The 114,344-nt window shown below is 49.8% G+C and carries 105 protein-coding genes and 3 tRNA genes (1 of these 108 running past the window's edge); 53 read left to right on the forward strand and 55 right to left on the reverse strand.

Translation table 11 applies throughout. From position 1 onward, the window contains the following. Positions 1-208: 208 nt before the first annotated feature. The gene (locus FMR86_RS14110; RefSeq protein ID WP_163352048.1) at positions 209-1,009 is read right to left on the reverse strand and encodes an EFR1 family ferrodoxin; all 801 of its coding nucleotides are present in this window, start codon (positions 1,007-1,009) and stop codon (positions 209-211) included. Positions 1,010-1,203: 194 nt separating this feature from the next. On the opposite strand from FMR86_RS14110, the gene FMR86_RS14115 reads away from it, so the two are divergent. After that, positions 1,204-2,109 (forward strand): AraC family transcriptional regulator, encoded by a 906-nt coding sequence (locus FMR86_RS14115; RefSeq protein WP_163352049.1) that lies wholly within the window; start codon positions 1,204-1,206, stop codon positions 2,107-2,109. A gap of 39 nt (positions 2,110-2,148) precedes the next feature. Here FMR86_RS14115 and FMR86_RS14120 read toward each other — a convergent pair whose 3' ends face one another. From FMR86_RS14120 to cbiQ, 4 genes are read right to left on the reverse strand one after another with little or no spacing between them, the layout of a single operon-like run. Beyond that, positions 2,149-2,484: a restriction endonuclease gene (locus FMR86_RS14120; RefSeq protein ID WP_163352050.1), complete on the reverse strand. Its 336-nt coding sequence runs from the start codon at positions 2,482-2,484 to the stop codon at positions 2,149-2,151. 12 nt (positions 2,485-2,496) lie between these two features. After that, on the reverse strand, positions 2,497-2,895 hold the full coding sequence (locus FMR86_RS14125) for a 3D domain-containing protein (protein WP_163352051.1): 399 nt from the start codon (positions 2,893-2,895) through the stop codon (positions 2,497-2,499). Positions 2,896-2,919: 24 nt separating this feature from the next. Continuing rightward, a complete protein-coding gene (locus FMR86_RS14130) occupies positions 2,920-3,618 on the reverse strand; it encodes an ABC transporter ATP-binding protein (RefSeq protein ID WP_163352052.1) in 699 nt (232 codons plus the stop codon). Beyond that, complete coding sequence (gene cbiQ, locus FMR86_RS14135; RefSeq protein WP_163352053.1) at positions 3,615-4,388, reverse strand: cobalt ECF transporter T component CbiQ; 774 nt, start codon at positions 4,386-4,388, stop codon at positions 3,615-3,617. The genes FMR86_RS14130 and cbiQ overlap by 4 nt, the downstream gene beginning before the upstream one ends. A 103-nt stretch (positions 4,389-4,491) precedes the next feature. Between cbiQ and FMR86_RS14140 the strand changes: the two genes are divergently transcribed. The 3 genes from FMR86_RS14140 to FMR86_RS14150 all read left to right on the forward strand — a co-directional run bounded on the left by FMR86_RS14140 (position 4,492) and on the right by FMR86_RS14150 (position 6,135). Then, positions 4,492-5,172 (forward strand): methyltransferase domain-containing protein, encoded by a 681-nt coding sequence (locus FMR86_RS14140; protein ID WP_163352054.1) that lies wholly within the window; start codon positions 4,492-4,494, stop codon positions 5,170-5,172. A gap of 72 nt (positions 5,173-5,244) precedes the next feature. Then, positions 5,245-5,769, forward strand: coding sequence for a shikimate kinase (locus tag FMR86_RS14145; RefSeq protein WP_163352055.1), 525 nt, complete (start codon positions 5,245-5,247; stop codon positions 5,767-5,769). A gap of 12 nt (positions 5,770-5,781) precedes the next feature. Continuing rightward, positions 5,782-6,135, forward strand: a complete 354-nt coding sequence (locus tag FMR86_RS14150; protein WP_163352056.1) for a hypothetical protein — start codon at positions 5,782-5,784, stop codon at positions 6,133-6,135. A 134-nt stretch (positions 6,136-6,269) separates the two neighbouring features. Here FMR86_RS14150 and FMR86_RS14155 read toward each other — a convergent pair whose 3' ends face one another. Then, entirely contained in the window at positions 6,270-7,046 is a 777-nt protein-coding gene (locus FMR86_RS14155; RefSeq protein WP_163352057.1) for a dimethylarginine dimethylaminohydrolase family protein, read from the reverse strand. 12 nt (positions 7,047-7,058) lie between these two features. Beyond that, complete coding sequence (locus FMR86_RS14160; protein WP_163352058.1) at positions 7,059-7,517, reverse strand: hypothetical protein; 459 nt, start codon at positions 7,515-7,517, stop codon at positions 7,059-7,061. A 188-nt stretch (positions 7,518-7,705) separates the two neighbouring features. On the opposite strand from FMR86_RS14160, the gene FMR86_RS14165 reads away from it, so the two are divergent. From FMR86_RS14165 to FMR86_RS14185, 5 genes are all read left to right on the forward strand, one after another. Further along, positions 7,706-8,470 (forward strand): glycosyltransferase family 2 protein, encoded by a 765-nt coding sequence (locus FMR86_RS14165; protein WP_163352059.1) that lies wholly within the window; start codon positions 7,706-7,708, stop codon positions 8,468-8,470. Between the two features lie 2 nt (positions 8,471-8,472). Beyond that, positions 8,473-10,188: a tetratricopeptide repeat protein gene (locus FMR86_RS14170; protein ID WP_163352060.1), complete on the forward strand. Its 1,716-nt coding sequence runs from the start codon at positions 8,473-8,475 to the stop codon at positions 10,186-10,188. 101 nt (positions 10,189-10,289) lie between these two features. Then, a complete protein-coding gene (locus tag FMR86_RS14175) occupies positions 10,290-11,576 on the forward strand; it encodes a DUF401 family protein (protein ID WP_163352061.1) in 1,287 nt (428 codons plus the stop codon). Between the two features lie 61 nt (positions 11,577-11,637). Continuing rightward, the gene (locus FMR86_RS14180; RefSeq protein WP_163352062.1) at positions 11,638-12,147 is read left to right on the forward strand and encodes a peptidylprolyl isomerase; all 510 of its coding nucleotides are present in this window, start codon (positions 11,638-11,640) and stop codon (positions 12,145-12,147) included. 183 nt (positions 12,148-12,330) lie between these two features. After that, positions 12,331-13,437, forward strand: coding sequence for an HD domain-containing phosphohydrolase (locus FMR86_RS14185; protein WP_163352063.1), 1,107 nt, complete (start codon positions 12,331-12,333; stop codon positions 13,435-13,437). 26 nt (positions 13,438-13,463) lie between these two features. On the opposite strand, the gene FMR86_RS14190 is transcribed toward FMR86_RS14185, so the two are convergent. After that, complete coding sequence (locus tag FMR86_RS14190) at positions 13,464-14,114, reverse strand: 4Fe-4S dicluster domain-containing protein (protein ID WP_239057248.1); 651 nt, start codon at positions 14,112-14,114, stop codon at positions 13,464-13,466. Between the two features lie 147 nt (positions 14,115-14,261). Between FMR86_RS14190 and FMR86_RS14195 the strand changes: the two genes are divergently transcribed. The 4 genes from FMR86_RS14195 (at position 14,262) to FMR86_RS14210 (ending at position 18,895) form a co-directional block, all read left to right on the forward strand. Next, entirely contained in the window at positions 14,262-15,737 is a 1,476-nt protein-coding gene (locus tag FMR86_RS14195) for an STAS domain-containing protein (protein WP_163352065.1), read from the forward strand. Positions 15,738-15,819: 82 nt separating this feature from the next. Then, on the forward strand, positions 15,820-16,950 hold the full coding sequence (locus FMR86_RS14200) for an ABC transporter substrate-binding protein (RefSeq protein WP_163352066.1): 1,131 nt from the start codon (positions 15,820-15,822) through the stop codon (positions 16,948-16,950). Between the two features lie 32 nt (positions 16,951-16,982). Then, entirely contained in the window at positions 16,983-18,488 is a 1,506-nt protein-coding gene (locus FMR86_RS14205) for a leucyl aminopeptidase (protein WP_163352067.1), read from the forward strand. 125 nt (positions 18,489-18,613) lie between these two features. Then, positions 18,614-18,895 carry a peptidylprolyl isomerase gene (locus FMR86_RS14210; protein ID WP_163352068.1) on the forward strand — a complete coding sequence of 94 codons (282 nt, stop codon included), beginning with the start codon at positions 18,614-18,616 and terminating at the stop codon, positions 18,893-18,895. 57 nt (positions 18,896-18,952) lie between these two features. Here FMR86_RS14210 and FMR86_RS14215 read toward each other — a convergent pair whose 3' ends face one another. Further along, entirely contained in the window at positions 18,953-19,963 is a 1,011-nt protein-coding gene (locus FMR86_RS14215; protein ID WP_163352069.1) for an asparaginase, read from the reverse strand. Positions 19,964-20,141: 178 nt separating this feature from the next. Here FMR86_RS14215 and FMR86_RS14220 point away from each other — a divergent pair, with 178 nt between their 5' ends. Next, entirely contained in the window at positions 20,142-22,109 is a 1,968-nt protein-coding gene (locus FMR86_RS14220; protein ID WP_373682484.1) for a PAS domain-containing protein, read from the forward strand. A 114-nt stretch (positions 22,110-22,223) separates the two neighbouring features. Here FMR86_RS14220 and typA read toward each other — a convergent pair whose 3' ends face one another. After that, the gene (gene typA / locus FMR86_RS14225) at positions 22,224-24,071 is read right to left on the reverse strand and encodes a translational GTPase TypA (RefSeq protein WP_163352070.1); all 1,848 of its coding nucleotides are present in this window, start codon (positions 24,069-24,071) and stop codon (positions 22,224-22,226) included. A gap of 284 nt (positions 24,072-24,355) precedes the next feature. Between typA and thyX the strand changes: the two genes are divergently transcribed. From thyX to FMR86_RS14240, 3 genes are all read left to right on the forward strand, one after another. Continuing rightward, on the forward strand, positions 24,356-25,096 hold the full coding sequence (thyX, locus tag FMR86_RS14230; protein ID WP_163352071.1) for an FAD-dependent thymidylate synthase: 741 nt from the start codon (positions 24,356-24,358) through the stop codon (positions 25,094-25,096). A gap of 983 nt (positions 25,097-26,079) precedes the next feature. Then, on the forward strand, positions 26,080-27,441 hold the full coding sequence (gene dnaA / locus FMR86_RS14235) for a chromosomal replication initiator protein DnaA (RefSeq protein ID WP_163352072.1): 1,362 nt from the start codon (positions 26,080-26,082) through the stop codon (positions 27,439-27,441). A gap of 234 nt (positions 27,442-27,675) precedes the next feature. Beyond that, entirely contained in the window at positions 27,676-28,368 is a 693-nt protein-coding gene (locus tag FMR86_RS14240) for a DnaA N-terminal domain-containing protein (RefSeq protein ID WP_163352073.1), read from the forward strand. 130 nt (positions 28,369-28,498) lie between these two features. On the opposite strand, the gene FMR86_RS14245 is transcribed toward FMR86_RS14240, so the two are convergent. The 3 genes from FMR86_RS14245 to FMR86_RS14255 all read right to left on the reverse strand — a co-directional run bounded on the left by FMR86_RS14245 (position 28,499) and on the right by FMR86_RS14255 (position 32,452). Then, positions 28,499-29,689 (reverse strand): PhoH family protein, encoded by a 1,191-nt coding sequence (locus tag FMR86_RS14245; protein ID WP_163352074.1) that lies wholly within the window; start codon positions 29,687-29,689, stop codon positions 28,499-28,501. Positions 29,690-29,907: 218 nt separating this feature from the next. After that, a complete protein-coding gene (locus FMR86_RS14250; RefSeq protein ID WP_163352075.1) occupies positions 29,908-30,495 on the reverse strand; it encodes a hypothetical protein in 588 nt (195 codons plus the stop codon). 73 nt (positions 30,496-30,568) lie between these two features. Continuing rightward, complete coding sequence (locus tag FMR86_RS14255; RefSeq protein ID WP_163352076.1) at positions 30,569-32,452, reverse strand: NTP transferase domain-containing protein; 1,884 nt, start codon at positions 32,450-32,452, stop codon at positions 30,569-30,571. A gap of 147 nt (positions 32,453-32,599) precedes the next feature. Between FMR86_RS14255 and FMR86_RS14260 the strand changes: the two genes are divergently transcribed. From FMR86_RS14260 to brnA, 3 genes are all read left to right on the forward strand, one after another. Continuing rightward, positions 32,600-33,388 carry a 4Fe-4S binding protein gene (locus FMR86_RS14260; protein ID WP_163352077.1) on the forward strand — a complete coding sequence of 263 codons (789 nt, stop codon included), beginning with the start codon at positions 32,600-32,602 and terminating at the stop codon, positions 33,386-33,388. A gap of 129 nt (positions 33,389-33,517) precedes the next feature. Beyond that, entirely contained in the window at positions 33,518-33,913 is a 396-nt protein-coding gene (locus FMR86_RS14265; protein WP_163352078.1) for a DUF3574 domain-containing protein, read from the forward strand. A gap of 66 nt (positions 33,914-33,979) precedes the next feature. Next, complete coding sequence (gene brnA / locus FMR86_RS14270; RefSeq protein WP_203544901.1) at positions 33,980-34,222, forward strand: type II toxin-antitoxin system BrnA family antitoxin; 243 nt, start codon at positions 33,980-33,982, stop codon at positions 34,220-34,222. Positions 34,223-34,312: 90 nt separating this feature from the next. Here the strand turns inward: brnA and FMR86_RS14275 are convergent, their stop codons facing one another. The 7 genes from FMR86_RS14275 to pnuC all read right to left on the reverse strand — a co-directional run bounded on the left by FMR86_RS14275 (position 34,313) and on the right by pnuC (position 41,398). Further along, positions 34,313-35,338: an ABC transporter ATP-binding protein gene (locus tag FMR86_RS14275; protein WP_163352079.1), complete on the reverse strand. Its 1,026-nt coding sequence runs from the start codon at positions 35,336-35,338 to the stop codon at positions 34,313-34,315. 250 nt (positions 35,339-35,588) lie between these two features. After that, positions 35,589-36,551, reverse strand: a complete 963-nt coding sequence (locus tag FMR86_RS14280) for an ABC transporter ATP-binding protein (RefSeq protein ID WP_163352080.1) — start codon at positions 36,549-36,551, stop codon at positions 35,589-35,591. Continuing rightward, the gene (locus tag FMR86_RS14285; RefSeq protein ID WP_163352081.1) at positions 36,548-37,459 is read right to left on the reverse strand and encodes an ABC transporter permease; all 912 of its coding nucleotides are present in this window, start codon (positions 37,457-37,459) and stop codon (positions 36,548-36,550) included. The genes FMR86_RS14280 and FMR86_RS14285 overlap by 4 nt, the downstream gene beginning before the upstream one ends. Next, on the reverse strand, positions 37,459-38,433 hold the full coding sequence (locus FMR86_RS14290; protein ID WP_163352082.1) for an ABC transporter permease: 975 nt from the start codon (positions 38,431-38,433) through the stop codon (positions 37,459-37,461). The genes FMR86_RS14285 and FMR86_RS14290 overlap by 1 nt, the downstream gene beginning before the upstream one ends. Positions 38,434-38,504: 71 nt before the next feature. Further along, positions 38,505-40,076 (reverse strand): ABC transporter substrate-binding protein, encoded by a 1,572-nt coding sequence (locus FMR86_RS14295; protein ID WP_163352083.1) that lies wholly within the window; start codon positions 40,074-40,076, stop codon positions 38,505-38,507. Positions 40,077-40,250: 174 nt separating this feature from the next. Further along, on the reverse strand, positions 40,251-40,790 hold the full coding sequence (locus FMR86_RS14300) for an AAA family ATPase (RefSeq protein WP_163352084.1): 540 nt from the start codon (positions 40,788-40,790) through the stop codon (positions 40,251-40,253). Then, positions 40,778-41,398: a nicotinamide riboside transporter PnuC gene (pnuC, locus tag FMR86_RS14305; protein ID WP_163352085.1), complete on the reverse strand. Its 621-nt coding sequence runs from the start codon at positions 41,396-41,398 to the stop codon at positions 40,778-40,780. The genes FMR86_RS14300 and pnuC overlap by 13 nt, the downstream gene beginning before the upstream one ends. 184 nt (positions 41,399-41,582) lie before the next feature. Between pnuC and FMR86_RS14310 the strand changes: the two genes are divergently transcribed. Then, the gene (locus FMR86_RS14310; protein ID WP_163352086.1) at positions 41,583-42,272 is read left to right on the forward strand and encodes an aspartate/glutamate racemase family protein; all 690 of its coding nucleotides are present in this window, start codon (positions 41,583-41,585) and stop codon (positions 42,270-42,272) included. Between the two features lie 102 nt (positions 42,273-42,374). On the opposite strand, the gene FMR86_RS14315 is transcribed toward FMR86_RS14310, so the two are convergent. Further along, on the reverse strand, positions 42,375-42,989 hold the full coding sequence (locus FMR86_RS14315) for a LysE family translocator (protein ID WP_163352087.1): 615 nt from the start codon (positions 42,987-42,989) through the stop codon (positions 42,375-42,377). Positions 42,990-43,127: 138 nt separating this feature from the next. On the opposite strand from FMR86_RS14315, the gene FMR86_RS14320 reads away from it, so the two are divergent. Then, on the forward strand, positions 43,128-44,309 hold the full coding sequence (locus FMR86_RS14320) for an MFS transporter (protein ID WP_163352088.1): 1,182 nt from the start codon (positions 43,128-43,130) through the stop codon (positions 44,307-44,309). Between the two features lie 62 nt (positions 44,310-44,371). Next, positions 44,372-44,812: a nucleoside deaminase gene (locus tag FMR86_RS14325; protein ID WP_163352089.1), complete on the forward strand. Its 441-nt coding sequence runs from the start codon at positions 44,372-44,374 to the stop codon at positions 44,810-44,812. An 11-nt stretch (positions 44,813-44,823) separates the two neighbouring features. Here FMR86_RS14325 and FMR86_RS14330 read toward each other — a convergent pair whose 3' ends face one another. The 5 genes from FMR86_RS14330 to FMR86_RS14350 all read right to left on the reverse strand — a co-directional run bounded on the left by FMR86_RS14330 (position 44,824) and on the right by FMR86_RS14350 (position 48,438). Further along, a complete protein-coding gene (locus FMR86_RS14330; RefSeq protein WP_239057249.1) occupies positions 44,824-45,129 on the reverse strand; it encodes a LysE family transporter in 306 nt (101 codons plus the stop codon). Continuing rightward, positions 45,119-46,339, reverse strand: a complete 1,221-nt coding sequence (locus FMR86_RS14335; RefSeq protein ID WP_163352090.1) for an SGNH/GDSL hydrolase family protein — start codon at positions 46,337-46,339, stop codon at positions 45,119-45,121. The genes FMR86_RS14330 and FMR86_RS14335 overlap by 11 nt, the downstream gene beginning before the upstream one ends. Before the next feature lie 389 nt (positions 46,340-46,728). Further along, positions 46,729-46,804, reverse strand: a tRNA-Thr gene (locus FMR86_RS14340). Positions 46,805-46,970: 166 nt separating this feature from the next. Further along, positions 46,971-47,047: transfer RNA gene (locus FMR86_RS14345), tRNA-Pro, on the reverse strand. Positions 47,048-47,133: 86 nt separating this feature from the next. Then, positions 47,134-48,438: a BamA/TamA family outer membrane protein gene (locus tag FMR86_RS14350; RefSeq protein WP_163352091.1), complete on the reverse strand. Its 1,305-nt coding sequence runs from the start codon at positions 48,436-48,438 to the stop codon at positions 47,134-47,136. A gap of 174 nt (positions 48,439-48,612) precedes the next feature. On the opposite strand from FMR86_RS14350, the gene FMR86_RS14355 reads away from it, so the two are divergent. Next, positions 48,613-51,192 carry a PEP/pyruvate-binding domain-containing protein gene (locus FMR86_RS14355; RefSeq protein WP_163352092.1) on the forward strand — a complete coding sequence of 860 codons (2,580 nt, stop codon included), beginning with the start codon at positions 48,613-48,615 and terminating at the stop codon, positions 51,190-51,192. A 27-nt stretch (positions 51,193-51,219) separates the two neighbouring features. On the opposite strand, the gene FMR86_RS14360 is transcribed toward FMR86_RS14355, so the two are convergent. The 7 genes from FMR86_RS14360 to FMR86_RS14385 all read right to left on the reverse strand — a co-directional run bounded on the left by FMR86_RS14360 (position 51,220) and on the right by FMR86_RS14385 (position 57,228). Continuing rightward, entirely contained in the window at positions 51,220-53,898 is a 2,679-nt protein-coding gene (locus FMR86_RS14360) for a FecR domain-containing protein (protein ID WP_163352093.1), read from the reverse strand. Positions 53,899-54,125: 227 nt separating this feature from the next. Beyond that, positions 54,126-54,284: a hypothetical protein gene (locus FMR86_RS20435; protein ID WP_203544903.1), complete on the reverse strand. Its 159-nt coding sequence runs from the start codon at positions 54,282-54,284 to the stop codon at positions 54,126-54,128. A 66-nt stretch (positions 54,285-54,350) separates the two neighbouring features. After that, the gene (locus tag FMR86_RS14365) at positions 54,351-54,746 is read right to left on the reverse strand and encodes a CBS domain-containing protein (protein ID WP_163352094.1); all 396 of its coding nucleotides are present in this window, start codon (positions 54,744-54,746) and stop codon (positions 54,351-54,353) included. Positions 54,747-54,758: 12 nt separating this feature from the next. Continuing rightward, entirely contained in the window at positions 54,759-55,106 is a 348-nt protein-coding gene (locus tag FMR86_RS14370) for a P-II family nitrogen regulator (RefSeq protein WP_163352095.1), read from the reverse strand. Continuing rightward, positions 55,103-55,951, reverse strand: coding sequence for a DUF1538 domain-containing protein (locus tag FMR86_RS14375; RefSeq protein WP_163352096.1), 849 nt, complete (start codon positions 55,949-55,951; stop codon positions 55,103-55,105). The genes FMR86_RS14370 and FMR86_RS14375 overlap by 4 nt, the downstream gene beginning before the upstream one ends. A gap of 87 nt (positions 55,952-56,038) precedes the next feature. After that, complete coding sequence (locus FMR86_RS14380) at positions 56,039-56,806, reverse strand: DUF1538 domain-containing protein (protein WP_163352097.1); 768 nt, start codon at positions 56,804-56,806, stop codon at positions 56,039-56,041. Positions 56,807-56,835: 29 nt separating this feature from the next. Then, complete coding sequence (locus FMR86_RS14385) at positions 56,836-57,228, reverse strand: response regulator (protein ID WP_163352098.1); 393 nt, start codon at positions 57,226-57,228, stop codon at positions 56,836-56,838. A gap of 601 nt (positions 57,229-57,829) precedes the next feature. Here FMR86_RS14385 and FMR86_RS14390 point away from each other — a divergent pair. The 8 genes from FMR86_RS14390 to FMR86_RS14425 all read left to right on the forward strand — a co-directional run bounded on the left by FMR86_RS14390 (position 57,830) and on the right by FMR86_RS14425 (position 65,735). After that, positions 57,830-59,536, forward strand: a complete 1,707-nt coding sequence (locus FMR86_RS14390) for a PAS domain-containing sensor histidine kinase (RefSeq protein WP_163352099.1) — start codon at positions 57,830-57,832, stop codon at positions 59,534-59,536. Between the two features lie 3 nt (positions 59,537-59,539). Continuing rightward, positions 59,540-59,971 (forward strand): response regulator, encoded by a 432-nt coding sequence (locus FMR86_RS14395; protein WP_163352100.1) that lies wholly within the window; start codon positions 59,540-59,542, stop codon positions 59,969-59,971. A gap of 34 nt (positions 59,972-60,005) precedes the next feature. Next, positions 60,006-60,422: a response regulator gene (locus FMR86_RS14400; RefSeq protein ID WP_163352101.1), complete on the forward strand. Its 417-nt coding sequence runs from the start codon at positions 60,006-60,008 to the stop codon at positions 60,420-60,422. Next, positions 60,394-60,771: a response regulator gene (locus FMR86_RS14405; RefSeq protein ID WP_163352102.1), complete on the forward strand. Its 378-nt coding sequence runs from the start codon at positions 60,394-60,396 to the stop codon at positions 60,769-60,771. The genes FMR86_RS14400 and FMR86_RS14405 overlap by 29 nt, the downstream gene beginning before the upstream one ends. A gap of 16 nt (positions 60,772-60,787) precedes the next feature. Next, on the forward strand, positions 60,788-62,068 hold the full coding sequence (locus FMR86_RS14410; protein ID WP_163352103.1) for a sulfite exporter TauE/SafE family protein: 1,281 nt from the start codon (positions 60,788-60,790) through the stop codon (positions 62,066-62,068). A 1-nt stretch (position 62,069) separates the two neighbouring features. Further along, positions 62,070-62,756: a hypothetical protein gene (locus FMR86_RS14415; protein ID WP_163352104.1), complete on the forward strand. Its 687-nt coding sequence runs from the start codon at positions 62,070-62,072 to the stop codon at positions 62,754-62,756. Positions 62,757-62,910: 154 nt separating this feature from the next. Continuing rightward, positions 62,911-64,401: an ATP-binding protein gene (locus FMR86_RS14420; RefSeq protein WP_163352105.1), complete on the forward strand. Its 1,491-nt coding sequence runs from the start codon at positions 62,911-62,913 to the stop codon at positions 64,399-64,401. After that, positions 64,401-65,735 carry a sigma-54 dependent transcriptional regulator gene (locus FMR86_RS14425; protein WP_163352106.1) on the forward strand — a complete coding sequence of 445 codons (1,335 nt, stop codon included), beginning with the start codon at positions 64,401-64,403 and terminating at the stop codon, positions 65,733-65,735. The genes FMR86_RS14420 and FMR86_RS14425 overlap by 1 nt, the downstream gene beginning before the upstream one ends. A gap of 68 nt (positions 65,736-65,803) precedes the next feature. Here FMR86_RS14425 and FMR86_RS14430 read toward each other — a convergent pair whose 3' ends face one another. After that, positions 65,804-66,994, reverse strand: coding sequence for a hypothetical protein (locus FMR86_RS14430; RefSeq protein ID WP_163352107.1), 1,191 nt, complete (start codon positions 66,992-66,994; stop codon positions 65,804-65,806). Between the two features lie 233 nt (positions 66,995-67,227). Here FMR86_RS14430 and FMR86_RS14435 point away from each other — a divergent pair, with 233 nt between their 5' ends. Beyond that, positions 67,228-68,037, forward strand: coding sequence for an EF-hand domain-containing protein (locus FMR86_RS14435; RefSeq protein WP_163352108.1), 810 nt, complete (start codon positions 67,228-67,230; stop codon positions 68,035-68,037). A gap of 123 nt (positions 68,038-68,160) precedes the next feature. On the opposite strand, the gene FMR86_RS14440 is transcribed toward FMR86_RS14435, so the two are convergent. Beyond that, positions 68,161-69,315, reverse strand: a complete 1,155-nt coding sequence (locus FMR86_RS14440; RefSeq protein WP_163352109.1) for an iron-containing alcohol dehydrogenase — start codon at positions 69,313-69,315, stop codon at positions 68,161-68,163. Positions 69,316-69,504: 189 nt separating this feature from the next. On the opposite strand from FMR86_RS14440, the gene FMR86_RS14445 reads away from it, so the two are divergent. The 3 genes from FMR86_RS14445 (at position 69,505) to FMR86_RS14455 (ending at position 71,719) form a co-directional block, all read left to right on the forward strand. After that, on the forward strand, positions 69,505-70,068 hold the full coding sequence (locus FMR86_RS14445) for a DsbA family protein (RefSeq protein ID WP_373682487.1): 564 nt from the start codon (positions 69,505-69,507) through the stop codon (positions 70,066-70,068). Between the two features lie 219 nt (positions 70,069-70,287). After that, on the forward strand, positions 70,288-70,473 hold the full coding sequence (locus tag FMR86_RS14450) for a hypothetical protein (protein WP_163352111.1): 186 nt from the start codon (positions 70,288-70,290) through the stop codon (positions 70,471-70,473). Between the two features lie 136 nt (positions 70,474-70,609). Beyond that, on the forward strand, positions 70,610-71,719 hold the full coding sequence (locus tag FMR86_RS14455; protein ID WP_163352112.1) for a metal-dependent phosphohydrolase: 1,110 nt from the start codon (positions 70,610-70,612) through the stop codon (positions 71,717-71,719). A gap of 82 nt (positions 71,720-71,801) precedes the next feature. On the opposite strand, the gene FMR86_RS14460 is transcribed toward FMR86_RS14455, so the two are convergent. Next, positions 71,802-72,113 carry a TIGR03905 family TSCPD domain-containing protein gene (locus tag FMR86_RS14460; RefSeq protein ID WP_239057250.1) on the reverse strand — a complete coding sequence of 104 codons (312 nt, stop codon included), beginning with the start codon at positions 72,111-72,113 and terminating at the stop codon, positions 71,802-71,804. Between the two features lie 231 nt (positions 72,114-72,344). Between FMR86_RS14460 and FMR86_RS14465 the strand changes: the two genes are divergently transcribed. Further along, on the forward strand, positions 72,345-73,694 hold the full coding sequence (locus FMR86_RS14465) for a radical SAM/SPASM family putative metalloenzyme maturase (protein WP_163352113.1): 1,350 nt from the start codon (positions 72,345-72,347) through the stop codon (positions 73,692-73,694). A 58-nt stretch (positions 73,695-73,752) separates the two neighbouring features. Here FMR86_RS14465 and FMR86_RS14470 read toward each other — a convergent pair whose 3' ends face one another. Then, on the reverse strand, positions 73,753-74,547 hold the full coding sequence (locus FMR86_RS14470) for a DeoR family transcriptional regulator (protein ID WP_203544913.1): 795 nt from the start codon (positions 74,545-74,547) through the stop codon (positions 73,753-73,755). Between the two features lie 619 nt (positions 74,548-75,166). On the opposite strand from FMR86_RS14470, the gene FMR86_RS14475 reads away from it, so the two are divergent. The 3 genes from FMR86_RS14475 to glpK all read left to right on the forward strand — a co-directional run bounded on the left by FMR86_RS14475 (position 75,167) and on the right by glpK (position 79,666). After that, the gene (locus tag FMR86_RS14475; protein WP_163352115.1) at positions 75,167-76,729 is read left to right on the forward strand and encodes a glycerol-3-phosphate dehydrogenase/oxidase; all 1,563 of its coding nucleotides are present in this window, start codon (positions 75,167-75,169) and stop codon (positions 76,727-76,729) included. A gap of 659 nt (positions 76,730-77,388) precedes the next feature. Further along, positions 77,389-78,096 (forward strand): MIP/aquaporin family protein, encoded by a 708-nt coding sequence (locus tag FMR86_RS14480; protein WP_163352116.1) that lies wholly within the window; start codon positions 77,389-77,391, stop codon positions 78,094-78,096. Between the two features lie 82 nt (positions 78,097-78,178). Continuing rightward, positions 78,179-79,666, forward strand: coding sequence for a glycerol kinase GlpK (gene glpK / locus FMR86_RS14485; RefSeq protein WP_163352117.1), 1,488 nt, complete (start codon positions 78,179-78,181; stop codon positions 79,664-79,666). 90 nt (positions 79,667-79,756) lie between these two features. On the opposite strand, the gene FMR86_RS14490 is transcribed toward glpK, so the two are convergent. After that, complete coding sequence (locus FMR86_RS14490) at positions 79,757-81,430, reverse strand: DUF389 domain-containing protein (protein ID WP_163352118.1); 1,674 nt, start codon at positions 81,428-81,430, stop codon at positions 79,757-79,759. A 198-nt stretch (positions 81,431-81,628) separates the two neighbouring features. On the opposite strand from FMR86_RS14490, the gene FMR86_RS14495 reads away from it, so the two are divergent. From FMR86_RS14495 to FMR86_RS14505, 3 genes are all read left to right on the forward strand, one after another. Then, a complete protein-coding gene (locus FMR86_RS14495; RefSeq protein WP_163352119.1) occupies positions 81,629-82,777 on the forward strand; it encodes an ABC transporter substrate-binding protein in 1,149 nt (382 codons plus the stop codon). Further along, positions 82,774-84,960: a PAS domain-containing sensor histidine kinase gene (locus FMR86_RS14500; protein ID WP_163352120.1), complete on the forward strand. Its 2,187-nt coding sequence runs from the start codon at positions 82,774-82,776 to the stop codon at positions 84,958-84,960. Before FMR86_RS14495 ends, FMR86_RS14500 begins: the two co-directional genes overlap by 4 nt. A 132-nt stretch (positions 84,961-85,092) precedes the next feature. After that, complete coding sequence (locus FMR86_RS14505; protein ID WP_163352121.1) at positions 85,093-86,202, forward strand: GGDEF domain-containing protein; 1,110 nt, start codon at positions 85,093-85,095, stop codon at positions 86,200-86,202. 12 nt (positions 86,203-86,214) lie between these two features. On the opposite strand, the gene FMR86_RS14510 is transcribed toward FMR86_RS14505, so the two are convergent. Continuing rightward, positions 86,215-87,672, reverse strand: coding sequence for a transglycosylase SLT domain-containing protein (locus FMR86_RS14510; protein WP_163352122.1), 1,458 nt, complete (start codon positions 87,670-87,672; stop codon positions 86,215-86,217). A gap of 313 nt (positions 87,673-87,985) precedes the next feature. Between FMR86_RS14510 and FMR86_RS14515 the strand changes: the two genes are divergently transcribed. Further along, a complete protein-coding gene (locus FMR86_RS14515) occupies positions 87,986-88,654 on the forward strand; it encodes an ABC transporter substrate-binding protein (protein ID WP_163352123.1) in 669 nt (222 codons plus the stop codon). Between the two features lie 47 nt (positions 88,655-88,701). Beyond that, positions 88,702-90,555, forward strand: coding sequence for an ATP-binding protein (locus FMR86_RS14520; RefSeq protein WP_163352124.1), 1,854 nt, complete (start codon positions 88,702-88,704; stop codon positions 90,553-90,555). 15 nt (positions 90,556-90,570) lie between these two features. Here FMR86_RS14520 and FMR86_RS14525 read toward each other — a convergent pair whose 3' ends face one another. Together FMR86_RS14525 and FMR86_RS14530 are read right to left on the reverse strand one after the other, a co-directional pair. Then, positions 90,571-92,802, reverse strand: coding sequence for an MEDS domain-containing protein (locus FMR86_RS14525; protein WP_163352125.1), 2,232 nt, complete (start codon positions 92,800-92,802; stop codon positions 90,571-90,573). Between the two features lie 162 nt (positions 92,803-92,964). Then, positions 92,965-93,243, reverse strand: coding sequence for a hypothetical protein (locus FMR86_RS14530; protein WP_163352126.1), 279 nt, complete (start codon positions 93,241-93,243; stop codon positions 92,965-92,967). A 158-nt stretch (positions 93,244-93,401) separates the two neighbouring features. Here FMR86_RS14530 and FMR86_RS14535 point away from each other — a divergent pair, with 158 nt between their 5' ends. Both FMR86_RS14535 and FMR86_RS14540 read left to right on the forward strand, forming a co-directional pair. Next, a complete protein-coding gene (locus FMR86_RS14535; protein ID WP_163352127.1) occupies positions 93,402-93,683 on the forward strand; it encodes a hypothetical protein in 282 nt (93 codons plus the stop codon). Between the two features lie 63 nt (positions 93,684-93,746). Further along, positions 93,747-94,967 carry a glycosyltransferase family 4 protein gene (locus tag FMR86_RS14540; protein ID WP_163352128.1) on the forward strand — a complete coding sequence of 407 codons (1,221 nt, stop codon included), beginning with the start codon at positions 93,747-93,749 and terminating at the stop codon, positions 94,965-94,967. An 8-nt stretch (positions 94,968-94,975) separates the two neighbouring features. Here the strand turns inward: FMR86_RS14540 and FMR86_RS14545 are convergent, their stop codons facing one another. Further along, positions 94,976-95,578, reverse strand: coding sequence for a LysE family translocator (locus FMR86_RS14545; protein WP_163352129.1), 603 nt, complete (start codon positions 95,576-95,578; stop codon positions 94,976-94,978). Between the two features lie 194 nt (positions 95,579-95,772). On the opposite strand from FMR86_RS14545, the gene FMR86_RS14550 reads away from it, so the two are divergent. Further along, positions 95,773-96,588, forward strand: a complete 816-nt coding sequence (locus FMR86_RS14550; RefSeq protein WP_163352130.1) for a hypothetical protein — start codon at positions 95,773-95,775, stop codon at positions 96,586-96,588. 17 nt (positions 96,589-96,605) lie between these two features. On the opposite strand, the gene FMR86_RS14555 is transcribed toward FMR86_RS14550, so the two are convergent. Next, on the reverse strand, positions 96,606-97,775 hold the full coding sequence (locus tag FMR86_RS14555) for a hybrid sensor histidine kinase/response regulator (protein ID WP_163352131.1): 1,170 nt from the start codon (positions 97,773-97,775) through the stop codon (positions 96,606-96,608). Beyond that, entirely contained in the window at positions 97,772-99,601 is a 1,830-nt protein-coding gene (locus FMR86_RS14560) for an ATP-binding protein (protein ID WP_163352132.1), read from the reverse strand. The genes FMR86_RS14555 and FMR86_RS14560 overlap by 4 nt, the downstream gene beginning before the upstream one ends. 252 nt (positions 99,602-99,853) lie before the next feature. On the opposite strand from FMR86_RS14560, the gene FMR86_RS14565 reads away from it, so the two are divergent. The 3 genes from FMR86_RS14565 (at position 99,854) to FMR86_RS14575 (ending at position 103,543) form a co-directional block, all read left to right on the forward strand. After that, positions 99,854-100,960 (forward strand): NAD(P)/FAD-dependent oxidoreductase, encoded by a 1,107-nt coding sequence (locus FMR86_RS14565; RefSeq protein ID WP_163352133.1) that lies wholly within the window; start codon positions 99,854-99,856, stop codon positions 100,958-100,960. A gap of 121 nt (positions 100,961-101,081) precedes the next feature. Further along, positions 101,082-102,575: an MBOAT family protein gene (locus tag FMR86_RS14570; protein ID WP_163352134.1), complete on the forward strand. Its 1,494-nt coding sequence runs from the start codon at positions 101,082-101,084 to the stop codon at positions 102,573-102,575. Between the two features lie 35 nt (positions 102,576-102,610). Next, entirely contained in the window at positions 102,611-103,543 is a 933-nt protein-coding gene (locus FMR86_RS14575) for a hypothetical protein (protein WP_163352135.1), read from the forward strand. 34 nt (positions 103,544-103,577) lie between these two features. Here the strand turns inward: FMR86_RS14575 and FMR86_RS14580 are convergent, their stop codons facing one another. From FMR86_RS14580 to FMR86_RS14610, 7 genes are all read right to left on the reverse strand, one after another. Then, a complete protein-coding gene (locus FMR86_RS14580) occupies positions 103,578-104,627 on the reverse strand; it encodes a hypothetical protein (protein WP_163352136.1) in 1,050 nt (349 codons plus the stop codon). Between the two features lie 305 nt (positions 104,628-104,932). Further along, positions 104,933-105,220, reverse strand: coding sequence for a type II toxin-antitoxin system RelE/ParE family toxin (locus FMR86_RS20865; RefSeq protein WP_163352137.1), 288 nt, complete (start codon positions 105,218-105,220; stop codon positions 104,933-104,935). After that, positions 105,221-105,451 (reverse strand): type II toxin-antitoxin system ParD family antitoxin, encoded by a 231-nt coding sequence (locus FMR86_RS14590; protein WP_163352138.1) that lies wholly within the window; start codon positions 105,449-105,451, stop codon positions 105,221-105,223. 136 nt (positions 105,452-105,587) lie between these two features. After that, positions 105,588-106,373, reverse strand: a complete 786-nt coding sequence (locus tag FMR86_RS14595) for a transposase (protein WP_163352139.1) — start codon at positions 106,371-106,373, stop codon at positions 105,588-105,590. Then, positions 106,341-106,417, reverse strand: a tRNA-Pro gene (locus tag FMR86_RS14600). The genes FMR86_RS14595 and FMR86_RS14600 overlap by 33 nt, the downstream gene beginning before the upstream one ends. Positions 106,418-106,529: 112 nt before the next feature. Further along, on the reverse strand, positions 106,530-107,543 hold the full coding sequence (amrS, locus tag FMR86_RS14605; protein WP_163352140.1) for an AmmeMemoRadiSam system radical SAM enzyme: 1,014 nt from the start codon (positions 107,541-107,543) through the stop codon (positions 106,530-106,532). 20 nt (positions 107,544-107,563) lie between these two features. Continuing rightward, entirely contained in the window at positions 107,564-107,836 is a 273-nt protein-coding gene (locus FMR86_RS14610; RefSeq protein ID WP_163352141.1) for a hypothetical protein, read from the reverse strand. A 160-nt stretch (positions 107,837-107,996) separates the two neighbouring features. On the opposite strand from FMR86_RS14610, the gene purM reads away from it, so the two are divergent. After that, positions 107,997-109,043, forward strand: a complete 1,047-nt coding sequence (gene purM, locus FMR86_RS14615; RefSeq protein WP_163352142.1) for a phosphoribosylformylglycinamidine cyclo-ligase — start codon at positions 107,997-107,999, stop codon at positions 109,041-109,043. A gap of 57 nt (positions 109,044-109,100) precedes the next feature. On the opposite strand, the gene FMR86_RS14620 is transcribed toward purM, so the two are convergent. After that, positions 109,101-109,691, reverse strand: coding sequence for a DUF1318 domain-containing protein (locus FMR86_RS14620; RefSeq protein ID WP_163352143.1), 591 nt, complete (start codon positions 109,689-109,691; stop codon positions 109,101-109,103). 17 nt (positions 109,692-109,708) lie between these two features. Then, positions 109,709-111,811: a hypothetical protein gene (locus FMR86_RS14625; RefSeq protein ID WP_203544905.1), complete on the reverse strand. Its 2,103-nt coding sequence runs from the start codon at positions 111,809-111,811 to the stop codon at positions 109,709-109,711. A 189-nt stretch (positions 111,812-112,000) separates the two neighbouring features. Between FMR86_RS14625 and FMR86_RS14630 the strand changes: the two genes are divergently transcribed. Beyond that, complete coding sequence (locus tag FMR86_RS14630; protein ID WP_163352144.1) at positions 112,001-112,747, forward strand: ABC transporter substrate-binding protein; 747 nt, start codon at positions 112,001-112,003, stop codon at positions 112,745-112,747. 143 nt (positions 112,748-112,890) lie between these two features. Here the strand turns inward: FMR86_RS14630 and FMR86_RS14635 are convergent, their stop codons facing one another. Continuing rightward, on the reverse strand, positions 112,891-114,174 hold the full coding sequence (locus tag FMR86_RS14635; RefSeq protein ID WP_163352145.1) for a radical SAM protein: 1,284 nt from the start codon (positions 114,172-114,174) through the stop codon (positions 112,891-112,893). Positions 114,175-114,196: 22 nt separating this feature from the next. Further along, on the reverse strand, positions 114,197-114,344 hold the final stretch of the coding sequence (locus FMR86_RS14640; protein WP_163352146.1) for a sensor histidine kinase KdpD. 1,265 nt of this gene lie beyond the right edge of the window; 148 of the gene's 1,413 nt are visible here — the last part of the coding sequence; its start codon lies off the right edge, out of view — the gene reads right to left on this strand; the stop codon is at positions 114,197-114,199.

Genomic DNA, 114,344 nt, shown 5'->3' on the forward strand with positions numbered 1-114,344 from the left:
CTTTTCTCCAAAATAAACACAATTTTCCCTTCTGATCCCAAATCTGACTTTGGTCGCACAAACTTGAGCTTTTCAAATTAAATCGAACGGAAGAAAGCATAATAAAACCCCGCTTTCCGAGAAAAGCGGGGTTAGTCAGCAATCTGAACCCGCAAACATTTAAATGTTTGCGGGTTGTTCTTTTTGTCACTCTCCATCAACACACGCTTCATATCTGGTTATTGGAGTGAATAATTTCTTTTAACGTAACATGACGATTCCTGAATCTGGCACTACTAACTTCACCTTTGATATGAATTGCGCCTGCGGGACAATTATGGACACAGGCAAAACACATGAAGCATTTGTCGCTTAAAGCTATCTTTCCATTTTTCAGGTCCATTTCTATGTTGTTCACCGGGCATACGCTGGCGCAAACCCCGCAATGGGTGCAGCTGTCATCCACATAGATATAATTCTCAATACCTTCTCCAACGACATGGACTTTTAATCTTTTTTTATTAAAAGGTTTTCCATCCCTTCTGAACATATAATTCATCGCCGCTTTATCTAGGCAGTTTTCTTTTAAGGTCCCTTTTTTTGAAGCGGCAATATCAGATTTTATAGTTTCCAGATGTTTCTCAATCAGCTTTTTGGGTTCCTTTGCGACCTGCTTTTTCATATCGAAGGTGGGCAGGTAATTATCCACCATTTTGATTCGGCTGATGTATGAGAATTCAAACCCTGCTTCATCAGCGATATCTGACAAGTGCTTGCCCACTGCACCGGAATAAATTCCGTAGGTTACAACGGCAAAAAGATAATCATAGTTGAATGTCGCTTTTTTCAAGAACTCCACGACATATGGAGGGACAGACCATGCATGGAGAGGAAAGACAATGCCGATTTTTTCATCACTGAATTCATAGGTTCCCTCTTTAACCATCTGGGGAATGGAACATAATTCTCCACCAATTGATTTTGCAATATAGAGGCTGTTGCCGGTTGCTGAAAAATATAAAATTTTCATTTGTTCTCCTTTCTAATAATTGAAACCGAAGCTGCGTACTTAATGGCAGCTTGCTTGAGAGACAGGGGGGCTCCTTCTTTTCTGAAAAGAACATAGCTATCAAAATGAGGCAGAACTAGGCGTCATACTCTCGAAAATCTGCCTAATTGTATCGCTTGGTTGAGTTGTGTGTTTTGCAGTGCTATGTAGATTGCATGAGCAAGCAGCAAATAAAAGAACTGATTGAGAACAGGGTCAGCGCGGAAGGTTTGGTGGAAACCGGAATTAAGGGAGTGCAACTCTTTCGGGTTACCCGGTCGATTCCCTGCGCTCCTGCGGTGTACGAACCCGTTGTGGTCGCAATTGTGAATGGTTCCAAAGAAGCCATATTGGACGGCAAGAGATATGTGTACGACAGCAGTCAGTACATGTGCTGCTCCACGTCTATGCCGGTGGAGGCGGGCACACCTGCTGCTTCGTCTGACAATCCCCTGCTTGGAGTATATATTTCACTGGATACGAAAGTGATGACCGAACTTGCAATTGAAATGGAAAGTGCTGCCGGAGCCATCCGAAAACCCAAAAGCGGCCCACTTCCGCAAGGCTTTGCTCTTGCTGACTGGGACAATGTATTTACGGATGCACTGCTGCGCCTGCTGCAATTGGATAACCCGACGGATACGGCTGTACTTGGGGAAGGGCGGTTGCGGGAAGTTTATTATGCCATTTTTAAAGGGGGTGCCGGGGAATCCGCTAGGCGTGCTTTCGGAGTGGGCAACGAAATCGCCCGCACAATTGAATATCTGTCTTCCCGCCTTAACGAAGTCCTCTCCATCGAAGACATGGCCGCACAGGTTGGCATGAGTCGGGCCGTGTTTCACCGCAAATTCAAGCAGGCCACCACCATGTCGCCCATTCAGTTTGTGAAGTCCATGCGGCTGAACAATGCGGCCATGAATATTGCCGGGGGAATGAATGTGAGCGAAGCAGCCTTGGATGTGGGCTATGCGAGTTCCTCTCAATTCAGCCGGGAGTTCAAACGCATGTTCGGTCTTTCTCCTAAACAGTGGGTCCAAACTAGGCAACTGCCCGCAGATTTTATGGCTGATCAAAGAAGATAAAAAGGAAGCCCTCGGCAGAGATGCTGAGGGCTTTTAGTATTAAAGTCCGGGTAACATGAGGTGACTTTTGGCCTGCTGCCGTTTCCTGCGCTTCTGCATGGTTTTGGGATGAACCCCGAAGCGGAAACGACGGATGACGCATTCTTTTTCTTTACAATCACGGATAGCCTGACGGTCGCCCACAGTGCAGGCGAGGCAGTGGCGGCGGATGGCCCGGATGCAGGTGCGCTGCGATTCCTCGGTTTTGGGCCCGCGCAACTCATAAAGAGAGCAGTCGCTGTCCTCACATTCTCTGACAAGCTGCGGGCTGCCGCCCATGCACCACAGGCAGTAGGCTCGTATGGACTGATGAGGATTTCTTTTCCGTTCGCTCAAGTTGTTCTCCGTTTATTTCTTCTCTTTCTTTTCAAAGGTAATGGTCACTTCCCGTTTGCCCCATTCCTTTGCTGCTTTTGTATCCAGTCCCATATAGATGTCAATCTTATTGGTCCAGCGTTTATTCATTTTGTCTTTGACCAGATACTCTCCGGGGAGTCCTTCGATTTTTACTTTTGCGTTGTGTCCCAGTCCCTTGGGGATCAAATCACGTGATACGGCGATGCATTTCATGCCCGGTTTGAGTTCATCCCCCCATGCGCCGAGAAAAGGGTGTTTTGAGGTCTGCGCCACGTGTGAAGTGTAGGCGGTGGAGGCAACTTTCATGGTTATTGTTTTTTCTTCACCAATGCATCCTGAAACGATGAAGAGAGCGGTTGCAATCAATAAAAGGGTTCTGAATTTACTCATGTCGATTCCTGATATGTTTTGTAGTTAAAGTTCACACTGTCCGTAGTCGTGATCATCTTTGAAATTTGAGGCTCCGCGCAGGATTTTTCCTTTGCTGCAGGAGTATTCCATATCTGTGACCCGTACCAGAAAATCAAGGTCATGGGAAACCACCAGCATGGCGATATCCAGTGAATTCAGTATGTCGATCAGCCTTTCGCGCATGGCCGGATCAAGGTCGTTGGTGGGTTCGTCCAGCACCAGTGCCTGCGGTTCCATGGCAAGTACAGTGGCGAGGGAAACCAGTTTTTTTTCACCGCCGGAAAGGCGGTAGGAAACCCGCTCTTCGTAGCCGGAAAGGCCGAGGGTGCAGAGGGTGTATTCGGCTATTTTGCGGGTTTCCTCCGGGGATTTGCCCAGATTGAGCGGACCGAAGGCCACGTCTTCCAGCACGGTGGGGCAGAAGAGCTGGTCATCGGCCTGCTGAAAAAGCAGCCCCACGCCTTGGCGCAGCTCCCGGAAATCCTTTTCTGATTTTATCTCCCGGCCCATGTAGCGGACCTGCCCGGACTGCGGCTTGAGTAAGCCCATGATGATGTGCAGCAGAGTGGTTTTGCCTGATCCGTTATGTCCGGTCAGGCCGATTTTCTGTCCCGCATTGAGGGCGAAGTCCGCGTTTTTGAGGACTTCGTTTCCGGGATAGGAAAAATTTATTTCATGCAGGGAAAATATGGGTGAACTCACAGCGGAACCTCGATTTTATTAAACTCCAGAAAAATGAACAGGGCCACAAATCCCATGGTCGCAGTCAGCAGGGCCAGATCTTTTTTACCGACCCGGTAGCTGGTCAGGGTGTGAAAGGTCCCGGCAAAACCCCGGCAGAGCATGGCCTGCCAGACCCGCTGGGCCCGGTCAAGGCTGCGGACCAGCAGCATGCCCATGAGCCACGCGTAGGTTCGGTAGGTACGCAGGTTGGTGCGGGGAACGAATCCGCGCATGGCGGCAGCCCGGCGTATGCGGGTGTATTCGGTGAGCATTACGTGTACGTAGCGCCAGCTGAAAAGTAACAGCCTGCTGAGTTTTTCCGGCAGCTTTAGAGACTGCATGCCCGCGCCCAGTGTCTGCACCTGCATGGTGGAGATGAGTGAGGTCATGGCAAGGATTACACCGTTTGATTTCAGGGTGATGACGGCGGTGTAGATAATTCCTTCCAGCGTGGCCGTGAAAGGGCCGATGTTGAAAACAGGTTCTCCGGGCCGGGAAAAGGGCAGGAAGCACCAGAGGAAGAGGATGAAGAAGTTTATGACCAGCAGCCGTTTAAGCAGGACCTTGAATTGCAGCCGGGCTGCAAGGACAAAAAAAATCCCTGCCGCAAGTACGCTGACCGCTGCTACAAGGTTTGTAACCAATGCCCCGGCAAGGGAAAAAAGGAATGCACAGGCCAGTCTGAATCCGGGATGCATGGAGTGGATAATCGAGTCTGTGTAGGCAAATTGTTCAGTCAGCTGCTGCAAAATAATCTCCTGATTTCGGCTTATCCGAGTAGCACGCATCCACATTCCATGCAATCTGAAACAAGTCTTGAGCTGAGTGAATTATGCGGCTATATCGGTCCTTATGACCAGAAACGCTGAATTGAAAAAAATAGTTGCCGAGGTTGGGGAAGACCTGATCTGGCGTCCGTTGTATGATTTTGAACAGACCCGGCTCGCTCAGGGGGTGGGGGATGATATCGACGGCATAGATCCGGAATTCAAGGAACTTGACTTCACCGACAAAACCGTCTGTGACCTTGGCTGCAACATGGGCCATTTTTCCTTTTATGCAAGTGAACGCGGGGCAGTAGAAGTTGTCGGTTATGACCTGGAGCCCAAAGTCGTCAGCGGTGCTAAAAAGCTGGCCCGGCTTTATGGTGTGGACAACGTTGATTTCAAGGTTTGTAATTTCGCTTACGACGACCCTGAGCAGACTTTTGATATGGGTATGCTCATAGACATCCTCGGCAAGATCAACATCGGCAAAGGGCATATGACCGCAATCCTTCTGGGTCTTGAAAAGCGGAGCGAGTCTGAAATGCTGCTTACTTTCCGTCCTGAATATTATGTGCAAAAACATTTCGGCCTGACAGAGGATTATTTTTTGGAACTGTACCCCGAGGCCGAAATCAGGGACGGTTTGTTCAGTCTTCTTGATTTTGCCAAAGCTCTTTTTGTCGATAAATGGGATATGGATTACCTCTCCAGGCCGCATCCTGATGATGAGCAATACAAGCGCACCGTACATTTTAAGCGCAGATAACCTTGCTGCTCAGGCTGAAATGATTATTTAATTTTTCTGCTCGAATTTTGGTTTAAAATATAAGGAATTGAAATGGCAAAAGAATATATTGAGATGACGGATATTGAGTACGTTGTTGAGGAAAAAGACAAGAAGTCAGTTTATGTTCCGGGTATGGCTAAAGATATGATTATCGGCGGTCGCGATTCCGGGAATGTTTTCCTTTTTTCCCTTAATGATGAGCTGCGTAAATCCATCGCAGCGCAGGTGGCTGAAAAGCTCGGCCGTGAGTACGTTGTAGTCGGGCGCAGCGACGGCAACCCGGTGCTGGAAAAACTGGCCGAAGGCGATAATCAGATTGTCAGCCTGCCGCGCGGTGCTGCCAAGTCCGAAAAAATGCGCGAACTGCTCAAGAATAACGGCAAGGTTATTTTCATCATGTGCGATTTCATGACCCTGCTCAATGCATCCGACGGCTCAGACGATGCCCGCGAACAGATTTCGCTCATGCTCAACCGCTTTGAGCCCAGCTTCATGGAAGCCGCGCACCACATCGTGCGTTCTGATCAGACCGATGAAGAAATTCTGCAGGATGTTTTGGAAAAGATAGCTATTTAGAGTTTTTGTAAGATGAAAATAGATGAGCATTCATCACTTAGTTGGAAGTGCATAGCTTCATTTGGTTTTTTTGTTTATACTTTTAGTAGAGTAGATAGTTTTCCAAAGGAAACGTTGTTAATTCTCACGGGTATTTTTTCATATGCAGTGTATGACACTTTTATTGATTATGCGATTCCTCCCACGGCAAAGAAAATAATTCTCCTAAGTGCCTTTTCGCTGCCATTGGGATTGTTGTATGTGTGCTTCGGTGGAACTGCTGATGAGTTTATGTTTAGTGTTGCTGCCGGGATGGGAGTTAAGGCTTTTCGGTGCGGATATGAATATTACAGATATCTTGTTCCTTTGTTTAAGAAAGGTGATTAGATTGATTTAACAAAAACAAAACCCGCAATCTTTCAAGATATTGCGGGTTTTGTTTTGAATGTAGTTTAAGCAATCTGTCTGCGAAGCTTTGCTTCGAGTCTTACGGATGAGGGAGGCCTGCGGGGTGCCGAAGACTACCATCTTAAAGATAAACAGGTCAGCCCGCCGTCCATTTTGCGGAACTCCGACATATCAATAAAATCCGGTTTGAAGCCGTTTTTATCCAGCAGTTCGGCTGTTTTCGGGAACCCTTGCGGGGCGAGCAGCTTTTCTCCCAGATAGAGGCAGTTGGCGGAGTACTCCTCGCCTTCCGGTACGATGAGCTTTTTGAATCCGGCGAACTCTTCGCGCCCGGCAAAACGTGCGGACATGATCAGGGTTTCTTCATCAAGTGCGGAAAGCTCGGTCTTGAGGTGGGGCATGCCGTTATCAAAGGGAACCGCAACGGTCTTGTAGCCGAATCCGGCAGCTGCTCTGGCGAATTGCTCGCAGCCTTTTGCGTTGGTTCGGGAATCGATACCGACATAGAAAGTTTTGCCCATGAGCAGTACATCTCCGCCTTCCATGAGTCCGCCTGCTTCCATGCGGATGATTTCACCGGTCTGGGCGACAAGGGCGGATTTAATCTCATTTACTTCTCCGCGCCTCGATTCTGCACCGGGGCAGGTCAGGAAAGCGGCGGTTCCGTCTGTGTGCGGGATCATGACCGCGGTGTCTTCCACGAACACAGAGTCCGGGTATGCTTCCACCGCAGGCAGGATTGTGACGCTGATTCCGGCCTGCTGTAAATATTCAATGTAGCTTTTATGCTGGGCTGCGGTCAGTTCCATATCCGGACAGCCGAGGCCCGCTTCGGTGAGTCCCTGTCCGAGACTTTTTGCCGGGGTCCTGACAATTGCGTTGCTGAACATTTTCATGCTCCTTTACTGGATGGTAGCGTCTTTCTTCTTCTGTTCTTCGGCAATGAGTGTGAGCTTGGAACGGATGTAGGCACTGGCAATGTTTCCGGCTTCGTCGTCCTGTTCGGGGGCGAATGCGGCTATGTCGTCAGCGACCTGTTTTTCCATGCGTTCGGATTCCATGAACATGATGTAAACCAGCACCAGCGCGGAATCGTTATCCGGGGTGCCGCTGCAGAGTTCTTCAATCTGGTTGCCGGGAACTGTTTCCAGCAGACGCTCCACAAACATGTTGGCCCATTTGTCGTAAAGGTCGGTGATGGGCGGGATCATGGATTTGATGTTGCGCACCGCGCCCTCGTCGATGTTGGGCATGGTCATGGCTATGAACTCGCCAAGGGCGTCCTGACGGGCTTCCTCGTCGGCTGTGCATTTGTCCATGATGATCTTGTAGATATATTTTTTGATTTCCGCTTCCTGCATTTTTAAATCCCCTGTGCTGAAATTTTGTATATTCGGATGCCGACTGGTTACTAAAAAGAGGGGCCGCAGGCAACAGCATCTTGATTCGTCTTAGCCTTTGGTGATAAGCCCGATACATATTAAAAAAATGAGCATTTTGTTACGCACGACAATATTCACGGCAGTTAATTTCAGGAGAATACAGATAAATGGTTAATGGAAAAAAAGTTGTAATGGTTATGCCTGCTTATAATGCGGCTTCCACATTGAAGAAGACTCTGGACGAACTGCCTGCTGATGTGGTGGATGAAATCCTGCTGGTTGATGACTGCAGCCGTGACGATACTGTTTCGCAGGCGGAGAGACTCGGTATCAAGACCGTGGTTCATACCTGCAACACCGGGTACGGCGGGAACCAGAAGACCTGCTACCGCACCGCCCTTGAGATGGGCGCGGATGTGGTGGTCATGGTCCATCCGGACTACCAGTACACCCCGCTGATCATTTCGGCCATGGTTTCGCCCATTGCCAACGGGGTTTTCGATTGCATGCTCGGTTCGAGAATCCTGGGTACCGGGGCGCGCAAGGGCGGTATGCCTCTCTATAAGTATGTCGCCAACCGGGCGTTGACCTGTTTTCAGAATTTTATGATCGGTTACCATCTTTCCGAATATCATACCGGGTACCGGGCCTTTTCCCGCGAGCTGCTGGAAACAATTCCTTTTGAAGATAACAGCGATGATTTTGTTTTTGATAACCAGATGCTCTGCCAGATAATCTATTCCGGTTATGACATCGGGGAAGTGACCTGTCCGACCCGCTACATGGATGATTCCTCGTCCATCAGTTTTGCCCGGTCGGTTAAGTATGGGCTGGGTGTGTTGCGGTGTTCATATGAGACTTTGGGACACCGGCTGGGCTGGATTAAGAGTGAATTTTTGAAAGATGTACCCAAACGGGGGCAGGCGGAATAATCATGAGCGGTGCGAAAGTCGGAAATGAAATGAAGAAGGCGTTGATTGCTTCGGCGATGCTCTGCGCGCTGGTGCTTGTTGTCTACGGGCAGTGCGGCGGTTTTGAGCTGGTCACTTATGATGACACCAGTTACGTGAGCAACAACCAGCGGGTCATGCAGGGAATCTCCGCCGAGAATATCGGCTGGGCTTTCAGTACCTTCCAGCTTTCCAACTACCACCCGCTGACCGTGGTTTCACATATGCTCGATACTTCCCTGTTCGGTGATTCGGACGGGGCACGCCATCTGGTAAATGTGTTTTTTCATCTCTGCAACGTGCTGCTGCTCTTTTTCTTCCTGCTTAAGGCTACGGCAAAGCTTGATAAAGACGGGCTGATACCCTCATTTTTTGTGGCCGCACTTTTTGCCGTGCACCCGGTGCATGTGGAGTCCGTAGCCTGGGTTGCCGAGCGCAAAGACGTGCTTTCCACCTTCTTCTGGCTCAGTGCCATGCACAGCTGGCTGGGCTGGGTCAGGGACAGGAATATGGGGTCCTACGGACTGACCTTTTTTTTCACCGGGCTGGGTATTCTGGCCAAGCCCATGGTGGTCACCCTGCCTGCGGCTTTGGTGCTGCTGGATATATGGCCGCTGAACCGGGTGGATTTAACAAAGAATCCTGCTGCGCAACTGGGTAAGCTGATTGCGGAGAAGTTGCCCCTGTTCGGGCTGTCCGTCCTTTCCTCTGTATTGACCGTCATGGCCCAGCATGGCGGCGGAGCCATGCAGAGCGCGGAATCTTTTCCCTTGAGCCTGCGTATTTCCAACGCGCTTGTTTCCTATGTGGCCTATCTGGGTGAGCTGGTTGCCCCGGTCAATCTGGCGGTCTTTTATCCTTACCCGCACGATATCCCGTTCTGGAAGCCTGCGCTGGCGGCTTTGTTCATTGTTGCTGTATCGGCTGTTGCGGTCCGTTTTATCAGGAAATTCCCTCTCGGTGCGGTGGGCTGGTTCTGGTATCTGGGAACCCTTGTCCCGGTTATCGGGCTGGTGCAGGTGGGCGATCAGTCCATGGCCGACCGCTACGCCTATATCCCGTTCATGGGAATTTATATGATCATAGCTTTCGGGGCGGCCCGGCTGGTCCGCGAAGGCAGGGTTCCCGGCAAGGCTGCTGTTGCGTTTGGGACTGCCGTGGTGGCGGTTCTGCTGGTCGGGGCCTATACTCAGGCCGGACACTGGAAGGACAGCAAAGCCTTGTACACCCGCGCTTTGGCGGTGACCGAGAACAACCACCATATGCATTACAACTACGGCAACCTGCTGGAACGGGAAAAGAATCTTACTGAGGCGGCCAGGCATTTCAAGGCTGCGTTCAAGGCCGACCCTTCCCATTACAAGGCCATGAGCAGCCTTGCATCAATATTGAGCCGCAAGGGGAATCCCTATGCCGCACTGGATCTTTACCAGCGGGCTTTGCAACTCAATCCGGATTACGCACCGGCTCTGGGCAACCGGGGTATCGTCTACATGCAGCAGGGCAAGTTCGAAGCCGCCATGGCCGACCTGCGCAAGGCGAGTGCGCTTGAGCCGCAAGAGGTCAACCATATGATCAACATGGGCTTGCTCTTCTATATGCGTGGTGACAATGAGCACGCAAAGGAATGGTTGCGCAAGGCTCTGCAGATCGATCCGGATAATAAAATTGCGCGCAAGAATCTGGCTCTGATTCCCTGATTGAGTAATCAGCGGTTTTGACGTATCTCCATTGCAGGAGAAATAATAATGTTTCTCCTGCTGCGCTGGTCGTTAATCCTATTCCGCTCTCGGGGTGACTCATGGAATTTCTTCACAATCTCCTGCCCTTATTAAAAATTCTTTTTGTTTTTATCTGCATGCTGGCCGGGATCAGGCTCCGCTTCGGCGTGGGACCGTCCATTCTGGCCGGGGGCGGGGTGCTGGCCCTTCTGACCTCCATGAAAATGGGCGAGGTACTTAAGGTCAGTGCTGAGGCCCTGCTGGATGATAAGACTGTTTTTCTGGCCCTCATCGTGGCCCTGATCATGATCCTTTCCGGTCTGCTGGAGAAAACCGGGCAGGCGGCCCGCATAATGGAATCCCTGACCGGATACCTGAGAAGCCCCCGTCTGCGGCTGGTCTTCTTTCCGGCACTTATCGGTCTGCTGCCCATGCCCGGCGGGGCGATCTTCTCCGCACCCATGATTCAGGAGGCGGCCAACGGCCTTGATGTTTCCGGACGGGATAAGGTGGTCATCAACTACTGGTTCCGTCATGTCTGGGAGCTTGGCTGGCCGTTGTATCCGGGTATGATTCTGGCCGCTTCCCTGTGCGGAATGAGTATTTTTGAATATATCGGCTACACTTTTCCGGGGGTTTTTGTCTGTATCGGATTGGGCTGTTTTTTCTATCTGCGACCTTCTGTCCTGCCCATGGCAAATAACGGTCAGGCTGCCGATGTTTCCGCCAACGGCCGCGATATCAGTAAAGTTGTCAAGGAAGGGTTGCCGCTTATTGTCGCCATCGCCGGGGCCTTTGTTTTTGAAACCGTACTGAGTCTTCTGTTTCCCGGCATCCCTTTTGAAATCGGGATTATTCTGGCCCTGCTGGGGGCGGTGTTTTGTGCTCTGTTTGCCAACCCCGGTTCATTTTCCATTATCCGGGGACTGCTGCTTGAAAAGCGGTTCCTGAACATGATCTTCATGATTGTCTGCGTCTTCGTGTTCAAGGATATTCTCGGAGCCTGCGGGGTGGTTGATGAACTTGCCCGGCTGGCCGGAGGGGAAGCCGCACTTATTGCCGCCGCGGTGTTTGTGCCGTTTCTGGTGGGCTTTATCGCCGGGATAACACTTGCTTTTGTGGGTGCGGCCATGCCGCTTGTGGTCGGGCTGGTGCATGCTGCCGGTCTTGATTCACAGCTTCCGGCGTGGGCGGTGCTGTGTATGTTCAGCGGTTTTGCCGGGATCATGGCCTCACCGCTGCATATCTGTTTTCTGCTGACCTGCGAATATTTCAAGGTGGACATGGTCGCAGCGTGGAAAAAGGTTGTCATTCCCAGTTTGATGCTTATGTTGCTCGGAGTGGCGTACTTTTTGGTTTTATTGTAGATGAAAATCCCCTCGCGGGTAATATAAAAAGGCCAGATAAAAAAAATCGGAGGAACAAAATATGTCCAATCCCATGGTACTGATGGAAACACCTGAAGGTGAAGTACTGATCGAACTTTTTGAGAAAGAAGCCCCCAAAACCGTAGAAAATTTTCTGCGTTACGTTGATGAAGGTTTTTACGAAGGAACCCTTTTTCACCGTGTTATCAATAATTTTATGATTCAGGGCGGCGGTTATGATTTCTCCATGAATGAGAAAGAAAACCATGCACCTGTTGAGAACGAAGCTGACAACGGCCTCCAGAATGAACTCGGAACACTTGCCATGGCCCGTACCATGGATCCCCATTCCGCCACTTCACAGTTTTTCATTAATGTGAAGGATAACGGTTTCCTTAACCACACTGCAAAGAACCCGCAAGGCTGGGGCTACTGCGTATTCGGTAAGGTTATCGACGGTATGGAAGCTGTTGAGAAAATCAAGAAAGTAAAGACCGGCTCCTACGGTCCCATGGATGATGTACCGGTTGATCCCATCAGCATCATTTCCATGAAGCGTTTTGAAGACTAATTCAAATAACGCTGTATTTGTTTTTAAGGCACCGGAAAGTGATACTTTCCGGTGCCTTTTTTGTGCATGGCCTGCTTTGTTATACTTTTAGAATAACAGTTTTAAATATAAAATTTTTTTGCTATGTCTTTATGTGATTGGTGGAAATTGCAGTTTCTGAGTAAAATTGATCAGGGGTAACCATTGGATAATTCTGAATTAACTATCCTCGTCATTGATGATGAAGATTTCGTACGGGAAACGATCAGCGACTATCTGAGTGATTCCGGGTTCAATACCATTGACGCCTGTGACGGTGAAAAAGGGATTGAAGTCTTCAAGCGTGAAAATCCTGATGCTGTTCTGGTCGACCTGAATATGCCTAAAGTTGACGGATTCGGAGTCCTTGAGCATGTTACGGGTGAAAGCCCCGACACCCCCATCATCGTAGTTTCCGGTGCCGGACTCATTCAGGATGCCATTAAGGCGGTCCGGCTGGGAGCATGGGATTTCGTGACCAAGCCCATCGTTGATCTGAATGTCCTTGAGTATGCCCTCGGACGCGCTCTTGAGCGGGCCATGCTGATCAAAGAAAACCGCAGCTATAAGGAACACCTTGAAGCCAAGGTGGAGAAAAGGACCGAAGACCTGCGTAATGAGATTAAGGTCCGCCGTGAGGCTCAGGATGCCCTGATGGCTATTCAGGATGAAGTCATTGAGACTCAGAAAGAAGTCATCCTCACCCTCGGCGAAGTGGTGGAAACCCGCTCCAACGAGACTGCAAACCATGTGCGCAGGGTGGCGGAACTGGCTTATATTCTGGCCCGCCGTTACGGTCTCAGTGAGGAAGAGTCCGATCTGCTGCGCCTTGCCTCACCCATGCATGATGTGGGCAAGATCGGCATTCCGGATACCGTGCTCAACAAGCCCGGCAAGCTTACTCCTGAAGAATTTGAACTGATCAAGACCCATACCACCATCGGGCATGAAATTTTAAAGCATTCCGAGCGTCCCATAATGAAGGCTGCAGCCATTGTGGCCTACGAACACCATGAATGGTGGAACGGCAACGGCTATCCCTGCGGTCTTGCCGGAGAAGATATTCATATCTACGGACGTATAATCGGGATTGTGGATGTCTTTGACGCTCTCGGCAGTGAACGGGTCTACAAAAAAGCGTGGCCCATTGAGAAGATCAAAGAATATTTTGAGGAAAGCAAGGGTAAGCAGTTCGACCCGCATCTGACCGATCTTTTTTTCGAGAATGTAGACGAAATCCTGCAGTTGAGACGAACCTTTCCTGACGGCTAGTCCTGCATTTTCAGATCCCCGGAAATCTATCCTTTCAGTTTCTCCGCCAGCAGCGGTTCGGGATGTTTCTTATTGCGGGCAAGACTCAGCGCGTCCTTGCGGCATTTGTTGGTGCATACTCCGCAGCCCATACATCTTTTGGGATTAATGCGCATGCGCTTGTCTCGCAGATTCATGGCTCCGAAGGGACAGTATTCCATACACTGGGCGCAGCCGATGCATTTGTGTGGATCGACAACGGCAATGTAGCCGGCAGGAATCAGCATGGGCATTTTGCTTTGCCCGGCTTCAATTGCGCAACAGCAACCGGGACAGCAGTTGCAGATGGTATAGAAAACTCCCTCATCTTCTTCCATGATACAAATATAATGCACATGGCCTTTGGCGTTTCGCGTCTCCAGAGTCCTTATGGCTTCATCCATGCTGATGCGCCGTGAGTTTTCCGGGTGGTTTCTGGCTGCGAATGAGGCGAACTCCTCTCCGGCGGACATGCAGATTTCCGCCTCTGATGCAGGTCTTTCCATTGATGCCCGGCAGGGAGATTCAAAAAGCACAACAGATTTATCCGCACTGCTGTCCAGCAGTGCTTGCAGTAGCTTTTTCGCTTCTCGGGTGGGGATGAGCTTGCCGTGGAATTTTTTGGCAAAGTCATCCTTGAAATTCAGAATTCTTTTCATGGTTCTCCCTTTTATAGACATAAAATATCAGAGCCCAAAAAAATAGTACAGTTTTTCCAGAAGCAACTTCACAATCCACTATGCTTATGTCTATGCTGATCCTGTACCTGATAGCATATTCCTTCGGGAATTGAACAGGAGTTGTGAATGGAAATTACAGTACGCAGACATGGGGATACAGTTGTAGTCGGCATGGCCGGAAGGGTTGATGCCTACGGGGCCGGGGAATTGGACCGGAACCTGAAAGATCTCCTTGCCGATGAAAAACTGGCCTGCATGGCTTTTGATATGGCTGAGGTCCGTTACCTGAGCAGTGCCGGAATCCGCTCCATTGTGCGGACCATGAAAATTCTGCACAGCCGTAACGGCGCGCTGGCTCTCTGCGCGCTCTGCTCCTATTGCCGCAATGTGCTTGATACCGCCGGGATGACCCGCTCATTGAATATTTTCTCCACTCACAGCGAGGCCATGGATTTTCTGCAGTCCGTGCACTGGGAGCGGCAGGCCCTTGAAAACTGGGAACGCATGGAAACTGCGGATTCACCCATCGGGCAGTTTCGGTTTGTGCCCGGTGAAAATTCGCAGGCCGACTTGAAGGTCATCGGTTCCATTGCGGATATTTTTCATTCGCGGGTGGATGAAAGGCGGGTTTTTTCGCGTCGTTTTTCCCAGACAGAATATTCCATCGGTGTGGGCGGGCTTGGTGAAGTCCCGGAAGATTATATGAAGGTGCTCGGGTCCATGATCACCATCGGCGGGACCATGGGCTGGCTGCCCACGGATGGTCACGACCTTGCTGATTTTCTGGTGCCGCGCAATGATACCGGATCGGTGCTGATCCGTACTCCCTTCAACCTGACTCTTTCCGGCGGTTTTAACGAATATATAATGTTTGAATCTTCCGAAGAGGGCGGAACCACTCTGGACCGCCTTTATCGCGGTCTGTTTCTGCTTGCCCGGCGCAGGCGCAGGGATTTCAAGGGCGTACTCGGTACGGCCGCATGGATGCAGACCAGTGAGCTTATGGCCGGAACCATGATGCGTTCCCCGGTGCGCGAATTCGCCCCGGAAAACAAACGGGCCATTACCGACCCATCCAACAGCGGTGAGTGGTTCAAGCGCGATGTGCTGCCCCGGCACCGCGATGTGACCTGTTTGACCTGCGGGGTGGGAGTTGATCTTTCCTGTGACCTTTCGGTTTATGACCAGTCCGGGCTGTATGCAGCTTTTTATATTGACCCGGCAACTGCCGGAGACCGGGGGCAGATTCTCAATAATCACGGTGCTGTTTTCGAGCAGGTGCATATGCCTGAGAAAATGGTCTGTCTTGATAAAATGGTCCGCGAAGTCTCGGCAAAAGCGGAATTCAAGGATATGCGCAAACTGCGCGACAACACCCGCGTGACCCGGGCTTTTCTGGGGGTAAGTTATGTCCGCAGGCTGGTTCGGGACAGTGCCGGTTGGCAGGGTGTGGAGCTTCCGGTCAACCGCAATATTGCGGAGAAGCGTTACCGCGAGGAGGCTGAGTTTCCTCTGGTTCCGGAAAAACGCGAGGCCGAACTGAGTAAATTCCAACGTTTTCTTGAGGAACAGCAGGCCAAGCACAGAGAGCATGGGAAATAAGTTGCCTGATACCTGCGCTTGCAGGTAAATAAGATTGAAAAGATTAAATGATCATAATGTGATGAATCCTTAAGGAGGATATATGTGGTTTCGTCTGGCTGTAAGCCTGCTGCTGACGGCAGTTTTTTGTGTTCCGGCCTTTGCTGGGGAAAAGACCATCAAGGTCGGGGTGCTTTATAATCTTACCGGGGGGATGGCCGCCATTGACCGGCCCGGTCTGCATGGCATGGAGCTGGCAAAAGAGATTATTAATTCCGGGGGCGGCATTCTGGGACGTAAATTAAGTCTTGTTATTTCCGACTGCCGTTCAAATCTTGATTCCGCGGCAATGGCTTCCGAAGCACTGGCCGGGCAGGATAATATGGTGGCGGTAATCGGCCTGAATGATACCGATTACGTAATGGCTGCGGCTCCGGCCATCACTGCCAAGGATCGTATTTTTATTACTGCCGGGGCGACCATGCAGAATCTGCCCTATATGTACGGCAAATATTTTTTCATGACCGCCTTCGGAGACAACATGCAGGCCCGGGCAGTAGCCAAGTTCGCCAGACGCAGGCTGGAAACTTCCCGTTGCTTTGTGGGTACTGATATTTCCAATGAATTCACCAAGACCCTTTCCAAATATTTTAAACGCCGTTACCGCAAGTATGGCGGAGCTGTTGTGGGTGAGGTCTGGTACAATTCCGGGGCACAGGAATATCCCCTGCCCAAAAGTGATGAAAAGGATCCGGACCTGATTTTTATGTCCTCAATTCCGCCGGACGCGCCCAAATACATTACGGAAGCCCGTAAAGCCGGATTCAACCAGCCCATTGTTTCCGGAGACGGTTTTGATACTCCGGGACTGCTGAATATCCCTGCGCAGTATGGACATTCAATTTATTTTGCCACCCACGTGGCTCTGGATAACCCGGAACCCATGGTGCAGGAATTCGTGGACAGCTATACCCGCATGTTCGGTGAAGGTCCTGAGTCAGGATTCGCCGCCCTCGGCTATGATACGGTCATGCTGCTGGCGCAGGCCATTGAAAAATCCGGGGTCGCCGAGTCTGAAAAGGTCCGCGAAGTTTTATCAAAAACCACCGGATTTAAAGGTGTGACCGGGGAGTTTTACTATCCTGAAGGGATACGTGTCCCCATGAAGACGGTGGATATTGTAAAATACGAAAACGGTACTTTCTCTTTTGTGGAGCAGATCAGTCCCAACTAACTCTTACTTCAGCTAACGGCATGGAGCAGTAGATGGAATTCAGCATTGTCAGAGAACCTGCCTCCGCATGGTCTGCGGATGCGGTCATATTTTTTGCTTTCAAGGATGCGGACGAGTACTTGTCCGGATTTTCTTCATGGATGGCTTCCGATGCGGACTGGGTTGCCGGGTCTCCGGCCCTTGGTGATTTTTCCGCAGAGCTGGGCGAATCTACAGTAATCTACGGCAGCGGTTCATCTGTGCAGCGGGTGCTGCTGGTTGGACTGGGCGAGGAAAAGGATTTCAGCGTGGAGAAGTTTCTTCAGGCTGTCAGCTCCGCTCTGCGTAAATGCCGGGAATTTAAATTTCGTACCGTAGGTGTTCCGCTATTGGCTTTTGAGGGCATCAGTCTTGAGGATAAATTTGAACATTTCGTTGTTGCGGCCATTGAGGGACTTTATTCCTTTGATGAATTCAAATCAAAAAAGGATGAGAAAGAGGGCCTCCCTGAAACCGTTCGTTTTCTGACTGAGGAAGAACCTCCGCCGCACCTGTCCGAGATGCTGGTTAAGGGGCAGGCCGTGGGGATCGGCATGGGCTATGCCCGTGATCTGGTCAACCTGCCGCCCAACGTGGCCACTCCGGTTTATCTTGCTGATGAAGCCAAGAAGATGGCCAAACAGTACGGTTTCAAGTTCAAGGCCATGAAACGCAAGGAAATCATCGACAAGGGCATGGGGGCTTATGCCTCAGTCTTTCGCGGGTCAAATGACGAACCGCGCATGATCACCCTCGAATATTGCCCCAAGGACCGCGAAGGCCAGAAGCCGCTGGTGCTGGTTGGTAAAGGAGTTACCTTTGATACCGGGGGCATATCACTCAAGCCCACCGGATTCATCGAAGATATGAAGTGCGATATGGGCGGTGCTGCGGCAATTCTCGGTTTTTTCCGGGCCATCGGTGAAATCAAGCCGGACCTTCCGGTTGTGGGCATCCTGCCCTGCGCCGACAACATGCCCGATGCCAATGCCACCCGTCCGGGCGAGGTTGTGACCTCATTTTCCGGAAAGACCATTGAGATTTTAAATACCGATGCCGAAGGCCGTCTGCTGCTTTGCGACGCCCTTGCTTATTCCGCCCGGTTTGAGCCGGCGGCCATCATCGATCTCGCCACCCTGACCGGGGGCTGCATTGTGGCTTTCGGCTGGAACGTGGCGGCGGTGATGGACAACTCCGCACACATGCAGAGTCTGGTAATTGAATCCGGTATGAGCGTGGGCGAGCGTTTCTGGCCCATGCCGCTTTGGGATATCTACAAGGAAGAGCTTAAGAGTGAAGTGGCCGACCTCAAAAATGTCGGTTCCCGCGAAGGCATGACTATCCATGCAGGAATGTTCCTCAAGGAATTCGTACCCGAAGACACTCCGTGGGCGCATCTCGACATTGCCGGGCCTGCATGGCGCAAGAAAAAGACTCCCGCAGGATCTGCCGGGGGGACCGGATTCGGTGTGCGGACTTTAGTGGAGATTGCGGAGCGCATTGATCTGGAAGATATGTAGGCTGTTTTTCACCTTGCAGTCCAAGCGTATCCATGCAAATTTTAGTTTTTTGCGATGCACAATCGTAACGGCAAGATTACATGGTTTATTAAAATTCTTATATTCAAGCTTACAGGAGCACACACATGGCAAGAGCAACAGCCCGTCATCTTTTGGTTAGTGATGAAGAAACCTGTCTGGACCTGAAAAAACAAATTCAGGACGGCGCAGATTTTGGTGAACTGGCAAAACAGCATTCCAGCTGCCCCTCCGGACAGCGCGGCGGAGAGCTGGGTCAGTTCGGCCCCGGCCAGATGGTCCCGGAATTTGACACCGTTGTCTTCAATGAAGCAGTCGGCGAAGTTCACGGCCCGGTAAAAACACAGTTCGGTTACCACCTGCTGATCATCGATAGCCGCGAAGATTAAACAAATCTTCACCGTTGTATGAAAAGAAGCCAGCCTCGTCGGAGGCTGGCTTCTTTTTTAAACACTCTCATCAGCAAAAATATCCTCAATCCGTTCACAGGGGCATCCTGACCCCAGCAGCATTTGCAGGAGCAGGGTGGCCTTCAGTGCCGATAATCCCCCGGCGATGATGACCCCTTTCTGTTTCAGGTTTGCGGCTCCCCCGGGATAGGCGTAGATGGGCCAGACCCCGCCTTCCACGCAGCGGGTGCAGAGCACTACCGGAATTCCGGACTCAATGCATTTTTCGATTCCGGGTACGATTCCGGGAGGGGTGTTCCCGGCCCCGAAACCTTCGAGCACAATTCCTTTCGCCCCGCTTTCAAGCAGCTTTTCCAGTACAGTGGAATCCATGCCCGGATGGCAGCCCACCAGATGAACTTTGTCGGCCATTGCGGTGACCGGGAAGTTCAAGCGCGGTCTGCGGCCCGGTTTGGCGCGGGTCAGGATTACTGATTCTCCGGCGATAAAACCTATTCTCCCGGTATTCTGGCCCACAAAGGGGTCCACGTTCAGGGAGCTGGATTTGATGGCGTTCTTGGCGGCGAAAAGCTTGTCGGCCATCTGGATGATGACATCTGTTCCTTCCGGCGGTGGCAGCAGGCAGGTGCGGATGGCGTCCACAAGGTTACGGACCCCGTCGTAGCCGGATTCATTGAAGTAGCGCATGGCTCCAGTGAGGATGACCGGCTTGGGTGAACGCACTGTCAAATCAAGAACGTAGGCGGTCTCGGCCATAAGGTCGGTGCCGTGCAGGATGACCGCGCCGAGCACTTGTTCTTCAGATAGAAATTCTTCTACATCATGGGCCAGCCCCAGCATTTTTTCCGGGCACATATGCGGACTGGGGATATCCGACCAGAGTACCGGGCGGATTTTGATATCCTGTCCGTCCGGGGTAACCTCATTGAGCAGTTTGCTGAAATTGTCGTCCGGGACCACGCCTCCGGCATCGGGCTTTTCGCTCATACCGATGGTGCCCCCGGTAAAAATGAGGACGATTTCTCCTGAAATATTATCTGAACCCATCTTGTTCTCCGTAAATAAAGTCTAGAGTAAATCTGGTAGCGCAGGAATCCTTGAATGGCAATGTTTGAGGGTTGGTTGTGCCGGTTCTGAATAATTAAAATTTGTCTGTTTTTATGTGCCGGGTGTGATATAGTAAAACCATGTTTCCCGATTTATTGCTTTGGAGGGTACTTCAAGCGTGGCGGTTTTAGAAGGATATATCATGCAGGGTGTTGAGTTTCTGGCTCAGGATTATCCCGGCGTAGTTGTAGGGCTTGATGAAAACAAGCGAGTTGTTTTTGTGGGCGGTGAAAAAGCAGCAAGCCTCGCCGGACAGCTTACTGCCGGGGAATATCTGGGGTTGCAGTCAAGCGGTCCGCTGCTTGAGGGGCTGGGCGCGTATGTGGATAAAGTAATGGAAATGGACCCCCTGCCCGCAGGAAGTTTTGAATCAATTACCGCTGCCGGGGTAATTTTTTGGAAGGGCATATTTCATGATGATTCCGGGCTGATTATCCTTAAAGGTCAAATCAGTGCCCGTAGTGCTGAGTCAGGTTCTTCAGCAATGGGATTGCTCCGTGAGAAAGAGAAAATTTTATCCACCCTGCTGGGCAACCTGCCCGGCATGGCCTACCGCTGTCGCAATGATGTGGACTGGTCCATGGATTTCGTCAGTGAAGGCTGCCTTGAGTTGACCGGGTACAGTCCTGATTCTCTGCTGAACAACCGTGAAATTTCCTATTCCGACCTTATTCTGCCTCAATATCAGGCCCATGTATGGGAGTGTGTGCAGGAAGCCGTGCAGGACCGCGAATCTTTTGAAATGATCTACAAGATCAGGACCGCTTCGGGCGATGAAAAGTGGGTCTGGGAAAAAGGCGTGGACACTCGTGGCGAAGACGGAACCAGTGCCCTTGAAGGGTTTATTACCGACGTCACCCCGCTCATGCTGGCGGAACAGGCCCTGCATCAGAGCGAAGAGCGTTATCGGCTTATGGCTGAAAAGACCGGGCAGCTGGTTTATGACTATGATATTGATAGCGGTAAGGTGGTCTGGTCCGGGGCGGTGCTGGAGATTACCGGGCATGAGGAGCATGAATTCCAGTCTGTGAACCTTGAGGGCTGGGAGGAACGGATTCATATTGATGACCGCGAAGAAGTGCTTCGGGAGCTGGAGGATTGTATCCGCGAAGTGCGTCCCTTTGTCTCGGTATACAGGTTCAGGCGTAAAAACGGCAGTTATCTCTATGTTGAGGATGAGGGCAGTTTCCTGAAAAACGATCAGGGTATTCCGGTGCGCATGGTCGGCGTGCTGCGCGATTATTCGCACAAGATGAAGGTTCAGGAATTGATGATCCAGACCGAGAAGATGACCACTGTAGCCAGTCTTTCCGCAGGTATGGCCCACGAGATCAACAATCCGCTGGGCATCATCACCCAGTCGGCCCAGAACATCGAGCGCAGGCTGTCTACGGAACTTCCCGGAAATCTGGAAGTGGCTGAAAATATCGGGATATCGCTCGAGTCTGTGCGCAGATATCTCCATGAACGTAAAATTCTGACCATGGTGGAGGATATCAAGGAAGCCGGGGCTCGGGCGGCAAAAGTTATTGTAAATATGCTCAACTTCAGTCGCAAATCAGGGGACGAAAAAGATTTCTGCTCAGTACCTGATATTGTGGAGCGGGTCATTGAAATCGCTGACAGTGACCTCTGCCGTGAAGAGGGGTGCGATTTTCGTAAGATCAGCTTTGTTAAGGATTTTCAGGACAACCTGCCCCACGTGCTCTGTTTTTCCAGTGAACTGGAACAGGTACTGCTCAATCTGGTGCGCAACTCGGCCCAGTCCGTGATTGATGCCGGTTGTGACGGTAAATACCCGGAAATCTCGATCAGGTCCTTCAGCAACAATGCCTACCTGACCATCGAGGTGGAGGATAACGGGCCGGGTATGGACAGCTATACCCGCAAGAAGGCATTTGAACCATTTTTCAGTACCCGAGCAAAAGGGGGCGCTGGACTGGGATTGTCCGTGGCTTACTTTATAATCACCCGTAATCACGGCGGAACAATCAGGATCGATTCCGAGCCGGGCAGGGGTACAAAATTCACCATCCAGCTGCCGCGCGGCCCGGTTTCGGAGATATTTTCGCAGGGTTTAGTTTAGCTGAAAGGTATTGGTTATGACGTCAAAGGGAAGTTGACGCCAGAAAAGGGAAAAGCCGGGAAGAGTCGTTGCAGCGACTCCTCCCGGCTCAATTCATTTTATATTGCGGGCAGCTTATTTCTTGCCTGTGGCTTTAAGCTGCTTACCACGGTTCATGTGGCGTTTGGTTGCGGAAAGCTCGGCTTTGCGCAGACGGATGGATTCCGGGGTGACCTCGATGAGTTCGTCATCGCGGATGAAGTGCATGGCCCGTTCAAGGGTCATGGGGCGGATGGGGGTCAGGATTACAGCCTCATCCTTACCGGAAGCACGCATGTTGGTTAGCTTTTTCTCTTTGGTGGGGTTGATGTTGATATCATTATCCCGGTTGTGCTCACCCACGATCATGCCTTCATAAACCGGATCGCCTGCTTCGATGAACATTTCACCGCGCGGCTCAAGGTTGAAGATGGCGTAGGGTACGCCCTTACCCGCACGGTCAGACACGAGGGAACCGGTGTAACGGGAGGGGAAATCTCCACGGTACGGTTCATAACCTGCGAAAAGGGAGTTCATGATGCCGGTACCTTTGGTGTCTGTCAGGAACTCGTCACGGTAGCCGATAAGGGCGCGGGCGGGTGCGGAAAATTCCATGCGCACTCGGCCTTTGCCGTTATTGACCAGGTTGGTCATCTTGCCCTTGCGGGTGGAAAGTTTTTCAGTCACCACGCCGAGGAAATCTTCTTCGCAGTCGATAAAGACCTGTTCCATGGGCTCAAGCTTCTGTCCGCCCTCGTTTTTGTAAATAACTTCAGGACGGCCCACGGAAAGTTCAAAACCTTCACGGCGCATGGTCTCAATAAGGATAGCCAGCTGGAATTCACCGCGGCCTTTGACGATGAAGCTGTCCTTCTCGTCGCTTTCCTCAACTTTTACTGCCACGTTGAGCAGGGTTTCCTTATGCAGTCTTTCACGGATTCTGGAAGACTGGACCAGCTTGCCTTCAAGACCGGCCATGGGTGAGGTGTTGATGGTGAAGCGCATGGAAACGGTAGGCTCGTCAACAGTGATGCGCGGCAGAGCCTTGGGAGATTCCTTGGTGCAGATGGTATCGCCGATGGTGATCTCTTCAATGCCGGAAACAACAACGATATCACCAGGTTCAGCTGATTTTGTTTCAGCAAAAGAAAGTCCGTCGTAGGTCTGGATTTTGGTCAGACGCAGGGAAACATGTTCTTCTTTTTCATTGATGCAGAGCAGCGGTTCGTTCTGCTTGGCAGAGCCGTGAATGACTTTACCGATGGCCAGACGTCCGAGGTAATCGGAGTATCCGAGGTCGGATACCAGCATCTGGAAAGGTTCGCTTTCATCGTAAGAAGGACCGGGGACCTGTTCCAGAACGAGGTCCATGAGCGGGTGCAGGTTTTCACCTTTTTCTTCAAGGGTTTCCTGTGCGATACCGTCACGGCCGATGGCGTAGAGCAGGGGGAATTCGAGCTGCTCTTCGTTGGCGTCGAGATCGATGAAGAGGTCGTATACTTCGTCGAGAACCTCGTCCGGGCGGGCATCGCCACGGTCGATTTTGTTGATGACAACGATGATTTTGAGTCCTGCTTCAAGGGCCTTTTTGAGTACGAAACGGGTCTGGGGCAGGGGGCCTTCAGAAGCGTCAACCAGCAGGATGGCTCCGTCGGCCATGGACAGGGAACGCTCAACCTCACCTCCGAAGTCGGCGTGACCGGGGGTGTCGATGATGTTGATTTTTACGCCTTTCCAGTCCACAGCGCAGTTTTTGGCCGCGATGGTGATGCCGCGTTCACGTTCAAGGTCCATGCTGTCCATGAGGCGGTCATCGACTTCCTGTCCTTCGCGGAACAGGCCGCTCTGCTTGAACATACCGTCAACCAGAGTGGTCTTGCCATGGTCAACGTGTGCTATGATGGCTATATTTCTAATCTTTTCGTTTTGGATGCGATTTGTCACGGATTCCTCCGGCGCCGGAGATTTGCCAAAAAAAGTCCCCTGCACGGTGGGTGCAGTCTAAAAACAGGGGCAAATTCTCAGCGGCTGGTTAAAGTAGAGATAAGGAGACGTTAGTTAGGGTATATTAGAACGGCTGGCAAGGGAAAAAATGGGGTTTCAGGTGACATTCAGGCGAATTTTTGTCTGCTTCAGGGCCGGGCTTGCAATTAAGCGGCACTCTTTATATGAAGTTGCGCCCCGGTATGAATTACTTTATGTAGGGTGCATAAATTTAAGGAGCGCATATGCCTGAGAAAGATTTACGAGTGGAACTTCTGTCCATGACCCCCAATGCCCTTGAGCTGCTTTATGCTTCATTCCGCCAGTGTTATCATGCCGGATTTGTAGCCGATATGTGGCCCCGGCTGTTGGAAGGGGAGATTGCAAAGGAAAAGCAGGCCGATTTTGTTTCCAAGGTTCTTGAGTCCGGTCATGACAGCCCCATTGAGCATGTCAGTTTCACCTTCGCTATCGAAGGCATTTCCCGGGCCTGCTCCCACCAGATAGTGCGTCACCGCATTGCTTCATACTCCCAGCAGAGCCAGCGTTATGTGACTGAAAGTGACATGGATTACATCATTCCTCCGGCTATTGCTAAAATTCCCGAAGCGCGGGAACGGTTCGAGAAGTTTATGGATGAGGTGGGCAGTGCCTATAAAGACCTGCGCGAAATTCTGGTTAATGCCGGGCGCGAGGATAAAGCCAACGAGGATGCTCGTTTTGTGCTCCCTCAGGCCGCTGAGACCAAGATTGTCATCACCATGAACTGTCGTTCGCTGATGCATTTTTTCAATCTGCGCTGTTGCCAGCGTGCGCAATGGGAAGTCCGCAAGATGGCTGATAAGATGCTCAAAATATGCAAAGACGAGTTTCCGGCTATTTTCCGCCACGGCGGGGCCAGCTGTGAACAGCTCGGTTATTGCCCGGAAGCGGAGAGGTTCGCTTGCGGACGCTACCCTACCTTGAAAGAGCTGACCGGAAAGTAGATCAGGCAGCTACATTATATAATAGTTACGCGAAATTTTTTTTACGCGATTATTTCTTAAGTTTTCTTCAGTGAAACAGCTCCGGGCCCGTCCTTTTTTTAGGACGGGCTTTTTTTTGGGGCTAAATCCGTCTGAAATCGTCTAAAATTGGCTGAAATCGGGAATAAGTCTGAAATTGGCAGTATCCAGCCCGTTTCGGTTGCATTCAGGCTCCTTCAGTCTTTATGGTTAAGGTAAAATTAACGGGCATAATTGTTATTTTGATCAGAATTTAATAGTTCTTCTTTTCACAATTAACTTGGTTTTTGCCTTGTATCTGCTTATTTTAGCAGTAATTTTATTTGCCATACCCGGAATAGAGGTCCTCTGATTGATTATTCGATCAATCGCAGAGGGGTTTTGTTACTGCTGTTGGTAAAAATTTTAAGTAGAAATCCTTTGTTTATAGGGTCTGCGGAGTGTCAAGTGTTGTAAATGTTAGTTTATTCAAGTGTTTATCTTTTGTTCTAAAGTGACAATTGGCTCAGCCCTTTATTTTACAGGCTTCTCAGGCATATTTATGGTGAGTGAAAATTTATAAATAAATTATGTTTTTTTGATTATTTTGAAAAAATAACGCTAAATCAGTTGGTTATGTTTCAAATGTCACAGGTGAGTTAAAAAGTTACTTATTGAAATAATGAGTAAGAAAAAATGTGACAATGAGAGAAATGAGGAAATTTTATGGAATTTGAAGATTTCTTATAAAATAGCTGTGGAAAAAGTTTTCCACAGCTGTTGATAAAAAGTGTTGTGATGTGGCTTAAGCTTGATTTCCCAGTGCTCGCCACGCTTTTCTGTCTCTGAACCAGATTCTCGCGGGTAAGGGGAAAGTTTATATAATACAATGTGTTAGGCTGTAGAAAACAAATGGGAAAACATTGCGTGTCCGTAGCCTTATCAAGAGTTGATACTCTCCTTCAATCTGACTTAGGTAACCCCTCATGATGAGAGACAGCTGGAATAAAATTTTAAAATTTCTTGAGAAGGGCCTGAACCCCGGTCTGTACAAAGTATGGATCAAGCCCCTGAAAGCGGAAGTGAGCAGCAATAGTATTAAATTGTATGCTCCTAACGATTTCGTGGCCGCATGGGTCAGAGACCGTCTCATGGAAAATATCAAAGAAGCAGGCGAGCAGGTTCTCGGCACCAGCCCCAAGGTGGAGATTGGGGTGCGGAAGTCCGTAGAAAAGCCCGCAGCAAAGGCCGCTCCGGCCAAGCCTGCTGTAGCACGTCCGGTTCAGACAAGCATGGGGCTGCCCATGATGTCTTCAGCCGTGGTTAATACCCGTATTCCCCGTTGGCGTTTTTCTTTCGATGATTTCGTGATCGGCGAGTCCAACAGACTTGCCTGTGCTGCATCCAGAAGTCTCTGCGACAACTCCCTGCCCGGTGATCAGCTCTTCATGAGCTCCGCACCCGGTCTGGGAAAAACCCATCTGCTGCATTCCATCGGCAAGAATCTATGTGCTTCCAGTAACAAGAAGCACATTTCCATTGCCTGTCTTACAGCGGAAGAGTTTGCGAACAGAATGGTTCTGGCCCTGAAAGCGGGTGAAATTTCCCGTTTCAAGTCTGAATTCAGGGACAATGTGGACTGCCTGCTGCTGGAAGATATCCATTTCTTCCAAGGCAAGCAGAAGATGCAGGATGAAATTCTGGAAACCCTGAAGAGCCTGCAGCTACGCGGTTCCAAAGTGGTCATGACCAGTTCTTTCCTGCCCCGCGAGCTGGACAAAGTTGATCAGCAGCTTGTTTCCCGTTTCAGTTCGGGGCTGCTGGCTCTTATTTCCACCCCGGATTTCGAGACCAGAAAGAAAATCGTTGAAAGCAAGGCCATGCGTCTGGGAACTCATGTTCCGGATTCCATTTCCGAGCTGCTGGCGGACCGTATTACCACCGATGTAAGACAGCTGGAAAGCTGCCTGCAGAACCTCGTGCTCAAGGCAAGACTTTTAAACCGTGATGTTTCGCAGGAACTGGCCTGGCAGGTATTGGAAAACTATTCCATTGCCAAGGCCGCGCCCAGCTATGATTCCATCGTGGATCACATCTGCAGTTCCTACGAGCTTACACCTGAACAACTGCGTTCGAAAAGCCGTAAACGTCAGATCGTACTGGCCAGAAACACCGCTTTCTTCCTCGCCCGCAAACATACCGAACTTTCCCTCAAGGATATCGGAACCAGACTGGGCCGCAGACATTCCACAGTAATCAAAGGTATCACCAATATAGAACGCGAAATTTCCCTGCAGACTCCTCTCGGAAGGCAGTTGCAGGACACTATCGACAGACTGACTCCTTAGTCAGGCGGCCTAAAAGCATCAGCTGCTTTTTCGCTGCAAAAAAGCCGGAAAATCACGTATCAATATACGTTTCGTTCCTGCTTTTTTGATCTTTAGCGTTTCAAAAATTCGAAAAAGAGTGACAGCTTCGTGCTGTTTGCTCTTTTTCGGGTTTGGGGATATTCATTGCAACCGGTTTGGATATGTCTTTTGACGGTCTGTTTTTATCACAGGCCCTAATTGCAGAGGTAGGAAATGAATTCCAACGTATGGAACTCCATTAAGAAGAAGCTTCTTGTGCGCATAAATCCCGTGCTGGTCAGGGTCTGGGTGGAACCTTTGTCAGCGCGTTATGAAGACGGGATTGTGCAGCTTACCGCGCCCAACGAGTTCGTCATGAACTGGGTGCAGGAGCATCTGCTGGATCGCATCAAGGATGCGGCGCAGGAAGTGCTTGAGGTCAAGGTCGGGGTTACCATTGATTTGGAAAGCGGCAAAGAGGACCAGCCTCGGGAATTTATGACTGATGTGACCGCCTATTATGCCGTGAACGACATTCTGGACAGTATCAACAGGTTGACCGGCATAGTGCGCAGCGCAAGACCTGTTGATTTTTGCGAAGAGTGTGCTGAGGCGGAAGCAGCAGAAACCGTCCAGAAGCTGGAAGTTCAGACCTTTGATTCCATTCTCGATGCCGTGCTTGAAGCTTTCGGGGTGACTTTCCGTGAGCTTATGATGCAGGAAAATGAGCACGCTGTGCTCGCCCGCCGGGCCCTGTATTACCTCTGCTACCGCTACGGCATCCCCGCAGATGTAGTGGCTCTGAACATGGATTGCACGGTCTCCGAAGTACGCAAGGGTGCCAAGATTCTCGAGTCTGAAATCTCCTCCGCCATCGATAACGGCGAAGACTTGGATGAGCTCTTGTTGAGAATCTTTCAGAAATAATCAATATTTCAAATAAATAAATCAAAACGGCAGCCCGTAAGGACTGCCGTTTTTTTATTAAGGATTCCAAAGGGGATTATCCCCTTTGGCCGCCGGAGGCGAAATCAGATCGACAAAAGCGCGTAGCGCATCACAATCCTGTCTTCAAGACCATATCGGTAATAGGTCCGCGGGAGCGTTCGCCTTTGAGCACCATGTGGGCGTATTCTTTGTTGTTGCGTAGCTTTTTGACCACCCAGTTGAGGCCGTTGTTGCTTTCGTTGAGGTAGGGGTTGTCCACCTGCCGGGTATCGCCGAGGCAGATGCATTTTACGCCTTCGCCCATGCGGGTTAAGAGCGAGCGTACCTCGGAGCGGGACATGTTCTGCATTTCATCGATGATGACCACGCAGTTCTCAAGGTTCATGCCCCGGATGTAGGCAATGGGCAGGATCTCGAATTTCTTCTGGTTGAAGCGGAATTTATCGGAATCAGTATCCATGAAAATGCGGTTGGCCGGACGCTGTTCGTGCAGTTTTACGGTCAGGTCGCGTACGTAGCGCACGTAGGGTTGCATTTTTTCTTCCACGCTTCCGGGCAGGAATCCCATTTTTGCTCCGATCTCCCAGATGGGTTTGACCAGATAGACCTTTTCAAAAGGATTGTCCTTTTTTTCAAGGGCCAGATAAAGTGCGGAAGCCAGAGCCAGAAAGGTCTTACCGTATCCGGCTTCGGACTGGATGGATACAAGGTTGATGTCCTGATTGAGCATCAGCTCAAGGGCGAGGTTCTGGTAGATGTTGCGCGGTTTTACGCCCCAGACTTCGTGGGTGTAGGAAATTGTTTTGGTTTCTTTGTCGCCATAAAAAACCGGACTGCCGCTCTCCCAGCGGAAACTGTTCACGTAGGGTGTCTGTCCCTCGTCCACAAATCCGGTGTACATTTGCGAATCAGAACGGAAGGGGTCGGAATCTTTGTATTCTTCGCAGGTAAGGTTGTAAATTCCGGCCTTGATCTGGAGAATGCGGTCGTTGGTGACCAGTATGGGTTTTTCAATGGATGCGTTGAGGGCTTCCTTGAGTATGCGGTCATCCGGGCTGATATCGCCCAGCTTTTCGGCGAACTCCGGGGAAAGGATGTGTATTTTATCATCCTTGAGAATAGAACGGACCGCCTGAGAGACAATGTGTCCGATACGCGGATCTCGCTTGAGTTTATCCAGTTCGGTTATGACTGTGTAGGGAATGTGGACTTTGTTTTCCACCCCGTTGCGCAGAGCGGCGATGCATTTGGGATTTTCAATAAGTACGTTGGTGTCCAAAACGAAGTTCTTCTGACCCATAAATCCTCCTCTTCTACGGTTATCCAAAAGAGAAAAGGCGACCCGCATTCAGGTCGCCTTGGCTATGAAAATAAATTCGTGATGTTCTGATGTAAGCAGGGATGCCCTGTGCTATTTTTCTTCATGATTTCAAGGTACAACATCATGAAGAGTTGGGAAAGGGATATTTGTTCTGTTTAGGTTAAGGTTTTGTCACACTGCTTCCTTTTGTACGGCAGCTAGGCCTGCTCTGATTTGTTTTCTCCGATAATCATGCTGAATTCTTCAACATCCATGCCGTTGAAAATGTGTCCGTACTTGGCTACGGCTTCATATGGATTTTTCTCGTATGCCTTGGCGAATTCGAGGTATTCTTTACCTGCTTCAACCAGACTGCTTAAGCCGCTTATGCCCCGGAAGTCATTGGCAAGGTCCGGGTTATCCTGAAAAAGCTGCTCAATCTTTTCTTTCTGCGGATGATCCCCCTTTACCCGCACGTTGCCGGAACTGTCGGTGGTCAGTTCTACAGGAGGGTCGGTGCTGATGTCGTTCTGTAGAAAGAGGACATTCACATCATCCTGAAATTTTTTGGTGCTTGTTTCCAGACCTGTCTTGAGGTCATCCAGAGAAATTGATTGGCCCGGTGTGTACGGAATATTCATGTCTGAGAAAAAACTGCCTATGGAAGCAAGTTTCTTTGCGGAATCGGAAAGTGTTATCTTGTCCCCTGACTGCTGCTCTTGCTGGGTTGTCTGAGTTCCTGCGCGGGACTGCTGGACTTCGCTGGCGGACTGGGTTGCGTATGCGGATTGGACGGAATTGATCATTTTCGGCTCCATTATTTTAAGGAAAGTTTTTCCTGAGCCGAATCTATGCAGTAATTATGCCTGAAATAATCAGTTAAAACCTGAGCACCTGAACAATGCTTTGCACTGGGAGTTTTCCGCAGTCAGCCGGGAGGATGATGATCCCGTTGCAAAGGCTCATAACCTTGCGGGCTGAAAGGGATTTATCCAGCAGCGGGTCAACGAAAATTTTTCCTTTTTTTTCAATGATCAGGCAGGGGCGCAGCTTTTCCCGGTCGCGTCCGCCTTTGAGTTCGTCGGTAAGAATTGCCGGGATGGTGGTGGAAATTTCCGCCTTGCCCTGCAGCATGGAAAGCAGCGGATTGATGATGGTGTGAAAGGCGAGGTTCACTGCCACGGGCGGTCCGGGCAGTCCGATAACAATGGAGTTGCCCAGCTTGCACCCGAAGATTGATTTTGCCGGGTGCATGGCCAGTCCTTTGAAGATAGGTCTTCCTCCGGCCTGCTTAATGGAGTCGAAAACAAAATCGCGGTTACCGGGCCCTGTGCCCCCGGTGGTGACGATTAGTCCGCAGTCACCGTTGGCCTGCATTGCTGCGGAAATGGCTTCCGGGGAGTTGGCGCAGGGCGAAATGCGCACATCATGAACCCCGTAACGGTTGCACAGGGATTTCATAAGAATGAGGTTGTCCGCCGGAATCAATCCGCATTCAGTCTTTTTTGCCGGATCGCAGAGCTCGTTGCCAACTGCCAGCACAGCCACTTTCGGCAGCGGGTTGACGGGAACAGAGCAAATCCCGGCGTAAGCGAGCAGGGCGGCGTTGCAGGGCGAAATGACTTTTCCTTTTTTTATGATGGTTTCGCCCTTTAAAATATCTGACCCGGTTCTGCGGATGAACTCGCCTTCGCTGACCGGTGAACTGATGCTGATGGTGCATTCGTCAGCCGCAACTTTTTCAAAAGGGATGACCGCGTCTGTGCCTTGCGGGATAATCCCCCCGGTGAGCACCCGTACAGCCTGTCCTGAGCTGTTTTTATCCGGCAGCGGGCATGATGGGCGTACTTCTCCGGAAAAGGCGAGCACAGCCGGATTTTCAGCAGATGCTTCTGTTGTACAGCTGCTGGCGACTGCGTATCCGTCCATGGCCGAGCGGTCGTGTTCCGGCAGGGAAATTCCTGAACACACGGTTTCGGCGGCTGCCAGCCCGGAGCAGTCCGTAACCGGGACGTACCTGGCCTGTGCCGGGCGCAAACTTTTGCGAATGAGCTTCAGGGCCGCGCTGCGCGGGATGGAGCGCGGAAATTCATCCTGTCCGGCTTCTTCGCCGCTAAGTTTTTTGCGAATGCGGCTTAACTGGTCCGGGGTGTTTATATTGATGAATGTGTCCAGCTTTTGGTCCGTGTTTTTCAGCATATCCGTATCCACGGTGCGGACTTTCACTTCCGGGAGGAAGCGGATGATCTGGAATATGTTCTGCTTCAGGTTTTGTTCTATAAAAGGCAGGCAGCGTTTGGAATAAACAGCGCAAAGCGGTTCATAGAATCCGTCCGGGTGGATGGGAATGACCACGTCGTCATCAGGTTCAACCCGGCTGAGCAGTTCGGCTATCAGTTCCCGGCTCAGGAAAGGGGAATCGCAGGCGGTGACGAATACGTGCTCTGTTTCAGTGTGGTAAAGGGCGGAGTGGATTCCGGTCAAAGAGCTGCGGGATTCGAAAATATCGTTCACCAGCCGAACATCAAGGTCCGGGTGGTTTTCCGGGTTGCGGGTGATGACAAAGGTTTCCGCAAAAAGTCCTTCAAGGGTGCGGATGATTCTGCTGACCAGTTTTTCACCGGAAATTTCAATGCATGATTTATCGGTCCTGCCCATGCGGCGGCCTTCGCCACCTGCTAGGATGGCAGCACTGATGCTGGGATATATTGCGTTGCTTCCGGTCATGTCTGTTTTATTGCACAAAAGGTAATTCAGTTCCATAACCTTTTTATTATGCTGAAAAAAGCCAGATGGAAGCCGCACTTATGCAAAACAGTTTACAACTTCCCCTTTCCCCCTGTACTTACTTGGGCAGAAAGTAAAGTCACTTGGCGGATGTCTTACTTATATAATGACATGGAGTTTTTTATGTCCTGCAAGAAATTGAAAATGATCTGTTTTTCTCCCACCCGGACCACCCGCCGCATCCTTGATGCCGTAGCAGAAGGAGTCGGTGCCGGGCAGCTTGAAGTAATCGACCTGACCCGTGAGGATCAGCTGCCCGCAGACCTGAACTGTGATGATGATCTGGTGATAATCGGTGCTCCGGTCTACAGCGGACGTATTCCGCTTGCCGCCGTGGAGCGTTTTAAAGCCTTGAAGTCCTGTGGCACTCCTGTGGTTCCTGTTGTGGTTTACGGTAACCGTGCTTACGAGGATGCCCTGATTGAACTCAGCGATATTGCCACCGAAGCCGGATTCAAGACTGTTGCCGGAGCAGCTTTTATCGGCGAGCATTCTTTTTCCACCGAGAAGACTCCCATTGCGGTCAGCCGCCCGGATGAAGATGATCTGGTCAAGGCCCGTGAGTTCGGTAAATCCCTTGTCGCAAAATTCGCAGACGGTTCCCTTGCGACTTCCAGCGTCGAAGTGCCCGGCAACCGTCCCTACAAAGATCGTTCGCCCAAGGCTTCCGCTTCGCCTGTCTCCAACGGCGACTGTCAGCTCTGCGGAGCTTGCGAAAGGGTCTGTCCCACCGCAGCCATCTCCGTTGGAGCCATGGTTGAGACCGACCCGGATAAGTGTATTTTCTGTTGTGCCTGCGTTAAAGTCTGTGCCTTCGAGGCCCGTAAGCTGGAAGTGCCTAGGTTGCTGGAAGTCTCCCAGTGGCTGGCTGATAATTTCAGCGCGCGCCGTGAACCTGAAATTTTTATTTAAGGCCCTTCGGGGACCCTGCCGGGGGCCTTAAACCCTTTTGCAAAAGGGTTTAAGAATCCCAAAACCTTTTAGTTGGGGTTTGTGCTGTATGCGTTGGAGTATTGTCGTAGACTTGGAGGAGTTTTGAGTATGCGTAATTCTGCGCGGATTGTGGCTGTTGTGGTCCTGTTGTTGGCCTTTGGGTTATCCGGCTGTACCACGAGCAAGTGGAACCGCTACGAACTCTACATGGGCCAGACCTATCAGGATGGAAAAAAGCAAGTCAGTTCAGAACGGTTTCAGGATTTTCTGAGTAAGCAGGTAACTCCCAAGTTCAGCGACGGTTATACTGTCTTGGATGCCCAAGGCTTCTGGGGCGGCAAAGGCGGTTTCACCTACTTCGAAAGAAGCAAGGTGATCATGATCGTATCTGAAGATAAGGATGCTGAAGCGCGCGTGGACGAAATCGCCAAAGCCTACAAGGAAGAATTTGATCAGGAATCAGTGCTGAAGATAGTCAGTCCTGTTGAGGTTGGGTTTAAGTAGGGTTATTCTATAATCGGAGCATAAAAGAGACTCAGCAAGGTCAGTATTGAAGGAGAGGACGTTTTTATGAAAATTACAGCTGAAAATTTTGATAAAAAATTTGATGATGGAGAAGACGTTTTTGACTTCTTGGACCTTGATTCTGTCAGTCGTTTAAATACTGAAATAATACAGGTGAATGTGGATTTCCCGGCCTGGATGGTGGCAGCCCTTGACCGCGAGGCCAAGCGTCTTGGAATCAACAGGCAGGCTGTAATCAAGACATGGATTGCGCATCGAATTGATCATGGGCAAAATGCGGATTGCTAGCTGGTCAGTTTTTTCATATTTTTAACAAGGACTCCCCCGTAACATAAAGTTACGGGGGAGCTCTTCATTTCATACTTATCAGAACAATCTCTACAAACTAATCCACTCATCCCGTTTATCTGCCAGATGGCAGCAGGTGCGGTGGTTCTCGCCGAGTTTCTTGTCCTGCGGGGCCTTCTCACGGCAGATATCCATGGCGTGGGCGCAGCGGGGGTGGAAGTGGCAGCCCTGCGGCGGATCGAGGGGCGAGGGGATTTCGCCTTTGAGCGGGGCGAAGTCCACGTCGCGTTTGTCCAGTCTGGGAACCTCGTTCAAGAGGGCCTGTGTGTAGGGGTGGAACGGTTTGCTGAACAGCTGCTCCACGGTTCCTACTTCGACCACCCGACCGAGATACATTACCGCGATGCGATCCGAGATGTGCTCGACCACGCCGAGGTCGTGGCTGATGAACAGACAGGTCAGGTTCAGCTCTTTGCGCAGGGTCATGAACAGGTTCAGAATCTGGGCCTGAATGGATACGTCCAGCGCGGCTACTGATTCATCACAGATCAAACATTCCGGTTGCATGGCCATGGCACGCGCAATACCGATTCTCTGGCGCTGACCGCCGGAGAACTGGTGCGGGTAGCGGTTTTTGTAGCTGGGGTCCAGTCCGCAGCGGAGCATGACATCAGCCAGATATTTATTGAATCCGGCCTTGTCGGTCAGCCCGTGGTAGAGTGGTGCTTCACCGATGATCTGGTTGACCCTTTTACGCGGATTCAGCGAAGCAAAGGGGTCCTGAAAGATCATCTGCACATTGCGCGCGTAGTCCATGTGTTCATCGGAACTCATGTCCGCGACGTTTTGGCCCTTGTAGAAAATATCCCCGCCTGACGGATCGAGAATTTCGCAGAGCATGCGGCCCAGCGTGGATTTACCGCAGCCGGATTCGCCCACCAGTCCCAGCACTTCACCGGGCATGATGTCGAGGTTGACGCTGTCCACGGCCTGAACCCGCTCTTCGCGCAGGTTTGAACCAAGCTTTTGTGCTATCTTACCCGCAAAGTCCAGCTTCTTAACGAAGACTTTGCTGAGGTCTTTGCAACTCAAAAATGGTGTAGTTTTATCTGACATATATTTGATTCCCTCCGGGGGCCAAAGAAACTTTTTGTAAAAAGTATTCTCTGGACTCTTCAAAAACTTTTATCGGGGCTTCGCCGCGTTGTAAGTTAAAACTTGCGTGCGATGAAGCACACCCCAACGTGGGAAAACGTTATTTAAATCTATTTTGGACTTCTATCCCCAGCAGCAAAGCCTACTAAAAGGTTTTGGGATTCTTAAACCCTTTTGCAAAAGGGTTTAAGCCGCCGGAGGCAAATCTTTTCTATAAAGGATGATGGCAGCGAACTATGCGTCCATTTCCCATATTTGCCCGTTCAGGGGCAACCATACATCGATCGTTAGCGTAGGGGCAGCGCATCCTGAAGGAGCATCCTTCGGGGATATTGATCAGCGACGGGGTCATGCCCGGAATCTGGAACAGCGGTTCGCCGCGCTTGTTGCGGCTGGGAACCGACCCGATCAGCCCGTGGGTGTACGGATGCATGGGATGGTCGAGGATTTCCTCAACATTGCCCTGCTCGATAATCCGTCCGGCGTACATTACCGCTACCTTGTGGGCCAGTCCGGCTACAACGGTGAGGTCGTGGGTGATCCAGATCAGGGCCATTCCGGTCTTGCGGCAGAGGGCCTGCATCTCGGCAAGAATCTGGCTCTGGATGGTCACGTCCAGCGCGGTAGTCGGTTCGTCGGCAATGATCAGGTCCGGCTTGTTCAAGAGGCCGATGGCGATGGCAACACGCTGGCGCATACCGCCGGAGAACTGGTGCGGGTAGGCCTTGATGCGTTCTTCCGGTGAGGGAATACCGACCATGGCAAGGGCCTCGATGGAACGGCGGCGCGCTTCGTCCTTGGAGACCTTTTCGTGGGCGGTGATGGCTTCCATCATCTGGGTGTCGATGCGGAGCACCGGGTTCAGGGTCATCATGGGATCCTGAAAGATCATGGAGACCTTGGCGCCACGGAATTTACGCCACTCTTCCTCGGACTGGCCGATGATTTCCTGTCCTTTGAATTTGACCGACCCCCCGGCGATTTCCCCCGGAGGATCAACAAGGCCCATGACCGAGAAACCTGTTACGGATTTACCGGAACCGGATTCACCCACAATGCCGACAATCTCGCCCTTGCCGATATCGAGACTGATGTCATCAACGGCCTTGGCAACCCCGGCACGGGTGTAAAAGTAGGTCTTGAGATTCTGTATGCTGAGAATATTTTCACTCATTTTTTCAACCTCGGGTTCAGAACATCACGTAAGCGGTCACCAACAAGGTTGATGGATACGATGAGAACGAGCAGGGCTACACCGGGATAAAAACTGATCCAGTAGTAACCGGACTGCAGATATTTGAAGCCGTTGGCAATGAGCAGACCCAGCGAGGGCTGGGTGATGGGCATACCCAGTCCGAGAAAGGAGAGGGTGGCCTCAAGGGCGATGGCTCCGGCTACTTTCACGGTGGAGATAACGATCAGTTCCGGGGTACAGTTGGGCAGTACGTGTCCGAACATGATCCTGTTCCGGGGCAGGGCCAGACATTTGGCCGCTTCCACATATTCTTTGCGGCGTTCCACCAGCACGTTACTGCGGATGGCGCGGGCATAGTAGGCCCACTGCACAATGACCAGCGAGAGGATGATCTTATCAACCCCCTTGCCCAGTATGGCCAGAAGTATCAGGGCCACCAGGATGGCCGGGAAACTCAGCTGTAAATCCACCACACGCATGATGAAGGAGTCCGTGCGCCCGCCGATAAAGGAGGCCCAGAGACCGATGATGGAGCCGACGACCAGCGCGATGACGGTACTCACCACACCGACACCGAGGCTGATACGCAGCCCGTAGAGGATGGCACTGAGCATATCGCGGCCCTGACTGTCCGTTCCCAGCCAGTAGGTGATGGATTCGTCCATGGATTTTTCGCCCGGTTCGAGCTTGGAATCCATGATGTCGATGGTCATCAGATCGTACGGGTCCTGCGGGGAGATGTACGGGGAAGCCAGTGCCACGATGATCATGATGCTGAAGATGATCAGCCCGATGGTGGCGACTTTGCTCTCAAAGTATTCTTTCAGCGATTGCAGGAGCAGGGATTCGTCCTTTTCCGGCTGCAGTATTTCTTGTGTTTGTGTCATTAATTCTGATCTCCAAGTCTTACTCGTGGGTCCAGAATGGAGTAGATGATATCAACTATTAAGTTGATGATGATAAACATGGTTACGGTGATAAGCAGGTAGGCCACGATTACCGGACGGTCGAGAACGCCGATGGAATCGATAACCAGCTTACCCATGCCGGGCCATGAGAAGATTGTCTCGGTGACAACCGCGAATGCGATCAGTCCGCCGAACTCCATACCCAGTACGGTAACTACCGGGATCATGATATTTTTCATGACGTGCAGACCGATGATGCGGGTATTGGTCAAGCCCTTGGCGCGGGCGAATTTTACGTAATCCATCTGCAGGTTTTCCTGCACCCCAGCCCGGCTGAGCCTGATGGCCAGCGATGTCTTGAACAGGGCGAGGTTCATGGCCGGGAGGATCAGATGGCGGATGCCGTCCCAGCTTAAGAAGCTGACCGGAACGCCGAGTATCTCAACGGTTTCCCCGCGTCCTCCGGAGGGCAGCCAGCCCAGATAGACCGAGAAAATGATGATGAACATCAGCCCGACCCAGAAGGTGGGCAGACTGAAGCCCAGTATGGAAAACCGCATGATACTTCGCCCAAGCAGCGTGTCCGACTTGATCCCGGCGACCATACCCAGTGGAATGCCGAAAAATACAGCCATGAGCATAGCGGTTACGGCCAGCTCCATGGTGGCGGGCATGCGCTGCATAATCAGCTTGAGCGCGGGTTCGTTGTAGACAAAGGAGTTGCCCAGATCACCCTGTACCGCGTCCTTGAGGAAGCGCATGTACTGTTCGGGCAAGGGTTTATCGAGGCCGAGTTCCTTGATGGCGCGGTCCCTTTCCGCCGGGGTGGCGTCGGGAGCGATGAGGATATCCACCGGGTTCCCGATACAGAATACTCCGCCGAAGACCAGCACGGACATGACCAGCAGGACCACGACGGATTGTGAAATTCTTCGAATCAAAAATGCGAGCATCTATTTTGCTCCAGTAAAAAGGGGACGTACCAAGTACGCCCCCTTTTGTTTAGACAATTTAAGTGAGCGTACTATTTAGTGACTTTAATGTCGCGAGGCAGAGTGTAACCGTCGGTGCGGCCGTTGTACTCAAGTCCTTTCTTGGAACCCCAGACGTTTACCTGATAGTGAATGGGGATAATGCCCAGATCGCCGATACCCATTTCAGTGGCCTTGATGATCAGTTCGTTGTGCTTTGCAGGATCAACGGTGACCAGAGCCTTTTCGAGGGTGGCGTCAAGATCGGGGTTGGAGTAGCGGCCGCGGTTGGAGGAGCCGAAACCCTTTTCTTTATCGTAGGTGTGCAGCAGGGCACCGATGCAGTTGGACTGTTCACCGGTATCAGTTGCCCAGCCTACGAGCATGAAGCTGAACTCAAGCTTGGAAGCGCGGCCGAAGTATACACTCTTGGGCATGGTGTTTACTTCAGTCTTGATGCCGATCTTGGTCAGCATCTGTGCGATGGCCTGTGCGATGTCGGCATCATTCACGTAGCGGTCGTTGGGACCGTGGATGACCAGTTTGAAACCTTCGGGGTATCCGGCGTCGGCGAGCAGTACTTTTGCCCCTTTGGGGTCGTATTCTTCAGCCTTGAGGCGTTTGCTGGTGCCTTCGTAACCATCGGGAACCATCTGGCTTGCGGGTACTGCAAGACCGTCCATGATGCGGCCGGCGATGGCGCGGCGGTTGATGGCCTTGGAGATGGCTTTACGCACGCGGAAGTCTTTCAGGGGGTTCTTGATTTTTTCACCGTTGTTACCGGATACGGTGGGGGAATCATCGCGGTCGGTATCGAGGTGCAGGTAGATCAGACGGGTGGAGGGAGATTCGGAAAGGGTCAGCTTTTTGTTTTCAGCCAGACCGTCAACGTCTGCCGGAGGCACGAAGTTGATCATATCCACATCGCCGGACTTAAGTGCTGCTACACGGGTACCGTCGTTGGTGATGGGGCGGACAATGATTTCTTCCCAAGGCATTTTTTCGCCCCAGTAGTTGTCATTGCGCTTGTAGATGATTTTATCACCGCGTTCCCATTTAACCAGCGCGTAAGGTCCGGTACCGATACAGGCTTTGCCGGAGTTGAAATCTTCAGTGGAAGCACCTTCAGCGTTCTTTTTGGAAATGATGGGGAAAGCCGCCATCTGACGGGGAAGAAGCGGAGCTGGTGCTTCAGTGGTGAAGCGGATGGTCAGCGGGTCAACAATGTCGATCTTCTGGATATTGGAAACAAATCCGGTGAAGGAAGAAGGACTGTTGGGTACGTTGGGGATGCGTTCAATGGTGAATTTTACGTCTTCAGCAGTGAACGGGGAACCATCGTGAAATTTTACGCCTTCACGGAGTTTGAATTCCCATACATTGTCGGAAACCGGTTTCCAGGAAGTAGCCAGACCGGGCTGGAGTTTCTGCCTGTTGTCCTGACGGACCAGCTTGTCGAAAACATACAGGGACTGCATGTTGTTGGCTGAGACATTGTGGAAATGGGGGTCGAGAGAGGTGGGTTCACCTTTCAGGCCGAGGGTCAGTTTTTCTGCATGGGCCATGGTTGCTCCGAGGGTGAAGCAAGCCATGATAGCAAGAACAATCAATAGTTTTTGGCGCATTCAATACTCCTTTTTTCACTGTCTTATAAAACCAGCTCTAACTTACATAAATCTGATCTGAAATCAAGGTTTTGATTATTTAAGAATTAATGAATGCGGAAATATGGGCGCGGAATTTTTGTTGTTTCGTTGTGAAGGGGGAGGATTTTGATTAATCAATCAATGTCGAGTGTTTTATGTAACATAATGGCGGTGTTGTGATTGCTTTGTCGTCGCATCAATTATTTGTCTCGAATTTTCAATTCTGCGTTGCAGTGGTCCGTTAATATTATGGAATGGAATGTTGCGTTGTTTAAGTTCCTTAATAAACAGCTGTTGCATGTATTCTCGTTCTCCCGGCATGTCGCGTTGTCCGTCAGCTTTCCATTCAATATCTATGTCGCAAAGCAGGTAGATAGACGGCCCGAGATATTTAAGCTTTTGTTCAAGCCAGCCGGGATATTCATTGAAGTAGTGCTTGGCGTAGACAATTGATGAGATAATGTCGGTATCGCAGATGATCAGCTCCGCTCCTCTGGTTGCAGCTTCAGCTTCAAGTTGCAATTGGCCCTGCGCAATAGGGATTACGTCGTCTATGGTCAGGTTGCCGTCCTTCATTTTGAAGTACTCGCGCAGGTATTCTGGTACGGGGTCCACTTTGTAATGCTTGGCCAATGCTGCGGCGAGAGTTGATTTTCCGGTGCATTCGGACCCGGTGAGCACTACGCGGAGCATGCACGTTCCCGGTCGGCGCGGTAGGATTTAAGCCAACTGATGAAGCCGAGCACGGCCATAGCGGTGTAGACGGCCATAAGTCCGCTGTATCCGGTCCAGCCTTTGGCGTAATAAATGCCGATATACATGACATCGGCAGTGATCCAGAGCAGCCAGTTTTCCAGATATTTTTTAGCCAGAAGATACTGGGCGATGAGTGAGATGATAGTGGTCAACGCGTCCCACCACGGGAAGGAGGCTTCGAGGTAGTTTTCCATGAGATATCCGGTGGGAATGAAGGCAGCAAGTCCGATCAAAGCCAGCCGCAGGCCGAGTTTACGGTCCACGCGTTGGACCTCGAGCGGGGTGTTGTCTCTGCCGCCGCGCAGCCATTGATACCAGCCGTAAAAGCCGAGCACCACGTAGACAAATTGCAGGAAGGCATCGGAATAGAGTTTGCCCTGAAAGACAATGACCATCCAGATCCCCACACTGACGATGCCGAAGGGCCAGCAGAGCGGATTCTGACGCACACTCAAAAATATGTAGATTAGCCCGGTGGCTATGGAAAGCTGTTCGCCGAGGCTCATGGAGTTTATGAAATTTATGATGAAGTTTATGAGTTCCATATCTGTCCTGAATTGTTCGATTGTTGTTTACCGGGCGGATGTTATCAGTTTCCGGTATAAAGTCCATTTGGCGCGCTGGCTGTTTTTTTAGATCTGTACTGCTTGGATTTGCTGTTGCTGTATATTTTAGGGTACAGATTGTTTTGCTATACGGGTATGAAATTATGAACCCAAGGAGAAAGTTATGAAAACTCTCGGAATTCTCGGCGGTATGAGCTGGGAATCTACTATATCATATTATAAGAAGCTCAATGAAGGTGTGCGCGATTATCTGGGCGGGCTGCATTCCTGCCGCATGGTCATGCACAGTGTTGATTTTGCTCCCTTTGCGCAGCAGATGGGGCAGAATGACTGGGAATCCATCACTGCCGGGCTGGTCAATGGAGCCAAATCCGTTGAAGCAGGTGGTGCGGATGCGCTGATCATCGCCACCAACACCATGCATAAAGCTGCCGCTGATGTGCAGGCGGCAGTTGATATCCCCTTGCTGCACATGGCTGATGCAATTGCTGCGGGCGCAGAAAAGACCGGGGCCTCAAAGCTGGGTCTGCTGGGCACAGCTTTCACCATGGAACAGGATTTCCTGTCCCGTCCCTTGAAGGAAAAATACGGGCTGGATGTGATCGTACCTGATTCTGCCGGACGGTCCATGGTTCACCGCAGCATTTTTGATGAACTTTGCTGCGGAAAACTTATCGATAAGACCCGTGACGGATACATAAAAATAATTGAAGAAATGGCAGCGCAGGGTGCCGAAGCAATTGTACTCGGCTGTACCGAGATCGGGCTGCTGGTCAAGCCTGAAGATGTTTCAGTGCCGTTAATTGATACGGTTGAGGCACATGTTGAATTGGCTTTAAATCATATATTGTAAAGCTATAAAGCCAAGCGGCGAAGCCTTAATAAAAAGTTTTGGGATTCTTAAACCCTTTTTTAAAAGGGTTTAAGGCCCCCGGCAGGGTCGCCGAAGGCATTCTTACTCAGTAGCAACAGCCACCCCTGACCCGATCAAGACCGACCCGGCACAGCGGTTGGCGATTTTCCAGATTTTCGGGCTGCGGATGGCCGCGCGGCTGCGGTCTCCAAGCCATGCGTAGGCCAGCAGCACGGCCAGCACAGTGGGGATGATCGCGCTGATTACGATTACGGCATCGGTTGCGGTCAGATGCTGCAAATCCATAAAACCGGGCAGAAAGCCGCAGTAAAATGCGATGACCTTGGGGTTGCCCAGTGATACGCAGAGCCCGGCCAGAAAAGTTTTTCCCAGTCCTTTTTCTTCGGGCAGGGCAGTTTCTTCAACCAGAGGCGGCGGGGCCATCCAGCATTTGATTCCCAGATATATAAGATAGGCCGCGCCTGCCCATTTCAGAACCACAAATCCTGCCCCCAGTTTTTGGGCGGCAAACCCCATGCCTAAAAGTACCATGGTCAGGTAGGTGAAATCGCCCATGACAACGCCCACGCAATACAGGGCGGTGGATTTGAATCCACGTGCCACAGACTGGGCGATTATTGACATGACTCCCGGTCCGGGAATCAGGGCAAAAATCAAGACTGCAAATATCAGTGCTATTGTGGATGTGACGGTCATTGCTTTACTCCATTATTCTGGTTTCTGATTACTCCTGATGTTTTGTCCGGTCCAGCAATTTATCGTTGGCAGCACGGGCGGAGTGGTCTATCAATGGATGATCATAACCCTAACCGGACCCTTCTCTGGAATTAACGCATGGCTGAAAAGCAATCCCTTCCCCTCCTCGAATTCATCACTTTATGCTGCGTGGTCTTCATGGCCGTGTGCAACATTTCCGTTTACTACAGTCTGAATGTTTACCTGCAAGAGCTTGGATTTAATAAGACTGTTTCCGGATTACTGATAAGTGTCTATTCTCTTTCCGGCATGTTCATGTATCTTACGGTCAGTAGTCGAATTACTGCCGTGAATGCCTACCGTTTCATGTTCGCAGGTATGGTGCTGGTCGGGTTCTGCGGTTGCGGATATATTTATTTGCATGATTTTTTACCGCTTCTGCTGCTGCGTATCGGGCAGGGGGTGGGCATCTTCATGCTGCTGGCTCCGTGTGTGGCAATTCTAGTCTCCATGGTCAGTCAGAAAAATGTAGGCTCGGCATTCAGCCTTTATTCAACAGCCCTGCTGCTGCCCTATGCGGTCATGCCCCATGTGTCTGAACAGTTCGGAGCTCTGGTTGCGGGGCCGGAGTGTATTTATGCCGGGACTGCCGGGCTGATTCCGCTGGCGTTTTTGCTGACCCTCTTTCTTAGATTTCGAACTTCGCAAATAGCAAAGCACGTGCAGACAGAAGGTGAAACCGAAGCTGTTTCCATGCGCGAATCATACGCCAATCTGCTGCAGCTTAAGATCTTTTCAGTGCTGGCAGTGAACGGTGTCTATTTTATGATTTTTACCGGGCTGTTCTTTTTGTTTCAGGATTTTGCCCATTCACGGGGCGTGTTTAAGGCCGGATATTTCTTTTCCTTACAGATGGGGGTGATGATCGCCATCCGTTTATTTGGCGGAGCTATTTTTGACCGCTTCTCCAAGCGCGGACTGATTGTGACCGCTTTTATGCTTACTGCCGTGGGTTTTGTGATGCTGAACGGATTGCATGATGAATCCATGCTCCTGCCCATCGCCGTTATATTCGGTACAGGCATGGGGCTTAGTGCTCCGGCTCTTAATTCACTGATGTTTGTAGTCAGTGAACCCCGTTTCCGCAGTTTTAATGTGAACATGATGATGTTTACCGTACACGCGGGGTCATTCTTCGGTCCGCTCATGGGTGGAATTGCCGTGGATTACATGGGTTATGACGGATTTTTAAATATTGCCGCTGCGGGAACCGTGGTTACGGCTATGGTTTTTATGCTGCTGGGGCGGGCGCAGGATTAATTACTGGCTGGGAGATGAAAATGGGGCTATGCTGCCATGTTAATTAAAGTCAGGAGGCAGAAATGTCGGATATGAAATTTATGGAAGAGGCTTACAAGCTGGCAAAGAAGAGCTTCGATGAAGGCGGTCTGCCCATCGGTTCGGTGCTGGTCCGTGACGGGGAAATTATCGGTAGCGGGCATAACCAGCGGGTGCAGAAGGGCGATCCCATTGCTCATGGTGAAATGGATTGCATCCGCAATGCCGGGCGGCAGAAAACATATAAAGATACGACGATTTATACCACCCTGTCGCCATGTATGATGTGTTCCGGCACAATCGTGCAGTTCGGAATCTCCCGGGTAGTTATCGGGGAGAACCGTAATTTCGGCGGTAATGAGGAATTCCTCAAGTCCCGTGGAGTTCAGGTGGATATTCTGGACCACCCCAAGTGCATTGAGCTGATGGAACGGCTGAAAGCCGAAAAGCCTGCGCTCTGGGCGGAGGATATCGGGGAAGATTAATTTTTTATTAACTATTTAGTAGCAACCGCTACCCCGAAGCCGATCAGGACCGACCCGGCACAGCGGGTGGCGATTTTCCAGATTTTCGGGCTGCGGATGGCCGCTCGGCTGCGGTCGCCCAGCCATGCATAGGCCAAAAGGACAGCCAACACCGTGGTGATGATCGCACTGACAACGATTAGGGCATCAGTTGCGGTCAGATGTTGTAAATCCATGAAGCCGGGCAGAAAGCCGCAGTAAAATGCGATGACTTTGGGGTTGCCCAGTGATACACAAAGTCCGGCCAGAAAAGTTTTTCTCAGTTTTTTACTTCGCAATTATTTTTGCAATTTTTTCAGCTATGATTTTATTCCCATTTGGTGAGACATGGCAAAAATCAATGTAAATCGGCCAGTCAGAATCAAAAGCGTGGGTCAGGTCATGAAAATAGTCCCTGCCTGCAGCCTTTTTTACGATTTCATTGTAGTAGTATGCATATAAAGATGGGGCGCATTCGGGGGATGATTCCAACTCTTGCAGTAAGTGGTTTCTGTAGGGAGAGCCTGCCCATAGTATTGGTTGCAGAAGTGCGATGAATCTAACTCCCTGTTTGTTGCATATGTCATTGACAACGCTGTATACATAGAGCTGTTCCTCTACACATTTGTCGATCAGTTTTTTACGTGACTCACTTAATTCACACGGAGCAAATAGTTCATTTATAATCTTTGAATCTGCTTTAGAGCTGGCACCGGTTTCCTTAGAAAGAGTTGAGGTGGGAGGGGCAGTTTTTGCTTTGTTAGAATCAGCCGCCATTTTCTTTTTTGAGAAATTGATTAGGCGTATAAAATTATTGACAAAAGTGTCGGTAAGTCCCTTGCCTGCAGCATTTAACAGACGATAAAAAAGTCCTTTTTCAGCTAGATCCATCTGCTTCTGTATGTTTTTTTCATAACTGTGGGTCATGTCGGTGGATTCTTGGAGCACCCCGTTATAGAAATCATTAACCCCATCGTAAAAAACAACAACTTCAGGTTTTTTCTTTTCCAGATGCAGCCTGTTTATCAGTAAAGCCAGTTCTTGCCTGCTTCTCCATGCACTTTCACCGAAGTTTTTGGAGCAGTAAGCCGGGTTCAGGTGTTCAAAATATGCCGGTATTGTATACTGGCTGGAAGATCCGGTTCCCCACATGGTTGACCCACCGAAAAACCATATAGACTTTTTGTTGTTACAATGACTACTTTCAGGATTTATACGAAAACCGTTTTCATCAATTATGATGGTTTTTCCAGTGTATGGTTTTCTTCTCCATCCTACATATGAAGAATACGTAGAGGCGAGACTATCAAATTCCTGAAAATGTTTTTCAGCCCATGAAGTGTTCTTATAGTTGGGCAAGCGATATCTATTATTTCCACGTGTCGAATGCGTATAGCTTTTGCGCTGTTCGAGAACTTTATCGACAAACAGCCCGGCCAAAAGATTCAGTGCGGCTATCAGCAGAAGCGTGATGAGCAGTATTATTCCAGTTGTTTTTAATTTGCTCATGATTTTCTCATAAATATTTGTAAATTGCATGGGTCTGATTACAGTAACCAGATTTGCGGCTTTCCAAGATTTTTAAAAATCTAGATTCTTAGAAGTTTCGCGTCTGTTATGTTTGGCTGCTTAAGTTTTGCTTCCTCAGGGCAGTTTACCTGGATTGCATCACTTAGGTCTATGGCAGAGTTATGAGCTCAGAGGCTTGCTGATTGGGTAAAACATAAACAAAGACAAGACAATACTTTTAAAGGTAAGTCCAAAACTTTAGCAAAATCCATGGGAAGGGTTCTGGTGGTTTCGTGTGGGGAGGATTGCAATGTAGTTCGTAGTGATATCAGCAAAATTAGAAGCAAAAAGCCCTGCTTTATTTCTAAAGCAGGGCTTTTTATATGCTGTGGAGCTCCCAAGCAGATTTGAACTGCTGACCTCGTCCTTACCAAGGACGCGCTCTACCTACTGAGCCATGGGAGCACCTTTATATGGTGGCCTTCTTTGGCGATAATGCCGTATTCGGCACGCTCAACCGCTTGGCGGGAGCTTCGTCGAAAGCCTTAGAGAACCATTTTGAAAGATCATTGTGTCAAAAGAAAGGGTCGTAGTCGTAAAGGCTACGACCCTTGGGGTATCTTTTTTGACGTGGTCGGGATGAGAGGATTTGAACCTCCGACCCCTTGAACCCCATTCAAGTGCGCTCCCAGGCTGCGCTACATCCCGACGTCACGAAGAGAGGTTCTATGGAAATGTGACGTACAAGTCAACATCTTTTTTTAGAAAAGTTGAATTTCTTAAAAGTCCAATGATTAGAACGATTGCGAAACACCGACCCGTACATGCCATGATTCGCCTGAAAAGGCCCAATCCATGCGGCCAAGGTATTTGTTCACGAATGCGGCAAGGCCGAATCCGGCATCGTATTTCATATCTGTGTGCAGTTCGGTCAGTGACCAGCGCGGGGCCACGCGGCCCATTTCGCCGAAGAGGATGAACTGCAGCCAGTCCACCTTGACTATCTTCAGATCTTTTAGCGGGTTCCATTTGGGAATGTAGCGGTACTCGGCACTGTAGTAGATGGCGGCTTTGTCCCAGAAGCGGTTGTCATCAAAGCCGCGCATGCGGTACCGTCCGCCTAAGGTCGCACCTTCCCATGGCGGCGGCTTCTGGTCCGAGGCCACGGCACTGGTCCAGAATCCAAGGGCTATGACCCGCTGCCGGGCCATGTCGCTTTCCCCCAATGAAAAGAACTTCCCGTATTCAAATTCAAGGGATGTCCATGCATCCGAATGGGTCAGCCCGTCAAAACCCTGTGAAAGCTGTAAACGCTGCTTGCTTCCGCTGGAAGGGCTCAGGGGGAAATCGGTATTGTCGTAGCGGATACCCAGCCGTGCGCCTATACCCTTGTAATGGTGCTTGCCCTGTCCGTCTCCGTCGTCAACGTCCTGATGGCGGTAAAAGGGGGTGAATTCAAGGTAGGTCAGACCGTTTTCAAGCGGGTTCCAGCCCTCGTCCCATGCGGATGTTTGCTGTTCCACGGGCAACCCGTCTTTCAGGTTGTAGGTGATGATCGGATTGTCTGCGGCTTTGCCCCATGGCAGCGCGTATTTGAAGGTGGCCTCGAACATGTTGTCGATGCCCCGGCCCCGGTAGCGATCGCTTTTTTGCGAATCATTGGAGCCGCCGCGCGGATCTTCCTGCGGAGCGTCATAAACCCAGAGGTCCGGGTAGGTTCCGTCAAGGGTGATAAAATCGAGGAAAAGTCTGTCTGTGAACGGCATGCGCGCGTTGCTGACACTGCCGATAAACGAGAGGGCTTCCTTGCCGGAAGCGTAAGCGGTTCCGGCGATACTCATCTGCCCGTCCTGAAATCCGCTCATACTGGCGGCAATACCGCCTGCAAATCCGATCTGGTCCGAGCGGAAAGCATAGGGCATGATCAGCGATCGCTTTTCCTTGTTCTTTTCTTCCGGCTGGTCCACATCATGAAGCAGTGCCGGGCCGAAGGTGGGCTGCTGGGCATGGGACAGGGGACCAGTAAACAACAGGCAGCAAAATGCGATTGTTGCCAGCAGAATCACTTTTGTTCTGTATGTTTTTATAAAATACTGCATGTCGTCCTGTCCCTGTGTAAGTGTTTACCTCAATATCGTATTTTGAAACAGTATTTTTTAATCGGTTTTGATTGCGGTTCCCGTTGTTTGCGGGGTACACTTCAGGTGTATTCCCATTTATAGCGTCCGTGGCAATTTAACAGGAACCTATTTTTTAGCAGAGGACTGCACTGTATGAGTTTGTTGGATTGGTTTCCTTTTTTCAAGAAGAACGATAAGCCGAAGCTTGACCCTGAAGAAGCGCGCAGACAGCTGACTGCCCGCTACAATCATTTCCGGCTGCTCATTCAGGCCAATACCAAGACCCATGAACATATTGCCGAACTTGAAGAAGCCCTGCGCGGGTTCCATCCTTACGGCATGCATTATGTGCGCGCCCTGTGCACCCGCATTTCTATCACCACCTATAAAATGGTCAGGCATCTCAATGATTTGAATCCTGAGTCCTATGCCATGCTTTTTGACCGCTTCAAGGAGATTCAGGAGCAGGTCTCGCAGCAGATTGAGCCTGTTCATTTTTCCGGGGAAGGGGAATTGGTGCTGGATTTTGAGCGGGTGGGACGCGATCAGGCCGACCTTTGCGGGCCTAAGATGGCCATGCTCGGCGAGGCCGGAAAAAGACTCGGACTGAATATCCCCGCCGGATTTGTAGTGACCACTGCGGCTTTTCGTAAATTCATGGAGCAGGGCGGTTTGCAGGACGAAATCGACCGTATCATTCAGGCTACGGATTTTGATAAGCGGGATGAGGTCTTTCAGGTTTCTTCACGGGTCATGCAGCTCATAATTTCTACAGATTTTCCCGAAGATATTTCAACGGCCATTATGGACGGCTACAAGCAGCTGCGCGATTCCCTGGGGCGGGAAGTCAAGCTGGCCGTGCGTTCCAGTGCCCTTGGCGAGGATGTGGAAGGTGCGGCCTTTGCCGGACAGTACCGTTCCATCCTGAATGTGGATTCCGCGTCCCTGCTCATGGCGGTGAAGGAGGTCATGGCCTCCAAATACACCATGCAGGCCATGGCCTACCGCAACAATCGCGGCATGAAAGACGAGGATGTGGCCATGTGCGTGGGCTGCATTGAGATGGTGGAACCTGCAGCCGCCGGGGTGGCTTACTCGCGTAACCCGGTCAATGTGCGTGATGAGAATATTTCCATTTATTCGGTCTGGGGATTGCCGAGGGCGGTGGTGGACGGCTCCACGGAAACCGATGAATTTTCCGTGAAACGGGGAGCCGCGTTGGAAGTTGTTGAACGGCGGGTGGCCGAGAAGTGCGAAAAGTATATCTGCGATTCCGGTGAGGGGATCTGCCGCACCGAACTGTTGGACAGCTGCCGCATTGAACCTTCACTCAGTGATGAACAGGCGGTGCTGGTGGCCGATGTTGCCGTGCGTATTGAGGAGCATTTCGGACCGCCGCAGGATATTGAATGGGCTTTGACTGAAGCCGGGGAATTCTACCTGCTGCAATGCCGCCCGCTTATGCTGGTGGATGACGAGGATGAGCATGGCGCAGGCAGTCTTGATCTGCCGAAACCTGTGCTTGCCGGGGGGCGTACGGCCAGTCCCGGCGTGGGTATCGGTCCGGTTTTTCCTGTCCGCAAAAGCGCGGATGCCCTTTCGTTCCCAGACGGCGGGGTTATGGTTCTGAAACAGGCTCTGCCTGAGCATGCGGCCCTGCTGGACCGTTGCAGCGCGGTGATTACCGAGCAGGGTGGTATGGCCGGGCATCTGGCTAACGTTGCCCGTGAATTCGGGGTTGCGGCTTTGTTCGGGGTCAAGGGAGCTTTGGATGCACTTTATGAAGGGCAGATTGTAACCGTTGATGCGGACGGGCACGGGGTCTATGTCGGTCCTGTAGAGCCTTTGCTGGTGGAAAAGCCCCGCAAGCGGCTCATGCGCGGAAGTCCGGTGCAGGCGGCCCTGCGTAAGGCGGCGCGGCATATTGTGCGTTTGAACCTGACTGATCCTGAGAATCCCAATTTTAAGCCTTCAAATTGTAAAACCTACCACGATATTATGCGTTTCTGTCATGAGATGGCAGTGCGGGAGATGTTCGGATTCGGCATCAGCGACGAATATATAATGGCCGCTTCAAAGCAGCTGATTTGTAATGTTCCCAAGCAGTTCTGGGTGCTTGATCTCGGTAACGGAGTCAGTCCGGAAGGTGAGGTCAATGACCGCTGCGTGTTTATGCAGCATGTGGAGTGCATCCCCATGCGCGCGCTCTGGGCAGGGATGCAGGCCGTGCCGTGGGAAGGTCCTCCGGCCATTCATGGCAAAGGGCTGATGTCGGTCATGTTCGAAGCGACCATGAATCCCAATCTGAATGTGGCTACCCGTTCCACTTATGATCAGAAAAATTATTTCATGATTTCAAAGAATTATTGCTGTCTGCAATCCCGCTTCGGGTTCCATTTCTGCGGGGTGGAATCCCTTGTGGGGGAAAGGACTTCCGAGAACTACGCCAGCTTTCAGTTTAAAGGCGGGGCCGCCAATCCCGAGCGGCGCAGGCTGCGGGCCAAATTCATCGGTTCAATCCTTGATGAACTGGATTTCCGGGTCCGTATCCGTGAAGACAACATGCATGCCCGTCTTGAGGGGCTGGAGCGTGCAGACATGGAGTATCATCTCAAGATACTCGGTTATTTAATCACTCATACCCGGCAGCTGGATATGATCATGACCAACCCGGCGCAGGTGGAGCAGTACCGGGCGCGTTTTTTTAAGGATTTTGAGATTTTTAACGAGTGATTATTTGAGGCGTTCAGTTGTAATTTACTAACCGAAACTGATGTCACTTTGCTGCACATCATCACTGTTTTCAAAGGTGGCGATGAGTTTTTGTGCCCCTGCGCCGTCACCGTCCCCATCATAATAGAGTTTGTCGTTTTCAAATACAAAATATGCGGACGTGGACCCGGATACGGTCATGGTCCCAGAGACCGTATCGTATGCTTTAAATCCTGCGAAGGTCTTATAGCCGGACATTCCTGAGAACGGTTCAAACAGCAGATTGTCTTCGCCGCTGTTGAAGTTGTCTATGGTGTCGGCATTTGTGTATGTCCCGTATTTTATGGTCGTTACGGCTGAATCTTTCAGGTAAAATGTATCGGAACCTTCTCCAAGGTTGACTGTTTCGGAGCCTGAGGTGCTGCCGGTGAAAACATCACCGCTGTATCCGGTTGCAAAGAAGGTTTCTATGCTGCTGAATCCATATGTGTATGATCCGCTGGTGGCAACGCCTGTGCTGTTGTTGATGTTGATTGCGGCTGAAATCATGGCGCAATGCATGTTGTCTGTACCTTCTCCTGCATGCATTGTTGCGTTGCTGTTTCCTATCTCGAAAAAGTCGTTATTCTTAGTGCCGATAACAACTTCGATGTCGGTAATGGTGTCGTATTCACTCATGGGGTTCTGTCCCTCTAGCATTACCTTGCCATCGTCAAACTGGGCACTGACATATTTGTCGGTTATGCCAGAATAATCTACTGTGTCTATGCCGCCGCCTCCGTTATATACATCGTTTGCAGTGTCGTTATCTGTGAAAGTATTGGCACTGCCGTCACCGGTAATATTGTCGGCATATGCTGAACCGATGACGTTTTCTATTGAATTCAGGGTGTCATTGCCGTCTGCCCCGGTGGCGGTGTTTAAGGTCAGATCGACTGTGACACCGCCGCTGGCGTTTGCGTATGAGGCTGTGTCAATGTCTGAGCCGCCGTACAGTTCGTCATTCCCTGCTCCGCCTTCAAGAGTGTTATTCCCTTCAAGGCCGTATAATGTGTCCACTCCGGCGTTGCCCTGTATTGTGTTGTCCGCACTATCGCCTTCAAGGTTATCTCCGGAACCGGAGCCTATTATTCCTTCTACGTTGGTTATGGTGTCGATCCCGTGCGCTCCGCTGGTGGTGCCGTCTTTCAGACTAACGTTCACTCCGGTCATGGCACTGGCATAGGAGACAAAGTCAATGCCGGCTCCGCCATCAAGGCGGTCGTCACCTTCCCAGCCTTCCAGGGTGTCGTTGCCGCCGTTTCCGAGCAGGGTGTTGGCGAAATAGTCACCATCGAGTTCGTCATCGTGAGCGGAGCCTTCAATTCCTTCAATATTGGTCAGGAAGTCTGTTCTGCCGGATGTGCTGCCGAGATTGTTTTTTATGGATGCGTTGACACTGCCGCCTGCATCAGCATAGGAGACAAAATCCACATCAGATGCCGCTCCCGTACCCCCGTCAATATAGTTGGTACCAGTGCCGCCGTTTAGGGTGTCCGAACCTTCCTCTCCATATAATGTGTCGGCTCCGTCACTGCCGTACATGATGTCATCTCCGGTTCCCCCATAGAGGGTATCATCTCCGCACTGACCGTAGAGGGTGTCGCTGCCGCCAAGGCCTCTGATGGTGTCATTGGAGCTGCTTCCGGTAATGGTGTCGGCTTCAGCTGTGCCTTCTATCAGTCCGCTGCCGGTTATGTTGTGCGGGTCGGAAGTCGGTTCATCTTTTGAGCTGTCATTGTCATCGTTATTTTCGTCAGTATTTTCGAGAAGGGAGGTAATCTCGTCATCGTCGTTTTTCTTTTCCTTGTCCTTCTCTTCGTCTTTTGGTGTCGGCTTTGGTTCAGGGGTGATTTCCGGTGGCAATCCTTTTTCGTCTTTTTCGCCTTCCTTTTCAGGTTTCGGCTCCACGGGCTGTTCTACTTTGTCTTCTGTTCCTTCAATGATTCCACCGCCCAGAATTCCGTCAGGGGAAAGAATATCCCCGCCACCCGGAACTACATCTCCGGAAAGCTCTTCGCCGGATATGTCCTGTTCTTCTGGGAGGTCGTCATCCTGATTATCCTCACGCTGGTCACGGATATCCTGTTCCTGTCGGATGTTCGCAGGGGCAAGGTCCCGGAAATTCTGCAGTTCCCGTGCGGAGAGGGGGCGGACCTGACTGAGCAGGCCGGAGCCGCTGACATCGACCATCTGTCCGGAAAATAGCTGGCGCATTTCCCCGGTGGCTTTACTCTGCAGGAGCATGGCTTTTCCGGCATGGATTTCTTCCACGCCGTGAATTTCGCCGTCCGGTCCTACCTCACTGAGGATGATGGTTCCACGGATGCCTATTGTGGCCAGCGGGGTGCCGACCTTGAAACGGTCTGGATTCTGTCTGGCAATTTCCCCGGTAACTATGCGGAATGTTCCTTGGGTTATGTCGGCAAGGAAATCACCGACCCCGGTGGAATCGTCATAAATATAATCGTCTAATGAAATACGGGAGTTTTCGCCCTGAGAGAGCAGGGTGTCATCAATAAGCCTGATTTCAACATTGCCGCCCGCAGCAGTAACCAGCTCCTCACCCTGATAGATGGGAGATCCGCTGCTGAGAATCCTTGCTCCTGAAGCTGATTCGGCAAAAGCTTCGCCCTTGAGTCCGGTTACAACACCGATTTCAACAAGGGGGGTGGCTTGTTCAGGCATAATATCTCCGGGAATATGCCCTGTTAAAAAATTAAGGGTACTTAAAATCTATCACTTTTACATTAAGATGTGAATGTTTAATTATTCTTGGTATAGTTGTTCGTAATTATTAGAAAAGAAAACCCGGCGGAAGGGGAGTTCCGCCGGGTTTGGTGGCTCAGGAAAGGATAAACCGGTCCCAGCCTGAGGTCTGTATGTTCCTTTTGCTTAAGGATTTTGGAAGTTTTTCAGACGCGGGGATTTTGCGGCGGCAGGTCTTTTCCGCATTTACGGCATTTCACGGTTTTGTCCTTGTTTTCAAGCCGTATGATGTTGACCTTGCCGCACTGCGGGCATTTGCGCTTGCGGTTAAATGCCGCCATGAGTGTTGAGTATATTCCCCACATGGTATTATTCCTGCTTTTAAAGCTGGTTAAAGGTCTGTTTTTGCCATGCTTGGCTGCGGACCTGTATTAAAGCAGGTCGTTATCAAGTATGAGTGACGACAGGGTTACCATGCCGATTATTTCATTCATATGCTCCACCGGGGCACGGTGGATGCCGATGCGGTGGATCAGACGTACAGCATAACGTATATCCATCTGCGCGGGAACGGTAATAATGGGCTTGGTCATGATTTCATAAACATAAACCTGTTCAGCCTCCCGTCCGGGTACGACCACATCCCGGACCAGATCATTAACAGTGACAATTCCCCATGCGTCATCCTTGCTGCGTTTGTTAACCAGCAGTTCGGATGCTTTGGACATGCGCATCTGTTCTGCTGCTTCCTTGGCGGTCGCCATGCCGTCGATGCTGACAATCTCGGATTGCATCACATCCTGTACGCGGATAATCAGTGAACTCATATCTTTTCTCCTTTACAGGTAGCTGTCGCGGACCTTTTCCTTGAAGACTTCAATCTGGCTTTCCATGCCGAGCACATTCTCCACGGGCAGCACAAAAGCGATTCCGGTGCCGGGCTTGTGGAACTCCCCGGCGGTCTTGATCGCATCCATGACCGGCGCGACCAGATGTTCTTCCAGCAGGAAGAGGACAATGTCGGTCTGGTCTTCGAGGGTAAGGCCGAAAAATGTCTTGGCCTCGCGCATTCCGGTTCCCCGTGCGGGGATGATGGTTGCTCCGGTGGCACCGACCTTCTTGGCCGCATCCACAATGGGATCGGTTTTGTCCGGTTTTACCGGGGCAAGGATGATCTTGAATCTCATAATTTTTCCCCCTGATTGGGCTTGGTTCCGCGCATTGTTGCTGCGCGGGAAATTTTATTCTTTTCTGCCGATGCTTTTGCGCTTCTCCGTTCAGCCATGAAATGTGTGTACTGAGCGTAACCCATGACGGTGATAATTGGAAACAGGCTGGCAAAGGCGATCAGGCCGAATCCGTCCAGTGCCGGATTGCGTCCGGGCACTGCTTCGGAAAGTCCCAGCCCCAGTGCTGCCACCAGCGGCACGGTCACCGTGGAGGTGGTTACCCCGCCGGAATCGTAGGCCAGCGGGATGATTTTTTTCGGGGCCAGAAAGGTCTGGATGATCACGATTACGTATCCCGCCATTATATAAATATAAAGCGGGGTTCCGGTGACGATGCGGAAAGCTCCCAGCGATATGCCGATGGCCACTCCGATAGCAACCGTTATGCGCAGTCCCCACTGGCTGATCACGCCGCCGGAAACTTCCTTGGCCTTCAGGGCCACGGCCAGCAGCGAGGGCTCGGCTATGGTGGTGGAAAAGCCGATCATGGCCGCGAACAGGTAGACCCAGCCGTATGCGGTCCAATCAGAAATTGCGGCGACCCCGCCTTCGCCCGCCAGCAGCGAAGGCGCGGAGAGTTGGGTCGCCATGATCCGGCCTATCGGAAACAGCGCTTTTTCCAGGCCGATCAAAAACATTGCCAGTCCCAGCACCACATATACGCCGCCGATAATCAGGCTGCGCAGATTGGGTATGGGCTGGCGCAGAACAAAGAGCTGAAAGCAGGTGATCAATGCCAGTATCGGGAGAATATCCCGGATAGTGGCAAGGAATACCGCTGAGAATTCAATCAGGAAGTCCATGATCTCGCTTTCCTCTTTAAATAAAATTGTCCGGAGGGCGGGGGATGAAACGCAGGGTATCTATAGCGTTTGCAAGCCCTCCGGATATTAAAATACGGTCAGCCCGTAGCCCATTACAAAAATCATAGGCAGGAGGGAGGCAAAGGCGATCAGCCCGAATCCGTCCAGCAGGGGGCTGCGGCCCTTGATTATTGAAGCCAGACCTACTCCCAGAGCCGCTACGAGGGGAACGGTGACGGTGGATGTGGTAACACCGCCTGCATCATAGGCAATGCCTACGATCTCTTTGGGAGCTATCAGGGTCATCAGCATAACAACCACGTAGCCGCCTATGATCAGGTAATGCACGGGCCAACCGCGCAATATCCGCAAAACACCGATTAATATCGCCACACCTACGGAGAAGGCCACTGAAAGGCGCAAGCCCAGTGCGTAGCGAGCCATTGATTCTTCTCCGGGGGCGATAAGATTTCCCCCGGCAGCAATGCTGGCAGCCTCTGCCGAGACGGCTATCAACGCAGGTTCCGCAACCGTTGTTGAAAAGCCGAGCAGAAAGGCGAAGCTCAGCAGCCAGAAGAGGCTTCCTTTGCGCGCAAGGGCCCGGGCCATTTCCTCCCCGACGGGGAAAAGACCCATTTCCAGGCCCTGCACAAAGAGCATAAGCCCCAGAACCACGAGCAGACCGCCGAAAGCCACCTCTCCCATATTCGGCAGAGGCTGCCTGAGAACAACAATCTGGAAAAACGCGATGACCAGAATAATGGGCAGCAGATCTTTGAAAGAGGTCCATATCTTTCCAAGAACTGCCCGCAGTATTCTTTTGGCACAGGGTGTCGGTTTGTTGCTGTTCTTCATTTGTTCCAAGATGATAAATAGTGTTTTGCTCAACCAGCCCTGTCCATGCAGACCCGGCTGTTCTTTGCCGCGTCGTAAATCCTGTGGGTCAGGATCTCCGTGTTGGCAGGCTTGAGCATAAAGTCGAATGCTCCGGCGTTCATGGAAGCAAGGGCGGAATCCATATCCGCATTGCCGGTCAGCAGAATTACTTCCACGCTGGGATGGCGGTTTTTGATGGTCTTCAAAACCTGCAATCCGTTCATCCCGGGCATTTTCATATCCAGAACCACTACCTGAAAAAGTTCTGTATCAAGCTTAAGCAGCCCTTCAGCCCCATCTGCGGCGGTGATAACTTCAACGCCCCTTCTGGTCAGTCGCTTGGCCAGTACAGAAGAAAAGCCTTCTTCGTCATCTATGAGGAGTATTCGAATGTTTTTCATAATCTTCCTCCTTGGCTTTACCCTGATAGTTACAATGAACATGCCAAAAGCGTGCGGGATGTTTTGAAGTTTGCGGTATTGATTTTGTGTATAGAAATAAAGCTGTCTTATTTCAACATGTTGAGATGGTTGGTGAGGCTGAAAGATTAGGCGGAACTAACTTAAGTATGAACTTTTTTTTGCTTTATCTCTTTGTTCTCTGTCAGTGGGAAGAGAATGGGGAGGAATGATCGGGGTGTTTTGTACCGTGGTGGGTCGATTGAGTCATCAATCATTGTGAAAAAGCGCACAGTCTGGTGAGAAAAGTATTATTCGGGTCAAAGGGGGTGTTTTGTATCACCGGGGTAAAAAGTACCGAATAATTTTGTTTTACAATGAGACTCAGTATAACTCTCTCTTGATGGTTTCCCCTACATTACTAATAAGCGCATTTCGTTGTTTGTGTTTAATTCCTTTTAAAACAGTGCCTTGTGTGTTTATAAATTGCCTGACTTGAGTCTCGTGCACCCTGCAGATCTGGCACACCACTTGCTCAATGGGTTTCAGGAGGCCCGCAGTTTTCTGCGGAGCTGAAACCAGTAGAAACCCAGAGTGGTGAACCATGCAGACCGAAGCCAAGAAGACATACGACAAGCTTTCCCGGAAGATCGCACTTACCGTGATCACGGTATCACTTGCGCCGCTGATTCTTGTGGGCGGTCTTATCTTCGACCAGTTCCGGTCCATCTACCGGGCCAAGGTTTATGCCCATCTTGCAGAGGTGGTGGATAAGCAGAATGACAATGTAAACAACTTTCTGAGCGAGAAGCTGGCCGAAGTCCAATATCTCACCCGGGTGTTTACCTACGAAGAACTCAGCGATCCGCAGACTCTGGAGCAGGCCCTGAAGGGCATGCAGCAGCAGTACGGGCGCATATTCGTTGACCTCGGAATTATTGATGAGAACGGATCGCAGGTAGCCTATGCCGGACCGTTCGATCTTCTGGGGGCGGATTACTCCAAGGCGGACTGGTACATAAATTCCCGGAACAAAAAGACCTGCATCAGCGATGTGTTCATGGGTTTGCGTCAGGCACCCCACTTTATCATCACCATTAACAACAGCAGTGCGGGCAAGCCGTGGACTCTGCGGGCGACAATCGACTTTCTCGCCTTTTCCAATCTGGTGGAAAACGTTCACATCGGGGAGACCGGATATGCCTACATCCTGAACAAGGAAGGCGTTTTTCAAACCAGACCGCAGGTGGGTCGCAACAGCGATCTGGTGCTGACTCCCTACGAGGATATTCAGCAGCCCACCCCCGGTGAAGGCGTTTCCATTCAGCTTTCCAAGGGCAGTGACGGGGAAAAGTATGTGACCGTTTCCTCCCTGCTGAAGAACGGGGACTGGAAGCTGGTTTATCAGCAGAACATGTCCGATGCATTTTCGGCCATGATCCGCAGTGAATTCATCACTCTTGTAATTTTCCTTTCCGGCGGGCTGGCGATCATTGCCATGGCTCTCTACCTCTCCCGGAAGCTGGTCACTCATATTGAATTTATCGATGACGAAAATGAAATGATGAACCGCCAGATGGTAGAGACCGGTAAGCTGGCCTCCATCGGCGAACTGGCCGCAGGCATTGCCCACGAAATCAACAATCCGGTGGCAATCATGATCGAAGAGGCCGGATGGGTCAGCGATCTGCTGGAAGACGAGGGCAAGGAGATGTCCTCTTACACCGAAATCACCCGCGCTCTTGAGCAGGTGCGCACTCAGGGCGGACGCTGCAAGGACATAACTCACAAGCTGCTCAGTTTTGCGCGCAAGACAGATTCAAGGGTTGTGGATGTCTTCCTGCCGGAGCTGATTGAGGAAGTCCTGGAAATATCCATACAGCAGGCCCGTTACGCACAGGTCAACCTTTCGCTTGACCTTGACCGGAGCATGGGCCCGGTGCGGGCTTCGGTTTCCGAGCTGCAGCAGGTTTTCCTGAATCTTTTCAACAACGCCGTTCAGGCCATGGAAGCCGAGGGCGGGACCCTGAGTGTTTCCTGCAGGGCTGAAGGCGATGAAGCATATGTTTCCGTGGCGGATACAGGTCCCGGAATACCTGCCGCAAATTTGAGCAGGATTTTCGATCCCTTCTTTACCACCAAGCCGGTGGGCAAGGGGAGCGGGCTGGGACTTTCCATCTGCTTTGGGCTGATCCACCAGATGGGTGGGGAGATTGATGTTGAAAGCGGAGTGGGACAGGGAGCGCGGTTCAATATCCGGCTGCCTCTGCCCCCGACCGGAACCGAACATGACGTTGAAAAGGAGGAATAAACCATGATGGACGCAACTATTCTGTTCGTTGATGACGAGGTTGGATTTGTAGACGCAATGTCCAAGAGGCTTGCCAGAAGAAATATGACTATCCACACGGCTTATGACGGCGATCAGGCGATGAAGAGCCTTGGGGAGCATCCCGGTATTGAAGTTGTCATTCTTGATATGAAAATGCCGGGCAAGGACGGGCTTGAGGTGCTGCGCGACATCAAGCGGGATCATCCCATCGTGGAAGTGATCATGCTGACCGGGCACGCCACAGTGGAATCAGCCATCGAGGGTATGCAGAACGGTGCTTTCGACTACCTGATGAAGCCCTGCAACATTGATGATCTTACTGAAAAGATCAGGATGGCAGTGAAGCTTTATCATGACCATGAAGATGAAGAGGTTCAGGCCCGCATCGATGATATCACTCATCGCATGGCCTGATCCGTTCGGGTAAACCATTTCCGAGGGTTTGAAAATGACCAGTAGCGATAAGCAGATAAAACTTCTCATAGTCGACGACGAAGTCGGTTTTGCTGAAGTATTGCGCAAGCGTCTGGGGCGGCGGGGCATTGAGGTTGAAACCGCATACAGAGGAGAAGACGCGGTCCGGATGCTGAAGGAAAAGCATTTTGACGTAGCCCTGCTTGATCTCAAGCTCGAAGGAATGGACGGGATAGAGATTTTAAAGGTTTTCAAAATGCTGGACCCGGATCTGCCGGTTTTGATGCTTACCGGACACGGCTGCGAAAAGGCTGCTGCGGAAAGTGTCAGGCTGGGGGTTGCGGACTATCTTTCGAAGCCGATCGAGTTCAGCCTGCTGCTAGAAAAAGTAGAGCAGGCATACAACCGCAAGGAGGTGCCCGATGGACAGAATAAGGGTTCTTCTGGTTGATGATGAAGTTGATTTTTCCCGTGTCCTAGCCCGCAGGCTGGGAAGGCGGGGGCTGAACGTAATCACGGCTTCCGGAGCCGACGAGGCCGTACTGGCCCTGAAGGAACACCCGGTGGACGTGGTGCTGCTGGATATAAAAATGCCCGGCAGGGACGGAGTCCAGCTGCTTGGAGAAATAAAAAGGCAGTATCCCGGAATAGCGGTCGTAATGCTTACGGCCCACGCTGAATCGGATCTGATCATTTCCTGCATGGCTATGGGAGCCTGTGATTATCTCCTGAAGCCGACTGATGCGGATGAAATTGTCCTGAAGCTCAAGGATGCCGCCTTAGGATGTAACAACCAATGACAATGTGAGGATAACCATGGGTTTTTTCAATCAATGGGGTAAGTTTATGATGGCCGGGGCCGGATATATGGCCCGCTGGGAAATAGACAACGCCAAGGCAATCATGGGCAGCAGCAGGCTGCGTATGCTTCTGGGGTTGATGCTTATTCCCGTAATTCTGGGCGGTATCGCGTTCGCCGACGATATCGCGCCTATTCTGCCTGATCTGCTGGGCGGCAAAAAGTCCTACAGCCCGGCTTTCTACAGCTTTGGTATTTTTATGGTTTCCATCGCCATCGGTATGGGAGCCGGACTGATTACCGGCTGTATCGGCGCGGGTGGTGGTTTTATCATTGCTCCCGCTCTCATGAGTGCCGGGATCAAGGGTATTCTGGCCGTAGGTACCGATCTCTTCCACATTTTCGCCAAGGCGATCATGGGTAGCGTAATCCACCGTAAGATGGGTAACGTTTCCGTGCCGCTGGCGGTGGTTTTCCTGATCGGGGCCATTCTCGGTGCCACGGCGGGCGGGATAATCAACCGTGTTCTTTATGAGATCAACCCGGTTCTCTCGGATGCATTCATCACTACCGTGTATTCACTCATGCTCGGCTTTCTCGGAAGCTACGCCATGATTGACTACCTGAAAGCACGCAAGTCCGACACCGGCGGCTGTGCCCACGGTGGCAGTGAAGGTGCCGATCTCGGCGCACTCTCAAAGTCCCTGCAGGGAATCAACTTTCCGCCCATGGTCAAGTTTGATCAGGACCTCGTGCCCGGCGGACGCCAGATTTCCTGGGTATTCCTTGTTATCTCCGGCGCGCTGGTAGGTCTTGCTGCAGGTATCATGGGTGTGGGCGGCGGATTCCTGACCTTCCCCATCTTTGTCTACGTGCTCGGTGTTTCTTCCATGACCACCGTCGGTACCGACATCTTCCAGATCGTCTTTACCGCCGGATTCGCTTCCATCAGCCAGTACGCCATTTACGGTTTTATCTTCTACACTCTGGCCATGGGCATGCTGCTCGGTTCCCTGCTGGGTATCCAGATCGGCGCGCTGGTGACCAAGGTTGTCCCCGGAATCACCATTCGCGGCTTCTACGCCATGGCGGTGCTGGCCGGATTTGTAAACCGTATCTTCGCCCTGCCCGGCAAGCTCGGTGAAATGGGGTACATACCCATCTCCCCGGCCATGGGCAGCCTGCTGGACACAATCGGTATCTGGGCGTTCTTTGTGGTCATCGGCGGGTTCTCCGTCTGGGTAATCGGAACCTTCCTTATGAATATCAGGAACCTCAAGGTTGAGGAGGCACGTTAAAATGATCGTCAACAAGAAAGAATTCACCGGCGGTTTTGCTCTGCTCGCTCTCTTCTTTGTGGTGCTGGCCGTCATGTTCCAGCCCATGTTTGAGGGCAAGAATGCCATGGCCTACCTTGATGCCATGTACAATTCCATCTCCAAGGGATCGGTGAACTATATTCCCGACCTGCGTGAGAATGTGAAAACCATCAACGGCAAGGACGTAAGTCTTAAGCTCACCTATTCCACTGCGGTACAGGCTCAGCAGTCAGCAAAGCTGTTCGAAACCGCCGGAGTGCAGGCGGCTTTAAACGGCAAGGAGCTGGCAGTAAGCGGTTCCATCTCGGCCATACTTGATTCCTGCCTTGATGATGCAGATCTCATGTATCACAACAAGGGCGGGGAAGTTTCCGACAAGTACGGTGTAGAGCCGCGCCGGGCCACCTTCAACTGGTGGACCAGTCTCGGACTCATGGAGAAGGCCCTTAACGACCAGAGTGAGTTCAAGATGGCCAAGGTTTCTTCCACGGTCATGAAGAAGGGCGTGGAAACCGCATACAATTATTATGAAATCGAACCCTTGAATATCATGGATGAGCTTTGGCTGGTCATCTTCTCACTGGTATTCTACGTGGTCTACACATTATGGTACGGCTTTGCCATCCTCTTCGTATTCGAAGGATGGGGCTTGAATCTCGGCCACTGATGCATTGACCTGATGCAATAGGCGGCTTGCACGGCCCGGGTACCTCCAGTGCCGGGCCGTGCTCTTCACAATATAAAAAACGGGGCTGTTATTATTGCGGAAAATGTTTACTCGGACCTGATTTCCCCCTATCCTTTAAGATGAGGGTATTACAATGAATCTTCAGGAATATTACGACACCATAATGCAGCTGAGCCACGGGATAGTGGTTACCTTGGATTTGAACGGGGAAATCATCCACGGCAATACCCGGTTGGAGAAACTGACCGGATACTCCATGAAAGAACTGGCCGGTAAGGACTGGTTTGAGACGTTTGTTACACGGGATGAACGGGAAGATGCCCGCAGGGAAGTTTTCAATAAAGCAAAAGAAAACAGGATTTCTAAAATTTCCGGGGATATCCGCACTCGTGGCGGAAGCAAGATCTATATCGACTGGAATATCAAGCAGCTTACGGATTCCAGATCCGAAGTGGTCAGTATCTTATGCGTCGGGCAGGATGTCACCACCCATATGCAGCGTCAGAAAGGGCTGCTCCACGAGCGTTTCACCCTCATTGAACGCAACAAGGAACTGAACTGTCTTTTTGAGATTTCCAAGCTGGGCGGTGATCTTGACCTGAACCTGAATGAAACTATGGACCGTATTGTCCAGATGATGCCTTCCGGGTTTCAGAGGCCGGAAAAGACCCACATTCGGCTGCGTATCGGAAACCTCAGCTGGGAGACTCCCGGATACCGTAAAACGGATAATTTTCTGGTGGAGGCCGTGGATGCCCACCGGGATATTCGCGGGACCATTACTGTGGCTGTAGAAGGCCCGGAAAACGGCAGCAGGCCGGTATTTATCGATGATGAAAAAGACCTGCTTATGACTGCGGCCCAGCAGATAGCCATTGTTGTGGCTAAAAAAGAGATTAAATCCGCAGCAAAGGAATTGGAACAGCAGTTGCGGCAGGCAGACCGTCTGGCCAAGATCGGACAGTTTTCCGCCGGGGTGGCCCATGAAATAAATGAGCCGCTCTCCAATATCCTCGGTTATGCCCAGTTGGCCCTGCAGACCCCGGAACTGCCGGAACAGGTGCGTATGGATCTGGGAATGATTGTGGATTCATCGCTGCACGCGCGGGAGATCATCAAGAAGCTGATGTTTTTCAGCAGGCAGCTGCCCCCGCAGTTTATTCCCACTGATCTCAACGAAACAATTGCCGAGGCCCTGCGGATCACCGAAACTGCGGCCAAGCGCAATAACATTGAAGTTCTGTGTGATTTTGCTGCTGATCTGCCTGAGGTTCCAGCCGATCCGCAGCATATCAAGCAGGTGATTGTAAATCTCGCGGCTAACGCCATTCAGGCCATGGGTTATGGCGGGACCCTGAGCATCAAAACCCTGAGTGATGAGAATGATGCCTATATAATAGTAGAAGATAACGGTCCGGGAATTCCCGAAGCTGAATTGAAGCAGATTTTTAATCCCTTTTATACTACCAAGGATGTGGACAAGGGGACCGGACTGGGTCTTTCAGTTGTTCTGGGCATCGTAAAGGCGCATAAGGGATTTATACAGGTACACAGCGAACCGGGTGAAGGAACCTGCTTTGAAATAGTGCTTCCTTACCAGCAGAATAATGAAACGGATGAATGATGACTGGAAAAATTAGGATATTGGCTGTTGATGACAGCAAAAGCACCCTTGAAGTGCTCAAAAGAAACCTTGAATCCAGCGGGTACGAGGTGCTGACCGCCTTGCGGGTGGATGAAGCCCTGCCGTTGCTGGAAGAATATGATATTGATGTGGTCATCACTGATTACAAGATGCCGCAGGCCACGGGGTTGGAATTGATCCGCCACGTGCGCGAGAACCACCGTGACGTGGAGATTATGATGATCACCGGATATCCGTCCATTTCCGGGGCGGTGGAAGCCATCAAGGACGGGGCCGGAGAGTATCTGCCCAAGCCGTTCACAGCAGAAGAACTGCTTTCGGCCATGGAGCGGATCATGGAGCGGGTCAACATCCGTAAGGCCGCCGAACCTGCGGAAGCTCCCGATGAAAATTATGGCATCTACGGTAAATCTCCGTTGATGCAGCTTGTTTTCAGGAGAATCGGCAAGGCAGCGGCTACCAGTGCCAACGTGCTTATTTCCGGTGATTCCGGGACAGGTAAGGAACTGGTGGCAAGGGCTGTGCATTATCACAGCGACCGCAGGGCAGCTCCCTTTGTGCCTGTAAACTGTGCGGCCATCCCGGATTCGCTGCTGGAAAGCGAACTTTTCGGTCACGTGAAGGGAGCCTTCACCGGGGCCAAGGAAGGGCGGGCCGGTTTTTTTGAAATCGCCAACGGCGGGACCATTTTTCTTGATGAAATAGGCGATGCCAGTCCGAATATGCAGGCCAAACTGCTGCGTGTGCTGCAATCCAAGGAATTCTGCAAGGTCGGCTCAAGCGTGGTCAATACAGTGGATACCCGCGTTCTGGCTGCTACCCACAAGAATCTCAAGCGGCTGGTGGACGAGGGGTCTTTTCGCGAGGACCTGTATTACCGCCTCAATGTTGTGGATATTCCGGTCCCATCCCTTGCCGAGCGCGGGGATGACATTCTGATCATGATCAGCAGTTTTCTGGACCGTTTTTCCAAAGCCATGCAGCGGCCAACCCTGCGCATGACCGACGAAGCTTTGCAGTCCCTGCGTAATTATTCATGGCCCGGAAACGTGCGTGAACTGGAAAATCTCATCCAGCGGCTGGTAGTCATTGTGGACCATGATCCCATCGAAGTGACCGACCTGCCCGGCAGTATGCGTTTCAGCCTCCCGGTGGAAGGCCGCGTGGATCGCTCTTTGGCCGATGTGGAGCGGGAGCATATCAAAAACGTGCTGGCTATGACCAATAACAATAAGACAAGGGCTGCGGAAATTCTCGGCATCAACCGCAAGACTCTGCGTGAGAAGCTGAAGCGGATGGAGGAGGAAGGTTAGCTGGCGTTTCATGAGTGCATTTTTTGTCCACCCAACCCATTTTTATGGACTGGGTGGACTTTGTTGTTTTAATGCCATTCACACCGCCACCCTGCGTATCCTCCTTCGGCGAACATGCGGATTTTATAAATACCGGGACTGACGGTGATGTGTTCGGACATGCCGACCACTCTTTCTTCCACCACCTGATTGTCTTTGGTCAGGATTTTTACCCGATAGCGTTGCTGTCCTTTTTTATAGGGATCGGTGAAGCGCAGGGTTGTGCCTGAAACCGTACTCAGCTCCCATTCGGCCCTGTGGTCGGATGTGCCTGCTTTGAGGCTTCCGTGGGCCAGACGCCATTCGGCTCCCATATTGCCCCTTACTTTTTTTGCGTAATTCATTTTGGGGCGCGGCTGTTGTGCTGGAACCACCTGTTGTGTCGGTGCCGGATGCGAACCGCCGGAAATCCTTGTGCCCCAGACCCGGTTGCCGACCTGATTCTGCCCGTCTACCCGACTGCCGTCAGCGGAGATGGTCAGGGTGTCCACCCATTTGCCATTGCTCCAGATCACTTTGACCACCCCGCGCGCCGGGTCGACACATTGCCAGCTGTTGCCGTTTCCGGGCATGCGTCCGTCGGCATAAAATTCCGCCTGTGATCCCGTAAACCACTTCCATTTGCCCACCAGCCTTTCGCAGCCGCCACCTTGGTTGCCATAAGGATTTCCTTGTGATCCCGCGTAAGGATTACTGCTGCCTGCTGTTGGTGGAGGGGAGAAGCGTAGGCTTTTTATGCATTCGTAGACAATATTCTGGTATTGGTGGGATAATGCTTCTGCAAAAACACCTACGGCCATTACTGCCCCGCCGTTACCGTATGCGAAGATGGCATATGCGTGCAGTCTGTTGCCTTCATGGTTGGAGCTGTATTCCCGGAAAATAGCAGGGTGATTGTCCTGCATGATGTTTTTGCTGGAGATTCTGTTCCTGAAATATGCGGCTCCATTATTGAGTCCATGTTCCTCCATGCCGTCTGCAATGACCTGCAATCCCGGATTGTTCCCTTTTGCTGCATATACTTCGATCATGGCATTGCGGTCCGGTGAAATGACCTGCTTTTTAAGGTCCGATGACAAACCGTGTGTGGTCTCGTTCCAGTTGTCGGGAGTTTGAATCCAGAAATCAGCATCAGCGTAGGCTGAAGAATTATGGGCATTGGTCAGCGTAAATATTGCCGCCAGCAGGATATAAATAAATGAACGTTTGTGAATCATCATGGCTCTCCTCCGGCTGTAAATAAAGGTTCAATGCTGCCTTTTATTATAACCTGCTGACGTACTTTTTGGCAATTGCAATGCAGATATTGTGGCATTTAATTCTAATGCTTTTGTAAAATTAATAAATTGTTAATATTTCTTAATGCAATACGGAACCATAGTTGCTGCATCTCCGGTCAGACAGAGGAACAGGCAGATATTGCCTCTTTGTAAAAATGATCAGGAGGACAACTATGAGTGTTTCGGGTATTGGCGGTTCGTCAGTCAGCGGTCTGTTTTCAGAACAGATGCAGCAGATGAATCAGAGGAAACGTCCTGAGGACTTTGATTCAACAGAGGATTTTGTTGATTCCATACTCGGTGATCAGGACAGCGACGGTGACGGGCTGCTGAGTTCGTCAGAGTCAAATTTTAAAGAAGACCATTTTAATAAAATCGATTCCGATGGTGACGGCTATCTTTCACAGGAAGAACTTGTTGCCGATGTGGAAAAGATGCAGCAGATGCGGGCTGCCATGGGCAACATGTCTGTTTCCATGGGCGGCGGCACAGGCCGGAATCTTATTGATTCCCTTATGGAAGAGCTGGACAGCGATAGTGACGGTACCATCAGTCAGGAAGAGTCCGGTCTTAAAGACGAGCTATTCAGCATTCTTGATTCCGATGGCGACGGCAGCCTTTCCAGTTCCGAGTTAGAAGACAATATGAAGGCTATGGGACCGCCGCCTGAAGGTATGGGCAATATGGCGGCCTCCGGCAGCTCAGCGCAAAGTTCTTCCGGCAGCGAAGAATCTGAAGAAGAGTACGATGAGTACGATTTCAATCAGGACGGCGTGGTAACCCTTGATGAGTTGCAGAAGGCATTTGCCAGCGGCGACACCTCCCTCGAAGACATAGTCGGTCGCAGGGGCGATATGAATCAGCAGCAGTCCGGTGAAGAAGGCCAGTCCGGCCAGTCCATACTGCAGCGCATGGCCATGCGCGCCTATCAGGATCAGTCTGCAAGCAGTTCGGCTGCAAGCCTGCTCGGATCCAGTGTGTAATTCAGCATCATGATTAAGGCTGTGAAAGGATTCACGGTCCGGCGTATTAATTCAAAACAAGGAATTATATCGTGAACATGGATGTAGAAAAAGGCTTACCTCGAGTCAGGTAAGCCTTTTCCATTAAAGGGCCTTCTCTAAAATTTCCAGCAATTCATCTTCCGTAAGTTCAATGGGATTACCCTTCATGCTGCTGGCCCTTGCGGCTTTTGCGGCCACGGATTTGAAATCTTTTTCCTGCACGCCGATTTCCCCCAGTCCGGGGATTTTCATTTCAGCACAGATGTCTTTTATCCACTCGATGCCGTCGGCTGCCTGAGCGGAATTGTTTCCGGTCAGGATTTTTGCGGTTTCAGTATAAGCGGCAAGGGCCGGGTTTTGCGGATCGCGTTCTTTCAGGACACGGATGTTTATCTCCATAACATATGGAAGCAGGGCGGCGCAGACCGCTCCGTGCGGAGCTTTGAATTCCCCTCCCAGCGGGGCGGCAAATCCGTGCACTGCGCCCAGCTTGGCGTTGGCGAGGGTTATGCCGGAAAAGAGGCTTGCCAGGGCCATGTCCGTGCGGGCCTCCACGTTATCTCCGTCTTTGTATGCTTTGAGCAGGGATTTCGCCCCGTGTCTCAATCCCTCGCGGCAGAGTGCATCGGTCATGGGTGAATTGAAGCGGGAAACAAAGGATTCCATTAGCTGGGTCAAAGCGTCCAGCCCGGTAGCTCCGGTCACTGCCGGGGGCGCGGAGAGAGTCAGCAGGGGATCGACCACCGCAATGTCCGGGATCATGTCCGTTGAGCGCAGGCTGACTTTGACCTTGTTTTCCGCGCTGAGCAGTACCGCATTGGCGGTTGCTTCCGACCCGGTGCCTGATGTGGTCGGGGCTGCGATAAGCGGCAGGGGCTTTTCGTCGAGAGCCTGTCCTTTGCCGACCACTTCCAGATAATCCAGCAGATCACGTTTGTTGGGGATAAGTGCGGCAATGGCCTTACCTGCGTCCAGCACACTGCCGCCGCCTACGGCAACGACTACATCGCAACCCATTGCGCGGGCATCAGTGACCTGTCCGGCAATGAGCTTAGTATCCGGTTCCCCGGAGATGGAAATAATATGCAGGTCCGAGCCTTTTTCCTGCAAAGCGTCAACGAGCCATTGAATCCTTTGCGGAGATTTTCCGGTTACAAGGCAGACTTTATTACCCATTTCCTTGGCATATTCAGGAATGGAGCGGGCGGAGTCCGGGCCGAAGACGATTTTGGGTGCGGTGGAAAATTGAAAATTCATGAGGGGAACTTAGCATCACAGTCCTTGATCCGGCAAATTGTATTAGATGTAATTTGGCGGTATTCATCCAAAATACTGATTGCCTTTCGGGAAACCTTTGCTAAATCTTGATCATACCATCTGCGGAGGACTTCCATGAAAACGATCAAAGTTACCATATTTTCTGATTATATCTGACCTTACTGCTACATCGGCAAAGGTATTGTCGAAAAGTTGCAGCAGGAATTCACGGGCGAATTAATCATTGAAGATGAATGGCTGCCCTATGAAATCCATCCGGATACCCCGGCAGAGGGTGTGCGGCTGGATGAATACTTTCCCGGCATGAACACGGCGTTGTTTTTCGCGGAGATCAACCAGCGCGCGAAACGTTACGGTCTTTTTTTCGGTCCGCAGGAAGTGATGAGCAATTCCCGGCTTGCGCTCATGGGCGGTGAGTTCGCCAAAGAACATGGTTGCTACCATGAATATCACGAAGCGGTATTCAAATCGTTTTTCTCCGACTGCAAAAATATCGGCCATATGGATGTGCTGCTGGAAGCAGCCCGCCAATGCGGGCTTGATGAACAGGCTTTCAGGGAAGCCCTTGAGCAGTCTGTTTATCTGGATAAATTGAAAGATACCACCCGGCAGGCCCGCGATAAATGGGTTAATGCCGCACCGACTTTTGTAATCGAAGGACACGGTAATGTCACCGGAGCCGCATCCATGGACAGTTTCCGGGAGATTTTCAGTAAACTGCGGGACGCATAAAATCTTAGCGATATCCTTTCACAGTAGATTCACACTCGGCATGCCAAGGTCCGTTCTGTACTGGAGCGGACTTTTTTATTGCTCTCTTAAGAAATATTAAGAATGTAAATTTATAATGCTTAATTTTTACCTTTTACTAGCTTCCGTTTATGGAACTGCTGAATCGGGAGGTCTATGGTGAGCAGATACTTATCTATGAATGTTTTTGGAGAGCGAACAATGTTTTTTAGAACTTTTCTTGCTTTTGCCAGCATATCCTGTCTGGTCGGGCTCATGTTTTTGAATACCGGATGCTCCGCCATTGCCTATTATGATTATGAGCCGGAGAATCCCTATGAAGACCTGCCAAAGTCATCCATTCCTGAGGTTATGGGCTTTGGAGCGATGCTTAGCGGACAATCCTGAGTCAGTGGTGGATATCATTAATCTGACACAATCTTGTAATTGAAACGGGGTCTTACCGTAATCTGTTTGTCAAAAATATCGCGCATATATTCCATGTCCAAGGGGAGGACTAATCACACTTATAAGGAGTTGCACTATGGAAAGACGCGAATTTTTGAAAATGGGTATTGTTGCCGGGGCCGCTGTGGCAGCCGCTTCCATGCCTGCTATGGCCGAGGCATCCTACACTGAGTTCACTATCGAAGACTGCATGAATCTCACTCCGCAGCAGATGGCGGAAAATTCCGGCGCTGTCATGGAGTCATGGAAATATATCCAGCGTCAGGCCGGAAGCATCAAGAATCCCAAGCTGCGTGAAGCCGTGCAGGGGATTATTGAAAATCCCGCGCCCAAGCTCATGTCTGTTGTGACCGGGCGTAAGAAAGCAGTATACAAAGAACTTGAAAAGAACGGCTGGCTCAAGGGTGTTTCCTACGAAGCCTTCCTTCCTGAAAACGGTTCCGTTAAAAAAGCCAACCAGCCTTTCTACACCGCACCCGGCAGCGGTTACTCCAGCCACCACAGTTATCCCGGTGGTTTGGCCACTCACACAGCCCTGAACGTTGAAATGTCTCTGGCCCTTTACGACAACTATGACAAAATTTACGGTTTCAATCTTGACCGCGATGTTGTTGTTGCCGCCCAGATCCTGCACGACCTGCACAAACCGTGGGTTTTTCAGTGGCAGAAAGACGGCTCCAGCCGCAATGAGAACAAGCTTGCCGGAACCGGTGAACATCACGTCCTCGGTGTAGCCGAGTCCATCGTTCGCGGTCTTTCCGCTGATGTTTGTGTGGCACAGGCCTGCGCCCACAACCATCCCGGTTTTTCCAAGGATGAGGCTGGTCCGGTGCGCTGGCTTAAAGCTGCGGCCATCATCGCTGATGTTGATCCGGTTAAATACGGACTGCTTGCTGCTGACGGCAAGACCCTGCCTCTGCAGCGCAGCATGGAAGCTTTTGTCACCCACCTCGGCGACCACGACTGGGTACTGACCGTTCCCGCTGCCAAGTGGCTCATCCCGGCCATGGAAGAAATTGCCATGCAGGATTACGGTATGAGCAAGTCCGACCTCAAGTCTGCTAAGTTCTATGCCTTCCGCAATACTGTTTTCAGTCAGGCCACCATTATGACCCTTTACCACCTCATGCAGCACGATGGTAAAGAGGCCCTGCGCAAGCAGGTTCAGGCTATTGTGAAAGCCTAAATATACTTAGATATACGCAGCAAACAAAAAAGGCGGTTGTCGAACATCGACAACCGCCTTTTTTCATGAAAACGAAAGAGTCTCAGCTTTCCATGTACTCGTGCAGGGCCTGACAGAGCTGGTCCGCACAGGATGTGGATTTCTTACCGCAGGTGATTCCTTCAAGGGTGAGGATAATTTTTTCAAGTTCCATACCCTTCACAAGTGCGGAGATGGCTTTTAGGTTGCCGTCACAGCCTCCGGTGAAGTTCAGGTAGGTGATTTTGTTGTCTTCCACCTTAAAGCGGATCATTTTCGCACAGACTCCTTTGGGAGTGAAAACCTGGCTGTCGTCAGGAGCTTCGGCTCCGCCCAGAGGGTTGAGCATGGTCGGTTGCAGGGTGATGTTTTCCATTTTTTCCTCTGTATTTGATTAAGGTCATATCCAGCGCATGAAAGGGTGGATAAGTGTTGAATTAATTGTGCTGAAAGTTATTCATCATGAAAATGCGGTTCAGGTCAAGAGGGTACTGCGGGCCGTCTTAAGGCTTGTCTTTTGACTTTTGGGACTTATTATGGAATTTCATTGTTTTGCTGTTTGGCAAATAAAGAAAATTAATTTGAATATCAGATAAGGATGGATGGAATGTTGAAACAAACCACGGGCGGGCCGCTTGAAAAATTTCCTGCAGCTTTTCGGGAATACCCGGCAAGGCTGCAGGTGGAGGTCACCACCCGCTGCAATATGAACTGCTCCATGTGTGTGAAATATGCACCGGAGAGCGATATTCCTGAAACCGATATCAGTCTGGAAGATTTCAAGAAGCTTGGCCCTGCCTTGGAGCATTGTGAGAAGCTGGTTCTGAACGGCATCGGCGAACCCCTGCTGCATCCTGGTCTTGCGGCCATGGCAGCCTTTGCCCGTGAGCGTATGCCCAAGCACGGTTCCATCGGATTTCAGACCAACGGGCTGCTTTTTACTGAAGCAAGGGCGCGGGAACTGGTGGAAGCCGGAGTGGACACCTTCTGCATCTCAGTTGACTCCGTTGATTCTTCGGTTAGCGGCGGCGAACTGCACGGGCAGTCCAGTACGGAAAGACTGGCTCACACTTTCGCGCTGCTCAAGCAGGCGGCAGAACATAGCGGCAGCCAGATCAAGCTGGGCGCAGAATTTGTCCTCATGGCTGATACATATAAACAATTGCCTGATGTCATCCGCTGGGCTGCGGGGCAGGGTGCGGAGTTTGTGCTTTGTTCACACGTGCTGGCCTACCACGAATCCATGCAGGAGCAATCACTGTTCAATCCCAATACCCCTGCTGCAACTGAACTGTTTGATAAGTGGAATGATATTGCCCGTGATCAGGGGCAGGATCTGCAGAATTATTTCAGCTTTGTCTGGAATCCGGGCCGGAGTATGAAGCGTGAAAAGCTTTTTGATCTTATCCGCGAGATGCGTGCCGATGCGGAGCTTCGCGGAATCTGGATAAATCTGCGCAATCTGGCGGACTGGGATCAGCGTCGTCGCACTGACGAGTATCAACAGCTGCTGGATATTTATGCTTATTCGGAAGAACTGGCCGCTGAACTGGGAGTTGATTTACGCTTGCCGCCGCTTATGGCTGAAAATGAACTGAGCTGTTCATTTGTGGAAGAAGGTGCCGCGTTCATCACTTCAAACGGCGATGTTTCGCCCTGCCAGTTTCTCTGGCACAGCTGTACCTGTTATCTGGACGGCAGCGAAAAGCTGCTTCGTCAGAAAAAATTCGGGAATATCAAAGGCGTGGAAATCAGTGAAATATGGGATTCGGTGCCTTACAAAGTCTTTCGCTCGGACGTGCTGGAGTACGAATATCCCTACTGCTCAAACTGTCCCATGGCTCCCTGTGATGATATCATCGGGCGCAGCACTGAATTTGAATGTGACTGCCTTGGAGTTGAGGTCCCCTGCGGGCACTGTCCGTGGGCCATGGGCGGGCTGCAATGCCTGATGTGATCGCTTACGTGAAAATGAACATGTAAATGAAAAGGGCACCCGCTGGGGTGCCCTTTTTTTATTCGTCTTCTTCCGGATCAGGCTCGGTTACAAAGAGATCTACCTCTTTGCTTTTCATCAGGTCGCAGAAGACCTGCGGCGGCCTTTTGTCGGTGAATATCGCATCGATCTCGCCGAGGTCGGCAATGCGGACCATGGCGTTGCGGTTGAATTTGGTGTGGTCGGTGACCAGAAAAATATTGCGGGCATTGTTGATGATTTCACGGGCTACGCGCACTTCGTGGTAATCGTAGTCGAGCAGGGTGCCGTCCTCATCAATGCCGGAAACCCCGATAATGCCGTAATCCACCTTGAACTGTTTAATGAATTCCACGGTGGCTTCCCCGGTAATCCCCTTGTCGCGCTGGCGGACCATGCCTCCGGCCACGATCACTTCGCAATCGTTGTTGCTCATGGTCTGGGCCACGTTGAGGTTGTTGGTGATAATGCGCAGGGACTTGTGATTGGAGAGGGCTTTGGCAACTTCTTCGGTGGTCGTTCCGATATTTATGAACATGGAAGCATGTTCGGGAATGTGCTTGGCGACCATTTCGGCGATGAGCCTTTTTTCCTGATGCAGGATGTTCCGGCGTGCGCTGTAGTCAACATTTTCCACACTGGAAGCTCTTCCAGCTCCACCGTGGAAACGCTGCAACAGGTTGTGTTTACAGAGTTTGTTGATATCCCTTCTGATTGTCTGGGGGGTTACTTCAAAATGCTGTGCAAGGGATTCAATGGGGGTGAAGCCTCTTTCATTAACAATATTAAAGATTTCCCGTTGTCTTTTTGATAATGACTCGAGATTGAATTTCATGCCTTTGTTCTTTCTTTTTTGTTTTTCAGTCAAAATGACCGTCTCCTTCCTTTCACCACCGAACAATTTTGCTTATATAATGAGAGACTTCGGTATTTTTGTTTCTTTTTCTACCCAAAGGTATTCGTTTCATGTAAAATGAAAACTGATACCTTATGTGTCCATTGTGTAGCAGCACTCGCACACACAAGCAAGGCAAAGGAGTTATTTTTACCGGAAATGATTTTTTGCGTTGATTGTTTTTTCATTTTTGAATGAAAGAAGAGTGATAATTAATGTTTTTAAACTCTTGAGTTCCTTTTATTGCAGCTCAAAGTAACATTTTTGATTCGCGAATCGAAAATTAATTTTAAGCCTTAAGGTATGGTTTTTATTTTCTTTTTGTATGAATGTCTTGCAAAATGAAAATAAATTCTTGTCATATTGTTTTCAATATGTCACATTTTGTTCAAAAGCGAAACGGAAAGAGGTGGCTTACGAAATTTTCAGCGTTTCGCTTTGAAATATGATGCGTGGGAGGAATCCGATCCCGATGGTTAGCTTTACTAAGGATACGGGTTCATATGTTCATTACAATTTTTATCCACCGTTCGCGGTCGGTTTATAGAGTGGGTGTTGCATGAAACGTTCAGATTTTATCCAGCAGATGGAAGACAGTTCAAAGGTCTGGGATTTCATTATTATAGGTGGTGGTGCTACCGGTCTCGGTTCCGGTCTTGATGCTGCTGCCCGTGGTTACTCTGTGCTCCTTCTTGAGCAGGGTGACTTTGCCGAGGCTACTTCCAGCCGCAGTACCAAAATGGTTCACGGCGGTGTAAGATACCTCGCACAGGGTAATATTTCTCTGGTAATGGAAGCTCTTTACGAGCGTGGTATTCTCAAGCAGAACGCGCCGCATATGTGCTACAATCAGAAGTTTATCGTACCCGACTACAAATGGTTCGGGATTCCCTACTACGGTATCGGTCTGAAGTGCTACGATATGCTGGCCAGAAAATACAGCTTCGGTCCTTCCCAGATCTACTCCAAGAAATCTGTGATGAAGGAAGTGCCCGGTGTTCTCGCCAAGAAACTCAAAGGCGGCGTGACCTACCATGACGGTCAGTTTGATGATGCCCGTCTGGCTCTGACCCTTGCCCGCACCATGGCTGACATGGGCGGATGCCCCATGAACCACACCAAGGTTACCGACCTGGTTAAGAGTTCCACCGGCTACGTCTGCGGTGTAAAAGCTGAAGACAAGCTTTCCGGCAAATCTTACGAACTGAAAGCAAAAGCTGTTATCAACGCCACCGGTATTTTCACCGATGACATCATGAACATGGATAACGGCGAGCACAAAAAGCTCATCGCTCCCAGTCAGGGTATCCACATCGTTATCGACCGTGACTTTCTCGGCGGCGATACCGGTATCATGGTTCCCAAGACCGACGACGGCCGCGTAATTTTCTTCGTGCCCTGGCACGGCAAGGTTGTTGTCGGTACCACTGACACCGCCCTTGACGGCGTATGCATGGAACCCAAGCCGCTTGAAGAAGAAATCAACTTCCTTGTTGAGCACTCTGCAAGATACCTTGCCAAGGCCCCGACCCGCGCGGATGTCCGCAGTGTGTTCACCGGTATCCGTCCTCTGATTGCAGCAGGTGATTCCGAATCCACCTCCGCACTTTCCAGAGACCATTACCTGACCGTGTCCCCCAACAAGCTGCTGACCATTGCCGGCGGTAAGTGGACCACTTACAGGCACATGGCTGAAGACTGCATTGATAACGCAATCCAGATGGGCGGCCTGCCTTTCCGTCCCTGCGTGACCAAGAACGTCAAGCTGCACGGTTACACCGAAGATTTCGACCACAACGACCACATGCATGTTTACGGTAGCGAAGCTGCTGAAATCAAAGCTCTGGCTGAAGAATACCCCGAGCTTGATACCCGCATGCATGAAAGACTGCCTTACTCCTGGCTTGAAGTTGTCTGGGCTGCCCGTAATGAATGGGCACAGACTGTCGGCGATGCTCTGTCCCGCAGAACCAGAGCACTGATCATCGATGCCAAGGCTGCCAACGAAGTTGCTCCCAAAGCTGCTGAAATCATGGCCAAAGAGCTTGGCAAAGATGAAGCATGGATCAAAGAGCAGACTGAACAGTTCCAGGAGCTGGCTAAGAACTATATTGTAGACTAACATATAATATATTGCGATTTTTCCGGTCCGGGTGTTGATGTATCCCTACTGCATCAACACCCATCCGGAGTATTGCATGAACATATTTCGCACTGTTTTCAGTGCACCATATTCTCCAAAGAACGATGGGGGGCTTCCCTACCCCCGTCACCACTTCCCTTTGCCGTCGGTCGCCTGGACCGACGGCTTCTTTTTTTCATTTTAATGCAAAAAAATAGTGTGTCCGTGTTGGAAATCGAGTATATTCAATTTCAATTTCTTTACACGGATGTTCACATGGCATGCATAGGCGCCTGCACGAAACCGTTTGTGTTTACGGTTAAGTTCCATTTTCGTTTCAGGTAAATGGGCTCAAAGTGTTGCTATGTGTCATAAAACCCGCACTGTTAGCGGAGAATGGAGGTGTGAAAGAGAAAAAAAATTTTTGAACCGGATGTTGCAACTGTTTAATATCAAACTCTTTTTACTAAACCGAAAACATAAAGTGAAAATTTCTTTTCGATTTTGAACATTATGGGCTTGATTTTTTGTTTGTTACAAAATAGTGTTGATTCATAGGAAATGGAAAAGCGTAAGAGTTACTCGAACGCGAGGTGGTATTCGTTTCCGAAAAGAAACGAATTTGTGTTTTAACTGCTTTAAGAGATGTGGGAGTGATTATGAGTCCTTTCTTAGGCGAAGTAATTGGTACAATGATTCTGACACTTTTCGGTTGCGGCGTAGTTGCCAACGTTCTTCTTGAAAAGTCCAAAGGTCAGAACGGTGGTTGGATTGTTATCACCATGGGTTGGGGATTTGCAGTAACATTTGCAATCTACGTAGCTGGTAAATATTCCGGCGCACACATCAACCCTGCTGTTACCATCGGTCTTGCTGCCGGCGGTTATTTTTCCTGGGGTCTGGTTCCCCTTTACATCGCAGGCCAGATGCTCGGCGCATTCATCGGTGCTGTTATCTGCTTCCTGACCTACAAATGCCACTGGGAACCCACTGCAGATGCAGGCCTGAAACTGGCTGTATTCTCCACTGGTCCCGCAATTCGCTGCACTGGCGAAAACTTCCTCTGCGAATTTATCGGCACCTTCTTCCTGGTATTCATCATCCTCGGTATCGGTGCCAACGAATTCACTCAGGGTCTTAACCCCCTGATCGTAGGTTTCTTCATCGTATCCATCGGCCTCTCTCTTGGTGGCCCCACCGGTTACGCTATCAACCCTGCTCGTGACCTCGGTCCCCGTATCGCTCACGCCATCCTGCCCATTCCGGGTAAAGGCGACAGCGACTGGGGATACTCCTGGATTCCTGTTGTAGCACCCATCTGCGGTGGTGTTGCAGGTGCTCTGGCATACAAAGCCCTCATCGGCTAAGTTTCACGATTGATAGATAGAACTTAAATGTTAATACGGGGCGAAGCCCGGCTTCGCCCCGGTTACAAAAGGGGAATTTAAAATGGAAAAGAAATACGTACTTTCAATTGACCAGGGTACCACCAGCTCTCGTGCTATCGTTTTCGACAAAGCCGGCCAGATCGCAAAGGTTACCCAGAAAGAATTTACCCAGATTTTCCCTAATCCGGGCTGGGTTGAGCACGACGCTATGGAAATCTGGTCTTCTGTCCAGTCCGTAGTTGCTGAAGCCCTTGCCGACATTCCTGCTGCAGAAATCGCAGCTATCGGTATCACCAACCAGCGTGAAACCACCGTTGTTTGGGACAAGAACACCGGTAAGCCCGTTTACAACGCAATCGTATGGCAGTCCCGCCAGACCATGGACATCTGCAACGACCTCAAAGCTAAAGGTCTGGACCCCGTTGTTCGTGAAAAAACCGGTCTGCTCATCGACGCATACTTCTCCGGTACCAAAGTAAAATGGATCCTCGACAACGTTGAAGGCGCACGCGAAAAAGCTGAAGCCGGCGACCTCCTCTTCGGTACCATTGACACCTGGCTGGTATGGAAACTTACCGGCGGCGCAGTTCACGTAACTGACTACACCAACGCTTCCCGTACTCTCATGTACAACATCCATGAGCTCAAGTGGGACGAAGAAATCCTCGAAGCACTTACTGTTCCTGCTTCCATGCTGCCCGAAGTTAAGCCTTCTTCCGAAGTATACGGCAACACCCACAAAGATAAGTTCCAGGGCCTCGAAATCCCCATCTCCGGTATGGCCGGTGACCAGCAGGCAGCTCTGTTCGGTCAGGCATGCTTCGAAGAAGGTATGGCTAAGAACACCTACGGTACCGGTTGCTTCATGCTCATGAACACCGGTGAAAAGGCAGTTCCCTCCAAGAACGGCTTGCTGACCACCATCGCATGGGGTGTTGACGGTAAAGTTGAATACGCTCTTGAAGGTTCCATCTTCGTAGCAGGTTCCGCTGTTCAGTGGCTGCGCGACGGTATGAGAATGTTCCGTGACGCTAAAGAATCCGAACTCTACGCTACCCGCGTAGCCAGCTCCGAAGGCGTTTACATGGTTCCCGCATTCGTAGGTCTCGGTGCTCCTTACTGGAACTCTGACGTTCGCGGCGCAGTATTCGGTCTGACTCGCGGTACCACCAAAGAACATTTTGTTCGTGCTACCCTCGAATCCCTCTGCTACCAGACCAAAGACGTTCTCTCCGCTATGGAAGCTGACTCCGGCATCTCCCTGGCTAAGCTCCGCGTTGACGGCGGTGCAGTAGCCAACGACCTGCTGCTCCAGATTCAGTCCGACTTCCTTGGCGTTCCTGTTGAGCGTCCCATGTGCATTGAAACCACCGCTCTCGGCGCAGCTTACCTCGCCGGTCTGGCAGTTGGTTTCTGGGCTGACAAAAATGACATCAAAAAGAACTTCGGCGTTGACCGTGAGTTCGATCCCAAGATGGAAGAAGCGGAAGCTAAAGACCTTTATGCCGGTTGGCAGAAAGCTGTTGAAGCTACCATGGCTTTCAAATAGTAGAACATACGCAGCCTAACCGCTGTATCTCACTGTATATAAGAAAGGCCCCGTTCGCGGGGCCTTTCTGTTTTTCGATGATTGGAGTCTTTATTCTTTCAATTTATCGCCAAGACGTCTGGCTTGCCCTTTATCGCTGAATAGTTCTATCGGTTTAAAATCATCAGTTGTAACAATCCCATCGGTTTTAGAGTATATGTATAATTTGAGCGGCACTGAGAATTGAGCGGCTAGTTTCTTTTCAATGTTTTTAACCTCTTTGCTCTGGATCATTCTCTTGCCGGTGACATCTGCAATGACCTTCCATTGTCCCTGTTCCTGTTGAGCCTCCACATAGATGGGAAACATATTGCGGATGTTGGCAATCAAGGTGGAAGTCTGTTTTTCGATTTTTTGGGCCAGCAAAGATTTAGAGCCGCTGTAATGCACTCCGAAGAGGTTGCGGCCATTGCGTGTGATGTCATCGCTTTTGTTATAACGGACAATCAAGGCCAGATTGTTTTCCCCGGAATTGTGCCGCAACATGTTTTCCATTTTTATTACGGATTCGGTCAAGGGACGCTCTGGTCCACTGATTTCGATAATCACCGCCGGACCGGTTTTTATTTCTGTATAGCTGATGCCGGTAAGGGTGTACCATGGGAACTCTGAAATAATGGTACGGAAAAGCAACTCTGCCTGCTCAAGAATTACCGCGCTTTTTTCAAGCCTGATTTTTTGTTGTTTTGCATGGGCATTAAGCAGCGAATTAGTTGATTGGGGGGAAGATGAAATGCTTTGGGTCAGGCTGGTGCGTACAATTATTCTTACCGGTCTGTGCAATGTCTTTGCGGCCTTATCTTCCATCTTTTTTACTGCTGCTGCCTTCAAAGACATGGGGCCGTTGAGGGTGACGAAGCCGTCTACTGTTCCCTGATTGATTTCATGGGTGATGTTTTCAACGGTTGTGTTTGGGATTGTGGATATGGCTTGAATGGCAGCTGTACGCAGGCAGCTGTTGATCTGTCTTGCAAGTGCCACATCGAAAAGGGACTTGGTCAGCAATCCCGCGACTATTATCAGTCCTATAGTGGAGACGGAAAAGTGTTTGAGTAGTCGGCGCAGGGGTTCGTCTTCCGAACGGGGGATAAAGCCGGTAATGATGAACAATGCACTGCCAATCGAAAGGATAACCAGAAAGTTGGCGAAAAAGAGCAGGAAGGCACCCCATCCGCCATTGTAGTCTTGCAAGGCGATGCACAATCCGCTGGCACAGAGTGGCGGGACAAGGGATGTGGCAATGGCGATACCCGGCATGACCGGACTGACACGTTCGTCAATAAGGGCCACTGTTCCGGCTATTCCTGCAAATGCCGCAACGCCGAGATCCAGTAGGTTGGGTTTGGTGCGGGAGATTATTTCATGGGTAAGTTCAAAAAAAATCGGGAAATTGCCGATCAGCATTCCGCCAAGTATTCCAATAAGAATACCGGCGGTTACTGAAAATAGGGAATCGCGGATAAGTGAAACTTCTCCGCGTACCAGACCGAGCGAAAGCCCGAATATGGGAGTCATCAGCGGGGAGACCAGCATGGCACCGATAACAACAGCAGGGCTGTCCGCAGTCAAACCGATGGAAGCTATAAAGGCTGCAATTGCCATGAGCAGGTAATACATGCCGTTGGGCACTGAATTGCGGGTGATTTCTGATATTAGGAATTCCCGGCGGACATCGCTGACAAAGAGTAAAGGCGGTTTGTTCTTGCGTTTGAAGAATAGTCCCATGCTGCCTCCGCTGTTCAATTTGAAATTAAGAATCAAAATATTACGCGTGAAAACAATAAGAATATATTTAATACAGAAAATACGGCTAAGTCGTGAGTAGGTCAACCGGGTTTGTGAAATCATACGTGGAACTAATTCCGAAATGCGGCTATGATGTGGGTAATGGGTTTTATATCTTTTTCATGAGGGAGGAACCTGATGTCCGTATCCAGCTGCAATTCAGACAAAAAGCTAATTCTGTTATTATTGCTGATTACCGCATGTCTTTCTTTGAATGCATGTTCCAATGATCCTGTCAAAATCGGTTTTTCCGGAACCCTTCAGGGTAAATATTCCGACCTCGGAGTTCAGGGGCGTAACGGTGCGCTGCTGGCTGTGGAGGAGATCAATGCAGCCGGAGGTCTTGACGGACGCATGCTGGAGTTGCTGGTGCGTGACGACCGTAATACCCCGGAGGGTGCTGTCATAGCGGATAAGGAGCTTGTGGGCGAAGGAGTTGCCGCAATTATCGGGCATATGACCAGTTCGCAATCGCTTGCCGCTGTAAAGGAGATGAAGGATAGCGGTGTTCCTTACATTGCTCCGACCACATCAACGCCTTTGCTGCAGGGAGTCAAAGATAACTTTTTCAGGGTAATCCCCACTCTTACTGACCTTTCCAAGGGGCTTGCCGGTTACTCTGCAAACGTGCTCGGTAAAAAAAGGCTGGCTGTAGTCTGGGACAGTTCCAACAAAGCTTTTGCCATTCCTTATAAAAATGTATTCATCAAATCTTTTGAGCAGAATGGCGGGAAATTTGTCGGTGAAATTATCCTTGGCACGCAAAAGGAAGCAGTGGATTGGCAGACGATTGTTGACGACCTGAAAGGCAAGAAGCCGGATGTGGTCGTTATGGTTACTTCAGCCCGTGATCTGGCCGCTTTTGCCCAGTACTGCGCTTTGGATAAAACAGACTGGACAATTGCGAGCAGCATGTGGGCCTATACTAAAGAATTGGTTCAGACCGGCGGAAAAAGCGTGGAAGGGGTCCTTTTTGTTGTTCATTTTGCAGAAGATTCCCCAGAGGAAGGTTATGATGATTTCAAGCAGCGATTCATTAAACGTTTCGGCTGGGCACCCAACTTTGCCGCTGTTTTCGGTTATCAGGCTGTACGGGTTTTTGAGGAAGCAGTGTTGCAGAATGGAGGAAGTACGAAAGATCTTGGGAAAGTGATTCCCGGCCTTTCCTTTGAATCAAGCATAATAGGTCCTTTTTCCATAGATGAGTTCGGTGATGTGAAGCGCACCGGGCATATTGTAACCGTAAAGGATGGCGATTTTGCCACTGTTTCCAGAGGGGAGAGATGAGCAGGAGCTCGGTTTCGCAGATATTTCAGGGCAAGCTGGTGCAGTGGATACTTGTACCGGGTTTGTTCATGACCTTTGTCCTGGTTTCCATTATCGGAATCAATCAGGTCAAGACCTTGGAGCGGGAGGTTGTCCAGCTTTCAAGGTCATTGTCGCGTAATGTCGAGTTCTATATTGACGGTGCGGAGGACGTTCTGCGTTCCGTGGCCATAATGAGCGGGGACGGCAGGGTTGAAAGTCTGCGTGTTTATTTTGACGGGCTGCATAAACTTTTCGGGCAGTTTGAGCGTCTTCTGCTTCTGGATAAAAATGAAAATATCGTCGCGGTGTCTCCCCACGGAATAAAAGGGATTGATTTTCCCATTCGTTTCAGTGGTTCAGACAAATCAAAACGGGTGCTGACCTCTCCGATAATCTCCCCCCATTCCGGCAAGCTGGTTGTGTATATCAGTATTCCGGTTGAAGGCGGAGGTAAGCTTGTGGCTGAACTCAGCCTCGCCACTTTGCAGAACTTCATATACGGTTTCCTGTCCTCAAACAGGATAATCATCCTTACGGATTCTTACGGCAACCTTATTGTTCATCCCGACCGGGAACTGGTCAAAACGCAGGCTAATGTCGGGGCACTGGATGTGTTCAAAAAGAAACTTGATCCGGGTCAAGGGGGATTTTACAGGGCTGAAGGCAGGCTCTGCTTCGGCAGGGTGGAGAATATTTCCGGGACCGGCTGGAAGATGCTGGTGGCCTGTTCGGTATACTCTCTGTTTCAGCCGGTGCTTGCGCTCGGTCTGTTGATCACTCTGCTGGTGGTGTTCTTTTTTATGGTGCTGCTTTTCGCATTGAAAAAGCAGTTCCGGCAGCAGGTGGTCGGTCCACTTGTGGGCTATGTGAAGAAACTCTCCGCTGTGGCCAAAGGCGATTATCCTACTGCAACATCTGCGGAAAGTGATTTTACCGAACTTGATGAACTGGGCCGGGTTTTTGATTCCATGGCAGAGCAGGTCCGCGAGCGGGAGCATGACCTGACAGTTTCCAAAAGGTATTTTCAGAGCGTTATTGACTCCATGCCTTCGGCCCTGATCTGGGTGGATGAAGACATGAATGTCTGCCAGTGCAACCTTAAGGCTCTTGAACTGTTCGATCTTGAATCCACGGAAATCGAGCCGGAAAATGTGGAAGTCTTTTTCGGTGGCCGTAAAGACGTGGTGCAGGTTATCGCGGAGGCCAAGGACCGCAACAGTCCACGGACCCTTGAACGGACCGGAGTGGGAAATGATTCTTCTTCGTCGTTTGATATTACGGCCTTTCCGCTGCGTGGTTTTGAGGTGAAAGGGATAGTGGTCCGGATAGATGATGTGACCTCCAGAGTGCGCATGGAAGAGATTATGGTCCAGACCGAGAAAATGATGTCTGTGGGAGGACTTGCAGCAGGTATGGCCCATGAAATAAACAATCCCCTTGGGGGGATCATGCAGGGCGCGCAGAATCTGGAACGTAAATTTTCCCCAGATATAAAGGCCAATATCGATGCTGCGGATGAGGCCGGGTGTTCACTTGAGTCCATGCAGAAATACATGGAGTCCCGCAATGTAAGTTCCATCATCGAAGGGATCAGGGATTCAGGATTGCGCGCAGCCAGAATTGTTTCCAATATGCTGGATTTCAGCAAGCCGGGTAAGGATGTGGTCTCAACCGTTAATGTCCATGAATTGATCGAGGATTCTCTCGAGCTTTCAGCCAAGGATTATGACCTGAAAAGGAAATATGATTTTATGCACATTAATATTGTGCGTGAATTCTCCAGAGATATCCCGGATATTATCTGTTCACGGACTGAGATTGAGCAGGTTCTTTTAAACCTGTTTAAAAATTCAGCGCAGGCCATGAGCGATCATGGATCGTCCGGCGGAACTCCCCATATTTATATCAGGACCCGCAGCAGGCAAGACGCTGTGGTTATTGAAATAGAAGATAATGGCCCCGGTATGAATCCCGATGTTCGCAAAAGGATTTTTGAGCCGTTTTACACCACCAAAGCATCCGGAGCAGGGACCGGACTGGGGCTTTCAGTTTCGTATTTCATCATCACCCAGAATCATGGCGGGACATTCACGGTCAGCTCCATGCCCGGAAGGGGCGCGCGTTTTACCATCACCCTGCCGGTGCAGGGACGCAGGCCGTAAACTGAATGCTTTAGTTTTTTATCCGGCAGGCTCTCGAATATGTTTCGAGAGCTTTTTTTATTGCAATCAAGATTGTTTCGCTTGGTTGCAATTTAGCTTATAAGGGTAGGTGTATTGCCGGGGAGGATATGGATGAAAGGTTTTAATTGGAATAGTGAGTTTGTTGACCGTGAAAAGGAAAAGCTGTTTTTTGATGAGAACGGTCAGCAGATTAATCGCAGGATGCAGTATGTCTGCTGCATAACGGGAATTGCTTACCTGCTGGCTGCCATTGCGGATTATTATGAATTAGGTGCTGGGACCGGTTTTTACACCATGCTGGGCGGCAGGCTGGTCATGGCCTCGTTTGCTGTGATTACTTTTTTTCTGTTCATAATCCAAAGCTGCAACATCCGGCTCAGGAAAATTTTTCTGTGTCTGCTCATGTCTTCGACCATTTTGTGCGAAGCTTTGGAGGTTTGCGTAAAGTCTTATAATTTTACTTCCGCCGGAGCACCTATAGCTCTTTTTATTATCCTGACTTTCTATCTTTTCCTTCCTCCGTGGGTCTATCCGTCGCTGATCGCCGGGTGCGGTGGCGGGCTGGCTTTTATCTGCGCGGTGCTGTTCGCAACAGAATCAGGTCTGGATGCGTCAATAGTCATCACCCTTTGTTTTATGCTTGCCAATGCTTTCGGGATTTATTTTTTGTATAGCTTTAATGTTACCAAGCGGAGTGATTTTTTCGCTCATCTGGAACTAAAACGTAAGGCTGACTTTGATGATCTTACCCAGGTTTTTTGCAGGCGCAAGATCATGGAGCTGGGACAACGCTACTTTTCGTTGGCCAAACGTTATGAAACCCCGTTTTCAACGCTTATTCTTGATATTGACCATTTTAAAGAAATTAATGACAGCTTCGGTCATCAGACCGGGGATCGGGTGTTGCGGGATGTGGCCGGTATTTTTCGCAATGAAGTCCGTGAAGGCGACCTTGTAGGCAGGATCGGGGGGGAGGAATTTGTGGTATTCCTGCCCAATACAAATGCTGTGCAGGCTGCGGTGGTTGCAGACAGGATCTGTCGATCTGTTGAAAGTTACCAGTACCCCGAGCCGGAAATCGGCGTGCGGGTCACTATCAGTATCGGGTCCGCTGAACTCATAGATTTATCCGACCTGCATACCCTGCTTAAAAACGCTGATTCTGCCCTTTATAAAGCCAAGGATAACGGTCGCAATCAGGTCTGCTGGTACGGAGCGTAAGCGGTCTTCAGATTATTTCTCAGCTTTTCCTTTACGTCCTTCCTGCCGCGACTTGATCAGCATATCCGAGAGAATCATGGCCCGGTAATACATGTTGATGTTGCTTACGTAGCGGACCGGCTCCATTCCCACCAGTTGCATGGTTCCGTATTCGGTGTTGTGGAACCAGATATCGTCATGGAGTCCCAGTTTTGTGGCTATTTTGCGGGCATTGCGGATGCGGGTCGGTCCGGCATTGTAAGAGGCCAGTGCAAAGCGCAGTCGTTCAGATTCACTTGGTATTTTATCGGTCGGGTAGTAGCGGTCCCGGAGCAGGGCGAGATATTTGACCCCGAGATGGATGTTTTTTTCTAGGTCGTGAATATCTTTGATCCCCAAACGCTTATCCGTGGCCAGCATGGGCATGACCTGCATTACTCCCACGGCCCCGACCCTTGAGCGGGCGGCGTGGTTGAAACCTGATTCCTGATAGGCCAGTGCCGCCACCAGCCGCCAGTCCAGTCCGTACATGGCCGCATATTTTTTGAATATGGGGGTATAGGCACTGAAGTTTTCAATTTCTTTTTTTTCATCAAGGGGATGCTCTATGAATTTTACATTCCTATAGTAGCGTTTGAAAAAAATGTTTCCGAGCAGGGTTCCTTTTTTCACGGTTTTAACGAAGGAATTCAGGCTGTTTAACAATTCCGGATTATCTTTGCGGACCATCCAGGCAATGCTGCCTCCTTCCCGCACAGCGATGTTGTTCAGCACGCGAATATTGGGAAGCACTTCGTTCCAGAGCTTTGCCAGATAGTCGTCGGCGATGGTCAGCTCGATAATCCCGGCATTGACCATTTGCAGGATTTCTTCAGTGGGTTCGTATTCCGGGGCCGGGAATATCTGGATCGGATCCAGTCCCTGCTGTTGAAGTTTTTGACTCAGCTCCAGCAGGCTCTGGTGGAAGCTGCTGGATTTTCGGACCATAACCATCCTTCCGGAAAGATCTTCAAGAGAATTTATGCCGCTTACCTCGGCATTGGCCACCACAACTTCTTTTACTGAAGGCAGATACGGATTGCTGAATGCAACCTGTTTGCTGCGGCTTTCCGTGACAGTGGTCAATGCTGCCGCAATATCTCCATATCCCTGATTCAGCAGCGGGATCAGCTTGTCTGCCGGGACGGGAATGAACTCAAGATGTACTTCCTGTTTGCGGGGCCGTTTCTTGTTCAGGAATTTTTCATACTCTTTGAGCATGCTGTATTCAAAACCGTAGATTTTGCCTTTATCCATGAAAAAAATAGTTGGCGAGAAAGATGTAAGGACCCTGATAGAACGCTTCTTCAGCATTCCGGGCAAGTCATGGGTGGTTTGCACTGCGACCCGTGAAAATGAGGTGACCTTTTCTCCGGCTGAGGCGGGAAAGGTACTGAAAAGTAAAACAATAAAAATTATTACGGTCAGGGTGATCTGTTTTGGGTTAAGCATGATGCAATGGTAGATGAATGAACGCTATGTTTCAAGTAGTGTGCATGCTTAGGTATTTGGATCAGTGCTTCTTTTATCCTGTTTAATATTATTATATGAAATAGCTGCTTTTTATTATATGGTTGGTGGCATATATAGCGATGTTTTAACCGTTTCTCTTTTTTAGAATGAAATTATGCAGGGTGTTCGGTCTTTTAAAATGAATAATGTCCATAAAATTAAGTGTTTATTCTGTTGTGTTGTTTTTTTTGTTTGCGTGTTTTCAACTGGGACGGCATCGGCCCGGCAGGCTGGGAATGGAAATTTAGTGTTTATGGATGAACCTTTGCCTCCCTATAGTTTCGGGGAACTGGGCGAGCTGTCCCGGAAGGGCATTTCGTATGAAATTCTTTCGGAAATTTTTAAGGAAATGGGTGCGGACTTTGAAATTCAGCTTGTCCCATGGGGGCGGGCCGTGAAATCAGTGGAACACGGCAAGGCTGACGGTATTCCTCTGCTTATGAAAAACAGTGAGCGGGAAAAGTTCATGGTTTTTTCACTCCCTTTGATCGAAAACAGAGAGGTCTTTTATTTTTTGAAGGATGTACACCCCGATTTCAGGTGGGAGAGTTTCGAAGACCTGTCCGGAAAGACCATCGGTCTGGTGAACGGTTATACTTATGGAGATGATTTCCTTGTCGCCATGAAGCAGAAGAAATTCAAGGTACTGTATTCAAAGGATACGGAGGCAAATTTCAGAAAGCTTATGGCCGGAAGGGTGGATTTTGTTCTTGATAATGAATCCTCATTGCGGGAATTGCTGCATGCCAATCCGCAATGGAGGGAGCAGGTGCGTGGTTCGGAAAAAGCCGTATCCAGTTGTTTCTGGTATTTGGGAGTGTCCAGACTGTCCCCGCTGGCTGTACGTATTGATGAGATAAACCGGGCAATACAGAAGATGCAGGACAATGGTCGTCTGGCCGGTATAATCGATACTCGTTGATAAAGGATTGTACTATGTTTTCAAAGCGTCGGAGCTTGAATTTTACCTTGACCTTAAATGTCATTCTGGTGGTCTTTGTGGTCAGCCTCGTTGTCGGGGGTATCCGCATTAAATCGCTGCTGGAGTGGCGGGTCGGTGAAATTGACGCCACCATATCCGCTCTTATCAATGCAGTGGCCGAACCAGCCGGGGAGGCCGCCTTCAGTATTGATCCTATCCTTGCCGAGCGCGCAGTGCAGGGGCTGGTGAAATCCCATTACGTGAGCTCCGTATCTGTTGTGGATGATTTCGGGACCAGCCTTTTTGCCCATGTCAAACCGGGGGTGTATGGAGCTTCGTCCGGGGTCAGGGTGCCGGGGATTATCTGGCAGGATAAGCGTGTTGTGGATTTGACTGCTTATGGCAAACCGGTTGGTCGGCTGATAGTGAATACTGCTGACCGGGAGGTCACTAAAAGCCTGAACGACATGATTTTTGCGGAGATTGTGAACCTGTTTTCCGTACTGGCGGTTCTGGCCATATCCCTTGCTCTTGTTTTTTATTTTACCCTTACCCGCCCGCTGTCGATTCTTTCAAAAACCCTGTCCGATTTTGAGCTGGAAAGCAGGGATTTGAAACGTGTTGCCCCTCCCAAAGGGCATGGGCTGGATGAAATCGGTTCCGTGGCTGAAAATTTTAATTTTCTGCTCAGTAAGATTGAAAAGGAAATCCAGCTGTTACGGAATACCAGAGACGAGCTTGGGCAGTTGCGGACCTATCTTTCAAGCATCATCAATTCAATGCCGTCTGCATTGGTCAGTGTGGATAACGATTGCATGATTACGCAGTTGAACAGGGAGGCGGAAGGCAGGATCATCATTTCCGCTCAGGATGCAGTCGGGCAACCGCTCGCTGAAGTCCTGCCCCGCATGGAGAAGGTGACCGATCTGGTCCGTAAGGCTGTAAACGAGAAAAAAACGTATTGTGAATCCCGACAATTCCGTCTGGATGACGGTGAACTGTATTATGAGGAGATTACCATTTACCCGCTTACCGCCGATGGTGTGGACGGGGCGGTAATCCGTATTGACGATGTCACGGACCGGACCCGACTGGAGATGATGATGGTCCAGTCCGAAAAAATGATGTCTGTGGGCGGGCTGGCCGCAGGCATGGCCCATGAGATCAACAACCCGCTGGCCGGGGTGCTCGGGCATGTCCATAATATGAGGAATCGTATTTTCGGTGATTTGAAGAAGAATGAGCTTGTTGCCAGAGAGTGCGGGGTGGATCTGGAACTGGTCCGCAGTTATCTGGAACACAGGGAAATACCGAGGATGCTTGACGGTATTGTAGAGTCCGGCAGCAGGGCGGCAACCATTGTTTCGAATATGCTTACCTTCAGCCGTAAAAGTGAGAAAAAACACGAAAAATATAATATCGCTGAATTGCTGGATACTACCATTGAACTGGCCGCAAATGATTATGATTTAAAAAAGCATTATGATTTCAGAAAGATTGAAATTAACAGGGAGTATGCAGAGGATGTTCCCAGCGTAGTCTGCGAGGGAACGGAATTGCAGCAGGTCTTTTTTAATCTGCTGAAAAATGGTGCAGAAGCCATGACCGAAAAAGAGTTTATTGATGAAACTCCGCATTTCAACTGTCGGGTAAGCAGCGATTCTTCAATGGTTGTGGTGGAGATAGAAGATAATGGTCCGGGGCTTGATGCCGACAGCCGGAAGCGTATCTTTGAACCTTTTTATACTACAAAAGAAGTAGGCAAAGGCACAGGGCTGGGCCTTTCCGTTTCCTATTTTATCATCAAGGAACAGCACAAAGGTGTGCTTGAAGTGGACTCTTTGCCGGGCAAGTGGACCCGCTTTTCAATTAAACTTCCCTTGGACCAGAACAGAAGCTAGTTTTTATCCGGTCTGCTACCGGACCGCCCGCTCAAGTGGAATCCGTGTTGTGAAACGGGTCCATTCCCCTGGAGTTGATTCTACCTCAATAATGCCGTTGTGATGGCTGGTAATTATGAAATATGAAACCGAAAGTCCCAGTCCGGTTCCTTTTCCCACTTCCTTGGTGGTGTAAAATGGTTCGAATATTCTGGCCCGTGTTTCGTCATCCATGCCGGGACCATTGTCCTCAATCTCTATAACCACGGCTTCGGAGTCCTTTTTTGCCCGGCAGGTAAATTGCGGGCTTTCGTTTGCGTATTTTTTGCCGCTCATTGCTTCAGCTCCGTTTTTGAGCAGATTCAGGAATACCTGTTGTATCTCGTTGCCGTCACAGTAGATGTCTGGAATGTCTGTTTCGTAATCACGGATTATTTTTATTTTTCTGAAGTCGTAATGCTTTTCCAGATTATAGTCGTTGGAAGCCAGATCGAGTGTGTTGTCCAGAAGATCCACCAGATTGTAGCAGCCGTATTGCTTGTCGCTTTTCCGGCTGAAGCTGAGCATGTTGGATACGATCTTTGCAGCCCGGTTTCCGGATTCCTGAATGCCCTGAAGCATTTTAGGTATGTCGCGGCCAGTCAGGTAGTTTTGGATTTTATCAAGTGATACGTCACACTCTTCCGCACATTTCAGGTTTGCGGGCATTGTGCCGAAGAGTCTTTTTTTCAGATTCTGGGCGTGTCCCAGAATTCCTGCCAGCGGGTTATTGATTTCATGGGCCATCCCGGCGGCCAACCCGCCGATGGACATCATTTTTTCGGTCTGGACCATGGCCTGTTCCATGCTGACCCGGGTAGTTATGTCCGTGTGTGCGCCGAGGATTCTGACCGCTTGGCCGGATTTATCCCATTCAATTATCCGCCCACGGGTGTATATCCATTTATAGGAACCGTCTTTTGTTTTCAGCCTTATTTCCAGTTCGTATTTATCTTCTTTCCCACTTAGGCAATCCTTAAAAGCTGTGTCGAATTTTTCCCGGTCTGCGGGATGAATGTTGTTGTCGAAAAAACAGCCGAAGGCTGGGACTTCTCTTTGCTTGTAGCCGAGCATTTCGGCCCAGCGTTCGGAATATTTAAATTCGCCGGTATGCAGATTGTAATCCCAGATTCCGTCATCGGTTGCGTTGATTGCGGTTTTGTAATCCACTTCCGCTTTTTTCTGGGCGGAAAGATCGCGGGCAGCAGAGAATACAAGGGTTTTATTGTCCAGCTTGAATGTGCTGGAGCTGATTTCCACCGGGATGAAGTGACCCTGTTTGGAAATCACCTCAGTTTCAAAAAGATATTGTTTTCGGTTTGCGAAGGCTTCAAATTGGATTTCCAGTTCCTTGTCCGTGTTTGCCGAAATGTCAGTGACTTTCATTTGTAAAAGTTCGGAACGGGAATAGCCGAGCATTTCGCAGGCCACGTCGTTTACTTCAATAAATCCGCATTCTTCCAGTATCGGGCTGTGAATGAAAAAGGCGTCATTGGCATTATTGAATATGGTTGAAATTTTTTCTTCATGTTTTACAATGTGTTGTACAAGGGAATTGTTGGTTTTCACATTGGTAAGCAAACGGTCGATTTCGGATTTATCTTCGGATTCGCCAAAATAGATTCCCGGGGGTACAAAGTAGATGTTGTGTTTGTAGACCTCGGTCCCGTAAACCATCATGGGGTGGGACTGGATGGCAGCCTTGAGCACGTCATTACTGTATGAGTTTTTGTTGTAAACGCACAGAGACATGAAAGGGTAGTGCGGAAACAGTTTTTCGTTGATGATGTTCTCGTAATAAATAAGTTTTTTGTCCAAACCTTCCCCGCCGATGGCAAAGGTGGCTTCTCCGACGGCCCGGACGTTATCGTATCCCTTATTTATTGACTGGGTGGTGAATTCCTGCCATCCGGTCAGGGTTTCTTCAGGATCGAATCCTTTGCCTGCAGAATAGTGCTCCTGAACATTGATGAGTATCAGGCTGCCGTCTTCAAGGTGCTTTTCATGATTTATGCCCAGCTGGCGCAGGTCTTTCAGTACCTGGTCATGGGAATATTCGTCCGTGGCCATTATGCAGCAGTCGTTTGTTTGAAGGCCGTCCGCGATAAAGCGGGAGGACACATACCTGTAATCTTCAAGGGCATCGTATAAGAGCATGATGTGTTTTTTCTCAAACATATACCGTTTGAAATCATATTTGAAAGTAGCTTGCTCTGTTAAATCGTACATGCTTGAGCCCCTGAAAAAAATTGAAAATATATTACCTGCATAATACTCAATATGAACGTTCTTGCAACCTGCATATTTATAATGCAAAAGGCCCGCTGCAGATGCAACAGGCCTTTATGGGGCTGTAGAAGTGGTCTTAAGTAGGCGGTATCAGAAAAGGGGTTACTGTTGCGGAGGGGCCATATTGCCCTGCGGTCCGTTTTCAGGTTTGAGTACGAGGCTGTCGCCCATCTGTTCACATGTGCCGGAGATGGTGTCGCCCCACGGTGTGGTGAATTCGGAACTGTCTCCGGCCTGTTTTCCTTCGCAAGCGGTGTATGCTTCTTCGGGCGGGCTCTGATGGCCGCCGCGCTGTCCGCCCCCCGGACCGCCCCCTTGTTGGGCGAAGGCCGGGGTTGCGCTGATCAGGGCCAGAACGAATGTCAGGATAAGTTTTTTCATTTATGCTTTCCTATGAAGTATTGTGTTTAATATTTTTGAGAGGGCTGTAAATTCTGGTTTTCCAATTACATTATTAAGTAGAATACTATCAGGCTGGTAATCAATTTATAAAAAATTAATAGATGTGAAAAAATGTTAACCGGGCTAGGAGAGGCTCCATGTTAGATAAAGCTTCAGCCATAGAAACAGTAATACGTAAATTAAAGAAGCTCCCGGTTGGACGCGGGCTTGACCTGCGGACCTACAAGAGGGACCGTTCCGTGGTGATTTTACGCACAGCTGAAGATGACTTTGAGGTCATCGAAGACGGTTTTGATCAGCAACGTTTTTCAGAGGATTTCAAAGGATTGAAAAAGCTGCTCAAAAAGCTGTTGAAGCGGGAATTTCCGCGCAGCAACAAGATCCGGGTTTATGATGTAAATACGGATGATTTTCTTTGAGTCTTAACGGTTTAGTTGCGCATTCCCTTGCGGTGAGATGAGCTTTCCTTTACCCTTCCCAATATGCAGAACTCCAATCCGCCCCTCGCTTACGCACAGAGTAAATACAAGGAAAGTGTCATTGCCCGCCCTCAGCTTCAATTGAAAGAAGGTGGCGGACAGGCACGGCTGAATATCATCCTGCCTCATTTTTTGACCCGCTGGGCTTTCGGCGGCGTGGTTTCGGCCCTGCAGGTCGCCAAGGCTCTGACTGTCCATTATGATTCCATCCGTTTTCTTTCGCTTAATCCGCTGGGTGAGCCGGAGGAGATGTTTGACTTCAAGGATTTCGTTGAAAGCCCGGAAGGAAAAAATATTCAGTGCGCTGTTGTTCACGGTCCGGAACCTTTGGAAACTACTGCGGATGACGTTTTTTTCTGTACTTACTGGATCAGCACCTTCGTCTGGGAAGAACATGCCCGGCTGATGGAGCAGGCCGGGAATCCCAAAACCCCGTTTTACTATTTCATTCAGGATTATGAGCCCGGTTTTTATCCTTTCGGTTACCGCTTTGCCATGAGTCAGGCTTCCTATCGCCACCACGAATACACCCATGCCCTGTTCAATTCCCAGACCCTTGCCAACTGGTTTGATGAAGAGGATTATCCTTTTGCCCGGCGGTATGTTGTGGTTCCTTCGCTGAACCAGTTTCTGCGTGAACGGTTGGATAAGCTGGACTGGCGACTGGAAAGCAGGGATTCCGAAAAAACGGTAATTTTCTTTTACGGTCGCCCGGAGCAGCCCCGGAACTGCTTTGCCCCCATTCTGGACGGGCTGGATAGGTTTTTCAGTGAACTAAGCCCGGAAGAACGGGCCGGGTTTCATGTGCTCAGTGCAGGGCAGGAGCATGAGGATATTCTTCTTTCATCCGGTGTACCCATAAAGAGCATGGGCAAGCTTTCCATGGACAAATACGCGGCCTATCTGGAATTTTCCCATATCGGAATTTCCTTTATGGTTTCCCCGCATCCGTCCTATCCGCCGCTGGAAATGGCTTCCTTCGGGCTGTATACCATCACCAATGATTTCGGGCCCAAAAATATTTCCAGAGCCCATCCAAATCTCAAGAGCCTGCCCGCTCCCGATCCCATGCTGCTTGCCGCAGAGCTGCACAAGGCCGCCCGCTGGGCCGCCAAACGTAAAAGCGCGGTCCAGAAAGCTGTGCTTCCCAACTGCATCAGCCCGCTGCCATGGGAAGAAAATGCCAGAGCCTTAAAGCTTTCGCCTATTTTCCCTGTGAAGTAGGCCCACGCTTAAAGCAGAGCTGGATACACATGGCTGCATGCCATATCCAGAGCGGCAAAGATAAGTGCACCGCCCATCAGGTAGTTGAACCACTTCAAATAGCGGGGGTTTTCAATATATCTGGATACCTTCGTCCCGGCAAAAGCATAAGCCAGCGGCGCACCCAGTCCCAGCATTCCCAGCCCGATGGACCATGTCGTGATCTGGATTCCCTCGATTCCTGCGGCTGGGAATTGAACCGCTGTCACCGGAAGCACCGCCAGAAATGATTTGGGGTTCAACAACTGCATGAGCAGTCCGTCGCGAAATTTGAGTGGGCTTCCTTTTTTTTCATCGAGCAGATTTCCGACATCTGAAAACATGATTTTGTATGCGAGATAGAGAATGAATCCGCAGCCCAAAGCTGAAATTACCGGCATTACTCCATCATTTATCACCGCGCTGCCTGTGTAGCCGATCAAGGCAAACCAGAAGAAAAGAGCGGTTCCCACCCCCATGCAGAAGGGGATGTGCGCGGAAAAACGGCTTTGCAGACCTCTGTTCAAACTGAGTATATTCACCGGGCCGGGGGTATACATTATACCTACGCAATAGAAGAAAATTCCTAACATGATGTTAACCTTTTTTGAGATAATTGATTACGGAGAACTTCGGTCGTGTCGTAGACCGGCCTCCATTCTGGTCAGGAGTATCCAGGGGATTAAGGAAAAGGAATTGGACAAAGTTGCTCTTTTGAGTCTTTTCATGAAATCAGTATGTCGTCTGCGGTCTACACATTCATAGACAAAACTGATAAGTTGACGGAATGAATTTACCTGAAGATCTACCAGACAATATAGTCCGCCTTGTGCAGTCGAAACTGGCTGAGATACGTCGCACTCAGGGGGAGACCCCCATGGGGCGTGCGGAGCTTGCAGCTATCCGTAACGAAATAGGGGAAATCGCTCCAATAATTGATCCGCTTACTGCGCTGATGAAAGACAGAGACAAGGACAGCTCCTACCTGCAGAACAGGGACTTGGGCGAGATGCTGCGCGGGGTTGAGCTTGGCGAATATGCTTTATGCGCTCAATCTTTGAATTATCTGGAAAAGCAAATTATTGCCCGCCATCCCAAGTGTATTCTTGAGCTGGGCAGCGGAGTCAGCACGCTTGCTTTGCAGACATTCTGCAGACCTTTGCGGGAAGCCGGGCAGGAAATACGGATTTTCAGTGTTGAGCAGTCAGATGAATATGCTGCCGAGACCCGCACAAGGCTTTCAGAGCATAATCTTGAAGACGGTGTTGAGGTGGTCAGCTTTCCCACCCATGATGTTCCCGGACCGAGCGGGCATACTTTCAAATGTTATGATCTTTCCGGGCTGCCCCGCATAATGGGTGACAACAGGGCTGATTTCGTGCTTATCGACGGACCTCTCGGCCTGCCTGGCAGCCGCGTGCTTACTTTGCCGGATCTTATTCAACGTAAGGTTCTGGCTGACAATGCTTTCTTTTTAATGGATGACGCCCTGCGTGACGGTGAACAATGGGTCTACGATATCTGGCTGCAACGCAAGGATATTGATCTGCAAGGTGTTGTCTGGGTCGGCAAAGGGTTTCTTGCGGGGAATGTTATTTTATGAAGAGGGGATAAGAGGACCTAGGCGGGAATCCTCACATTGATAGTGGTTCCTTTTCCCAATTTGCTTTCAGCCCATATCTGACCGTTCATAGCTTCGACAAAGCGTCTGGTTATTGCCAGACCTATGCCGGTTTTGCTTGTTTTTTTGGTCAGGTAATCCTCTCCGATTTCAAAATCATCAAAGATTGTTTCCGTTTTGTCTGCGGAGATACCTGTTCCCTGATCCGACACTTTGAACAGGAGGCATGTTTTTTTTGAGAAGGAAGTATCCAGACCGACTTCAAAAATTATGGGTCCGGTTTTTGAGTAGCGCATGGCGTTGCGGGCCAGTGTGGAAAAAACTCTGTTCAGTGATTCAATATCCACGGTAATATTGTCCGGAACGTCATTCTTAACCAGAAATTGTAGTTCTCGCTTTTCTTCTGCGGTCTGCTTTTCCAATTGCTTTTTCAGGAGTACTAAATATTCCTCTGAAGCAATGCCGGTTTTGGTTAAGTCAACGCCTTTGGTTTCCAGTCGGGCCAATTCAAGAACATTGTTGTACACATTATTCAGCGAATGCCCGGATTCACGGATGATACGGCACAGTTCTCTTGTTTTCCCTTTTGCTTCTTCTTCTATAACCTCGATCAAGCCGATGATATGGTTGAGCGGAGTGCGCAATTCATGACTCATATTGGCCAGAAATGCTGTTTTGGCCCGGCTTGCAGCCTCGGCTTTGTCTTTAGCGTCCAGAAGTTCCTGAGTCCTGACGCGAACCATCTCTTCCAGGATTTTATTCTGATTATGCAGGGCCAGATGGATTTTTATCCTGCGGCTGACGATGTCACCGTTGATCGGTTTTGAGATATAATCGACTGCTCCGATCTTCAAGCCTTTGCTCTCGTCTTCGAACTTGGCTTTGGCTGTGATGAATATGACCGGTATCGAATCCGTCCTTATGTCCTGCTTCAGTTCCCGGCAGGTCTCATATCCATCCATGCCCGGCATCATGATATCGAGGAGGATTATGTCCGGCCTGCGTTCAAAGGCGATTTCCAGAGCCTGTTCCCCGTTGATGGCAACAAGCAGTTCATAATCCTCTTTCAGGACATCCACCAGCAGGTCTATGTTGTCCGGGTTATCATCTACAATAAGGACGGTGAATTTTTCCGGGCCGGGCCGGGCAGTGGCTGTGTCTTTCATCATAAATCCTCTGTTTGCATTTCAATTAAGGATGCTTCCATGGCACGGGCAATCTCCGCGGCCTTCCTGTAATCGTATCCGCCTATGGCCGTGATCAGTAAATTCATTTCCGGGATCAATGCTTGCGGCCAGTTCAATTTTTTGATGGAAAGACTTTTCTCCCTGCATTTCAGCGGATCGGCCTTATTCAGGGATTCTATGATATCGGCCAGCGCACTTTGAAGTTCGTTCACCGTTGCGGAAGAAACATTTTGTTTGCCGCCGGAAGAGTCCGGGGAAATATTTTCTTTCGGAATTTCTTTCTGCACGACTTCAGTTTTATTTAAAATTGATTCTGCATGACCGTTGTTTTCCAATCCGTTCTTATCAATCGGCAGATAGACGAAGAAAGTCGATCCATGTCCTTCAGTGCTGACAAAGGATATCAATCCGTCCATTGCCTCCACCATCTGCTTAACCAGCGAGAGACCGATTCCGGCCCCTTCGATTTCCCTGCTGTCGGCGGACAGCCTTGAAAAGGGCTTGAAAAGCTCTGCTTTCTTCTTTGTGGGGATACCTATGCCGGTGTCTTTTACCCTGATGATAACCTGACCGTTGTGAGCCCGTGCAGTTATGGTTACGCTGCCTTTTTCCCGGTTGTATTTTACCGCATTGGAAAGAAGGTTCAGCACAATCTGTTTGAACCTGATTGCGTCTACAAATACAGGGGGCAGGTCTTCCGGGGTTTTATCCAGAACTTCTACAACCTTTGTTCTCGCTAGAGAACTGATAATGGAAATGCAGGTCTCGACCGTTTCCTTAACGCTGACAGGGCGCATGACGAAATTCATGGATTCGGAGTCCATTATGGAAAAGTCCAGAATGTCGTTAACCATGTCCAGAAGGTGTATTCCGGATTTCTTGATGTGTTTTATCTGCCCCATCTGAGTTGGAGAAAGAGAGGAAGAGTCGGGTTTTAGGAGCAGGTCGGAAAAGCCGATAATGGAATTGAGCGGTGTGCGAAGTTCATGACTCATCCTGCTGATGAACATAAGCTTTGCATGGTCATCTTTGTTTGCATCATTCAGTGCCCGGGCGAGCTGGGTTTTGGCTTTTATTAGTTCGGAAATATCTACAAAAGTCTCCAGATAATATTTTCTTCCGGCACGGGTCATGGTTGCAATGCTTTTTTGCACTACAAGGCCGCTGGGAAGGGTGCGTACTTCATTTAAATCCGGGGTTTCTGTTTCTGCAATGGGACATTGCCCTTCTTTTGCATGGCAGACCAGGTCAAAACATTTTTGACCGGGGATATCTTCCCAATGTTCGCCGATCATTTGGGCTGCCGCTTTGTTTATGTCCATTATGGTATGTGTCTCCGCATCAATGATCACAACCCCGGTAGGAATCAGGTGGAGTACTGTGTCCGCATATTGTTTCAGCTCTTCAATGGTTGATTGCGCTTTTTGCAGGGCGTGCTGTTTCAGTCCGGCCTCAACAGCCTGAATTAATTGGCTCGGAGTGCATGGCTTGGTCAGGAAGCGGAATACCGCCCCGTCATTCAGGGCCTTGATTGCGGCATCCATGTCCGCATTACCGGTCAGGATCATTAAGACCGATTCCGGGGAAAGTCTGCCAGCTGCTTCCAGAAAGGAAAAACCATCCATTAACGGCATTTTCAGGTCGGAAATAATTACTGCATACGGTCCTTCCAGCTCTACTTTATGCAGACCTTCTTCCGGACCGAGGGCTGTCTCAAAATTAAATTGGCGGAGCAGGCCAGCCTTGAACGTATTCAAAATGCTGACTTCATCATCGACCAGAAGTACCTTTCTCTCGTCTAAAATCATGTGACCCCTTTTCTGCATACTGCTCAGATAGATAGCTGCACATAGCTCAGCACCACCTCATTCGGGCTTTTTCCACTATAAAAGTATCGTTTAATGTGTTGAACTTGTCCAGTCTCATTTAGGGGGGCAGTGGAATTGCTTAACATCAGGGCAAACTGATGGACTCCTGGACTCCAGGGAGCTGTATGTTTACCATGTAGAAAGCTGGGTGTCCTTTCGTTGTAATTAAACCTATTACCGCAAGGAGTTATTATGGGTGAACTTATCCTTGCCGGTGCCGGGCACGCGCACATGTTGCTGATGGAAGCCATCCCTGAGATCATTGCGGACGGGCACCGCGTCACGGTTATCGGCCCGGATGAGCGTCATTATTACTCGGGAATGGGGCCCGGTATGCTCGGTGGTGCTTATGGTCCCGACGAAATCAGTTTTCCGGTGAAATCCATGGTGGAAAGCCGGGGCGGTAATTTCATATTCGGCAGGGTTGCGCGCATAGATCCACACAAGCGTCTGGTCTTCCTTGAAGCGGGCCCGGAAGTACCCTACGACGTGCTTTCCTGTAATCTTGGCAGCTATGTACCCAGCGGCTTCGCAGGCGGGGACAGTACCGATGTCTATACCGTAAAACCCATACAGAATCTTTTGCAGGCCCGCATGCGGATTCAGGAAATCGGTTTGGAACGTCCGGTACGCATCGGCATATGCGGGGGCGGTCCCGCAGCACTTGAAGTGGCCGGTAACGCTCTGGCAGCGGCCGAAGAGCAGGGATATTTCGGTGCGAAGGTCCGGATTTTTACGGGCAGCGCATTTCTTCGCAACCAGCCGGACAGAGTGCGCAGACTTGCGCTCAAAAGCTTGAACAAACGCGGAATAGATATTGTCCAAGGCAGTTACGTGGAGCGTGTGGCAACCGGCTCCGTCATATTGCAAAACGGACAACACTACGAACAGGACATCATTTTTCTGGCTTTAGGTGTGAAGCCTTCAAGTGTTTTCACCGCTTCTGAGCTGCCCACAGGGAAGGATGGCGGACTCATGGTCAACCGCTACCTGCAATCCATTTCCCATCCGGAAATCTTCGCTGGAGGCGATTGTATATGCTTTGAACCGAGCCCACTGGATAAAGTGGGTGTCTATGCCGTACGTCAGAATCCCGTGCTGGTACATAACGTGCGGGCGCAGCTGGGGGGCCGTCCTCTGAACCCGTTTGATCCGGGCGGTTCCTATCTTCTCATATTTAATACCGGGGGCGGGAAAGGTATTTTGCACAAAAACGGATTGAGCTTCGGCGGTCCGCTCGCTTTCCGGATCAAGGATTATATCGACAGGAGATTTATTAAGCGATTTACGGGTTCTTGAGTCTGTTTGGTTCATCAGAATGTGAGTCATTTTATGGATCTATTTCTTGCCTGTTGACTTTTATATGGAGTGAATATATATTTATATATTTTATAAACATATAACTTAATGTGTTGTTGAAATGCTGTTTAATTCTTTTGAATTTTTGTTTATTTTCTTTCCGTCTGTTCTGCTGTCCTTCTTTATTACAGCCCGTTTAACCGCAGGATCTTCCTACTACAGACTGCCTTATGTCATCCTTTTTGCGGCTTCGACAATATTTTACGCATGCTGGGATTACCATTATTTATGGTTGATCTTTATGTCGGTTGTTGTGAACTTTATTTTCGGAAAAGTTATGTGTAATGAAGAGAATAAAGCAAAGCCCTTACTTGTTGCAGCTCTTTTATTTAATCTGTCGCTGCTTGGTTATTATAAATATACAGATTTTTTTATTTCAAATTTTAATTTATTAACGGGTGCGAACTTTAACCTTCAGCATATTATTCTTCCGCTGGGGATTTCTTTTTTTACTTTTACGCAAATAGCATTTCTAGTTGATATATACCGCAATGATATAAAAGAATTCAACTTTCTGGATTATGCAACCACCATTACCTTTTTTCCCCATTTAGTGGCTGGTCCAATTCTTTTTCATCATTTAATGATGCCGCAGCTGCAAAAAAAGATTCGTTTCAAGTTGGAAGAGCTGGTGGGCGGTATTACCATCTTCTGCGTTGGATTGGGTAAAAAGGTGCTACTGGCTGATCCGCTGGGGGCTTATGCCGATCCTATTTTTAATGGTGTGGCGCTTGGGTTCATGCCTGATGCCGGTCAGTCTTGGCGAGGTGCTTTGTGTTACTCGTTGCAGCTTTATTATGATTTTTCCGGATATTCTGACATGGCTATAGGGCTGGCTCTTTGTTTGGGCATAAGAATACCTCTTAATTTCTATTCTCCATACAAAGCCGTCAATATCGCGGACTTCTGGCGGCGCTGGCATGTTTCGCTGGGGGTTTTTCTCCGTAACTATTTATACATTCCATTAGGTGGTAATAGAAACGGTTTTTTTCGTAAATGCATCAATCTGTTTATTGTAATGTTGCTCTGTGGGATATGGCATGGTGCGGGCTGGACCTTTGTCGTGTGGGGGGTATTGCATGGCGTGTATATGGTAATAAATACCATGTGGATGCGGTGGAAAAAGGATGCGCAATTTATCCCCAAATCATTAAGGCATGTTAGTGCCTGTTTTTTTACCTTTTTATGTGTAGTTGTGGGGTGGGTTGTATTTAGGGCCGACACTCTTGATTCCGCATGGGTTATGCTGAACGCGATGCTGGGAAATTGTGTTAAAACTTTGGAAGGAGTCAGCGGCACTGGGTCTGAGTTATATATTGTTGCGGGCTTGTTGGTCGCGTGGTTTCTGCCGAATGTGCAACAGCTGTTTCTGAGTATCAACCCTTCAGATAATAGTTATACTGATAAAAATGTAACTTCTATAATGCAACGTTTTGTTTGGAAAAAAAACAGCCCGGCTGTTTCATGGGCTGTTTTTGCCGGAGCGGTCTTTTTTATTGCTGTAAGTAGAATTGCAACAAGTACTTCAGAGACTTTTTTATATTTTCAATTCTAAAATACTGTCGAAAGTGAAAAAACAAGGTGCTCGCAATGTTTAATATTTCCAAGTCATACTCAAAATATATTTGGGCATTTTTAATTACTGTATTCGTGGCTTTTTTGCTTACGGTGGCTACAACAATTTTGATGAACAAGCTAAATATCGTGCCTAGCGGGTATAGTATACTTTATCGCTATCAGCTTGATAAAATTAAGAATATAAAAGATCCTGACGTGCTGTTGCTTGGAGACAGTTCATTGGGTAATGCTGTATATGCCCCTATGTTGAGTGATCTTATCAACCGTAATGTCTATTCGCTTGCACTTAATGGATCATTTGGCTACGCGGGGTCGTTGAATATGCTGCGCAGGGCGTTGAAAAAAGGTAAGCCGGAGCTGGTTGTTCTCTGTCAGGCTTTGGAGATGATGACTCGTCCTGTCAGTCATGGGGCATATGCATTGACTATGGAACAACCAACCGTTGCAAATTTGATTCATATGCGCGGCGTATATATGGATGTTGGTGTGTTTTCGAAGTTGTTTAGTGCATTAGTTTCTGATGTAGAAACCGTTACAATTACAAAAGATACAGACTACTATCCTCAGGCTGAGGATGTTCGTGAAAAATTAAGTTTGAAAAAAATATTAAAAGGCTATGAAGTAAGTAGAATTGATACTGAAAAAACACATTATTTGAAAAAGATAGCCGCTCTTTGTAAAGAAAATAATATCCCTGTAGTATATTTTCATGGCCCCATATATGAACCCACTTTAGCTAAATCAGGCGATTATAAAAAATCCATTAATGAAATTATAAGAAATGTGGGGGTTGTTGTTGAAAAAGAAACTCCTCTTCCCATACCCCTGGATAAAGTTGGTGACACGCAAAATCATGTCAGTCCTGAATCAAAGGAAGAATATACAAAAAGAATGGCTGACCTGATAGTAAAATACCTCCCTTCTCATAGCCGGTCTGTAAACTAAGGGGCTCTAATGAATTGGTGGCGTTCAGATTAATTCAAACGTTTAGTTCCCGATGATTGCCGGGGCATGTCAGATGATGCTGAAACCCTAGGTGGTGCTTCTGATCGTTTGTGTCCTGTGTTTTGGGGATGCTGTACAACAAGCTGTTCAGAAAAGGGCTTTTGTAGCAGGGACTGGAAAAGCTTTTATCTAATTCCGACTGAATCAGAGCATAGCCATCCAGCGTGAAATGGCACAAGGTGTGATTGATATCAGCCCACTCTGCTATGGGCACTTCCTCATCATATGGATAATTAACAAAATTTTTCCTGCCCATATTTATATAGGCCAGAGAATTATGTGCCTTTTCAAATTTTTGATTAATTAATTTCAGGTAATTCTCTGACATAATTTCTCGCAGCACATTCATAAGGTCGCTTTTTAAGCTGTCCTTAACTATGTTCAATACTGTGTTGCCGGCAAGCCATGATGCAACATCGGGGCAGTGTAGCTTGCCGCGTCCGCAGCCAAGCTCTTTTACCCGGTTGTGTGCGATGGGTTCAACTTTCTCACCATATTTTAAATCTGACTGGGCATCGTCCGTAATGAAGCCCCGGAACTGATCACTTAATCTTTTGTGCCTTTCTTTTTTTACTATTCGCAGCAGCAGGCCTCTTTCAACAAAATGAAACAGCAACGATGGGGCAACAGCCATTTTTCCCAGATCTTCGGAGTATCGGCTGCCGATACATTCATGTACCTGTTTCTTGAACCAGAGCGGAATACTGCCTGTGATGCCATAGTTTTCTGTTATCAATTCAGTATTTAAGATGCAGACGTCCATGTGTCTGGGGTTTGCCACAAGATCCCCAAAATCCACCATTTGGTAATTGTCGGCATACTTTCCAGCCAATAAAACGGTCAGTTCCATTAATTTTGCATAGCTTAAGGCAATAAAAGGAAGATACTTAACATCGGAATTTTTGGATATGGACTCCAGCTCGACTTGTCTTAAAGTAATAAATTCCTCATCTAAATTATTCAGATCTATTTTTGAATCCAGAAATTCATTAAACCTGATTAAATCAGCAATTGTCATATCCATCTTTCACTCCCTATCCAAGCGGTAAAAAATTTCACTTGCTAATGATAAGTTGAAGAAGGATTTTAAGTATAGTCAGCGCAATATGTGCTCAAGTTGACACAATATTGTCCCAAACGAATTTGGCAGGATAGAAGCCTTTGAATTTACTGGTCGGAGCAGGAGGATTTGAACCCCCGGCATCTTGCTCCCAAAGCCGTTCTTGGATGTGACAACCACTGAATTCATTGAATAAAATTTTGCGTTGGGGACATATTTCCGGGATTTTTAGGGATTTTTGGGGGTGAATGGTTCCCCGTTTATTTCTGCTAAAGTTTTCGTTCCACATCCATGCTTTGATGCAAAATCCTGCTGATTATGACTGTGCTTTTAGCTATGTGATAAAAAATGAGATGTTTTCCTACCGGATATTTACGGTATCCATTTCGGATGTGATCACAGCTCACACCAAGTCTATAATTTTCTGCAAGCATATGGAAGGTCGAATCCATTTGGGTCAGATAGTCATTGCGCTGTGCGGTCCCCCATGTCTTTTGAGTGTATCGCGCAATGTTTTTCAAGTCAGCATAAGCTTTATTGGTTAGCTTGAAATTCATCTAGCTATCCAAGTCTTCCATAATGTTTTCGAGGGAGTAGTCGGAAAGACCGCTTTCCTCGCCTTCGCGCAGAGCGAATTGTAGAGCCTTTAGTTTGGCCTCTCTTTCTTCAAGGAGCCTAAGTCCTGCGCGGATTGTTTCGCTTGCGGAATTGAAACGACCGGATTTTACCTGATCGCTAATAAAGGTATCAAAGTGTTCGCCTAAGGTTACGCTGGTATTTTTTTGCATGCTGGTCTCCTTGCTTATATTTATAAATAATATTTGTTGGTATTAATGGCAAGGGGTATGGATAGCGCAGGGAAGAGGCGCAAGGGTAGACTGTGCTTGGATTATTATGATTGGATCTTATCGCAATTGAAGAGTCTTATTTTACAGGATATTTCTTTTCAAAATCTTCAATGTCGTATTGTAAATTTGCATTTATTTTATCAAAAATTTGAGGGAGAATTTGAATTATGGAATCAAAATTAAGTTTACCACTGTGACATGGTCCATGGTATTGTTGGATATAATTCTCAATGTTATCTATGTCCGTTTGGCAAAGATTAATTAAGGGATCAGAGGAATTATATTGATGAAAGTTAGATAGATGTATGAATGAGCAACCAAATTTATATACGTATTCTGTCCATCCATGAAGGTTGGTTGCAATATCAACCATTTCTCTATCTCTAATCATTTGTTTTTTGCCCTTGGCAGAGATCAGATGCCATTGTTCCCCTCGAAACATTTGAGAGAGTAATTCTTGGATTTGTTGATTGTTATCAAGATTGCACAGATAAATAGTCCTAACCATAGAATCTAGTTCTTGTCGTAATAGACTAATGCATGGACTTACGGGTATTGAAGGTAGCTTGGTAAGGGCTATGAAGGCTGTTTTGTTTTCTTGAGATCTATTACGGATAGTGTTGCAGTATTTACGTATATATTCTTGCATAAAATTATTTCTATCAGATGTGTCATGATCAGGACAAGTAGCTAATCCCGGCTCCCGATCCCAAAAATAACCCGCACCAGCACCGCCACCCCAACTACCCCAAAAATTAAAAAGGTCCCCCGGACGGTTCCCCACGAAAAAAGGCTTACAACAATTAATGCTGTAAGCCTTTGAATTTACTGGTCGGAGCAGGAGGATTTGAACCCCCGGCATCTTGCTCCCAAAGCAAGCGCGCTACCAGGCTGCGCCATGCTCCGACTTGTTTCGTGCAGAAAGGGGAAATACTTGAATTGCATTTGGATGGCAAGAACTAATTATCTTTTTGAGATAATTTCTTTTCCGTCAGCTTTGCCTTGCTATTTAAAATATTTAAAATACCCCGTTAATTTTGCAGCCGCAATATTTACACATGCCGTCGTGAAGGCCCGCGTTGGTCATTTCAAAGCCGAAACGCTGGAGCAGTTCCTTGTGGCAGTCCGGGCAGAAGGTGGATGAATTGTCGTTGCCCGGTACATTGCCGATGTAGACGTACTCAAGGCCGGCTGCGGTCCCGGCTTTTCGGGCCAGTTGCAGGGCTTCCATGGAGGTGACCGGACAATCCTGCATTTTGTAGTCCGGGTGGAAGCGGGAAATGTGCCATGGAACTTCCGGACCCAGCTCACTTGCGATGAATGCTGCCAGCTGTTTCAGCTCGTCCGGGGAATCGTTCTTGCCGGGGATGAGCAGGGTGGTTACCTCTACCCACCAGCCGTTTTTCTTCATCTGCCGCAGGTTGTCGAGGACCGGATTCAGACGTCCGCCGCAGATGTCGGTGTAGAAAGTCTCGTTGAATGCTTTGAGGTCGATGTTGGCGGCATCGATCAGCCCGGTCAGTTCTTCGATACATTCCGGGCTTTGGAAGCCGTTGGAAACCATGATGTTTTTCAGCCCTTTGGCGTGGGCCAGACGGGCGGTATCCTGCATCAGTTCGAAAAATACGGTCGGCTCGGAATAGGTGTAGGAAATGGAATTGCATTTATGGGCAACGGCCGCTTCCACCAGAATTTCCGGGGTTACCTTCTGACCGGTTATTTCCCGCCCTGTTTTGGGGTGCTGGGAAAGGGAGGCGTTCTGGCAGAAAGTGCAGCCGAAATTACAGCCCTGCGTGCCCAGCGAAAAGGTGCTGGTGCCGGGCAGAAAGTGGTAGAGCGGCTTTTTTTCCACCGGGTCCACGTTGAGGGCGGCCACAAGTTCGTAGGTGCGGGTCAAAAGTTTTCCGTCAACATTTTGCCGCACTCCGCAGTTTCCATGTGCGTTTTCGTCAATTATGCAGAAGTGGCTGCACAGGCGGCATTGCACCTTGCCGTCCTTGAGCGGTTTCCAGAGTCTGGCCGGATGAAGCATGGTTTTCCTTGTTGTGTGGATCAGGGTTTAATCTCAGGAACCACGAAGATGGGGCCTATTTGCTGGTTTTCCTCTTCTTCGTCTTTCTGCTTGGGTTTTACCCGTATGGTGTTGGAATCATTATCCGACTGGATAGTGATCTGGCTTTCATTGCCGTCCCCGCCGGTACCCATGCGGATGGGCTTGCGGTCCTTGGCGGTGTCCTTGTTGATGAACTTTGTCCCCGCTATGGCATTGGAGCACAGGAAGACTCCCAGAATAATAAAAGTCGTGAGTAAAGTTTTCTTGTACATGGTATTTCTCCGTGGCATAGTATAAACTCTTATTCGGTCCGGTGCAAACAATGGACCTTTTCTTTTCCCAATCATAAAAAATGGGTGATGTTGTTCCTTGAACTTATGCGGGATTCAGCATATACAGTCCGTTCTTAGAGACTGTTAGGAGAAATTAATTATGGCAAGTCGTTCTGATGCATATAAAGCCGCCGGTGTAGATATCGACGCGGCTAATGATTTTATCGGTCGCATTAAAGGTATGGTGGGTTCCACCTTCACCAAAGGTGTGGTCACCGATATCGGCGGTTTCGGCGGGCTGTTCAAGCTTGACCTGAACCAGATGGATGAGCCCGTGCTGGTGGCAGGTGCCGACGGTGTGGGAACCAAGCTTAAACTCGCTTTTGCCGTGAACAAGCACGATACCATCGGTATCGACCTTGTGGCCATGAGCGTAAACGATATTCTCGTGCAGGGCGCAAAACCCTTGTTCTTCCTCGACTACTTCGCAACCGGCAAACTTGAATCCGGTGTGGCTGAAGAAGTGCTCGCGGGTGTTGTGGAAGGTTGCAAGCAGTCCGGCTGTGCGCTGCTCGGCGGTGAGACCGCGGAAATGCCCGGCTTCTACGCTGACGGCGAGTACGACCTTTCCGGTTTTTGTGTAGGCATGGTGGATAACGCCAAGATTGTTGACGGTTCCTCCATCACCATAGGGGATTCCATCATTGGTATCGAGTCTTCCGGTATCCATTCCAACGGATACTCCCTTGTGCGTAAGCTGTTTGATGAGTCCGGCCTGAAAGCAGACGACCTGCTGCCCGGCACCGACCAGAAAATCGGCGAAGCATTGCTGACTCCCACCAGAATCTACGTTGATGCGGTTCACAATCTTTCCCGCGATATTGAAATCAAGGGCATGGTTCACGTGACCGGAGGTGGTTTCTACGACAACCTGCCCCGCATCCTGCCCAAGCAGGTTACCGCTGAAATCAACTTTAATTCATGGGAAGTTCTGCCTGTGTTCAACTGGCTTAAAGAGCAGGGCGACCTGAGCTGGCCTGAAATGCTGCAGATTTTCAACACCGGTATCGGCTACATCCTCGTTGTATCCAAAGATCGTGAAGAAGATGTGCTCAGCAGACTTTCCGGCATGAAACTCAACTCATGGAAGATCGGTGAAATTACCGCCCGTGACGGAGATTCCGAGCAGGTTAAAGTTAATTTTTAGGTTTTGTTTTTATTGAATGTAAAAAGCCCGCGAACTGATGTTCGCGGGCTTTTTTGATTATTTTTTAACCCATTTTCCGCTCTTGCTCTGGATAAACCAGCCGGAAGGCGCGCGTTCCTGCCATTCTTCGGCGAAGATGGCTTTCACTTTTTCGATTTCGCTGCCGGGGATGTTCATGGAAGCGGCTACTTCGGTATAGAGCTGGTCACGGATGTCGTTATCCTGTGCTACCAGACGGCGCAGGGCTGCGGTGTCTTTGATGTTCAGCCCGTCTTTGCTGATGATTTGCAGGTAGCCGTCTTTGGTGATGCCGATGTTGCCTGCCCGGTAATAGGGGACCAGTTTTTTGTGGTCGGCTCCGATTGCTTTTTTCAGGCCGCGGATGGCGGAATTGGATTTTTTATCAATTTCCGCTTTGCTGACCTGTGCATGGGCAGCCTGCGGGGCGATCAGGGCAAGGAAGGTTTCAAGGGCGGACTGGTCGTCCTTGTTATCCTGCTGCTCGGCATCGGTTCCGTATACATCTTCTACGATGTCCTCGGCGGCCCGTTCCACTTTGGCGGCCGGGAAATAGATGTTCACTGTCACACAGGCGACAAAGGAAAGAAGGCTGAAAAGTGTTAAAACCTGCGCGGTTTTTTTGAGCATGTTGAACTCCTGATTTTTTAATTACCGATGACCCGTTTCAGCCTCTTGAGCATGTCTGAAAAGCTGATCAGGTTCTCGGGGTTGCTGTTTACAACGTTGATGCCGAACAAGGGCGGCCTTTTGATAATGTACTCGATTCCATCCTCCCTGATCAAGCCTCTGATCTTGAAGATGTCGTCATCAAGGGTGCATTCAAGGCCCAGCCCGGCATAGCCGAATTCTTTGAAAAACTGGGAAAACATCCCCACTCCGGCCCCGGTCAGCCCGGAACCGGTCCCGATTACCGAGAGGGTGTTTACCGCTTTGAGGCTGATGTCCCCGGATTTACCGGAGCCGGGTGTGGTTTTGGCCAGCAGGTGAAATGCTGCCGGCTGGTCGTAGGCAACCACCAGTCCGGTCAGGTCGAGATCCATGCGCCCGGTAATGCGCCCGATGTCCAGTGCCTGACTGATCGGTTCAAGGTCGAGATGTTTGAGCCTGAAATCCGCCCCGTACTGCAGGGACTCTTCAAAGGGGTTTTCCGCAAAAATTTCATCGATGACCATCTCCCCGCCGTAAACATTGCCGAAGAGTTTGCCCGTGGTGGAGAGGTGGTCCTTGAGCAGCCAGAATTTCAGATCGCCGCTGAGCTGTCCGTCAATGGGCAGGGATTTCGGGGAAAGGTTCAGCAGGTTTATGCTATCGGCTATGATTTCTCCATGGAGCACAAAGTCGTCTTCAAAAGGATGGCGCATTTTCAGGTCGCTGAACTGAAGGGTTCCGCCTTCCAATTGGATTTTTGGTACAGTCCCGAATTCAATTGAATTGGACGATACGCTGATAGGAAAAGCGAAATCTTCGACCAGCAATGTCCCGGCGGTGATCTTTTTACAGCTGACCATGCCGGATGATGAATAGGGCAGGCTTTTGTCCGCTTGAGGCAGGAATTTGTCATTCAGGGATAGTACAAAGGGCAGATCTGCTTCGATTCCGCTAAATACTGCCTCTCCCTCGCTGACCGTGCAGTTGTCAAAGCTCATCTCCCCGCGCAGGTGGGTTTTTGTCCGGTTGCCGCTGAATGCGCAGTTCATGCCGAATTTACCGCTGCCGTCCAGCCCTTCAAGGGAAAACGGATCAATGGCAAAGGTTTTGAAAGGCACGGCCAGTTCTGCCGTCCTGAATTTCGCCTGACCGGAAAATGAGAAATCGTTGAAAATATTTTTCAGCTTTGCGGCCCCCTTCATATCTCCCATGTTCTGCCATTTTATATCTGCAGCAAGCGCAAGGTTTCCCCGGTTGTCCGGAAGGGGGGATTTAAGTTCAGCAGCCAGCGGGTGGTCGTTGAAATTAACGTAAAAGGTATCGTAAAGGGCTTCCCCGGATTTGATATTAATATTGAGATCCAGTCGGGGATCATTAAGCGGAGTGCGCGCTGTGATACTTCCGGTCATACTGTCCAGCAATGCCGAGCTGTCCGGGGATGCTGCGGAGAGGTTTGCAAAATTAAGTTTCAGGTCTGCTTCGGGGGATGTCAGGATATTGCGCATTCCGACATCCAGCGTAAATTTTCCATCCTTGTCCCAGTGTTCAAAGTCCGGGAAATTAAGTTCCACTATTTTTTCGAGCAGGGGTAGCGGGTTGGAAATTTTTAGTAGGCCGTTGCCGTGCTGCTCCGGAGAACAGGTCAGCCGGGTATGGAGTTCGGGCAGATTGCCGGCCTGTATGTGCAGCTCCGCAAAATTTATCGCCCCTGATACCGGATCAATGGTTCCGTTTCCGGTGACGCTTACATTAGGAGAGCTTAATCCCAGCTGGGGGATATCGATCCCCAGTCTGTTTATCTTGAGGCTCAGCTTGCTAAATTTAAGAACACCGTCGCCCGGTTCAAAAATTGTCCTTACCGTCACAGGGCCGGATTTAAGCGGCCCTTTTTCATTCAGATAGCTGCCGTTGAATTTAAACTTAGTGCCCTGAAGATGTTTAATGTAACCCTTTACTTTTCCCGCAATTCCGGCCTGTGGCAGGTCTACTGAAAACAGCCAGTTCAAGCCGAAGCTGTCTTTTGCGGTTGCGATTTGCGGAAAGGTGAAGATCAGCAGCAGAAATATGCATGTGCTGACGATAAGGGATCGACTGTTCATAATTTACTTATACACGTCAGCAGGGCGGGTGGGAAGTTGCCTTTATGTGGATTTAAAATTTTCGATAGTCAGATTTTGATATTAAGGATCATAGTGCTGATGTGGCATGCGGGCTAGCAATGGATAATTGCTTATGTCATAATATAAAGGCTATTGGAATTTTCAATTTCGGGAATGGGTGTTTTTTATATGAAACAGTTTGTTTTTTGTTTATTTGCTGCAATCAGTGCAATGCTCCTGTGCATGGCTCAGCCATGTGCTGCTGATACTTTGCGGGTTATGCTGCATACTGGTTCATTTCCGCCTTATTTTTTTGCAGAAGGAGATTCCCGGACCGGGACCATTAAAGATATTTTTTCCGTCCTTGCCAGAGAGACCGGAGACAGCATTGAATATGTACGAGTTCCCTTCAACCGCGCCCTGCTTAAATTTGAAGCCGGGCAGATTGATATTGAGCCCATGACCAATCCGGCCTGGCGCCGGAACTCCAAGGTGCCGGGAATTTACAGCATTCCGTACACTGTCTCCCGAGAGACCGTTCTGTTTAATTCAAGTAGCTATTTCCCGTTTCATGGCCCGGAGGACTTCTGGGGTAAAACCGTCGGGGTGGTCAGAGGGTATCGTTATCCGGAATTTGATTCTTACTTTGCAGATGGGCGCATTATTGATCACCGTCTTGAAAATGAAGGCAAAATCATCCAGCTTCTGCTGGCCGGGCGTTTGGATCAGGGGCTGATTAATCTGGATTTTGCGAATTACCGAATCAAAAAAGATAAGCTCGGATCACAATTGAAAGCGGGCGGACCGTTCAGTGTCCTTGATATCATGATCCGCTTTCATCCCAGCAAAAAAAATGTGCTGCCGCGATTCAACAAAGCCATTGAGAAGCTGTTGAATGACGGGACGATCAAGAGAATTTATGATCAGTATCGATAGATAAGAAACTTAAATTTTGAGAAAAAATGGGGACTTGATCGGAATAGATCAGGTCCCCATTTTATTATTCCAGAACGGTTCAAATTATTAAAAGTTTTTGAAGAGTCCAGAGAAACTTTTTTCAAAAAAAGCGCGCAGCGCATCTATCCCTTCTTTTTCTTCCCATCCCCAAGATAGGGGTTGAAATATCCGAAGTTGACCCACGGGCATTCGTTCTTGATCCGCTTGCGGAAGTTGACGAAACCCATGCCGGGGCCGAATTCATAAGGCTCCATGAGTTCCATGTACAGATCAGGGTCGATGTTCAGGTTGCGCAACTGGATGAAATCGAATTCGGTCTTCTTGGCTATTTCCACAAGAGCACTGACTTCGAATTCCGTATCGCTGATTCCCGGAAAATAGAGATAGTTCAGGGATACGTGCAGCCCCAGTTCCTTGGCCTTGGCAATTGTGGCTACCACGTCATCGAATTTATAGCCTTTGGGGCGATAGTAGGTGTTGTATACATCTTCGCGCAGGCTGTTCAGGCTGACTCTGATGGAGTTGAGTCCTGCTGCGGCCAGCGGTTCCATTGATTCGGTGATGGAGCCGTTGGTGTTGATGTTTACGGTGCCGATGCCGCCTTCATCGCGATATTTCTGGATGGCTTCGGCGAGCAGAACGTGCTCGGTGAGCGGTTCGCCTTCGCAGCCCTGCCCGAAGGAGAAGATCGGCTTGCGTTCACGCTTGGCGTGGTAATGCATGACCTCGCTGATTTCCTTGGCCGTGGGGGTAAATTTTATGCGTTCCTGCGGGGAGGGGAAGCCGGAATCTTCCGGTTGTTCGGAAATACAGCCGATGCAGCGGGCGTTGCAGGTCCGGGCAGTTGGCAGCGGACATTCAAAGCGACCGAGGGCAAGGTTTTTTGCCGCAGGGCAGCCATAAGTCAGCGCGCATCCGGCCAGATGGCGGACCAGCCTGTTGTCGGGCAGCTCCTTCATAATGCGCTGGGCCCCGGCATCGATTTTCTTGTTGGGTATTTTGGTGAAGATCTGACGCTTGTCCTCATCCACCTTTTTGGCGGTAACCCAGAATTTCCCGTTGGCGTATCCCACTGCTCCATAGGAGAACATGGGGAGTACCGGGGCGTCTTCGGTGTTTCCGTACGCGGCAAGCCCGGTCAGGGTATGGCCGGGGCAGGGGAATGCGGTGACCGCAGTGCCTTCCATCTCAACCACTTCACCGGTTTCCGGGTCCAGACCGATGGGGAAACGTCCGGGAAGCAGGAAGAATTCACTGTCCGGGGGCAGAGGGATATATTCTTCCGGCTTGGGCTGGAAGAGTTCATCGCCCCGGCGGCACATCATTTCAAGTTCAGGGTGGTCAAATATCTGTCCGTTCTCGTCGGCAAAGACAAGCAGCGGGCGCGGTTTTTTTTTGGCAGCCATTAAAATAATTCCGGTTCTGTTGTTATATTGAAGGTTTGGGGATCGTTGTGATCAGGGTAGTACCCTTTTCTTTGGACGTTGTGAATGAAATATCTCCGCCTGAGCCGCTGGCAATGAGTCTCGCGCTGTAGGTGCCCAGTCCTGTGCCGTGCTTTTTGCCGTAGGTGGCG

This window comes from Desulfovibrio sp. JC010 (assembly GCF_010470675.1).
Taxonomy (GTDB): domain Bacteria; phylum Desulfobacterota; class Desulfovibrionia; order Desulfovibrionales; family Desulfovibrionaceae; genus Maridesulfovibrio.

What these genes read in the sequence shown, in the direction of transcription:
- FMR86_RS14480 (WP_163352116.1), top strand. Translation starts at nt 77,389, where the DNA reads ATGAGTCCTTTCTTAGGCGAAGTAATTGGTACAATGATTCTGACACTT.
- FMR86_RS14610 (WP_163352141.1), bottom strand. Translation starts at nt 107,836, where the DNA reads ATGTACAAGAAAACTTTACTCACGACTTTTATTATTCTGGGAGTCTTC.
- FMR86_RS14355 (WP_163352092.1), top strand. Translation starts at nt 48,613, where the DNA reads ATGAGTTTGTTGGATTGGTTTCCTTTTTTCAAGAAGAACGATAAGCCG.
- FMR86_RS14325 (WP_163352089.1), top strand. Translation starts at nt 44,372, where the DNA reads ATGTCGGATATGAAATTTATGGAAGAGGCTTACAAGCTGGCAAAGAAG.
- FMR86_RS14240 (WP_163352073.1), top strand. Translation starts at nt 27,676, where the DNA reads ATGAATTCCAACGTATGGAACTCCATTAAGAAGAAGCTTCTTGTGCGC.
- FMR86_RS14525 (WP_163352125.1), bottom strand. Translation starts at nt 92,802, where the DNA reads ATGTACGATTTAACAGAGCAAGCTACTTTCAAATATGATTTCAAACGG.
- purM (WP_163352142.1), top strand. Translation starts at nt 107,997, where the DNA reads ATGGCAAGTCGTTCTGATGCATATAAAGCCGCCGGTGTAGATATCGAC.
- FMR86_RS14360 (WP_163352093.1), bottom strand. Translation starts at nt 53,898, where the DNA reads ATGCCTGAACAAGCCACCCCCCTTGTTGAAATCGGTGTTGTAACCGGA.
- FMR86_RS14590 (WP_163352138.1), bottom strand. Translation starts at nt 105,451, where the DNA reads ATGCAAAAAAATACCAGCGTAACCTTAGGCGAACACTTTGATACCTTT.
- FMR86_RS14490 (WP_163352118.1), bottom strand. Translation starts at nt 81,430, where the DNA reads ATGGGACTATTCTTCAAACGCAAGAACAAACCGCCTTTACTCTTTGTC.
- FMR86_RS14550 (WP_163352130.1), top strand. Translation starts at nt 95,773, where the DNA reads ATGAATTTACCTGAAGATCTACCAGACAATATAGTCCGCCTTGTGCAG.
- FMR86_RS14285 (WP_163352081.1), bottom strand. Translation starts at nt 37,459, where the DNA reads ATGACACAAACACAAGAAATACTGCAGCCGGAAAAGGACGAATCCCTG.
- FMR86_RS14160 (WP_163352058.1), bottom strand. Translation starts at nt 7,517, where the DNA reads ATGCAGGAAGCGGAAATCAAAAAATATATCTACAAGATCATCATGGAC.
- FMR86_RS14450 (WP_163352111.1), top strand. Translation starts at nt 70,288, where the DNA reads ATGTTTTTTAGAACTTTTCTTGCTTTTGCCAGCATATCCTGTCTGGTC.
- FMR86_RS14420 (WP_163352105.1), top strand. Translation starts at nt 62,911, where the DNA reads ATGAATCTTCAGGAATATTACGACACCATAATGCAGCTGAGCCACGGG.
- FMR86_RS14320 (WP_163352088.1), top strand. Translation starts at nt 43,128, where the DNA reads ATGGCTGAAAAGCAATCCCTTCCCCTCCTCGAATTCATCACTTTATGC.
- FMR86_RS14275 (WP_163352079.1), bottom strand. Translation starts at nt 35,338, where the DNA reads ATGTCAGATAAAACTACACCATTTTTGAGTTGCAAAGACCTCAGCAAA.
- FMR86_RS14195 (WP_163352065.1), top strand. Translation starts at nt 14,262, where the DNA reads ATGGAAATTACAGTACGCAGACATGGGGATACAGTTGTAGTCGGCATG.
- FMR86_RS14510 (WP_163352122.1), bottom strand. Translation starts at nt 87,672, where the DNA reads ATGCTTAACCCAAAACAGATCACCCTGACCGTAATAATTTTTATTGTT.
- FMR86_RS14150 (WP_163352056.1), top strand. Translation starts at nt 5,782, where the DNA reads ATGAAAATAGATGAGCATTCATCACTTAGTTGGAAGTGCATAGCTTCA.
- FMR86_RS14470 (WP_203544913.1), bottom strand. Translation starts at nt 74,547, where the DNA reads ATGAAATTCAATCTCGAGTCATTATCAAAAAGACAACGGGAAATCTTT.
- FMR86_RS14435 (WP_163352108.1), top strand. Translation starts at nt 67,228, where the DNA reads ATGAGTGTTTCGGGTATTGGCGGTTCGTCAGTCAGCGGTCTGTTTTCA.
- FMR86_RS14505 (WP_163352121.1), top strand. Translation starts at nt 85,093, where the DNA reads ATGAAAGGTTTTAATTGGAATAGTGAGTTTGTTGACCGTGAAAAGGAA.
- FMR86_RS14425 (WP_163352106.1), top strand. Translation starts at nt 64,401, where the DNA reads ATGACTGGAAAAATTAGGATATTGGCTGTTGATGACAGCAAAAGCACC.
- FMR86_RS14290 (WP_163352082.1), bottom strand. Translation starts at nt 38,433, where the DNA reads ATGCTCGCATTTTTGATTCGAAGAATTTCACAATCCGTCGTGGTCCTG.
- FMR86_RS14395 (WP_163352100.1), top strand. Translation starts at nt 59,540, where the DNA reads ATGATGGACGCAACTATTCTGTTCGTTGATGACGAGGTTGGATTTGTA.
- FMR86_RS14115 (WP_163352049.1), top strand. Translation starts at nt 1,204, where the DNA reads ATGAGCAAGCAGCAAATAAAAGAACTGATTGAGAACAGGGTCAGCGCG.
- FMR86_RS14540 (WP_163352128.1), top strand. Translation starts at nt 93,747, where the DNA reads ATGCAGAACTCCAATCCGCCCCTCGCTTACGCACAGAGTAAATACAAG.
- FMR86_RS14380 (WP_163352097.1), bottom strand. Translation starts at nt 56,806, where the DNA reads ATGAAGAACAGCAACAAACCGACACCCTGTGCCAAAAGAATACTGCGG.
- brnA (WP_203544901.1), top strand. Translation starts at nt 33,980, where the DNA reads ATGAAAATTACAGCTGAAAATTTTGATAAAAAATTTGATGATGGAGAA.
- FMR86_RS14145 (WP_163352055.1), top strand. Translation starts at nt 5,245, where the DNA reads ATGGCAAAAGAATATATTGAGATGACGGATATTGAGTACGTTGTTGAG.
- FMR86_RS14455 (WP_163352112.1), top strand. Translation starts at nt 70,610, where the DNA reads ATGGAAAGACGCGAATTTTTGAAAATGGGTATTGTTGCCGGGGCCGCT.
- FMR86_RS20865 (WP_163352137.1), bottom strand. Translation starts at nt 105,220, where the DNA reads ATGAATTTCAAGCTAACCAATAAAGCTTATGCTGACTTGAAAAACATT.
- FMR86_RS14125 (WP_163352051.1), bottom strand. Translation starts at nt 2,895, where the DNA reads ATGAGTAAATTCAGAACCCTTTTATTGATTGCAACCGCTCTCTTCATC.
- FMR86_RS14205 (WP_163352067.1), top strand. Translation starts at nt 16,983, where the DNA reads ATGGAATTCAGCATTGTCAGAGAACCTGCCTCCGCATGGTCTGCGGAT.
- FMR86_RS14110 (WP_163352048.1), bottom strand. Translation starts at nt 1,009, where the DNA reads ATGAAAATTTTATATTTTTCAGCAACCGGCAACAGCCTCTATATTGCA.
- FMR86_RS14335 (WP_163352090.1), bottom strand. Translation starts at nt 46,339, where the DNA reads ATGAGCAAATTAAAAACAACTGGAATAATACTGCTCATCACGCTTCTG.
- FMR86_RS14280 (WP_163352080.1), bottom strand. Translation starts at nt 36,551, where the DNA reads ATGAGTGAAAATATTCTCAGCATACAGAATCTCAAGACCTACTTTTAC.
- FMR86_RS14210 (WP_163352068.1), top strand. Translation starts at nt 18,614, where the DNA reads ATGGCAAGAGCAACAGCCCGTCATCTTTTGGTTAGTGATGAAGAAACC.
- glpK (WP_163352117.1), top strand. Translation starts at nt 78,179, where the DNA reads ATGGAAAAGAAATACGTACTTTCAATTGACCAGGGTACCACCAGCTCT.
- FMR86_RS14180 (WP_163352062.1), top strand. Translation starts at nt 11,638, where the DNA reads ATGTCCAATCCCATGGTACTGATGGAAACACCTGAAGGTGAAGTACTG.
- FMR86_RS14430 (WP_163352107.1), bottom strand. Translation starts at nt 66,994, where the DNA reads ATGATGATTCACAAACGTTCATTTATTTATATCCTGCTGGCGGCAATA.
- FMR86_RS14475 (WP_163352115.1), top strand. Translation starts at nt 75,167, where the DNA reads ATGAAACGTTCAGATTTTATCCAGCAGATGGAAGACAGTTCAAAGGTC.
- FMR86_RS14530 (WP_163352126.1), bottom strand. Translation starts at nt 93,243, where the DNA reads ATGAAAAAACTTATCCTGACATTCGTTCTGGCCCTGATCAGCGCAACC.
- FMR86_RS14465 (WP_163352113.1), top strand. Translation starts at nt 72,345, where the DNA reads ATGTTGAAACAAACCACGGGCGGGCCGCTTGAAAAATTTCCTGCAGCT.
- FMR86_RS14385 (WP_163352098.1), bottom strand. Translation starts at nt 57,228, where the DNA reads ATGAAAAACATTCGAATACTCCTCATAGATGACGAAGAAGGCTTTTCT.
- FMR86_RS14390 (WP_163352099.1), top strand. Translation starts at nt 57,830, where the DNA reads ATGCAGACCGAAGCCAAGAAGACATACGACAAGCTTTCCCGGAAGATC.
- FMR86_RS14200 (WP_163352066.1), top strand. Translation starts at nt 15,820, where the DNA reads ATGTGGTTTCGTCTGGCTGTAAGCCTGCTGCTGACGGCAGTTTTTTGT.
- FMR86_RS14410 (WP_163352103.1), top strand. Translation starts at nt 60,788, where the DNA reads ATGGGTTTTTTCAATCAATGGGGTAAGTTTATGATGGCCGGGGCCGGA.
- FMR86_RS14375 (WP_163352096.1), bottom strand. Translation starts at nt 55,951, where the DNA reads ATGGACTTCCTGATTGAATTCTCAGCGGTATTCCTTGCCACTATCCGG.
- FMR86_RS14155 (WP_163352057.1), bottom strand. Translation starts at nt 7,046, where the DNA reads ATGTTCAGCAACGCAATTGTCAGGACCCCGGCAAAAAGTCTCGGACAG.
- FMR86_RS14315 (WP_163352087.1), bottom strand. Translation starts at nt 42,989, where the DNA reads ATGACCGTCACATCCACAATAGCACTGATATTTGCAGTCTTGATTTTT.
- FMR86_RS14300 (WP_163352084.1), bottom strand. Translation starts at nt 40,790, where the DNA reads ATGCTCCGCGTAGTGCTCACCGGGTCCGAATGCACCGGAAAATCAACT.
- FMR86_RS14265 (WP_163352078.1), top strand. Translation starts at nt 33,518, where the DNA reads ATGCGTAATTCTGCGCGGATTGTGGCTGTTGTGGTCCTGTTGTTGGCC.
- FMR86_RS14255 (WP_163352076.1), bottom strand. Translation starts at nt 32,452, where the DNA reads ATGGAACTGAATTACCTTTTGTGCAATAAAACAGACATGACCGGAAGC.
- FMR86_RS14535 (WP_163352127.1), top strand. Translation starts at nt 93,402, where the DNA reads ATGTTAGATAAAGCTTCAGCCATAGAAACAGTAATACGTAAATTAAAG.
- FMR86_RS14545 (WP_163352129.1), bottom strand. Translation starts at nt 95,578, where the DNA reads ATGTTAGGAATTTTCTTCTATTGCGTAGGTATAATGTATACCCCCGGC.
- amrS (WP_163352140.1), bottom strand. Translation starts at nt 107,543, where the DNA reads ATGCTTCATCCGGCCAGACTCTGGAAACCGCTCAAGGACGGCAAGGTG.
- FMR86_RS14560 (WP_163352132.1), bottom strand. Translation starts at nt 99,601, where the DNA reads ATGATTTTAGACGAGAGAAAGGTACTTCTGGTCGATGATGAAGTCAGC.
- FMR86_RS14565 (WP_163352133.1), top strand. Translation starts at nt 99,854, where the DNA reads ATGGGTGAACTTATCCTTGCCGGTGCCGGGCACGCGCACATGTTGCTG.
- FMR86_RS14310 (WP_163352086.1), top strand. Translation starts at nt 41,583, where the DNA reads ATGAAAACTCTCGGAATTCTCGGCGGTATGAGCTGGGAATCTACTATA.
- FMR86_RS14295 (WP_163352083.1), bottom strand. Translation starts at nt 40,076, where the DNA reads ATGCGCCAAAAACTATTGATTGTTCTTGCTATCATGGCTTGCTTCACC.
- FMR86_RS14250 (WP_163352075.1), bottom strand. Translation starts at nt 30,495, where the DNA reads ATGATCAATTCCGTCCAATCCGCATACGCAACCCAGTCCGCCAGCGAA.
- FMR86_RS14245 (WP_163352074.1), bottom strand. Translation starts at nt 29,689, where the DNA reads ATGGGTCAGAAGAACTTCGTTTTGGACACCAACGTACTTATTGAAAAT.
- FMR86_RS14405 (WP_163352102.1), top strand. Translation starts at nt 60,394, where the DNA reads ATGGACAGAATAAGGGTTCTTCTGGTTGATGATGAAGTTGATTTTTCC.
- FMR86_RS14620 (WP_163352143.1), bottom strand. Translation starts at nt 109,691, where the DNA reads ATGCTCAAAAAAACCGCGCAGGTTTTAACACTTTTCAGCCTTCTTTCC.
- FMR86_RS20435 (WP_203544903.1), bottom strand. Translation starts at nt 54,284, where the DNA reads ATGTGGGGAATATACTCAACACTCATGGCGGCATTTAACCGCAAGCGC.
- FMR86_RS14570 (WP_163352134.1), top strand. Translation starts at nt 101,082, where the DNA reads ATGCTGTTTAATTCTTTTGAATTTTTGTTTATTTTCTTTCCGTCTGTT.
- FMR86_RS14215 (WP_163352069.1), bottom strand. Translation starts at nt 19,963, where the DNA reads ATGGGTTCAGATAATATTTCAGGAGAAATCGTCCTCATTTTTACCGGG.
- pnuC (WP_163352085.1), bottom strand. Translation starts at nt 41,398, where the DNA reads ATGGAACTCATAAACTTCATCATAAATTTCATAAACTCCATGAGCCTC.
- FMR86_RS14580 (WP_163352136.1), bottom strand. Translation starts at nt 104,627, where the DNA reads ATGGATATGACAATTGCTGATTTAATCAGGTTTAATGAATTTCTGGAT.
- FMR86_RS14365 (WP_163352094.1), bottom strand. Translation starts at nt 54,746, where the DNA reads ATGAGTTCACTGATTATCCGCGTACAGGATGTGATGCAATCCGAGATT.
- FMR86_RS14190 (WP_239057248.1), bottom strand. Translation starts at nt 14,114, where the DNA reads ATGAAAAGAATTCTGAATTTCAAGGATGACTTTGCCAAAAAATTCCAC.
- FMR86_RS14175 (WP_163352061.1), top strand. Translation starts at nt 10,290, where the DNA reads ATGGAATTTCTTCACAATCTCCTGCCCTTATTAAAAATTCTTTTTGTT.
- FMR86_RS14625 (WP_203544905.1), bottom strand. Translation starts at nt 111,811, where the DNA reads ATGAACAGTCGATCCCTTATCGTCAGCACATGCATATTTCTGCTGCTG.
- FMR86_RS14500 (WP_163352120.1), top strand. Translation starts at nt 82,774, where the DNA reads ATGAGCAGGAGCTCGGTTTCGCAGATATTTCAGGGCAAGCTGGTGCAG.
- FMR86_RS14555 (WP_163352131.1), bottom strand. Translation starts at nt 97,775, where the DNA reads ATGATGAAAGACACAGCCACTGCCCGGCCCGGCCCGGAAAAATTCACC.
- FMR86_RS14350 (WP_163352091.1), bottom strand. Translation starts at nt 48,438, where the DNA reads ATGCAGTATTTTATAAAAACATACAGAACAAAAGTGATTCTGCTGGCA.
- FMR86_RS14165 (WP_163352059.1), top strand. Translation starts at nt 7,706, where the DNA reads ATGGTTAATGGAAAAAAAGTTGTAATGGTTATGCCTGCTTATAATGCG.
- FMR86_RS14595 (WP_163352139.1), bottom strand. Translation starts at nt 106,373, where the DNA reads ATGCCGGGGGTTCAAATCCTCCTGCTCCGACCAGTAAATTCAAAGGCT.
- FMR86_RS14415 (WP_163352104.1), top strand. Translation starts at nt 62,070, where the DNA reads ATGATCGTCAACAAGAAAGAATTCACCGGCGGTTTTGCTCTGCTCGCT.
- FMR86_RS14515 (WP_163352123.1), top strand. Translation starts at nt 87,986, where the DNA reads ATGGATGAACCTTTGCCTCCCTATAGTTTCGGGGAACTGGGCGAGCTG.
- FMR86_RS14575 (WP_163352135.1), top strand. Translation starts at nt 102,611, where the DNA reads ATGTTTAATATTTCCAAGTCATACTCAAAATATATTTGGGCATTTTTA.
- FMR86_RS14370 (WP_163352095.1), bottom strand. Translation starts at nt 55,106, where the DNA reads ATGAGATTCAAGATCATCCTTGCCCCGGTAAAACCGGACAAAACCGAT.
- FMR86_RS14460 (WP_239057250.1), bottom strand. Translation starts at nt 72,113, where the DNA reads ATGGAAAACATCACCCTGCAACCGACCATGCTCAACCCTCTGGGCGGA.
- FMR86_RS14260 (WP_163352077.1), top strand. Translation starts at nt 32,600, where the DNA reads ATGTCCTGCAAGAAATTGAAAATGATCTGTTTTTCTCCCACCCGGACC.
- dnaA (WP_163352072.1), top strand. Translation starts at nt 26,080, where the DNA reads ATGATGAGAGACAGCTGGAATAAAATTTTAAAATTTCTTGAGAAGGGC.
- FMR86_RS14495 (WP_163352119.1), top strand. Translation starts at nt 81,629, where the DNA reads ATGTCCGTATCCAGCTGCAATTCAGACAAAAAGCTAATTCTGTTATTA.
- FMR86_RS14635 (WP_163352145.1), bottom strand. Translation starts at nt 114,174, where the DNA reads ATGGCTGCCAAAAAAAAACCGCGCCCGCTGCTTGTCTTTGCCGACGAG.
- thyX (WP_163352071.1), top strand. Translation starts at nt 24,356, where the DNA reads ATGCCTGAGAAAGATTTACGAGTGGAACTTCTGTCCATGACCCCCAAT.
- FMR86_RS14140 (WP_163352054.1), top strand. Translation starts at nt 4,492, where the DNA reads ATGACCAGAAACGCTGAATTGAAAAAAATAGTTGCCGAGGTTGGGGAA.
- FMR86_RS14440 (WP_163352109.1), bottom strand. Translation starts at nt 69,315, where the DNA reads ATGAATTTTCAATTTTCCACCGCACCCAAAATCGTCTTCGGCCCGGAC.
- FMR86_RS14400 (WP_163352101.1), top strand. Translation starts at nt 60,006, where the DNA reads ATGACCAGTAGCGATAAGCAGATAAAACTTCTCATAGTCGACGACGAA.
- FMR86_RS14170 (WP_163352060.1), top strand. Translation starts at nt 8,473, where the DNA reads ATGAGCGGTGCGAAAGTCGGAAATGAAATGAAGAAGGCGTTGATTGCT.
- FMR86_RS14630 (WP_163352144.1), top strand. Translation starts at nt 112,001, where the DNA reads ATGAAACAGTTTGTTTTTTGTTTATTTGCTGCAATCAGTGCAATGCTC.